We start from the raw sequence: 112,813 nt of genomic DNA on the forward strand, positions 1-112,813 counted from the left end.
GCCCTACTCGGCCCCCCCGCGCGCTTTCTCGGCCACCCCCGCCTGGTCCCCGGCGGGGCCCCCACCCGCCCCGGCGCCCCCCCCCCCCCCGGCGGGGGCCCCCCCCCCGCTCGCCCCGGCCGTCACCGCGGGCTCGTCCTCGTCCTTCACCAGACCCAGGATGCGGCGCGCGCCCATGCCCAGCGCGATCAGGCTGAGGCCGTCGAACAGCAGCGCGAGGGAGAAGAAGGTTCCGATCACGTACAGACTGCTGCCGGGCCAGTTGGAGAGGATCAGGAGGCCCAGCAGGATCCCGAAGGCGCCCTGGACCAGGGTCAGCCCGAAGTACGCGCCGCGCACCACGAGGGCGCCGGCCAGCCGGAAGACCCCTCCGGTGAGGAACAGCAGCGCGGCGAACATCGTCAGCGCCTCGGCGCTCGCCTCCGGGCGGCGCAGGACCACGAACCCGGCCGCCATGTTGATCGCGGCGACGATGACGGCGAGCCAGAAGTAGTTGCTCTTGCGCGACTGGAAGGCCTGGAACAGGCCCACCACTCCGCCGGCCAGCAGCAGCCAGCCGAACAGGAACATGGTGGTCAGGGTGGCCACACCGGTGTAGATCAGGCCCACCAGCCCGGCCAGCACCAGCAGCACTCCGAGCAGGGCCATCACCCCGAAACTGCGGCTGACCTGTTTCTTGCCGGTCCGGTTCTCCCGGGGACCACCGGTACGGTCTGCGCCCATGGACACACCACCTCCTGGAACCCCCGAACGGACAACCCCGCTACCCCGGATCTCTTGATCATAGGTTTGACCGTCCGGGATAGCATCTGGCGCATGGACGCAGCCCAGGGCGCAGCCCTCCTCTCCTCCGTCTCCGACGGCGTCGCCACCGTCGTGATCTCCCACCCCGCCAAGCGCAACGCCATGACGGCGGCGATGTGGAGCGGGCTGCCGGAGCTGCTGGCCGGGCTGGCGGCCGATCCGGCCGTACGGGTGCTGGTCCTGACCGGAGCCGGGGAGACCTTCTGCGCGGGGGCGGACATCTCCTCGCTGACCGGGGACGACGATCCGCAGGCCCTGGCCGTCGCGGCGGAGGAGGCCCTGGCCGCCTTCCCCAAGCCGACGCTCGCCGCGATCCGCGGCTTCTGCGTGGGCGGCGGCAGCCAGCTGGCGGCCGCGTGCGATCTGCGCTTCGCGGAGGAGGGCGCCTCCTTCGGCGTGACTCCGGCGAAGCTGGGCATCGTATACCCGGCCTCGTCGACCCGGCGGCTGGCGGCGCTGATGGGACCGGCCGCAACCAAGTACCTGCTCTTCTCGGCGGAGTTGATCGATGCCGACCGGGCGCTGCGCACGGGCTTCTTGGACGAGCTGCTCCCGGCCGGTGAACTGGCCAAGCGGGTCGCGGAGTTCGCACGGATCCTGACCACCCGCTCGCAGCTCACCCAGGCCGCGGCGAAGGAGTTCGCGGACGGCTGCACCGAGCGGGAAGCGCACTGGGCGGCGCAGGCCGCGCGGAGCGGCGACATCGCGGAGGGTGTCGCCGCCTTCCTGGGTCGGCGCGCACCGGCCTTCACCTGGACTCCGGGCCCGACGCCGGCCCCGGCCCCGAGTCCTACCGGGACGCGGCCGGCGGAGTGAACGCGCGGAGCCTCGCGACGAGTTCGGCCGGAGCCTTGTCCGGGGAACCGGCGTCGTAGGGCGGCTGCGGGTCGTACTCGGTCATCAACTGCACGGTCTGCGCGACCTCGTCCCCGGCGATGCGGCCGAGGAGCGTGAGCCCCATGTCGATCCCGGACGAGACCCCCGCGGCCGTCACGTACTTCCCGTCGAAGACCACCCGCTCGCCGGTGGACTCCGCCCCGAACCGCGCCAGCTGGTCCACGTACAGCCAGTGGCTGGTGGCCCGCCGCCCGTCGAGCAGGCCCGCGGCGGCGAGCAGCAGCGAGCCGGTGCAGACGGACGTGGTCCAGGTGGTGGTGGCGTCCACGGCCCGCAGCCAGTCGAGGACGACGGGGTTCTTCATCTCCAGCTCGGGGTGCGGCCCGCCGGGCACGATGACGATGTCCGGCCGCGTCACCTCGTCGAGCCCCTTGTCGGCGACGAGGGCGAGGCTCCCGTTGTCGGTGCGGACGGGGCCGGGCCGCTCGGAGACGAAGACGGTCTCGGCGCCCGGGAGGCGGCCGAGGGTGTCGAAGGGGCCGATGGCGTCGAGGGCGGTGAAGTGGTCGTAGAGCAGTACGGCGATCTGCATGGCTCCTCCGGAGCGGTAGTCGGACGTCGTGTGTCGGTCGTTGGTCGGCGGTCGTTGGTCGGCGGTCCTCGGTCGGCGGTCCTCGGTCGGCGGTCCTCGGTCGGCGGTCCTCGGTCATCGGTCCTCGGTCATCGGCTCCGTCAGCGCGGGACGCCGAACCGTCGGCGGTACTCGGCCGGGGACTGGCCCAGGGTCTTCACGAAGACCCGCCGGAGGGCCTCCGGGGTCCCGTACCCGCAGGCCCGGGAGATCTGCGCGACCCCCTCGGCCCCCTCCTCCAGCAACCGCCGCGCGTGTTCCACCCGCACCCGCTCCACGTACCGCCCCGGCGTGACCCCCGTCTCCGCCTGGAAGGCCCGCGCGAAATGCCTCGGCGACAGCGCGGCCCGCTGCGCCAGCGCCTCCACGCTCAGGTCCTCCCCCGGGTGCTCCGTGATCCAGTGCTGCACGTCCCGCAACGGCTCCCGCACCGCCGTCTGCGCGGCCAGCTGCGCGCTGAACTGCGCCTGGTTTCCGGGCCTCCGCAGGTAGACCACCAGGTGCCGGGCGATCGACATCGCGAGCTCCCGCCCGTGGTCCTCCTCCACCAACGCCAGCGCGAGGTCTATCCCCGCGGTGACCCCGGCCGAGGTGGCCACCGGTCCGTCACGGACGTAGATCGGGTCCGGTTCGACGGTGACGGCCGGGTAGTCCCGGGCCATCCGCTCGCACACGTGCCAGTGCGTCGTCGCGCGCCGCCCGTCCAGCAGACCGGCCTCGGCCAGCAGCAGTCCGCCCGTGCACACCGACACCAGGCGCTCCGCGCGCCCCCCGTGCGCGCGCAGCCAGTCGGTGAGCCTCGGCTCGAAGTCCCCCCGGTCGTGCCCGCCGGGCACCAGCAGCGTCGTCCCGGCGCCCGGCCGCTCGCACTCCAGGTCCCCGTCGGGTGCCAGCGTCAGCCCGCTGTTCGTGCGGACCGGCGCGGCGTCCAGGGAGACGGTCCGGATCGCGTACCGCGCCGGTCCCGGGTGGCGCTCGGCGCCGGCGAACACCTCCACCGGCCCCGTGACGTCCAGGCTCTGCACCCCGTCGTAGAGCAGGACGAGCACGTTTCGCAACGACATGACCTCATGGTGTGACACCGCACCCGATGGCCGCAATGACATCCATCCCACCTATCCGGCCATGGTGCGATCCTGTCGTGGTCCCACCGACGCGCCGCCCCGGTCACCCGGGGCGTGCCGCCCCGCTCCGGAGCCCCTCCTGAACGCCCTCGCCGCCACCTGCCTGTCCGTCGCCCTGCTCTTCGGCGTACTGGCCTTCGCCGTCGTACGCCCGCGCGGCCTGCCGGAGGCCGCCGCCGCCGTACCCGCGGCCGCGCTGCTCGTCGTACTCGGTGTCGTACGGCCCGCCGATGCCTGGGCCCAGCTGCGCGATCTGCTGCCGGTGGTCGGTTTCCTCGCGGTGATCCTGGCGCTGGCCCAGCTCTGCGCCGACGAAGGCCTGTTCCGGGCCGCGGGCGCCGCAGTGGCCCGGCACGCGGCGGGGCGCGGACCGGTGGCGCTGCTCGGCGGGGTGTTCGGCGTGGCCTCGGTCGTCACGGCCGCGCTGAGCCTGGACGCGACGGTGGTGCTGCTGACCCCGGTGGTGCTGGCGACGGCCGCCCGGCTCGGGGCCCGGCCGCGGCCGCACGTCTACGCCACCGCGCACCTCGCGAACTCGGCTTCGCTGCTCCTGCCGGTCTCCAACCTCACCAATCTGCTCGCCTTCGCCGCGAGCGGGCTGTCCTTCACCCGGTTCGCCGCGCTGATGGCCCTGCCGTGGCTGGCGGCGATCGGGGTGGAGTACGCGGTCTTCCGCCGCTATTTCCGTGCCGACCTGGCCGCCCCGCCGGAGCACGTCCCCGAGGCCGGGGAACCCGCGCCGCTGCCCCGGTTCGCGGCGGGCGTGCTCGCGCTGACCCTGGCCGGCTTCGCCCTCGCCTCCTTCGCCGGGGCGAGCCCTGCCTGGGCGGCCCTCGCGGGCACGCTCGTCCTGGCCGTACGGGCACTGCGGCGCCGGGAGACCACGCCGGTCCGGATCCTGTCGTCGGCGGCCCCGGCCTTCTGCCTGTTCGTGCTGGCGCTGGGGGTGGTGGTCCGGGCGGTCGTGGACCAAGGGCTCGGGGACGCTCTGGATCGGGTGACGCCGGCCGGGGACTCGCTGCCGGCGCTGCTCGCGGTGGCGGCCGTGGCCGCCGTACTGGCCAACCTGATCAACAACCTGCCCGCGGTGCTGGCGCTCCTTCCGGTGGCGGCGGCGGGTGGCGCGGGGCCGGTGCTGGCGGTGCTGATCGGGGTGAACATCGGGCCGAACCTGACCTACGCCGGGTCGCTGGCGACGCTGCTGTGGCGGCGGATCCTGCACGTGGACTCCGGCGGCGCGGATCTGGTGACGCTCCGGGACTTCACCCGGCTCGGGCTGCTGACCACCGTCCCGGCGCTCGCGGCGGCGGTGGCGGCGCTGTGGGCGGCCCTGCGGCTCCTCGGCACCTGACCGCCTCCGGTCCGGGGCCGGGACCGCGGGGGCGTAGCCGCGGATAGAATCGGCAGATCATGACTGCAACCCTCGTCGCCAAGAAGCTCACCGCCGCGCACGGTGAGCGCACGCTCTTCGCCGATCTCGACCTCGTCGTCGCCCCCGGCGACGTCATCGGACTCGTCGGCGTCAACGGCGCCGGGAAGTCGACCCTGCTGCGGATGCTCGCCGGGCTGGACACTGCCGAGACCGGTGAGCTGCGGCTCTCCCCGCCCGGCGCCGCCGTGGGGCACCTGCCCCAGGAGCCCGAGCGGCGCTCCGGCGAGTCGGTGCGCGAGTTCCTGGCCCGGCGGACCGGCGTGGCCGCCGCCCAGGCCGAGCTCGACGCGGCGACGCAGGGCCTCGTGGACGGGACGCCGGGCTCGGACGACGCGTACGCGGACGCCCTCGACCGGTGGCTGAACCTCGGCGGGGCCGACCTCGACGAGCGGGCCCTGCAGGTGGCCGACGACCTCGGGCTGTCCGTCGGCCTCGACCTGCCGATGACCGCGCTGTCCGGCGGCCAGGCCGCCCGCGCCGGGCTCGCCTCGCTCCTGCTGTCCCGCTACGACGTCTTCCTGCTCGACGAGCCCACCAACGACCTCGACCTCGACGGCCTGGAGCGCCTGGAGCAGTTCGTGAAGGGGCTGCGCGCCGGCACCGTCGTCATCAGCCACGACCGCGAGTTCCTCACGCGCACCGTCACCAAGGTCCTCGAACTGGACCTGGCTCAGCAGCAGATCAACCTCTACGGCGGCGGCTACGACGCCTACCTGGAGGAGCGCGAGCGGGCCCGCAACCACGCCCGCGAGGAGTACGACGAGTACTCCGACAAGCGCTCCGCGCTGGAGGACCGGGCCACGATGCAGCGCGGCTGGATGGACAAGGGCGTCAAGAACGCCAAGCGCAAGGCCACCGACAACGACAAGTCCGCCAGGAAGTTCAGCGCCGACGCGAGCGAGAAGCAGGCCTCCAAGGCCCGCCAGACGCAGCGGGCGATCGAGCGCCTCGAAGTCGTCGACGAGCCGCGCAAGGAGTGGGAGCTGCGCATGGAGATCGCGGCGGCGCCGCGCTCCGGCTCGGTGGTGGCCACCCTGCGCGAAGCCGCCGTCCAGCGCGGCGACTTCGCCTTCGGACCGGCCAGTCTGCAGATCGACTGGGCGGACCGGGTCGCGATCACGGGCGCCAACGGAGCCGGAAAGTCGACCCTGTTGGCCGTCCTGCTCGGGCGCCTCGCCCCGGACTCCGGCTCCGCCACGCTCGGCTCGGGCGTACTGGTCGGCGAAGTCGACCAGGCCCGCGGCCTGTTCCTCGGCAAGGAGTCGCTGCTGGAGGCCTTCTGCGCGGCCGTGCCGGACACCGAACCGGCCGAAGTGCGCACCCTGCTGGCCAAGTTCGGTCTGAAGGCGGCGCACGTGACCCGTCCGGCGGCCACTCTCTCCCCCGGCGAGCGCACCCGCGCCGCCCTGGCACTGCTTCAGGGCCGCGGGGTGAACCTGCTGGTGCTGGACGAGCCCACGAACCACCTCGACCTTCCGGCGATCGAGCAGTTGGAGTCCGCACTGGAGGCCTACGAAGGCACCCTGCTGCTGGTCACCCACGACCGCAGGATGCTCGACGCGGTCCACGTGACCCGCCGCCTCGAAGTCACGGGCGGCAAGGTCACGGAGCTCTGATACCGGCGCGCCCCTAGCCGGCGGCGTCCACCGGGGGACGGCGCTTGCGGGCCATCTTGCGGGCCACGAAGGTGCGCGGGAGGTGGCGCACGGCCAGGGCGTACGCCTGGTAGCGCAGGCCGGTGATGCTCACCGGGCGGCGCAGGGCCAGGTCCTTCAGGGCCCGGGCCACCACGTCGCGCGGCTCCAGCCACACCGCGTCGCGCAGGGCGCTGACATCGGATCCGGCGCGCTGCTGGAACTCGGTCCGGGTGAACCCGGGGACCACCGCGAGCACGCGCACCCCGTAGGGCTCCATGTCCACGCGCAGCGACTCGCTGAAGGCGGTGACCCAGGCCTTCGCGGCTCCGTACGTCCCGGTCGGCAGGAGTCCGGCGACCGAGGAGACGTTGAGCACCGCGCCCCGGCGGCGTTCGCGCAGGCCCGGGAGTAGGGCGTGGGTGAGCCGGAGCGGGACCTTGACCAGCAGGTCGAGCATCCGCTCCTCGTCCTCGACCGGGTTGTACGGGAAGGGCGCGGGGAGGCCGAAGCCCGCGTTGTTGACCAGGATGTCGACGGGCCGGGCCCGGTCGGCGAGCCGGTCGGCGACGGAGCCCAGGCCCTCGGGGTCGAGCAGGTCGGCGGGCAACACCTCGCAGACGGCGCCGAATTCGCGGCCGAGTTCCGCGGCGACGGCTTCAAGACGGCCCTTGTCCCGGGCCACGAGGACGAGGTCGCAGCCCTTGGCGGCGAAGCCGCGGGCGAAGGCGGCGCCGAGTCCGGTGCTGGCCCCTGTGATCAGTACGGTGCTCAAGAGACTTTCACTTCCTGGCGGTTGAGCTTGCGGTGCGGGTGCTTTCGGTGTGTCGTTTCACGTGCGGGGCGCCTGGGCCCTACGGCGCCTCATGGGGCGAAGGCGGCCGTGGCGGGCGAGGCGTAGGCCCGCGCGACGTCCACGAGGAAGCGGGCCTCGCCGTCCAGACCGTCCCCGTCGGCCGAGGTCTGGAGGGCCGCGGGGAGTTCCCACAGGTCGGTCTCACCGCGCTGTTGCAAGATCCCCGCCAGCTTCGCCTGCCGCGCCTCCTTGAGTACGCAGGCCAGCGCGGCCGCGGGGCGCCGCTGTTCGGGGACCCCGTTCCCGGCCACGTGGCCGCGGGCGAGTTCGGGCACGCCCGGAGCCACGTACTCCCCCAGGATCAGGATGGCGTCGCGGGTCTCGATGACCTTGCGGTAGACGAGCAGGTTGCGCGGGACCGGGGGCCACAGCAGTTCCAGTACCCGGCCGGCGCGCGGCTTGTTGAGGGCGACGTGCGGGACGGCGTGGACCAGGTCGCGCCAGAGCGGCCAGAGCCGCCAGGCGGTGGCGATGTCGGCGGCCGTGCCGCGCAGGGTGAACAGCGTCGGGACGAGGATCGCGGCGGCGCGCAGCAGGCCGTGCACGTTCATCAGCAGCGGGTTGGCGGGCATCGCCCAAGTGGCGCCGAACAGCGCCTTGAGCAGGTACACGAACCAGAACACCCCGGCGAGCGCGGTACCGAGACCGAACAGCCGCAGCCCGACGGCCAGTCCGCGGCTTTCGGCGCGCCGGCTGTAGCGCCAGCAGACCCAGACGCAGACGGTGTTGGCCAGCAGGTGCGCGGACATCAGCACGAGCCAGTAGGCGAGGGAGGGCACCGGGGCGCCGGCCGGCGGGATGGTGTGCGTGCCGTGGGGCGGTGCGGCCTCGTCCAGGACGACGAGTGCGGTCAGCCAGACCACGGTGCCGGCGCCGGAGGCGAGCTGGAGCCGGCGGCCCCGGGTGGCGGCGGCCACGAAGTAGAGCACGGCGCCCGCCGAGAGGACGCCGATGAGGTTGCGGACCAGCCCGATGGTGTGGGCGTAGCCGGGGTCGCGGCTCATGGCGTAGGCGACCACGTCGGGGAGGTTCAGCGTCATCGCGGCGGCGGCGGTGGCGACGGCGAGCCACAGGCCGCGCTGGTGCGGGGCGCGCAGCGCTCCGGGGGCGCGCAGCAGGACCGCTATCCAGAGGCAGACGACGCTGGGGACGGCGAGCGCGTCGCCGAAGGCGGTGAGATCAGTTGCCATGGCGTCCGTGCCCCCGCCTCTGGTGCTCGTAGCCCATCGCGGACTCCAGCCTGGCCAGGGTGGACCGGGCGTCGGCCGCGTGGCCGGGGTGCGGGCCGGAGCTCCCCGTGCGGATGCGGATCATGCTGGCGAGCATCTCCGCCTCCTGTTCCTGACGGGTGGTGTAGTTGGTGCGCCCGAGCAGGATGGGGACGCCTGCTTCTTCCACGTCGGCTCGGGTGGTCCCTTCGGTCTCCTCCGTGTCGAGCGAGTGGTGCCCGAAGAGGATGTGGCCGATCTCGTGGAGCACGATGTGCTCCTGGTGCAGCGGGGTGGTCTGGGCCTCGTAGAAGACGTAGTCGACGCTGGCGGTGCCGACCCACAGTCCGCACACCCCCGACTCGGCCGCTTCCCTGGGCAGCGGGTGGAGCCGGATGGGGCGGCCCCGCTGCTCGGCTATCCGGTCGCACAACCCATCCAGAGAGAACGGATGTTCGAGCTCAAGACGGCCGAGAATCGCCTCGCACCGTTTACGCAGACTCGGTTGCGGGTGGCGCATGTGTTCCCTCTTCGGACCCTTTCTCGGGCAGCGTCGGTAGGCGTGCGTGGGCAGGGGCATGACGTCCTTTGCCTTCAATGCGTCCTCGGGGGTGCGGCCCTGAGGGGAAACACGGAAGCCCGTCCGCCGAAAGACGAACGGGCGTTCCGCTATGCCTACAGATCTTGCAAGGGAGTTGGCAAGGTATGTCCGTATGTGGCGTACCTATTCGGCCAGTCCGTCACGCGCTGCCACGAACACCGCCTAGCGCTTGCGGCCACCGCCCTGGCCGTCGGGGCCGGTGAGACCGGCGCGGCGCAGGGCGTCGGCCATCGCGCTGTTGGAGGGGGCGGGTGCGCCACCACCCTGGCCGCCCTGCCGCTGACCGCCGCTCTGGCCGCCCTGGCCGCCCTGACGCTGACCCCGGCCGCCGTCGCGGGAGCCGCCCTGGCCGCCGCCCTGGCCGCCCGCCGCGCCGCGCTGCTGCGGCGGCCGGCCGCCGCCGCGCCGCTCCGCGCGCTCAGCCCGCTCGCCCCGCTCACCCCGCTCCTCGCGCTGCTTCGGCGTCCCCGCGCCGCCGCGCTCGGACTCGTCCTCCAGCCGCAGCGTCAGCGAGATCCGCTTGCGCGGGATGTCCACGTCCATGACCTTCACGCGGACGATGTCGCCCGGCTTGACCACGTCCCGCGGGTCCTTGACGAAGTTCTTCGACAGCGCCGAGACGTGCGCCAGGCCGTCCTGGTGCACGCCGATGTCGATGAAGGCGCCGAAGGCGGCCACATTGGTGACCACGCCCTCCAGGATCATCCCGGGGGCCAGGTCGCCGATCTTCTCGACGCCCTCCTTGAAGGTGGCCGTCTTGAAGGCGGGACGCGGGTCCCGGCCCGGCTTCTCCAGCTCGCGCAGGATGTCGGTGACCGTAGGCAGACCGAAGGCCTCGGTGACGAACTGCTCCGGCCGCAGCGAGCGCAGCACCCCGCTGTTGCCGATCAGGGCCGCCACCTCGCTGCCCGCCGTCTTGCCCATGGAGCGGACCACCGGGTACGCCTCGGGGTGCACGCTGGAGGAGTCCAGCGGGTCGTCCCCGTCGCGGATCCGCAGGAAGCCCGCGCACTGCTCGTACGCCTTCGGGCCGAGCCGGGCCACGCCCTTGAGCCCCTTGCGGTTGCGGAAGGGACCGTTGGCGTCGCGGTGGGCCACGATGTTCTCGGCGAGTCCGCCGCTGATGCCCGACACCCGCGAAAGCAGCGGGGCGGAGGCGGTGTTGACGTCCACGCCGACGCCGTTCACACAGTCTTCGACGACCGCGTCGAGCGAGCGCGAGAGCTTCACCTCGGACAGGTCGTGCTGGTACTGGCCGACGCCGATCGACTTCGGGTCGATCTTGACCAGTTCGGCGAGCGGGTCCTGGAGGCGGCGGGCGATGGAGACCGCGCCGCGCAACGACACGTCCATGTCCGGGAGTTCCTGCGAGGCGAAGGCGGAAGCCGAGTACACGGAGGCGCCGGCCTCCGAGACCATCACCTTGGTGAGCTTCAACTCGGGGTGACGGGTGATGAGTTCCCCTGCGAGCTTGTCGGTCTCGCGGGAGGCGGTGCCGTTGCCGATGGCGATCAGCTCGACCGCGTGCTCCTTGGCGAGACGGGCCAGCTTGGCGAGCGCGTCGTCCCACTTGTTGGCCGGTACGTGCGGGTAGATCACCTCGGTGGCGACGACCTTGCCGGTGGCGTCCACGACGGCGACCTTCACACCCGTGCGGAAACCCGGGTCGAGGCCGAGCGTGGCGCGGGTGCCGGCGGGGGCGGCGAGCAACAGGTCGCGCAGGTTGGACGCGAAGACCCGTACGGCCTCGTCCTCGGCGGCGGCGCGCAGCCGCGTCCGCAGGTCGATGCCCAGGTGCACCTGGATCTTCGTGCGCCAGGCCCAGCGGACGGTGTCGGCGAGCCACTTGTCGCCGGGGCGCCCGCGATCGCTGATCCCGAAGCGGCGCGCGACCATCCCCTCGTAGGTGGACGGGCCGGGGGTCTCGCTGGGCTCCTCCGGCTCCAGGGTGAGGTCGAGGACGTCCTCCTTCTCACCGCGCAGCATGGCCAGGACGCGGTGCGAGGGAAGCGCGGTGAAGGGCTCGGTGAAGTCGAAGTAGTCGGCGAACTTGGCGCCCGCCTCCTCCTTGCCCTCGCGGACCTTCGCGGCGAGCCGGCCGCGGCCCCACATGCGCTCGCGCAGTTCGCCGATGAGGTCGGCGTCCTCGCCGAACTTCTCGGTGAGGATGGCGCGGGCGCCTTCCAGGGCGGCCGCCGGGTCGGCGACGCCCTTGTCCGCGTCCACGAACGCGGCCGCCGCGGCGGCCGGGTCCACCGAGGGGTCGGCGAGCAGCCCGTCGGCGAGCGGCTCCAGGCCGGCCTCGCGGGCGATCTGCGCCTTGGTGCGGCGCTTGGGCTTGAAGGGGAGGTAGATGTCCTCCAGCCGGGCCTTGGTGTCGGCCGCGTTGATCCGGGCCTCCAGCTCGGCGTCGAGCTTGCCCTGTTCCCGTACGGAGTCGAGGATCGCGGCGCGCCGGTCCTCCAGCTCGCGCAGGTAGCGCAGCCGCTCTTCGAGGGTGCGCAGCTGGGCGTCGTCGAGCATCTCGGTCGCTTCCTTGCGGTAGCGCGCGATGAACGGCACGGTGGAGCCGCCGTCGAGCAGCTCGACGGCGGACTTGACCTGCCGCTCCCGTACGCCGAGCTCCTCGGCGATCCTGCCTTCGATGGACATGGTCACTGTGCGGTCCCGCCTGCCTTCGTACGTATGCCTGGTGCGCGCTGTCTGGTGCGTGCTGCGTCGGAAGGCTGCCAATTGTGGCAGGTGGCGGCGGCGGACGTCGGGAGCCGTGTCCGTCCCGGGCGTCCCGGGGTCTCGGGTCCCGGGGTATCAGGCCTTCCCGAAGGCGTCCCCGGGGAAGGCTCCGGCGTTGACGGCCTTCATGGTGAAGGCTCCGCCGATCTCGGCGAGCCGGGCGAGGCCGGCCGCGCCGAGGTGCTCGTACGGGGCCGCGTCGAGCCGGTCGGTCTCCAGCTCCAGCGCCTCGCGCACCTCCGTGCCCCGGGCGGTGAGCTCCCCGTCGGCGTCGAGCATGCCGCGCTCGCGCAGCCGGCCGGCGGCGGCGTCGAGGTCGGACTGCTCCCAGCCGCGGATGGCCTTGAGGTACTTGGGGGTCATGCCGCGGCCGGTGGCGGTGTGGCTGACCAGGGCCTCGACCGGGTCCAGGTCCGCGACCAGCAGGGCGGCGAGGTGGCCGTCGCCGCGGTGCTCGCGCAGGAGGGTGGTGGCGTGCCACAGCCTGAGGTGCGGTTCCTCGGGTACGGGCAGGTCGGCGTGGGCGGAGTAGAGGGTACGGGCGTGCCGCGTACAGCCCTCGGTCGCGCGCATCGCCAGCTCCGCGGCCTCGGCGAGCTCGGCGGACTCGATGGTCTCGGCGCCGAGGAGCCGGCGCAGCGTGCTGTCGACGGCCCGCAGCCGGGCGGCGAGGACCGCCGCGGGGGTGGCGGTGTCCCAGACGGCGGGCAGGTGCCGGGCGATCAGGTCGTGGCGGTAGTTGTAGAAGGTGGAGGTCACCGTGCCGGCGGCCACGGCGCCCATCGCCGCGGAGCGGGAGGCGAGGTTGACGGCGACGGGGTCGGTGATGCCGAGGGCCGCGAACTCCTTGCCGAGGTCCGGCGAGAAATAGACCATGGCGTGCAGCGGGTTGATGGCGCCGTGCCAGGCGCGGCGTGCGGCGCGCGGGGGAAGAGTCATGAGCGGCAGGTTACCGACTGCTTAGTACGCCGGAAAAGAGCGGCGCCCGGCCAAACCGCCCTCCTCCGCCAGCGCCCCCGCCCTTCCCCTGCGCCTTCCCCTCCGCCTTCCCCTGTGCCTTGGCCGTCGCCGCACGCGCTGTGACGGCCGAATGGCGATCGTGTGACAGCAGGGGCCATGGACATGACTCGGGGCAGCAGGCGTGAATACGGTCGAACGGAAGCCACTCCCCTACCCATTGGAGTCACAGGTGCACCGCAAAGTCATCGCTCCGAGCGTGCTCGCCGCTTCCCTTCTGCTGGTGATCCCGGCATCGGCGGCGAGTGCCGGTCCGGGCGCCCCGGGTATCGGCGATCCCTACTACCCGGCCAGCGGCAACGGCGGTTACGACGTCTCCCACTACGACCTGCGCCTGCAGTACCAGCCCAAGACCGACCTGCTGGAGGGCACCGCCACCCTCCTCACCACCGCCAAGCAGGACCTGTCCCGCTTCAACCTCGACTTCGGCCTCGACGTCAGCGAGATCCGGGTCAACGGGGTCAAGGCGAAGTTCGCCAAGTCCGGTACCCAGGAGCTGGAGATCACCCCGGCCACCCCGCTCAAGCAGGGCCGCCAGTCGACCGTGGTCGTCAAGTACGCGGGCAAGCCCTCGGAGTTCAAGGTCGACGGCTGGTCGGCCTGGCAGCGCACCCCGGACGGCGGCATCGCCGCGCAGGAGCCCGACTCGGCGATCTGGTGGTTCCCGAGCAACGACCACCCGCTCGACAAGGCCACCTTCGACATCTCGGTCAACGTGCCCGACGGCACCCAGGCCATCAGCAACGGCGTTCTCCAGTCGCAGAGTTCACGGCTCGGCTGGACCCGGTACAACTGGCGCTCGAACAAGCCGCAGGCCACGTACCTCGCGACCCTGGCCATCGGCAAGTTCGACATCACCACCGACAAGACGGCGAGCGGCCTGCCGATCCTCAACGCGTACAGCAAGGACCTCGGCGACAACGCGGGCGCGGCGCGCGCGAGCGTGGAGCGGACCGGCGAGGTCGCGGAGTGGCTGGAGGGGATCTTCGGCCCGTACCCCTTCAACGCGCTGGGCGGCTACGTCCCGAACGTGCCCACCGGGTTCGCCCTGGAGACGCAGACCCGGCCGTTCTACAGCCCCCGGCAGTTCGCCAACGGCGCGAACGTCTCGGTGGTCGTGCACGAGCTGGCCCACCAGTGGTACGGCGACAGCGTGTCCGTCGACAACTGGAAGGACATCTGGATCAACGAGGGCTTCGCCCGCTACAGCCAGTGGCTGTGGTCGGAGAAGGAGGGCGAGGGCACGGCCCAGGAGCTCGCCGACTGGGCGTACCAACTGCGCGCCGCCGACGACCCGTTCTGGCAGGTGAAGCCGGGCGACCCGGGCCCGGAGAACCAGTTCCACGGGGCCGTGTACGACCGCGGGGCCATCGCCATCCAGGCGCTGCGCAACGAGGTCGGCGACGAGAAGTTCTTCCAGATCCTGAAGGGCTGGCCGACCGAGCACGCCTACGGCAACGCCAAGGTCGGCGACTTCGTCCGCTACGCCGAGAAGATCTCGGGCAAGCCCCTGGCCCAGCTCTTCGAGACCTGGCTCTACACCCCGGGCAAGCCGGCCTTCGCCCCGCCGGCGGCCCCGGCCGCCAAGTCCCCCGCCGCCCGCTCCCTCCAGTCCCCGGCCGCCAAGCCGGCGGCGGAGCCGAAGTCCTGGAAGAAGATCGAGGCCACGAACTCCATCCACGACGCCCACTGACCGGCGGCCCTACGGGGCTGCGCGCCGGCGCCCCTCAGCGGGCGTCGGCGCTCCGGTGCGTGGTGCTCCGGTGCGCGGCGCGGGCCGCGCGGGCGATCGGCAGGTACCGCAGCCGCTCCGGCAGCAGGGGTACGAGGGTGCGCGCCGCCAGGCTGAGGAGCCGCAGCCGGCGCTCCTGCGACGGGGTCCATTTCAGGCCGATGGCGGCGCGCGCCTCGGGCGGCATGTAGCCGACGGTGACGAAGGCCCGGAAGTGCAGGAACGCCGGCCGGAGCACCGGCCAGGCCAGGCGCAGCAGGAGCCGGACCGGCAGCCGGCCGCCCTCGGGGCGGGGCAGCGGGGTATCGGTGGCGACGAGCTCGCGGGCGACCTTGGTGGGCTCGATCTCCTCGGCCAGCATCCGGCGGTAGTAGGGCCAGTACTCCTCGATGGTCCGCGGCATGTCCCGGTCGTGAAGGCCGAGGATCCGGCCGACCTGGAGCCACTCGCGGTAGAGCTGCCGCTCCTGCGCGGGGGTGAAGCGGCGCAGCAGGTAGCGCCCGGCGTAGAGGTAGATCGGGAAGCCGGTGGCGTGCACCCAGGCGTAGCAGGCGGGGTCCAGGGAGTGGTAGCGCCGCCCTCTGGTGTCGGTGCCCTGGATCTCCTTGTGCAGCCGCCGGACCCGGCGCCCTTCGGCTACGGCGTCCGCTCCGCCGTACACCCACAGCTGGACGGAGCGCAGCGAGCGTTCGCCGCGGCCCCAGGGGTCGGTGCGGAAGACGGAGTACTGGTCGACGCCGGCCCCGATCGCGGGGTGCGCGACCTGCATGGTGAAGGCGGCGGGGAGCATGAGCAGCGTCCGCACGTCACCGGCGATGCTCCAGAGCACTCCGCCGGGCGGCGGGGGCTCGGGGTCGGTCCGGCCGCTGCCCGTCGCCGGCCGCGTCTCCGTGGTCATCCGCGTACCCCCGTACATCTCACATGCGTCTCATCCATCTCATCCGTCACTCCAGTCTGTCACTCCCGTCCGGCCGGGCCACAGCGCCTCCGACGACTGATGGCCGTGGCGCGGACAGAAAGTCTTGTCACGGGTGTTACCCAGAGGTAACCGTGGCTGCTTGGATTGCGGAGCCGATCTTCCCCCACAGGAACGAGGGAGACCTCCATGCCGTACAGCCAGCCCCGCAAGGTCCGCGCCGCCGCCATCGTCGCCGCGATCGCCGCGGGCGCGATCGCCGCCACCACGGCTCCGGCCGCCACCGCCGCGGAGAGCGCCACCGCGCCGCGGCTCAGTGTTCTGACGTACAACACGTTCCTGATGAGCAAGAACCTTTACCCGAACTGGGGCCAGGACCACCGGGCCACGGAGATCCCGAAGGCCTCCTTCTTCCAGGGCCACGACGTGGTCGTGCTCCAGGAGGCCTTCGACAACGGCGCCTCCGACGCGCTGAAGTCCAACGCTTCCGCGCAGTACCCGTACCAGACCCCCGTCGTGGGCCGCAGCAAGAGCGGCTGGGACGCGACGGGCGGCGCGTACTCCTCCACCACCCCGGAGGACGGCGGGGTCATGATCCTCAGCAAATGGCCGATCCTGCGCAAGGAGCAGGTCGTCTACAAGGACGCCTGCGGCTCCGACTGGTACTCCAACAAGGGCTTCGCCTACGTGGTGCTGACCGTGAACGGCACCAAGGTCCACGTGGTCGGCACCCACACCCAGTCCACCGACACGGGCTGCAAGGCGGGCGAGGCGGCGGACGACCGCGCCCGCCAGCTCCGCACCATCGACGCGTTCCTCGACGCCAAGAACATCCCGGCGGACGAACAGGTCATCGTGGCGGGCGACATGAACATCGACTCGCACGGCGCGGAGTACGCCTCCATGCTGGCCAACGCCGACCTGGCCCCGTCCGACACCCGCACGGGGCACCCGTACTCCTTCGACACCGCGCTGAACTCGATAGCGAACTACCGCTACCCGACCGACCCGCGCGAGGACCTGGACTACGTGCTCTACCGCAAGGGCAACGCCCGCCCGGCGAACTGGGACAACAACGTGGTCAAGGAGCAGTCCGCCCCCTGGACGGTCTCCAGCTGGGGCACCTCCTACACCTACACCAACCTCTCCGACCACTACCCGCTCGTGGGGTCGTAACCCCGTAGTCGAGGCCCGTCAGCCTCCCATGGGCTCCCCAGCGGGCACCTCGTCCGCCGCGGCCCACACCGGCTGAGCCAGCCGGGGGTACGGCAGCTCGTGATCGCGCAGTGCAACGCCCCCTCTCCGGCCTTCGGGCTACGGGAGGGGGCGCTTTGGTGCGTTCTCGATCACATGAGAGCGGCCTCGCCCTCTACGCTGGCAGGTGTCGAAGCTGCAAGGAGAAGGGCAAGGCCCATGTCTACCGATGCCACCCCGGACCCCTACGCCAACCCGCTGGTGTTCGGCCAGAGACTTCAGATCCTGCGAAACCGCCGAGGCCTCACCCGCGACCAACTCGGCGGCCTCGTCGCCCGGTCCGGGTCATGGGTGAAGGCCATCGAAACCGGCCGACTTAAGACACCAGCGCTGCCCGTGATCCTACGGATCGCCGAAGTACTGCGCGTCCGGGACCTGTCCGACCTCACGGGGGACCAGTCCATGCACGCCGCCCTGTTCACCGGCCCCGGGCACCCTCGGTTCGCCGCAGTCCGCGAGGCCCTCAACGCTCTCCAGCTCGGCACCGGCCGGGAAGCCCCTCCTGCCGCACATCTGTCGGCCCGCTTGTCCCGCGCATGGTCGGCTCGGCATTCGGCGCCGAACCACCGCGATGTCGTGGGCGCCCTTCTCCCGGACCTGATCCGTGACGCGCAGGCCGCCGTCCGCCAGACCGAGACGGTCGCCGACCGCAAAGCCGCCCAAGCCTCGCTGGCTGAGGTGTACTTCCTTGCCCAATTCTTCTGCGCCTATCAGCCCGACGCGCCCCTTGTCTGGCGCGTTTCCGAACGCGGCATGATGGCCGCCCAGGACTCGGAGGACCCGCACGCCATCGGTCTCGCCGCGTGGCTCACCACCCAAGCCCACCGCGATAGCGCCCACTACGATGCTGCGGACGCCGTCAACCTGGAGACGCTGCGGTTCCTGGAGCCGCTCCTCCCAGACGCTGGCGCGGACGTACGGGCGGTCGCCGGGGCGTTGACCGTCGAGGCTGGCCTAACGGCGGCCAGGCGTGGGGAGACGGGCTCTGCGTGGCGTTACTGGGACGAGGCCCGCGCACTGGCAGACACCCTGCCCGCCGGCTACTTCCATCCGGTCACCTCATTCTCGCGGGCGGTCATTGGCGCGCACGCGGTCACGGTGGCCGTGGAACTGCATGCGGGCGGTGAAGCCGCGCGGCAGGCGGCCCGCGCGGAGGCGGAGGCAATTCCGTCCCGGCCGCGCCGGGCCCGGCACCGAATCGAGCAGGCTCGCGCCTACCACTTGGACGCACAGCCCGACGTGGCGTTGGCAACGCTGGCGCAGGCCCACGAGGCCGCACCGGAGACGGTTCAATACAACGGGTACGCACGCCGAATCATCCTTGAAGAGGCAGAGGCGAAGAGCCCTGCACGCCGCCGCCGAGCCTCAGACCTGGCCTCACGCCTGGGGCTTCTGACGGCCTGAACGAGGGGGCACAATCTGTGCCCTTGTCGCTACCGAAACGGCCCTACCGTCGTCCTACCACCCGCTGACGACGGTAGGGAGTGACCGTGACCAGCATGATCCGCAGCTGCGCCCGTGGCGTATGGAGCATCGATACCCCGGACGATCCGCACGGCCTGGGTATGGCCGAGGTGCGCGAGCCGAGCGCTGATCTCCTCGACCGGGCGCAGGTCGGCTTCGCGCGGTTCGCCGGCACGGATGAGGACACGTCCGATGCCTGAGCTCTTCGAGTACCAGGATCATCCGCTCCTGCGCCGGCTGGTCCGTGATGTCGCTTCGGGTACGGAGGGCGAGCTGATGGCCGTTGTCCGGCAAGAGGTCCGCCGCGTCCGCGGCGACGCCGAGTACGCACCGACCGCGTACATCCGGATGCCGTCCGGCCGCGAGCTGACAACGTCCGTACGCAACATCGAGGCGGCCGGGTGACCGGGCTCCCGCACCAGATCTGCTACGTCCTGATCGTGCTCGGCATCCTCGCCGCCATCGTCATCGGCACTTGCTGACCCGCACCTTCCTGCACACGACCTGGGGAGAAGCATGTCCAGTCCCGTACCGAACCCCGTCCCGCCGCCCTGCATCAGCAAGCCCGGAGACCCGAAGCCCTCGACTGTTGGAACAGCGACCCCGACCGCACCCGCGAACCCGCGTTCCCTGCTCAGCGACAGCCAGTTCAACGGGGTCCTCGCGACCGTCCTCGACAACAACCCGGGCATGGACATCAGCATCGCCGGCCGGATCTCGTCGAGGCCCTCAAGTTCACCGTGGCGGCAGCCCAGTTCCCCACGGTGCGGATCGCTCCGTCCCGCTACGACCCCGACGTCATGACCCGCACGGTCGCGCTGATCGAGCAGGCCGGGTACACGCCCGACTCCGAACTGTGGGCAGGTCCGGGGAAGGCGCTCGTCACCGTCGCCGCGAACTGCTCGCACACCCCGGTGCCCGGCGGCTGCGGCCCGATCAACCCCGGCGGCTGCGCGACGCACGGTGGCGGCGGCGACGGGGAGTAGCCTCTCCGGACACCGACGAAAGGGTGAGGGCATGACTGCGGACGAGGCCTACCAGCTGCACGCCGCCATGAGGCAGCTCGGAATCCCCGGAGCCGTGAAACCGACGGACCCGTCGGACCTCGCGGGCACCTGGCACGTGGTCGACGAGGCCGGCCAGGACATCACGGCCTACGCACTCGCCCAGGTAGCGGGAGCGCGCCGGCGGCAGCCCGCACGGGGCTTCGTCATCACGCGCTGACCCCTTCGACCGCCCCGCTGATCGGTCACTGAGCCAACACCGACGGGTGCCCGCCGTGATCCGGCGGGCACCTGCGGTACGGGTCTGGCGGGTCGCTCAGCCGGTCGCCTTCGAGCGCTGCCACTCGCTCGCGTAGTCCTGGAAGATCTCCCGCAGGTGGTGGCCGATCTTCAGGTAGTCCAGGTCGTCGAGGTTGGCCAGGGAGACGCGGACCGACCACTGGGGGCCGTCGAAGCCGCCGCCGTTGAGGAGGACCACCGAGGTCTGTTCGGCGAGGCGGAACAACGGGTCGACCGGTTCGTAGTTCTTTTCCAGGAAGTCGGCGAAGTCCTTGCCGTGGACCCGTTCCGCCTCGGCGAGCAGGTCGAGTTCGATGTAGTACCCGGCGCGCTTGTCGTCCTCGGAGATCTTCATTTGGGCGCCTTCGAGGAGGAGGTCGAGGCGTCGGTGGACGATCTGGCGGATGCGCTCCTTGTAGGCCTGGCCCTCCTCCAGCATGTCGAAGAGCGAGAAGAGCGTCATCATCGTCTGCTGGGGCAGGGAGAGTCCCGCCGTGTGGTTGAGGGCCACCGAGCGGGAGTCCGCTACGAGCCGGTCGATGAAGCGGATCTTCTCCGGCTCCAGGGTGAGGGTGCCGTACCGCTTGGCGAGGCGGTCCTTCTGGTCCTGGGGGAACCGGGCGATCATCTCGTCGATGACGTTGTCGTCGTGCAGGCCGATGACGCCGAGCCGCCAGCCCGTGCAGCCGTAGTGCTTGGAGTACGAGTACACCAGGAGGGTGTTGCGGGGGAGGTCGGCGGCGATGGAGCGGAAGCCCGGTACGAAGGTGCCGTAGACGTCGTCCGTGACGATCAGCAGGTCGGGGTTGCTGGTGGCGACGATGTCCTTGATCTGGTTCGCCACCCGGTCGCTCAGGGCGAGCGAGGGCGGGTTGCTCGGGTTGACCAGGCAGACGAGTTTCACCGAGGGGTCGGCCAGCTTGGCGACCTCCTCCTCCGGATAGCGCCACTGGCGCACTCCGGTCTCGGCGAAGAGGCTCGCGGAGACGTTGACCACCTCGAACTCGAAGGTGTCGAGCTCGGGGATCTCGATGTACGGGGTGAACACCGGGGTCATCAGGGCGATCTTGTCGCCCTTCGCCAGGATCCCGTTCTTCATCAGGGAATCGAAGATGTAGCACATGGCGGCCGTGCCGCCCTCGGTCGCGAACAGCGAGAGGTCGTTGCCCTGCGGCGGCCGCTTGTCGAACATCTCGTCGGCGACGTAGCCGCGCACGATCTGCTCCGCGTGGACCAGCATCCGGTCCGGGACCGGGTAGTTGTCACCGGTGATGGCATCGGTCAGCTCGTGCACGAAGGCGTCCTTGTCGAACGGCCAGCGCGAGAGCGCGTACTGGACGCACGCGGACAGCATCTCCACGCCGGGCAGTTCCGGGTGGCGGCGGGCCCACGAGTCGAACCGCTCCCCGATGCCCTTCTTCTCCGGCATCCCGCCGAGGTTGTCGGCGGTCCACACCCGCCGGGACTCCTCCAGCGCGAAGTAGCCCAGCGCGTAGAAGGCCTCGCGCGGTCCGGTGGCGATCCAGTTCGGGTTTCCGCGCCCGGCGTTGAGCATGGCCCGCGCGGTGGTGTCCTTCTGGCCGGGCTTGTCCGCCTGGGCGGCGGTGGCGAGCTGGATGAACTTGTCCTTCAGTTCGAACGGGCTGAGCTGCGCGAAGGACTGGATCTCCTCGCGGCTGAAGCTGGTCTCCGGCACGGTGGTTCGTTCCTTTCGGTGGGGACGTTCAGTGGGGACGTTCAGTGGTGGAGGAGGACGATGACGGCGCCCCAGATGGTCAGCAGTACGTTGCTGATCGCGTAGGGGATCGTGTAACCGAGCGTCGGCACCTGCGATTTGGACTCTTCGTTCACGGCGCCGATCGCGGCCGTGGTGGTCTGGCCGCCGGCCAGTACGCCCATCAGGATCGGGAAGCGGATCTTCTGGACGTGATGGCCCACGAAGAAGCCGACCAGCAGCGGAATCAGCGTGGCGATGGCGCCGAAGAGCAGCAGCCCCCAGCCGGCGCTGGCGAGGCCGCTGGTGAAGCTCGGCCCGGCGTTGAGGCCGACGACCGCGACGAAGAGGCAGAGCCCGAGGGTGTCCATGAACCACTGGGCGCCGGGCGGGACATTGCCGTACGTCGGGTACTTGCCCCGGATCCAGCCGAAGACGAGGCCCATGATGAGCGCGCCGCCCGAGGTGGACAGCGAGATCGGGACCCCGCCCGCGGTGAGCGCGGGGATGCCGAGGCAACCGCCGAGGAAGATGCCGAGGCCCACCCAGATCATGTCGGTGGCGAAGCTGGTCGGGACCGGCTTGCCGATGGCCCGCCCGGCCGGATCCACCAGCCGTTTGGGACCGGAGAGGATCAGGGTGTCGCCGCGCTCCAGTGGAGTGGAGAGGCGGTACGGGAACTCCGCGCCGGAGCGGAACAGTTTGTCGATGTAGACCCCGACCATGAAGGGCTCGGCGCGCAGTTCGGCGATGGTCTTGCCGAGCTGCGCCTTCTCCGAGGCGACCACGTGCAGGTTCTCGGTCTGGTAGCCGAGGAGTTCCACGTCGTCGGTCTCGGCGCCGATGTGCGTCCGGGCGTCGAACTCGACGAGCGATCCGCGCAGGGCGCTGACGGCGACGACGTCGCCCTCGCGCAGCACGGTCTGCTGGGTGTGGTCGAGGATCGACCCGTCCCGCCGGATCCGGGTGAGGTAGATCCGGTGGCCCAGCGCCTTCTGCTGGTTCTCGAAGTCCTCGATGGTCCGGCCGACGAGATCGGGCCGCTGGATGGTGTAGGCCCGAAGGACGATCTCGTAGTAGCCCTCGTGCAGGTCGGGGTTGTCGCCGGGGGCGTCGAGCTCCTTGGCGAGCTGGGCGCTCTCGGCCGCCAGGTCGCGCCGGTAGAGCCGGGGCAGCACGTTGGCGAGGAGCAGCGCGCAGAGGATGGTGCCGAGCGGGTAGGTGACGGCGTAGCCGACCGCGACCAGGTTCTGCTGCTCGGTGATCTGGTCCCCGCTGAGCCCGGGGAGGTTGCCGATCGCGTCCTGGGCGACGCCGATGACGGCGGACTGGGTGAGCGCGCCGCCGAGCAGACCGGCGCTGAGCCCCGGCCCGTAGCCGAGCAGCGCGGCGAACCCCCAGGAGACCAGCAGGCCGGTGACGCAGACGATGACGGCGTTGAGGACCTGGGGCAGGCCGTCCTTCTTGAGCCCGCGGAAGAACTGCGGGCCGACCTTGTAGCCGAGGGCGAAGAGGAACATCGTGAAGAAGAGGTTCTTCACGGTCCCGTCGATGGTGATCTTGAACTGGGCGCCGAAGACCAGGCCCACGACGAGGCAGCCGGTGACGGCGCCCAGGCCGATGGCCTTCCAACGCAGCTTCCCGGCGAGGAAGCCGAAGGCCACCGTGATGAAGACGAGCAGTTCCGGATGGGGCTTGAAGATGTTCCGGCTGAGGAAGTCGATCATGCAGATGCCCGTCCTGAGGGGAAGCGGCGGTCAGGCGCCGAGGATGCCGACGAGGATCGGTCCGGTGAGTGGGAGCAGGAAGTTGGACAGGGCGTAGGTGATCGTGTAACCGAGCATCGGCACCGAGCTCTGGGCCACTTGCGTGACCGAGGTGATGGCCGGCGTGGAGCACTGCTGTCCGGCGATGGCGCCGATCAGCAGCGGCTTCTCGATCTTCAGCAGCTTGCGTCCGACGACCAGCGAGATCGTGGCCGGTACGAGGACCATCGCGATCCCGGCGAAGGGCAGCAGGGCCCCGTACTCCTTCAGCAGCGGCCAGGCCTGCGGGCCCGAGGTCAGTCCGGTGCAGGCGATGAAGACCGCGAGCCCCATGTCCTTGATGGTGGTGGCGGCTTGGGGCGGGAAGGCACCGAAGGTCTGCCGGCGGGAGCGGAACCAGCCGAAGAGCAGGCCGGAGATCAGGCAGCCGCCGCCGGTGCCGAGCGAGAGCGGTACCCCGCCGAGGCGGACGACGAGCTGGCCGAGGAGCGAGCCGAGCGCGATGCCGAGGCCGAGGTAGATGAAGTCGGTGGCGTCGTTCTTGGCCACCGTGCCGATCTTCGCGACGATCCGGTTCAGGCCCGAGCGGGCGCCGACCAGGGTGATGACGTCCCCGCGTTCGACGACGGTCTCCCCGTTGGCCGGCAGGTGCTGTTCGCCGCGGAGCACGTCGGTGACGTAGACGCCGCTGCGGGCGAACTCCGGGTGCGTGGAGCGGATCGAGTCCAGCGTCCTGCCGGCGACCGACGGGTCCGTCATCGCGACCTGGCTGGTGGCGAGCGGGGTGTCCACCCCCGGGATGCCGGGGGTCTCGGGGCCGATGGCGCGGCCCGCGGCGATGGCGTCGGCCCGGCGGCCGACGACGAGGACCAGGTCGGAGAGGGTCAGTTCGAGGTCCGGGGCGGGGGTGAGGGTCTTGGAGCCGCGTTTGACCGCCTCCACGGTGACCCGGCCGCCGAAGGCCGCCTCCAGGTCGCCCAGGGTGCGGCCGTCGGCGAGCGTGACCAGGTGGGTCCGCCCGACCAGGCCGGGCAGCGCCTCGCGCTCGTCGCTCTCCAGCCCGCCACCGCCGCTCCCGCGCATCTTCTCCCACAGCTGGCGCGAGGCGTCCCGCAGGTTGATGCGGAGCAGCATCGGCATGATCTGGCTGGTGTAGATGACGATGGTGACGAGGCCGAAGAGGTAGCAGACGGTGTACGCGGTGGCCACGTGCCCCTGGTACGAGGAGATCTGGTCCGCGGTCAGACCGGGCAGCTTGCCGATCGCCTCGGTGGCGGTGCCGACGACGGCCGATTCGGTGGCCGCGCCGGCGAGGATGCCGGAGGCGGTGCCCACGTCGAGGCCGAAGGCCTTGGCGAGCAGGTAGGCGAGGCCGAGCACGCTGACGAGCTCGATGAAGCAGAGGGCGAAGAAGCGCAGGCTCTTGCGGTTGAGGTTGGCGAAGAACTGCGGTCCGGCCATGTAGCCGAGGGCGAAGATGAAGAGCGCGAAGAAGATCGTCTTCACGTCGGCGTCGATTTCGATCTTGGCCCAGGCGCCGAGCAGTAGCGAGACGATCAGCGTGCCGCAGATGCCGCCGAGGGTGATCGGGCCGACGCGGACCTTGCCGACGAGGTAGCCGACGGCGAGGCAGAGGAAGAGGGCGAGTTCGGGGTGGTCACGGAGCACACCCATGGGCGGTCAGCCGGCCTTGCCGGGAGAGGGAAGCAGAGCTGATATCCACATCCCCTCACCCTTGTCCGGTGAGCGGCACACCGCTCACCGGACAGGGCCATACGGGTTACGAGGCTTCGCGCGCGGCCCCTGCCGACCTGCTACGAGACCTCGTACGGCTCCTCGTACATCCCCTCGATCAGGGCCCCGTACTTCTCCCGGACCACGCGTCGGCGCAGTTTCAGCGAGGGGGTCAGCTCCCCCGACTCCGGGCCCCACTCCTCGGTCAGCAGCCGGTAGCGCTTGATCTGTTCGGTGCGGTTGAGCCGGGCGTTGGCGGCCTCGACGGCGCGGGCGACCTCCTCCCGCACGGCCGGGTGCGCGGCGAGCTCGCCGGGCGTGGCGGCCTCGATCCCGCGGGCGGCGGCCCAAGCGGGGGCCAGTTCCGGGTCCAGGACGAGGAGGGCCACGAGATAGGAGCGGCCGTCGCCGTGCACCAGCGCCTGGCCGATCAGCGGGTGCTCCTTGACGGTGTTCTCCACCAGGGCCGGCGAAACGTTCTTGCCGGTGGAGGTGATGATCAGTTCCTTCTTGCGGTCGGTCAGCCAGAGGAACCCGTCCTCGTCGAGCCGGCCGATGTCCCCCGTCGGGAACCAGCCCTCCCCGTCGGAGGCGCTCTCCACCGACCCGTCCGGCCGCAGGTAGCCGCCGAAGACCGTGGCCCCGCGCGTGAAGATCTCCCCGTCCTCGGCGAGCCGCAGCTCCAGCCCCTCGATCGCCCGGCCCACCGAGCCCAGCCGGAATCCGTCCGGGCTGTTGACCGTGCACACCCCCGAGGTCTCGGTGAGCCCCCACGCGTCCATGATGGTGATCCCCCAGCCCGCCCAGAAGCGGACCACGTCGATCGGCATCGGCGCGGTGGCGCTCGCCGTCCAGACCAGGCGGTCCAGGCCCGCCAGGGCCAGCAGCGGATCCAGCACCCGCTCCTTCGCGGCGGCGTACGAGGCTTCGAGCCCCGCCGGGATCTCCTCGCCGCGCTCCCGGTGGCCCGCCCGGGCGCGCGCCAGGTCGTTGGCGGCTTCGATGGCGCGGCGCTGCTCCTCGGGGAGCCGCCCGAGCACCGCCCGTACGGAGGCGGCCAGCTTCTCCCACACCCGGGGCACGCCGAAGAACTGCACCGGGTGCAGCTCGCGCACCGCGACCGACACGGCGGCCGGGTCGGCGCACAGCCGGACGTGGGCGGCCCGCAGCAGCGGAAGGTATATCCCGAGGACCCGTTCGGCGATGTGCGCGAAGGGGAGGTAGCAGATGTGCTCGGCGTGCTCGGGCAGCTCGACGTTCCGGTCGAGCCGGACCGCCTGGAGCATGATGTTGCGGTGCGTGAGGCGGACGCCCTTGGGGTCTCCGGTGGTGCCCGAGGTGTAGACGACGGTCAGCGGATCCTCGGGGCGGGCCTCCTGCCAGGCCTTCTCGAAGGCCTCGGGGCGGTGGACGCGGGCGCCGCTCGCGTGCAGGGAGGCGTAGGTCCGGTGCGGGCCGGCCTCCGCGGCCTCGGCGACGACGAGCCGTTCCAGCGGGACCCCGGGGTCGGCGAGCAGCGGCTCCCACCGGGCCAGCTCGCGGGCGCCCTCGACCACGGCGAGCCGGGCCCGGCTGTGGCGGGCGATGTGGGCTATCTGCTCGGGCGCGGAGGTCCCGTAGACGGTGACGGGCACGGCCCCGAGGTGGACGAGGGCCAGATCGGTCAGCCAGTGCTCGGGGCGGTTGCCCATCATGAGCAGGACGTGCTCGCCGCGCTCGACGCCGAGGGCGGCGTAGCCGGAGGCGAGGACGGCGACCTCGCGGCGGACATCCGACCAGCTGAGGGTGGACCAGCCGGCGCCGTCCCGCCAGGAGAGGGCGGGGAGATCGCCGTGCTCGGCGGCGTTGCGTGCCAGCAGGACGGGGAGGGTCAGCTCTTCGGGAGGTGCGGGCAGTCGCAGTTCTGTGCTCATGGGCAGCTCCTGGCCGTTTCACATCGTTGGTGCGACAGCAATACTGTTGAACACGAACCGTGCTGATCAGAGAGCGAGGCGGAGACCATGACCACCCAGGCGCCCGAGCCGACTTCGCTCACCGTCGACGAGCTGGCGGCCAGGGCGGGCGTGACCGTCCGCACCGTACGGTTCTACAGCACCCGCGGCCTTTTGCCCCCTCCTGTTATCGGACCTCGTCGGGTGGGCCGGTACGGCCCGGAACACCTCTCCCGGCTGGCCCTGATCGAGGAGTTGCAGCACCAGGGCATGACCCTGTCGGCTTGTCAGCGCTACCTCGACGCCCTCCCCGACGACCTGAGCGCGCACGATCTGGCGATCCACCGGGCGCTGGTGGCGACTTGGGCGCCGGACGCGGCGCTGGAATCCTCGCTCGGGGAGCTGGAGAAGCGGGCCGGGCGGGCGCTGACGGAGACCGACATCCGGCGGCTGACGGCGATGAACGTGGTGACGCCGACCGCCGAGGGCTTCCGGGTGGACGTGGGGCTGCTGCGGCTCGGGGTCGCGCTGCTCGACGTACCGATCTCGCACGAGACGATCCTGGCCGCGCGCGATGTGCTGCTGGACCACGCGCGGACGGCGGCGCACCAGCTGACCGCGCTGTTCCGGGACGAGGTGTGGGGGCCGTTCACGGAGGGCGAGAGCGATCCGGAGCGGGTGGAGACGATGAAGGCGCTGTCCGCACACATGCAGCCGATGGTGGTGCAGGCCCTGGTGACGGCCTTCCAGCGGTCGCTGAAGGAGGAGTTGAAGGCCGCGTTCGCCCCGGAGGGGTAGGTTCTCGGTCATGGCGATCATCCACAGGACCACGATGAACCCCGGCAAGCTGGAGCTCCTTGCCGCCTGGCTGCCGGCCCAGCCCTGGTACCTCCCCACGGGGAGCGCACCGGACCTGGCCCGCGCGGGCGGCTTCCGGCTCGACGATCCGGAGGGAGAGGTGGGCATCGAATTCATGGTGGTCACCGACTCCTCGCGCGGCTCCGCGACCGCGTACCACGTCCCCGTCACCTACCGCGGCGCGCCGCTGGAGGGGGCGGAGGCCGGCCTGATCGGGACCTCCGAGCACGGGGAGCTCGGGCTCCGGTGGGTGTACGACGGCACGCACGACCCGGTGCTGGTGGAGCGGCTGCACGCGCTGTTCCGGGGCCTGGCCGAGCCGCAGGCGCAGAGCCTGAGCGACACCCCGGACCGCGAGGTCACCGCGCGGTACGAAGGGCCCGGCGTCCCGGGCGCCGAGGGCGGGCCGGAGCTCACCGTGGTCCGCGTGCTGAGCGACACCGCCGCGGCGGGACACCTCGGCGAGGTCATCGCGCACTGGACCACCCCGGACGGGGCCGCCCACCGGGGCGTGTTCGCCTCCCTCGACGCGCGCTGACCGGCGCCGACTTGAGCTGACCCGCGCCGGCCCGCTCCGCGCCGTCGCCCGGCCCCGGGATCCGGGGCCGGGCAACCGCCAGAGCGCGCTGCGCCCGCTCAGTCGGCGTACGTCTCGCCCCGCTCGGCCTTCGCCACCAGCGAGGCCGGCGGGGTGAACCGCTCCCCGTACTGCGCGGCCAACTCCCGCGCACGGGCCACGAATCCGGCGAGGCCGCCCTCGTAGCCGTTGATGTACTGGATCACGCCGCCGGTCCAGGCCGGGAAGCCGATGCCCATGATGGAGCCGATGTTGGCGTCGGCGTACGAGGTGAGGACGCCCTCGTCGAAGCAGCGGACGGTGTCCAGCGCCTCGGAGAAGAGCATCCGCTCCTTCATGTCGGTGAAGGGGATCTCGTACCCGGGCTCGGTGAAGTGCTCGCGCAGCCCCGGCCAGATCCCGGCGCGCTTGCCGCTCTCGTCGTACGCGTAGAAACCGCCGCCGCCGCTGCGCCCGGGGCGCCCGAACTCGTCGACCATCCGGTCGATGACGGTGTCGGCGGGGTGCTCCGCCCAGGCCCGGCCCTCGGCCTCGAAGGCCTTGCGGGTCTCGTTGCGGATCTTGCGGGGCAGGGTGAGCGTCAGCTCGTCCATCAGGGAGAGCACCTTGGCCGGGTACCCGGCCTGGGCCGCGGCCTGCTCGATGGAGGCGGGCTCGATGCCCTCGCCGACCATCGCGACGCCCTCGTTGATGAACTGGCCGATGACGCGCGAGGTGAAGAAGCCGCGCGAGTCGTTGACCACGATCGGGGTCTTGTTGATCTGGCGCACGAGGTCGAAGGCGCGGGCGATGGCCTCGTCGCCGGTCCGCTCCCCCTTGATGATCTCTACCAGCGGCATCTTGTCCACGGGCGAGAAGAAGTGCAGGCCGATGAAGTCCGCGGGGCGCGAAACCCCTTCCGCCAGGCCCGTGATGGGCAGCGTGGAGGTGTTCGAGCAGAGGAGCGCGTCGGGGGTGAGGAACTCCTGGATCTCCTGGAACACCTTGTGCTTGAGGGCGGTGTCCTCGAAGACGGCCTCGATGACGGCGTCGCAGCCCGCCAGGTCGGCGGGCTCGGCCGTCGGGGTGATCCGGGCCAGCAGCTCGGCGCGCTTGGCCTCGGTCGTACGGCCGCGGGAGAGCGCCTTGTCGAGCAGCTTCTCGGAGTACGCCTTGCCCTTGGCGGCGGCCTCGGGGGTGACGTCCTTGAGCACCACCTCGATGCCCGCGCGGGCGCATGAGTAGGCGATGCCCGCGCCCATCATCCCGGCGCCGAGGACGGCGACCTTGGTGACCTTGCGCGGGGCGATCCCCTGCGGGCGGCTGCGCCCGGCGTTGACGGCCTGGAGGTCGAAGAAGAACGCCTGGATCATGTTCTTGGCGGTCTGTCCGGTGACCAGCTCGGTGAAGTAGCGGGCCTCGATGGTCAGCGCGGTCTCGAAGTCCACCTGGGAGCCCTCGACGGCGCAGGCCAGGATGTTGCGCGGCGCCGGGTACGGGGCCCCGTTCAGCTGCTTCTTCAAGTTGGCCGGGAAAGCGGGGAGGTTGGCGGCGAACTTCGGGTGGGACGGGGTGCCGCCCGGGATGCGGTAGCCGGGGACGTCCCAGGGCTGCCTCGACTCCGGGTTCGCGTCGATGAAGGCGTGCGCCTTGGCGAGCATCTCCTCGGGCGTGGCGGCCAGTTCGTGGACCAGGCCGTTGTCCAGGGCGCGCTGGGGGCTGTACTGGGTCCCCTGGAGCAGCACCTTGAGCAGCGCGTCGGCGATGCCCATCAGGCGGACGGTGCGGGTGACGCCGCCGCCGGCCGGGAGCAGGCCGAGGGTGACCTCGGGCAGGCCGATCTTGGAGCCGAGGGCGTCGAGGGCCACACGGTGGTGGGAGGCCAGGCAGATCTCGTAACCGCCGCCCAGGGCCGCGCCGTTGATGGCGGCGACCACGGGCTTGCCGAGGGTCTCGATGCGGCGCAGCGAGCTCTTGATCTGGGTACCAGTGTCGAAGGCGAGCTGCGCGTGCTCCGGGCGCAGCCGGATCATGTCCTTGAGGTCTCCGCCGGCGAAGAAGGTCTTCTTGGCGGAGGTGAAGATGATGCCGCGGATGGAGTCCTTCTCGGCCTCGGCGCGGTCGGCGACGGCCGCGATGGAGTCCTTGAAGGCCTGGTTCATGGTGTTGGCGGACTGGTTGGGGTCGTCGAGGACGAGGGTGACGACGCCGGTCTCGTCCTGTTCCCAGCGGATCGTGGTGGACTCGCTCATTTTCGCTACTTCCGTGTCGGGGTGGGATCAGGGATCTGGGATCAGGACGGTTCAGAGGCGTTCGACGATGGTCGCGACGCCCATGCCGCCGCCGACGCAGAGGGTGACGAGCCCGTAGCGCTTGTCCTGGCGCTCCAGTTCGTCGACGACGGTGCCGAGGATCATCGCGCCGGTGGCGCCGAGCGGGTGGCCGAGCGCGATGGCGCCGCCGTTGACGTTGACCTTGTCGAGGGAGACGCCCATGTCCTTGACGAAGCGGAGCACGACGCCGGCGAAGGCCTCGTTGATCTCGATCAGGTCGATGTCGTCGATGCTCAGCCCGGCTTTGGCGAGGGCCTTGCGGGTGGCCGGGGCGGGGCCGGTGAGCATGATGGTGGGCTCGGAGCCGGAGACGGCGGCCGAGACGATCCGGGCGCGCGGGGTCAGGCCGTTGCGGGCGCCCGCCTCCCGGGAGCCGATGGCGACGAGCGAGGCGCCGTCGACGATGCCGGAGGAGTTGCCCGCGTGGTGGACGTGGTCGATCTTCTCGACCCAGTGGTACTTCTGCAGCGCGACGGCGTCGAAGCCGCCGAGGTCGCCGATGTCCGCGAAGGAGGGCTTGAGCCGGGCGAGGGTGTCGGCGGTGGTTCCGGGGCGGACGAACTCGTCGTGGTCCAGGACGATCAGGCCGTTGCGGTCGGTGACGGGGACCACGGACTTGGCGAAGCGGCCGTCCTTGATGGCGGCGGCGGCCCGCTCCTGGGACAGGGCGGCGTACTCGTCCACGTCGCGCCGGGAGAATCCCTCGATCGTGGCGATCAGGTCGGCGCCGATGCCCTGCGGGACGAAGTTGACGTCCCAGTTGGTCATCGGGTCGTTGAACCAGGCTCCGCCGTCCGAGGCCATCGGGACGCGGGACATGGACTCCACGCCGCCCGCCAGGACCAGGTCCTCCCAGCCGGAGCGGACCTTGGCCGCGGCCATGTTGACGGCCTCCAGGCCGGAGGCACAGAAGCGGTTCTCCTGTACGCCGGCCACGGTGTCCGGCAGCCCGGCCGCGATGGCCGCGATCCGGGCGATGTCGGAACCCTGGTCGCCGACCGGGCCGACGACGCCGAGCACGATGTCGTCGATGGTGGCGGGGTCCAGTCCGGGGTTGCGCTCGCGCAGGGCGTGGATGAGGCCGACGACCAGGTCGATCGGCTTGGTCCCGTGCAGGGAGCCGTTGGCCTTGCCGCGGCCGCGCGGGGTGCGGATCGCGTCGTATACGTAAGCTTCGGTGCTCACTGGTCAAGCCTTTCGGGGGTGCGGAGGCGAGGTCGGGGAGGGGTGCTTCGCGGCGGTCGGCCCGGCGGTGCCGGCGGTCAGCCCAGCAGGGAACGGCCGATGATCTCCTTCATGATCTCGGTCGTACCGCCGTAGATGGTCTGGATGCGGCCGTCGGTGAAGGCCCGCGCGACCCGGTATTCGGTCATGTATCCGTATCCGCCGTGCAGTTGCAGGCAGCGGTCGGCGACCCGCTTCTGGAGTTCGGTGGCCCACCACTTGGCCATCGAGGCGTGGACGTGGTCCAGCTCCCCGTTGGAGTGGTCGGTGATGCAGCGGTCGAGGAAGGTACGGGTGACCGCGCACTCGGTGGCCATCTCCGCGATCTCGAACCGGATGTGCTGGAGCTTGGAGAGCGGGCGCCCGAAGGCCTCGCGCTCCTTCACGTACTGCGTGGTGATCTCCAGCAGGTACTCGGCGGCCGCGATGCCCGCCATCGCGATGCCCATCCGCTCCTGCGCGAGGTTGGTCATCAGGTGGACGAAGGCTCCGTTGAGCTCCCCGAGCAGGTTCTCCTTCGGGACGCGCACGTCGTTGAAGAACAGCTCGGCGGTGTCCTGGGCCTTCTGGCCGATCTTGTCGAGGTTGCGGCCGCGCTCGAAGCCCTCCGTGCCGCGCTCGACGACCAGCAGCGACATGCCGTGCGCCCCGCCCTCGGGGGTGGTCCTGGCGACCACGATCACCAGGTCGGCCAGGATCCCGTTGGAGATGAAGGTCTTGGAGCCGTTGAGCACCCAGTGGTCGCCCGCGTCCTCGGCGGTGGTCCGGATGCCCTGGAGGTCGGAGCCCGCGCCCGGTTCGGTCATCGCGATGGCGGTGATGATCTCGCCCGAGCAGAAGCCGGGCAGCCAGCGGCGCTTCTGCTCCTCGGTGGACAGCGAGGTCAGGTACGGCCCGATGATGTCGTTGTGCAGGCCGATCGCCAGCCCGGCGGCGCCCGCCCGGGTGAATTCCTCGGCGATCACCGCCGCGTACCGGAAGTCGGTGTTCCCGCCGCCCCCGTACTCCTCCGGGACGGCCAGGCCCAGCAGCCCCTGCCGGCCGGCGGCCCGCCAGGCCTCGCGGCTGACGATCCCGTCCTTCTCCCACTGCTCGTAGTGCGGCAGCACCTCCTTGGCCAGGAAGGTGCGGACGGTCTCGCGGAACGCCTCGTGGTCGGCGTCGAAGAGCCGGCGTTTCATTTCGTGGGCCTCCTGGAGCCAGTTCTTGAGGGTTTCGGTGCGCCGGGCCGGCCCGGGCCGGCGGGCCTGACGTCGAGCATGCTCACTCCGCTCGGCCGTCCTTCCCCAGCAGGGCCGGTACGTCCCAGTCCGCCGCGACCGATGCGGTGTGCGCGCCCGGCAGCGCCGGGCCGCCCACGGCGGCGGCCGGGGTCGCGGAGAAGCGGGGCGCGGGGGCCGGCTGGGTGATCCCGGCGGCCTCCACGAAGGTGCCCCGGGCGGCCAGGTGCGGGTGGTGCGGGGCCTCGCGCAGCGAGAGCACCGGGGCCACGCAGGCGTCGGTGCCTTCGAAGACCGTCGTCCACTCCTCGCGGGTACGGGTCTTGAAGCGCGCGGCCACGGCCTCGCGGAGCTCGCCCCAGCGGGCCAGGTCCTTGCGGGCGGGGGCCTGGCCGGCGATGCCCAGGAGCTCCACGAAGGTGTCGTAGAACTGCTGCTCCAGCGCGCCGACCGCCATGTACCGGCCGTCGGAGGTCTCGTAGGTGCCGTAGAAGGGGCAGCCGCCGTCGAGGAGGTTGGCCCCGCGCCGGTCCTGCCAGCCGCCGGCCGCGACCATGCCGTGGATCATGGCGGTGAGGTGGGCGGTCCCGTCGACGATGGCCGCGTCCACGACCTGGCCCGCGCCGCCGGGGGTGCGGGCGTGCTGGAGGGCGGCGAGGACGCCGATGACCAGGTAGAGCGAGCCGCCCGCGTAGTCCCCGACCAGGTTGGCGGGGACGGCCGGGGGCTCGTCCGGGTTGCCGATCATCCCGAGGGCGCCGGTGACGGCGATGTACGCGATGTCGTGCCCGGCGGTGTGGGCGAGCGGGCCGTCCTGGCCCCAGCCGGTCATCCGGCCGTAGACCAGCTTGGGGTTGCGGGCGTGGCAGTCGGCCGGGCCGACGCCGAGCCGCTCGGCGACCCCGGGGCGGAAGCCCTCGATGAGCACGTCGGCGCGCTCGACCAGGTCCAGGACGCGGGCGGGGCCCTCGGCGGACTTCAGGTCGACGAGGACGGAGCGCTTGTTGCGGTTGGTGACGTCGTAGGCGGGATTGACCCCGAGGCCCCCGCCACCGGGGCGGTCGACCCGTACGACGTCGGCCCCCAGGTCGGCGAGGAGCATGGCGGCGAACGGGCCCGGCCCGATGCCCGCCAGCTCGACGACGCGCACGCCCGCGAGCGGGCCGCCGCCGCTCCCGGGAACGTACCCCGGCACGTCTCCTGGCACGTCTCCTGGCACGTTCCCTGTCACTGCCATCGAGCCCCCAGCATCCGGTGGCACCACTGCGGCCACGGTGTGACACAACTGATGTAACACCAGCGATGCTAGGAACCTGTTCCACTCAGCACAAGAGCAAGCGCTTAGTCGGTTGGCCCGTTTCGCGCGTCGAGTTCCTTCAGGTGCCGCTTGAGGGCGACCGTCCGGTAGCTCTCCTCCACCCACTCGCACAGCACCTCTACGGAGGGCGACGCCTTGTCCCCCAGCGGCACGCTGACCCAGCCCGCCTTCCCCAGCCCGTACCCGGTCGGCGCCGCTCCGGGCGCGGTCATGGCGTGGCCGTGCAGCGCCTCGTCCTTGAGCTTCACGGAGATTCCGGGCGGCTGCGGGCCGTCCGCGTTCCCGAGGAAGACGAAGATCTTCTTGTTGACCTTCACCACGCGGTCCTCGGGGCCCCAGGGGAACTCCTCCCCGGCCTCCGGCAGCCCTCGGGCGAACTCCCGGACCGCCTCCCACTTGCGCACCGCTGCCTTCACCGACGCCTCCGTCCGCCACTCACCCCGGGTCGCACGACCGCTCACCACGGGAGGCGCCCGCTCGCGCGGACAGCCGGTCTTCACGCTATGGCCTGCCGTCGGGACGCCGCCCGTTCGCCACGGATCACACCCGCCCGCACGGACGGCGGTCGCGGGCGCTAGCCTCAGCCACCACCGACACCACCCCCGACACCGACACCGCCCGGGAGGCGCCCGATGAACGCAAGTGTTCGACCCGAACCGCGCACCGCGGCACGGGAGTACGACATCGTGCTCTTCGGCGCCACCGGGTTCGTGGGCGCGCTCACCGCCGAGTACCTCGCCGCCCACGCCCCCGCCGACTGCCGGTGGGCCCTCGCGGGCCGCGACCTCGCCAAGCTGGAGCGGCTGCGCGAACGGCTCACCGCCCTCGATCCGCGCTGCGCGGACCTGCCGCTGCTGCGCGCCGACGCCCAGGACTCCGGCGCGCTGCGCGAACTGGCCGCCTCCACCCGGGTGCTGGCCACGACCGTGGGACCGTACGTCTGGTACGGGGCCGGACTCGTGGCCGCCTGCGCCGCGGCGGGCACCGACTACGCCGACCTCACCGGTGAGCCCGAGTTCGTGGACCGGATGTACGTCGAACACGACGCGCGGGCCCGCGAGACCGGCGCCCGGATCGTCCACGCCTGCGGCTTCGACTCGATCCCGGCCGACCTCGGTGCGTACTTCACCGTCGGACAGCTGCCGGCCGGGGTCCCGCTGAGCGTGGACGGGTTCCTGCGCTCCAACGCCCTCTTCTCGGGCGGCACGCTGACCACGCTGCTCACCGCGATGAGCCGCGGTCCGCAGAACCTGGCGGCCGCCCGCGCCCGCCGGCTGCACGAACCCCGGCTGCTGGGCCGGCGGGTACGGGGGCCCGTGGGCGCACCGCGCTTCAGCCGGGAGACCGGGGCGTGGGCACTGCCGCTGCCCACGCTGGACCCGCAGATCGTGGCCCGGTCGGCGGCCTCGCTGGAGCGGTACGGTCCGGACTTCCGCTACCGGCACTACGCCTCCGTCCGCCACCTCCCCGTGGCGGTGGGCGGTACGGCGGCGGTCGGCGCGACCGCCGCGCTCGCCCAGATCCCGCCGGTGCGCCAGTGGCTCGCGGACCGGTGGGAGCCCGGCCAGGGCCCGGACGCGGAGCGGCGGGCGCGCAGCTGGTTCACCGTGCGGTTCGTGGGCGAGGGCGGCGGGCGCCGGGTCTTCACCGAGGTCTCGGGCGGCGACCCGGGCTACGGGGAGACCGCGAAGATGCTGGCCGAGTCGGTGCTCTGCCTGGCCTACGACGCCCTGCCGGAGGTCTCCGGCCAGCTGACCACCGCGGTGGCCATGGGCGACGCCCTGCTGGACCGGCTCCAGAAGGCGGGCATCCGCTTCCGGGTGGCGTCCGCCGGCTGACGGCGGCGCGCACCCGGTGGTTCAACCGGTGGTTCAGCCGGTGGCCTCGCGCAGGGCGCGCCGGCACAGCGAGTCGGCGTGCCGGGTGGTCTCGGGGATCCGGAACCGGGGGCTGAGCGCGAGGGCGTGCGCGCAGGCGTTGTCCAGTGACACCCGGTGCCCGACGGATACGTAGACGGGCTTGATCCCGTCCTGGGTGCGCAGCGCCCGCCCGACGACATCGCCCTCGGCCGCGCGCAGCGGGGAGAACTCACCGCGCCGGGCGCCCGGTTCCCCGTAGGTGAAGGTGAACGGGTTCTTCGCGACACCGATGGCGGGGAGCCCCGTGACCACGCCGAGGTGGCAGGCGAGGCCGAAGCGGCGCGGGTGGGCGAGCCCGTAGCCGTCGCAGACGACGAGGCCGGGCGTGACGGTCAGCGCGTCCAGTGCGGCGAGTACGGTCGGCAGTTCGCGGAAGGCGAGCAGCCCGGGCACGTAGGGGAAGCTGACGCGGCCCACGGAGGTGGATTCCTCCACGACTTCGAGGGTGGCGCCGTCCAGGACCACGGCCGCGGCGGCGACCAGGTCGCGCTCGTCGTCGTAGGCGACGTCCACACCTGCGATCAGCCCGGCGCCGGGCGGCGGCCCGGTCTCGGTCAGCACCACGCGTCCGCGCAGTTCGTCCTGTATCGCCTCGGCCTCGGCCTCGTCTGCGGGCATCTTCGCACTCGTCATAGTGGTGCGAGAGTAGCCTGGCGATCATGTTCGTCATGGAGCTCACCTACACCGCGCCCATCGAAGCCGTCGAAGAAGAGATGGACGCGCACATCGCCTGGCTGGACGGCTATTACGCCGCCGGCATCTTCCTCGCCTCGGGCCGCAAGGTCCCGCGCGACGGCGGCATGATCCTGGCCGGCGGGGTCTCCCGGGCGGAGATCGAGAAGATCGCCGCCCAGGACCCCTTCACGGTGGCGGGCGTCTGCGCCTACCGCATCACCGAATTCATCGCGACGAAGACCTCGGCGGACCTGTCGACGGTCCGGGAGAACCCGGCGCTCTAGGTCGTCCCTTTCGGCCTAACCGACGGGACCGCCCCACGGGACCGGAGCGAATCCATCCGCGTTCCGGCGGACTTCCACGGCGCCCGTGCCGCCGAAGTGCGCCGGGACCACCAACTCCCTCTGGTCGGCGGCGCGTTCGAGAATGCGCCGGCGGCTCGATGCCGCCGCCCGCGGGTCCAGGCAGAAGCAGCTGTTGCAGGCGGGGTCCAGGATCTGCACCGGGCTGTGCAGGAGGTCGCCGACGAAGACCGCGCGGTCGCCGCCGGAGGCGAGCCGCAGCACGCAGGAGCCGGGGGTGTGGCCGGGGGCGGCTTCCAGGGTGAGGTGTTCGTCGATCCGGTGGGCGCCTTCCCACAGCACGGCCTGCCCGGCCCGGTGGACGGGGGCGATGCTGTCCTCGTAGATCAGCCGGTCGTCCTCGCGGAGGCCGTTCCCGTACGCGTTGCCGGGGCCGAAGTGGAAGTCGTCCGCGGCCGGGATGAGGTACTGGGCGTTGGGGAACGTCGGCACCCACTCCCGCCCCTCCCCCGCACCCCCGACGCCGACGGTGTTCCAGCCGACGTGGTCGCCGTGGACGTGGGTGTTGACGACGACGTCCACGTCCTCGGGCCGGACGCCGGCCCGGGCCAGGCTGCCGAGGAAGTCGCCCTGCCGGTGGTGGAACAGCGGCGAGCCGGGCCGCTCCCGCCCGTTGCCCACGCCGGTGTCCACCAGGACGGTCCGTCCGCCGCTGCGCAGGACCCAGGTCTGGAGTGCGAGCACCGCCCTGCCGGTGTCCGGTTCCCAGTGGTCCGGCGCCAGCCAGTCCTCGTTGTCCTTCCAGGTCCGGGCCGCCGAGTCCGGTACGAGGTCACGGGCCGGGGTGAAGGCCCCGCGCCACTCCACGACCCTGCTGACCTCGACATCGCCCAGGACGATGCTCTGCTCGCTCTCGCTACTAGTCATGTCCTCGACCCTAGGGAGGGCGAGGTGAGCGGATCAATGCTCATTCAGCTCATCTGAATGCTTGAAGCTCTCAGTATTGATGGTCAGTATTGAGGGTGCGGATACCCTGGCGCGATGGATGTGGTGAGCGACGCGATCTCCGCCGTGCGCATCGGGCGGCCCTCCTCCAACCGGGTGCGGGTCGATGGCACCTGGTGCGCCCGGTTCGCCCCGTACGAGGGCGCGGGCTTCCACGTGGTGATGGAGGGCAGCTGCTGGCTGCTGCCCGACGGCGGGACGCCGATCACCCTCGGCGCCGGTGACGCGGTGCTCCTGCCGCACGGGGCGGGACACGTGATCGCCGATTCCGCCGCCGACGCGGCGACCGTGGCGCAGGCGGTGCCGTTCGAGCGCTGGGCCGACGCGGGACAGTCGCGCCGACCCCCGGGCGCCTCCCGTGAGGTGGAGATGCTGTGCGGCAAGTACCGGCTCGACCGAAGCCGCGCGCACCCGCTCATGCAGGAGCTCCCGGAGGTCGTCCACCTGCCGAACCGGGTCGGCGTCAACCTCGAACTCCGCTCCGCCATCGACCTGTTGGGGCGCGAGCTGGACGGGCGGCGGCCCGGCGCCTGCATCGCCGTCCCGAGCCTGCTCGACCTGCTCCTCGTCTACATGATCCGCTCCTGGCTGACCGGAGGCGCGGCCGGCGGCGCCCCGGCCGGGGCGTGGCCGGCCGTGCTCGGCGACCCGGTGACCGCCGCCGCGCTGCGCGCCCTGCATTCGGACCCGGCGGCCCCGTGGACCAATGACCTACTGGCCGCCGAGGCGGGCGTCTCCCGCCCGACCCTGGCGCGCCGCTTCGGGACCCTCGTGGGCCGGTCCCCGATGGCGTACCTGACCTGGTGGCGCCTGACCTACGCCGCCGCCCTGCTCCGCGACACCCCGGACTCACTGGCCACGATCGCCGGCCGGGTCGGCTACGGGACCCCGTACGCCCTCTCGCACGCCTTCAACAGGGAGTTCGGGACCACGCCGGGGCGCTACCGCACCGGACGGTGAGCCGCCTTGCGCTTGTGGAGTGAGCGGGAACCAGCCTTACTGTGACCACTCCGGAGCCCGCGGGCAGGGCCGGGGACCCGGCGCCCCCGTCACCCTGTGCGATCACACAGAAAGGATCAGGCCATTCGGTGACACAGCTCACGCAACCGCGCGTGCACTGAATCGCCGTTTCCGGCGTCTATCCCGTTGCCGGGTCCGACCCCACAACCCGGCACCTGATCCGCCGCAAGGGAGCGAGCCTTGATCACTGTCATCGAGCAGGCCGTGCAGGCCCGACTGGTCGCCACCGCGCCGAAGGTCGACACCGTACCGGTTACGTTCTGCTACGACCGGGCCGATCCCTTCGCCGTCCGCATGGCCTTCCCCGCGCCCGCCACCCTGGAGGGCGTCGAGGTCTCGTGGACCTTCTCGCGCGAGCTGCTGGAGGCCGGACTCGACCGCCCGGCCGGCTGCGGGGACGTGCGGGTGCGCCCGTACGACGCCGACCGGACCACCGTGGAGTTCCACGCCCCCGAGGGCGTCGCGATCGTGCTGATGGTGACGGCCGACCTGCACCGGTTCCTGGAACGGGCCGCGACGATCGTGCCGCCCGGCCTGGAACACCTGTACCTCGACATGGACCAGAGTCTCGCCGAGCTGATGCGCGACTCCTGCTGAGCGCGCCGCGCCGCTCCCCTTCCCGTTCCCGCTAATTCGTTTGCGGGCGGCTCCCGCCCGCCCGTAGCTTCGTAGACGCCCCATCGCCGTCGAAACGGAGCAGGACGTTGCTCTTCTGAGGTCCGAGACACCGACCACCGTCAGGCCATCGCCCACGGCCGGCTGTCTCCCCGCGTTGCACTCACCACTCACGCAACCTGGAGGCCTCCATGAGTCCTGCTCCCTCATTCATCACCTGCTCCGACCTGTCCTTCACCTGGCCCGACGGAACCCCCGTCTTCGACGGCTTCCAGCTGGCGGTCGGACCCGGCCGCACCGGCCTGATCGGGCTCAACAGCTGCGGGAAATCCACCCTGCTCAAACTCATGGCCGGCGAACTGGCCGCTTCTGACGGTCAGTTGACCATCGCCGGGACGGTCGGCCACCTCCCGCAGACCGTCACCCTCGACACCGCCCTACGGGTGGACGAGGCCCTCGGCATCCGCGCCACCCGGGCCGCCCTGCACGCCATCGAGGCGGGCGAGGCCACGGAGGCGAACTTTGCGGCCGTCGCGGACGACTGGGACGTGGAGGAAAGGGCCCTGGCCACGCTCGATCAGCTCGGGCTCGGTCGGATCGGGCTCGACCGCACCGTCGGCGAACTGTCGGGAGGTGAAGGCGTGTTGCTGCGCCTGGCCGCCCTGTTGCTGGCCCGTCCGGACGTTCTACTGCTGGACGAGCCGACCAACAATCTCGACCTGCGGGCACGGCGCCGGCTGTACGCCGCCGTCGAGTCCTGGTCCGGGGTGACGGTCCTGGTCAGTCACGACCGGGAGCTGCTGGAGCGGGTCGATCAGATCGCCGACCTCCGGGACGGCGAAGTGCGCTGGTACGGCGGCAACTTCACGGAGTACGAGGAGATGCTCGCGGCCGAGCAGGAGTCGGCCGAACGGCTGGTCCGGGTGGCCGAGGCCGACGTACAGCGCCAGAAACGGGAACTGGCCGACGCACACGCCAAATTGGCCCGGCGCAAGCGGTACGGCCAGAAGATGAACGACAACAAGCGCGAGCCGAAGATCGTCATGGGCGCCCGCAAGCGCGCGGCTCAGGAATCGGCCGGCAAGCACCGCATCATGCACACCGAGAAGCTGGCGCAGGCCAGGGAACGGCTCGACCACGCGGTCGAGGCGGTACGGGACGACGCCGAGATCCGGATCGAACTCCCCGCCACCCGGGTCCCGCCGGGCCGGCGCGTGCTCACCCTGAGCGAGCTGCGCCCGGTCCACGGAGCCGGGGTGGCGGGCGAGTGGGAGCTGCGCGGTCCGGAACGGATCGCACTGGTGGGCCGCAACGGCTCGGGGAAGACGACCCTGCTGCGGACGATCGCCGGGGAACTGGCCCCGGTGTCGGGCGAGTCGAAGACGCACGTGCCGACGCGGCTGCTGCCGCAGCGGCTCGACCTGCTGGACGACGACCGCTCGGTCGTGGAGAACGTGGCGCACTTCGCCCCGCACGCCACGAACAACCTGATCCGGGCCCGGCTCGCGCACTTCCTGTTCCGGGGCGCCCGGGCGGACCGGGCGGCCGGCACCCTGTCGGGCGGCGAGCGGTTCCGGGCGACGCTGGCCGCACTGCTGCTCGCGGAGCCCGCTCCGCAGCTGCTGATGCTGGACGAGCCGACGAACAATCTGGACCTGGCGAGCGCCAAGCAGCTGACGGACGCGCTGGATTCCTACGAGGGCGCGCTCCTGGTCGCCAGCCATGACGTGCCGTTCCTGGAGTCGATCGGCATCACGCGGTGGCTGCTGCTCGACGACGCCGGGGGCGCCGATGGCGGCGGCGGTGGGATGCGGCCGACCACGGCCGAGGAGGTCCGGGAGTCGCTGTGGCACCTGTGAGGCGGGCGCCGGCCTAACCCGACACCGGCGACCGAAGCGGCAGCGGGAGCGGGAGTAAGGCCCAGGACTTGGTGCCCCCCATGGCGGTGAGGACGGGGGTGAGCCCCCAGTCCCCGCCGCACGCCTCGACGACCGCCGAGAGCAGCCACATCCCGCGGCTGCGCCGCCGCCTGCACTCCTCGCTCGCCTCGGGCGAGGAGTGCGCCGGGTGCTGGTCGTAGACGACGATCCTGAGCGCGTCGAACTGCCAGCGCACCTTGAGCATCATCTCCTTGTCCGGTGTGAACCGGTGTGCGCAGGTGACGAGTTCGGAGACGGCGAGGGCCGCGGTGTCGCACAGGTCGGGCAGCCCGTGCCGGGTGAGCAGGGACCGTACGGCGCCCCGGGCGCTGCCCGCGCAGTAGGCGCCGCCGGGGAGGCCTATGGAGTAGCTCAGTTTCTCCGCCTCGGGCGGGACCTGCCGGAACTCGTGGACCGACCGCAGGCCGCGGAGAGTGCCCGTCATCGTGCTGCTCCAAGGTTCTGAATGCGTGGGGCCTGAGGACCGCGGCCCGATCAAGAGCCGTGTGGTCATACGCCCCGTGATCAAAGCCGTGGTCACAGCCGTGGTCATACAAGACCTCAAGGTCGCCCCGTGTGAGACTTGCGCTACCGACCGTAGCGCAACGTGGTGCACAGTGCTACTACTTGTATGACGACTTGATGTTTTCTCATGGCATTTCCGGACTCGTGGCGGGTTTCCCGCATGCCCCACGACCGGAGGAGAGGGGACCCGTGCCACCGAGGAGTACGCCGACCGCGCGACAGCAGCGCCTGGGCTCCGAGCTGCGCAGACTCCGCGAACAGTCGGGCACGTCGGTGCAGCAGGCCGCCGCGCTCCTGGGCGTGGACCGCACCCGGATCCCGAACATCGAATCCGGCCGGATCGCCATCAGCGCCGAGCGCGTCCGCACCCTCGCGTTCAACTACGACTGCCCCGACACCGGGCTGGTCGACCTGCTGGCCTCGATGGCGCAGGAGCGGGACAAGGGGTGGTGGGAGCAGCACCGGGGGATGCTGCCGCCCGCGCTCCTGGACATCTGCGAACTCGAACACCACTCGGTCGAGTTGCACACCGCCGTGACCACGCACATACCCGGGCTGCTGCAGACCGAGGCACACGCGCGGGCCGTCTTCGACACCGCCGACCCGCCGCTGCCCGAGCCGGACCTCCAGTCCCGGCTGGCGCTCCGGATGCAGCGCCAGCAGGTGTTCGGGCGCGAGGCGCCGCCGCTGTACGAGGCGGTCGTGCACGAGGCCGCGCTGCGGATGCAGTTCGGCGGCCCCAAGGTGGCCCGGGCACAGCTGGAGCACATATTGGAACAGTCGGAGCGGGCGCGTACGACGGTGCGCGTGATTCCGTTCACCGCCGGCGGCTTCCCCGGCGCCGGCCAGTCCTTCACGTACGCCGCGGCCGCGATCGGCGAGCTGGACACCGTACAGCTGGACAGTTCGCACGGCTCGATGTTGCTGGATTCGCAGATGAAGCTGCTCCGCTACCGCGGGCTGCTGGAGCGACTGCGCTCGCTGGCGCTGCCGGCCTCCGGGTCCCGCGAGTTCATCCACGCCATCGCGCAGAGCCTCTGACCGGCTGACCGGCTGACTGACCACCTGACCGGATCCGAAGAGGAGACGAGAGAACGACATGAGCGCGACCACCACACCCACGGCTGCTCCGGCGACGGCGCCGGCGGCCACCCCGGCGGCGCCCGGCATCGCGTGGGACGAGGCCTTCTGCAGCGAGGGCGCGAACTGTTTCCGCTTCGGGCTCGACGCCGAGGGGAAGGCCTACATCGGCACCACGGAGTCCGCCGCGTACGTCACCGACTCGATCGACGCCCTCCGCGCACTCATCTCCGCCGTCAAGGCGGGAGCCGCGGACCACCTGCTCGCGTGACTTTGGACCCTCCGAAACCCCTTCTGAGCCCTTTCAAACTGCGCAGATAACGGGACGTAACCGGACAGATGTCCGGGTGGGGCTTGGCTGGCCTTGATGTCGCGCTTAACCTACGACTCCGTAGGCTACGGAACCGTAGGTAATTCGCTTTGCACTCAGGAGCACCCGTGACGATCACCTCTCCCCACCTCGGCAGCTCGGAGGCGTGGACGGACGCCAAGCTGCTGTTCGCGCTGGAAGAGGTGGTCGAGAAGGAACTCAACCGCCATCTGAAGGTCACCAAGGACTGGATGCCCCACGAGTACGTTCCGTGGAGCGACGGCCGCAACTTCCCCGGCTTCTTCGAGGACGGCGAAGCCTGGGACCCGGCGCAGTCCAAGGTCACCGAGATCGGCAAGATCGCGCTCGTCGTGAACCTGCTCACGGAGGACAACCTCCCCAGCTACCACCACGAGATCGCGTCCCTTTTCGGCCGCAACGGCGCGTGGGGCACCTGGGTGCACCGCTGGACCGCCGAAGAGGGCCGCCACGGCATCGTGATGCGCGACTACCTGCTGGCCTCGCGCGCCGTGGACCCGGACAAGCTGGAAGCATTCCGGATGCAGCACATGTCGGAGGGTTTCGAGTCCGACAACCGCCACTCGATGCTCCACTCCGTGGCGTACGTGGCCTTCCAGGAACTCGCGACCCGCATCTCGCACCGCAACACCGGCCACCAGTCCGGTGACCCGGTCTGCGACCGCATGCTGGCGCGCATCGCGCAGGACGAGAACCTGCACATGGTCTTCTACCGCAACCTGCTGGGCGCGGCCTTCGAGATCGCCCCGGACCTGACGATGCAGGCCGTACGGGACGTCGTGGTCGACTTCCGGATGCCCGGACACGGGATGCCCGGCTTCGAGCGGATGGCCGCGCAGATGGCGATCGGCGGGGTCTACAACCTGCGGATCCACCACGACGACGTGCTGAGCCCCGTGATCCGCTTCCTGAAGATCATGGAGATCGACGGTCTCGGCCCGGAGGGCCAGAAGGCCCAGGAAGAGCTCGGGCTCTTCATGAACGGCCTGGACTCCGAGGCCCGCAAGTTCGACGAGCGCCTGGCCGCCCGCGCGGCGCGCATCGCGGCCCGCAAGGCCTGACGGCCACAGCCGCCACAGCTGTACGTGACGCGGAACCCCGGCAGAGCGGCGCTCTGGCGGGGGTCCGCCGCGGGCCCCGCGGGCCCCCGGGGCCCCGCCCGGGGGGTAAAAACAAAAACCAGCCCCCCCCAGCCCCCCCCCCCCCCACACCCCCCCCCCCCCCCCCCCCCCCCGCGCGCCGCCCGGGGGGGGGGCCCCCCCCTCGTCCGCGTCGTCCGCGTGTTCCGCGTCAGGTGCGGCGGCCCCGCTCAGGGCCGGAGCGGCGGGCGCAGGGCCTGGCGCTCGGATTCCGAGAGGCCGCCCCAGACGCCGAAGCGCTCGTCGTTGGACAGCGCGTACTCAAGGCAGGCCTTCCGACCCTCACACGCCCCGCAGAGCCGCTTCGCGTCGCGCAGCGAGGAGCCGGGCTCCGGGAAGAAGAATCCCGGGCCCGTCTGAGCGCACAGCGCGAGCTCGTACCAGGCGGGGGCGGGGGCGGCGGCGGTGAGGGTTGCGGTGGTGTTCATCGACATGCCGCAGAGCCTGGTCGGCGGCGATGGACGTCTCATCAACGACTGATCAACACCGTTCACGCACGAAGTCCCCCTCGCAGAGTGCACGACCGTGCGTTCGATGAGTTCGGTACGATGGGGGCATGGCAGACGGACGCGTGGAGCGCGGAAACCAGACGCGGCGAACCGTCCTGGAGCGGACGATGAGCATCGCCTCGGTGGACGGTCTCGAAGGCCTTTCCCTGGGGAAGATCGCCACGGACCTGGGGCTGAGCAAGAGCGGCGTCTTCGCCCTCTTCGGCTCCAAGGAGGACCTCCAGCTCGCCACCGTCCGGGCCGCCAGGTCCGTCTTCGTCGAGCAGGTGGTCCGGCCTGTACGGGACGAGCCCGCCGGCATCGCCAAGGTGTGGCGGCTGTGCGAGAGCTGGCTCGACTACTCCGGGCGCCGGGTCTTCCCCGGCGGCTGCTTCTTCTACGCCGCCGCCGCCGAGTTCGACTCGCGCCCCGGGCACGTCCGCGACGAGGTCGCCAAGAACCGCGACGACTGGACGCGTTACGTGGAAGGGCTGCTGGACGAGGCCCGGCTGGCGGGCGGGTTCCGCGAGCCGGCCGACTTCACGGACGTGCAGCAGCTGGCCTTCGAGATCATCGCCCTGATGGAACTGGCCAACGCGCACTCCGTACTGCACGAGGACGCCGTGGGCTACGCGCGGGCGAGCCGCGGCATCCTCACCCGGCTGCGCGCGGCGACGGCCGCCCCGGAGGAACTCCCGGAACGGCCGCCCACGATCGATTTCCCGCTCTTCGGCTCCTCCGCCGCCGGCGTTCCCGCCGTCAGCCTCCCTCTCCCTGCCGATTCCGGCCGCTGAGGCGCATCGAGCAGCCCGCGACGGCCGCACCCAGCGCGGTGAGCGCGGTGAGCATGAAGACCCCGCGCCAGTGTTCCCCGGCGCCCGCCCCCGTACCCGTACCCGTACCCGCCCCCGTGAGCAGAGCCGCGGTGGCGGCGACGCCGAGTGCGCCGCCCAGCTGGCGGGCCGTCATCAGCAGGCCGGTGCCGGCCGCGAAGCGCCGGGGCGGAAGGCCGGCCGAGGCGGCCGTGGAGATCGCGGTCACGACCACGCCGATGCCGAGCCCGCCGAGCAGCCCGGCCGGCAGGAAGATCTGGGCGTAGGAGGCCGAGTCCTCGACCCAGCCCCACAGCAGCAGGGCGTTGGCCGCGAAGATCAGGGATCCGAGGGTGACGGCCGCCCACTGGAGGCGGGCGGGGACCCGGCGGCCGACGGCGAGCGCGCCGACCATGGCGAACAGGGCGCCGGGGGTGACCCCGAACCCGGCCTGGAGGACCGAGTAGTTCCAGCGGCCGATGAGGTAGGACGGGCCGGTCAGCAGCCATGCGTACATGGCGGCGCCGAAGAGCAGGGCGGCGATGTTGGCGCGGGCGAAGAGCGGGTCGCGCCACAGGTCCCGGTCCACGGCCGGGGCGGGATGAGTGCCCGAGCGGCGCAGCGCGAGGGCGCTCGCCAGGGCGCCGCCGACGACGAGGACGAGGACCTTCGGGTCGGTCCAGCCCCACTCCGCGCCCTGGGACAGCCCGGCGACCACTCCCCCGATGCCGAGGGCGAGCGCGACCGTGCCGACGGGGTCGGGGAGGCGGTGCCCGGTACGCGGCTCCCGGGGGATGACCCGGGCGGCGGCCCAGCAGAGCGCGAGGCCCAGCGGCACGTTGACGAGGAAGATGGCCCGCCAGTCCCACCACTCGACCAGCAGCCCGCCGATGCTGGGGCCGACGGCGGCGGCGAGACCACCCGCCGCCGACCAGGCGCCGAGGGCCGCGGCCCGCCGGGCGGGCGGGGTGTGGGCGAGTACGAGGCCCAGCGCCGCCGGGAGCATCCCGGCGGCGGCCGCCCCTTGGAAGGCGCGGGCCAGGATGAGCAGCTCGGCACTGGGAGCAGCGCTCGCGGCGAGCGAGGTGAGGGTGAAGGCGAGGGCGGAGCCGATGAACAGCACGCGTCGGCCCAGGGTGTCCGCGAGCCGGCCCGCTGCGGCGAGCAGGGCGGCGAACAGCACGGCGTAGGCGCTGACGACCCAGGTCAGACGGGCCAGCGACACCTCGGGAAAGGCGTGCCGCAGATCGGGGAAGGCGACGTTGACGACGGTGGCGTCGAGAAAGGCGAGAAAGGTAACGGCGGAGGCGAGCCCCAGGATCCGCCCGACCCCGGGCCCCTCCCCGGCACCCGGGTCGGGGGCGGGGGCAGGGGGGATGTCAGCGTCGACATCCGGCCGGGTTGCGGTCATCGCGCGCCCGCCGAAATCCCGGTCGCATCCGTAGCCGGGGGCCGGGCTTCAGCGGGAACCTCGACGGGAGTACCGGTACCGTCCGCAGGTTCCGCGAGGAACTCGGCGGCGGTCGCGATGATGTCCGGGTCGGCGAGGATGCGCCGGTGGCCGAGCCCGCGGGTCTCGATCAGGCGGGCCCGCTCCCCGTAGGCCGCTGCGAGGGCGCGGGACTGGGAGGGGTCCACGGTGTCGTCGTCGACGTCGTGCACGAGCAGGATGTCCGAGGGGATCTCCTCGGGGTGGCGGCACGCGTCGAAGCGGGGCCAGACATCGGGCTCGGCAGGGAAGAGGCGGCGCTGGACGTGGCGCCGCAGGGCGTCTTCGACGGCCTGGTTCACACCCAGGTTGGCGCGGAACTGCGCGGCGAGGTAGTCGAATTCGGCGACGCTCCCGATGCCTACGATCCGGTCGGCCCGGATCCCGTCCCGCAGCGCGAAGAAGGTGGCGACCACGCCGAAGGAGTGGGCCACGACGGCCGAGAAGTCCCCGTACCGCGCGTGCAGTTGCCGGATGATCTCGCGCTGCCGCAGGATCGTGGTGGCCCGGCCGCCGGACTCACCGTGGCCGGGGGCGTCGAAGGACACGACGGTCCGGCCCTGCGCGCGCAGGGCCTCGACGAAGCCGGTGAACCGCGAGGCGCGCGAGGTCCAGCCGTGCACGACGAGGACGGGCCGCCCGCCCTCGCCCCAGCGGTACGTGGTCACGGGTATCCCGTCCACGACGATCCGCCCGGTCACGGCCCGAGCCATGACCTCCGCTTCACCGGCCCGCACCCGCGGCCGTCCGAGCGGCCGCACGAACAGCGCGAACGCCACCCGCCCGACCGCGCCCGGGGCGGCCCGGGCGGTGATGTTGAGGGTGGTGCTCAGGAGTGAAGCCATGGGATGCATGCCCGGTTCTCCGGATCTCCTCAGAGTGGCCACCACAAAGATGGCGAGGTCAAGACGTCGACCACATATTAGCACGACCGTTCGTGTTCTTTTTTGGCTGGCGACCGGCCCGGCACAGAGCCACCACAAGGCCGCCCGTCGCAAGCGCGGGTCAGGCGACCTCCTGATGCTCGGGCGCCTTCCGCGTCTTCACCCCGCCGACGATGAGCGCCAGCCCCACGACGGCGATGCCGAGGTAAGCGGTGGACGGAAGGTCGACGACCTTGTGCATCCAGCCCCACTCCGTGCCGAAGAGGGCCTGCGAAGCGAAGCTGACGAGCCCCTGGGCTCCTATGACGTAGCCGATGCTTTCGACGGTGTATCCGATGGTTGTTCGCACGGATCAACCCTCTCGCGGCGGTGTCGCAAGATCGTCCTCCACAGGGCCGAAAGCTCAGTAGGCCAAAGGATGTAGTCGCCTGCGGAGAGCACCGGGACCGCACCGCACCGCACCGCACCGCGGCAGAGGCCCTGCGCGAAACCGATCGGCCGGCCGTGGCCGGGCTGCGATGATGCCTCTGTTTCCGGGGCGGAGGGCATTTGTCCGTTTTCGTGTGTTCGAGGTGCGGCGCCGAGCTGACGACCCCGCTGGCCCGGGTCGCCCTGCCGGCCCACGCCCATCAGAAGTACGGGAACGGCATTCAGCTCCCGGTGCTCATGGAGCCGGGCACGTTCGCCGTGGACCCTGAGCCCTGGGGGCCGCCGTGGCGGACATGGGAGGAGATCCATCTGGACGAGGCGGCCGGCCGCGGTGTCTACGCACCGGTCCGTGCCCTGTCCGACGGCGCGCCCGGCGCGGTCGTCATCGCACCCGGCGACGCCCGCGGCACTCTGCTGATCCCGGAGAAGGCCGGCGGCTACTGCTGCGGCCTCGACGGGGCCGATGGCCCCAACATGGCCTGCGCGGTGTGCAGCCTGCCCGTGGCGAGCCGGATCGACGACTGCTCGCTCTGGCGGGCGGTGTGGCTCGCCCCCAACGCCGTGCGCCGCCTCCCCGTCGACGGCGCCGACGGCGCACCGCTCTCCTGGGCGGAGCTGATGGCGCAGGGGAAGGGCACGCCGCCGTTCGAGCCGATGGCCACGTGGGGGTCGCGACTGAAGTCGAGCCACTGGTCCCACCACGTGTGGTCCTGGAGCCCTCAGTGGGAGGCCGCGGCCGGCCAGGCGCTCGCCCACCTGCTGGCGGCCTCGGAAGGCCGGCCGGTCACGGTCCCCGACGGCCTGGTCAAGGAAGTGTTCCAACGCGCCCTCGACGCCCTGCTGCCCGCGGGTCCACCGGCGCGGCACGCCGCCATAGCCGGGCCGGGCCGGGACGGCCCGGCCCGCGCCCGACCCGGAAGGTCCTCCGCGACGACCCGCCCGCGCCGCGCCCCGGTCACCTGTTCCGGGCCGACCTGGAAGCGTTCCGGCACACCCTGGCCCGGCTGCCGGCCGTCCGAAGCCCATGGCTGCGCGAGATCCTCGAAAACCTCGCGCACCACCTACGGGCCGGCCTCTTCTCACGCCGCCGCTCCTGACCGTTCGGGCTCAGTCGTGCTTCGCGCGGCTCGGTTGGACGCGTTTCGGTTCGCCGGGCATCTTCGGGTAGTCAGGGGGGTACGGCATGTCGCCGAGGCCGTGGTCGTGTTCGTGGCGGTCGGCCAGTTCCAGTGCGGCGTCGAGGGAGAAGGCGTGGTCGTCCATGTCCGCGTGCAGATCGCCCAGTTCCGCGAAGCGCGCCGGCATCGTCACGATGTCGAAGTCGCGCGGCTCCGCCGCGTCCAACTCGTCCCAGCGCAGCGGTGCCGAGACGGGGGCGTGCGGGTGCGGGCGGATGGAGTAGGCCGAAGCGATGGTGCGGTCGCGCGCCGTCTGGTTGTAGTCGACGAAGATCCGCTCGCCCCGCTCCTCCTTCCACCACGCGGTGGTGACCTTCCCCGGCATCCGGCGCTCCAGATCACGGCCGATCGCGATCGCGCACCTGCGGACCTCGGTGAAGGTCCAGCGCGGCGCGATCGGAACGAAGACGTGCAGGCCGCGGCCGCCCGAGGTCTTGGGCCAGCCGCGCAGCCCCAGTTCCTCCAGCAGCGCGCGCAGTTCGTGGGCGACCGCCACCGCGTGGTGGTAGTCGGTGCCCGGCTGCGGGTCCAGGTCGATGCGCAGTTCGTCGGGACGGTCGGTGTCGTCCCGGCGCACCGGCCAGGGGTGGAAGGTGAGGCAGCCCAGATTGGCGGCCCACAGGACGGCGGCCGGCTCGGTCGGGCAGATCTCGTCGGCGGTGCGCCCGCTCGGGAAGGCGATGTGGGCGGTGGGGATCCAGTCGGGCAGGTTCTTCGGGGCCCGTTTCTGGAAGAAGGACTCGCCCTCCACTCCGTCCGGATACCGCTCCAGGGTCGTGGGCCGGTTGCGCAGGGCGCGCGTGATGCCGTCCGCGACCGCGAGGTAGTAGGTGGCCACGTCCCTCTTGGTGAGTCCGCGCTCCGGGAAGTACACCTTGTCCGGGCTGGACAGCCGGACCGCCCGGCCACCCGCCTCCAGCTCGATCGCATTGCCCGCAGCACCCATGTGCGCCACGGTAGGCGGGCCCGGCCGGGGCCGCACACCGAGCAGGTCCGGGCATGCCACCGCAGAATCGGAGACATGGATCTGCCGGTGATGCCGCCCGTGAAGCCGATGCTCGCCAAGTCCGTGGCCAAGATCCCGCCGGGCATGCAGTACGAGGCCAAGTGGGACGGCTTCCGGGCGATCGTCCACCGCGACGGGGAGGAGATCGAGCTCGGCAGCCGTACCGGGAAGAGCCTGACCAGGTACTTTCCCGAGCTGGTGGTCGCGCTCAAGGCCAATCTGCCCGACCGCTGCGTCGTCGACGGCGAGATCGTCCTCATCCACGGCGGACGGCTCGATTTCGACCGGCTCAGCGAGCGGATCCATCCCGCCGCCTCCCGGGTGAAGATGCTCGCCGAGACGACGCCCGCCGCCTTCGTCGCCTTCGATCTGCTCGCTCTAGGCGACGAGTCCCTCCTCGACACCCCGCTCGCCGACCGCCGTACCGCCCTGACCCGGATGCTCTCCACTTCCCGTCCCCCCGTGCATCTCGCGCCCGCGACCACCGACCCCGCGCTCGCGCAGGAGTGGTTCGAGCGATTCGAGGGCGCCGGGCTCGACGGGGTCGTCGCCAAACCCCTCGATCTTCCCTACCGGCCCGATGCCCGCCTCATGTTCAAGATCAAGCACGAGCGTACGGCCGACGTCGTCATCGCGGGATTCCGTTTCCACAAGAGCGGTCCGATTGTCGGATCGCTGCTTCTGGGCCTGTACGACGCCCACGGCGTCCTCCAGCACGTGGGCGTCTGCGCCGCCTTCTCCATGAAGCGCCGCGCCGAACTCGTCGACGAGCTCGCACCGCTCCGGATGCCCGATCCGGAGGGCCATCCGTGGGCCGCCTGGGCCGAGGAGGCCGCCCACGAGAGCGCCCGGCTGCCCGGGGCGCAGAGCCGCTGGACGGGGAAGAAGGACCTGTCCTGGGTGCCGCTGCGCCCCGAGTGGGTCTGCGAGGTCGCGTACGACACCCTTACCAACAGGATAGAGGGAGAGGAAGCGAGCGGTCCGGGAAGGTTCCGGCATACGGCCCGGTGGCGCCGCTGGCGGCCCGACCGAACCCCCGAGAGCTGCACCTACGATCAGCTTGAGGAAGTGGTGGGCTACGACCTGGACGAAGTCCTCGGCTTGAAGGACACGTAGACACGCCCGGTTTCCCGTTCTCTCAACCATGATCCCTTGACCCTGATGACTCTGGCTCGGGAGCATCGAACGCGGCACTTCCGCCGCACGGGAGAGGGGAACCGGAAGCCATGAAGGTGACCAAGCTGATCAGCACCTGTGACCTCAAGGACTGCCCCACGATCTACGCGACCGACAGGGGCACGTTCCTCGTCCAGGGTGAGACGCCCACCGACCACGGACTCAAGATCCCGCCCACGAAACCCTCGTGGAGATCCCCGTCGAGCTGATCAAGAAGGCCATTGCCGATGGCCTCATCTAGCACCCTCGCCGAGCTCTTCGAGCGGTTCCAGCACGAGGCGTTCCGCCTGAAGACCCTGGACGACTACAGCGGATCGGGAAACGTCGATGCCTACCGAGCCTTCCGGGCCGGCCAGGAGCAGCCGGAGGGCTACAACGCCGGATGGGTCGAAGAACTCCGGGGTCTCGCCCACGAGGGCAAGTGGGTGTACCGCGTGCACGTCCTCAAGCGGCCTCTCACGGACTACCTCCGCTTCGAAGTCGGCTGGGGCTACCGGACGAACATGACCGGCGGGGAAGAGTTCTTCATCCTCGATGTGACGGACGCCCCGAACCCTCTCGAAGCCGCCCCGGACTTCTGGCTCTTCGACTCCAAGGACACGGCCGTCATGCGGTACGACGATGCCGGGGGTACCTCGGCACTGATGTTCTGCCGGAAGAGCAAGCCGCCGCTTACGTCGCCTACCGGGAAGCGGCACTCGCCCACGCGGAGCCGTTCACCGACTGGTGGGCCAAGTACGGCGAGTGAACAAAGCACAGCTTGGGGCCGCGCTGCGGGCACATGGTGACCGTCGAAACCCGACCCAACTCGGCTCAGGGCCAGATGAGAAGGCAAGGCTTCGTTCGTCATCGGATCAGTCGCCCTTCGTCCACGCAGGCCTCGCAGGCCTCGCGGCGGGTTGGGTGGGCGTGCATGTGGAAGCTGCACCAGTCTTCTGGGTAAGTCCGAGCTGCTGGCCAAATGCGGACGGCGGCCGGGGTGCTGCCAGGCACCACGTAGCGGGACTTCGAGCGATGGCCGAGAAGTTCATCGGATCGATTGGGGACTGGTCCACGCTTGGCCATGGTGGAACTCCTTCAAGGTCGGGATGCGGGTGGGGCGGCCCTGCCGGAGGCTGGGGCCATGGAGAGACGCGCAGTCGTGTATCCACCGGATGAGCGCGGGTGGCGGAAGGTCCGGTACGACGAGCAGATACTCGGGACCGCCTACCAGGCGAGCGACGTGGTCGAGTTCCTGCGGGAAGCAGGACACCCAGACCCAGACGCCGCAGACCGCACGGACGAAGCGCTCTTCGAGTGGCGCGGGGGAGGCCCGGAGACCTGGGCCGACTCGCCTTCGTGACCGCAGTGATCCGTGATCGTTGGCAGGCCATGAACAACCTGCCTGTGATGCAGAGCCTTAAGCGTTAAGCCTTAGCGCTGCGGTGCAAGGCCTTAAGCCTTGAAGACATTTTCAGGAAGTCGCACATGTTCTCCCTTGCGTGTCCGGGCATCAAGGGTGGTCTCGGCCTTCATGAGGGCTCGGGCCCTAACGGTGTCTCCCTCGGCAGGATGCGCTTAGCGAGGGCCACCCAAAGCGAGCAAGGGCTGGAGCCGTAAGGGCGGTAGCCGCCCTTGGAGTCGTTGCGAGGGGACCGGATGAAGGGGCACCCGGGGCGACGGCAAGCAAGGTGGGTCATGGGGGTAACTCCTCTGTGAGGTCTGGATGGTTGGCGCCTGGGTTGTGCTGGCCGGCACGCGGGGCCCCAGCATCGTGAGCCCTGCTCTTAGCTCCCTCGCAGCCTGAACAGTCCTGATGCCACCTCCCGGACCCCATGACGTTGCTGGAAGCCATACGGACACCAGGAACGGTTTGCGGCACGTCCAGCACGTAGACCGGCAGCAGAGCCTCCCCCGAGGCTCCGAGAACCCGCTCACCAGCCTTCGGTACGGCCCACGTACTCACCTCGTGGTACTTGGGCTGTTGACGCTTCCACGCGTCCAGCCGCGTAGGTACCAGCCTCGGCCTCTTGATGGTTCGTGGGGCTACCCCTTCAGGCCTTCGTGGAGGGGCCGATAGCTGGCCCGAGTTGCAGCACGGGCAGGAGCCGGCAGTGCACGAGGGGTCCCCGGCGGGGGTGCCGTTGCAGCCGGTCGAGCGGATACAGCGGTCCTGGCCGACGAGGACGGCGGCGACCTTCGAGCAGTGGCGGTCCCCTCGGGCCGCGACGACCTCGGCTATGCCGATGAAGTAACTCACCCAGTCGGGTCGTTGCTTGACGCTGATCTTCAATCTCCTTGCCCACCTGCATGTTTGTAGCGGGTGGGATGTCCGGCTACAGTCAGGATGAGTAGTTGTCTTAGGGACGATCGGCCCTACCCGTATTCGGGGATTCGTCGGTCGCACCTGACCTCACAACTGCTTCCTCTATGTTCCATGTTCTATGTCTTCTTGCGCCGGGCCGGTAGTGATGCCAACTCGGCTGCGATCCACCATTTCTTGGGCCACGATGACCCAAGGAGGACCACAGTTGGTCCTCAAGCGTGCCCTTTGCATGATGTATTTGTGCGATGGGTAGCCCGCAGCTGTAGTACCTGCTGCACAGGAGCGTCGGAGTTTTATTCACCCGACCTCAACGAACACCACCCAACCGGGTGGGGCACGGCCGTGCGGGCGTCGTGCTTCGACAGATTCGTCTGTCTTCGTTGAGGTCGTCATGCGCTGCCTTGTCGCAGCGTCGGGCACCCCTCCATCGAAGACGGCCTTAGGCGTCCGGGGAGGCGCTGTGTGGCCCGTTATGCAAGAGCTTGCCGTTTCTGGCGGTTGGATGCTCCTGTGGTTCGTTACCGTGCTAGCGCTCATGCTCATCGTGTGCTTGACGATCGCCCTCTATAAGGCGCCGCCTCGGACACGTCCGGAGATCATCCGGGCTCTCGCTGAGCTAATGACCTTCTGGAAGAAGCGCTAGACCCCACCCGGCCGCCTCCCCGCTACTCGTCGAAGAAGCGGACGAGGCGGCCGTATGTCTGATGCCCCTTGATGACCCGATGGCCGGCCCCTCCCGGAGGGGGAGGGGCTCAAGCTGCGAGCCTCCTAGAGATTCGCTTCGGAGTGGCCTTGGTTTGATCTCGGAGAGTCACGCACTCCGCGTGGTCGCATCCGTTCCAGGTGCCGTTACAGGCAACAAGGTCGGGAATGTGACCGAGCCTCTCCCCGGAGGGTTCCGGGTCGAGAGTCACGGGTCCCGCGTCCTGAGTCGCGGGTCACGAGTCACGAGTCACGAGTCACGAGATGAGGGTTCCGAGTCAGGGGTCACGAGTACCGAGTTACGAGTTAGTTCCCCTCCGGGGGGGGAAGAACCGGCCTCGATCTGCACTCGACGGGTGGATAGGTGCAGCTCCTCGTACTCCTCGCGCAGGGACGGCGGCACCAGCAGCGAGCCGCTGGCGTTGTTCAGGTGGGTGAGGATGCCCAGGACGTACTCCATCCCGTTGCGGCTGATCTCAAGCTCCCCGTCCGTCCGCCGCTGGCGGACCATCTCGACGCACAGCCACTTGTTCCCCTTGGCGGGGTTGAAGACGTTGATGGTGGTCATGCAGCGGGCTCCCCCTCAGTGATCGCGTACCAGGTACCGTCGTTGGTGTGAAGGTTCGGGCCTAGGAACGTTGCGTCGGCCCTCAGGGCCTCGGCTTCCTCGCGGGTCAGGTCGTAGTGAAAAGTGGTTCCGGTCCCTTTCAGGGCAGCCTTCATCTCGGATTCCTTTCGGAGTTCATGCAGGGGTGGCGGGATTCATGGAAGCACGAGATGGCCGAATTTCGCAAATTGATGCAATGGTGAGGCTATCCCCCGCTTAGCGATAAGCCTTATCCGGCTAGCTCTAACAGTCATCAGCACTTAGGGACTAAGACTTAGTGACGCTTGGCCCAGTTAGCGAGATAAGCCTTATTCGAGCTTAGTCGGTTAGGCGACTTGCTTAGCGATGCGGCCTTATCTAAGCCATCGCATTGCGTGACCGAGACTTCTCCAGGAGACCCCACCGCAGCCAGCCGGACGGGGCGTCAACGTTGATGCGACCGGTACCGATGCCCTTGGGCTTCCTCGGATCCACCCAGAGCTTCACGCCGATGCGGCGCAGCTCAGCGCCCCTCTCAAGCAGTGTCGCCCCTTCCCAGAAGCGCCCGTACGTCTCCCCCGTCGGGGTCCACTGCTCGGACTGCGGAACGACCGGTTCGACCTCCATTCGCCCCTTCAAGTCATTGATCTCCGGGGTGTAGTCAACGCCCGGGATCACTTCAAGCAGGTGGCGCTCTACCCCGGACGCCATCAGGCGTATGTAAGCGTCAAGGACTTCCCACAGCTCATTAGCTGCAATCGTCTTCACCGGGCAGTTCAGCGTGTTGCAGTGGTAGCGGCCAAGGTACTCCGTACCGTCCGCATGATTGGGCTGCGGTAGGTAGTGAAACTTCTTAGTGCACTCAGGGCGCCAAATGACGTCGGCAAGCGGGTTGGCGTTAGCTCGTGGCGGCTTGATCGTGCGCGCCCGCGCGTCCATCTCGCGTTGCACCTGTTGGAAGAGCCCCATCGTGATGAGCGGCTTGGCTCGGCTGTTGCCGTGGCTGTCTTCGCCAAGGAGGTTCGCGCGTGACCGGAGCATGTTCTTCACCGTGCGGTGGTTCCACTGCCCCTGAAGGACATCTACGGGGGACCATGTCCGACGGTCCGCAACGGTAGAGAAGAGCGGCACCGTGTCCGGTACCAGCCTCCAGTTGCCCTTGCTACCTGTGATTCGGTAGCCGTACGGAACCGTTCCTCCGTGCCAGCGGCCAGCCTCCCGAGCGCGCGCTCGGGAGTCCCGGTTCCGCTCCTGGATCGCTTCCCACTCCCACCCACCGACCATGGCGAGCAGCTCCGCGTGGGCCTTACCCGCGCGGGTTCGGGTGTCAACTCCGTCAGCCGAGACGAGACCAGGGCCCGAGGGCGGGGCGCTTGAAGAGGTGAACTTCCCGGCCGGACACGTCCCTGTCACGCGCAGTACGCCCAGTTGGAGGAGGTCGTCGGTTACGACCTCGCCGAGGTGCTCGGGCCCGCCGCCGCCGGCTGAGCCGGCCCCTTATCCCCCGAGCCGCGACCCCCCGCCGCTCAGCCCGCCGTCAGCTTCTCCCACTCCGCCCGGCTCGGCCCGGCCTCGTGCGGGACGTAGTCGGGGTGCTCCGACAGCCACCGCGCCACCCGCGCCCTGATCTCCGGATCCGCGTAGGCCCGCTCGGGCGGATCGGCCAGGTGCCGGACCCTGGCCCGCGCCCGCATCACCTCCGGATCCTCCAGCGCGCAGTCGAACAGTGCCGCCACCTCCCGGGCCGTCCCCGTCCGCCCGGCCCGGGTCGCGAACCGTTCCCCGATGGCCCCGTCCGCGACGACCTGGAAGTCGAACCACGGCTTGAGGGTGCGTACCGCCCACCCGTGGTACTCGGCCGCGAACCGCTCCGATCCCGGGTCCTGGTGCGCCGTACGGGCCACCCGGTGCGCGGCCCACAACGTGAGCGAGGTGCCCTGTCCGAGCGTCGGGTTGGTGTGGGTGACGGCGTCGCCGACGGGTACGAACCCGGTCACCACCGGCCCCCGCTCGTCGACGAGCGAACTCCAGCGGTTGTCGAGCCCCGCCGTGGCCAGTACGTCCGACAGCGGTTCGGCGCCCAGGCCCAGCCAGGCCGCGCCGGGCGGGAAGGACCGTGCGGCGGCCTCGAAGACGGCGGGGTTTCGCAGTCCGGAGCGCGTGGCGTCCGCCGTGTGCACGAACAGGGTCACGGCGAACACCCGGTTGTCGGCCGGGAAGACCGCGCATCCGGCGAAGCTGCCGCCGGTCACCGCCCAGGGCCGCCGCGGCCCTTCCTCGCGGCCTTCGGGCAGCCGGTACCAGCGGCAGAAGTAGGCGAGGCCGGTGCGGTGCCGCTCCACGGTGCCGGGCCGGCAGCCGATGGCCGCCAGCCAGCGCTCGGCGCCGCCGCGCCGCCCGCCCGCGTCCACGACGAGATCCCCCTCGTACGTTCCCGCCTCGGTGGCCACTCCCGTCACACGAACCCCGGAAGCCCCGCCCCCGGAAGCCCGTCCCCCAGGAGCCCCGCCCCCGGCGGCCCCGTCCCCCGCCGCGATCAGCCCGCCCACCGGCTCCCCGTACCGGCAGACCACGCCCGGTTCGGCTCTCAGGGCCGTGGCCAGCGCGCTCTCCAGCACGATGCGCCGGGCCTGGAGCATCACGAGGTCCTCGTCGCCGGGCCGGGCGGGCGGACGCACGTCGAACCAGTCCAGCTCGTGCCGCTCGCGCGCGCCCAGCCGGAGCATTTCGGCGTGCACATCGGGCAGTTCCTCGCGCAGCACGTTGCGTGCGGCGCCGAGCAGCGCGTGCGGCTGGTTCGCCTGTGGTACGGCCGGCCTGCGCCAGCCGAAGAAGTCCCGGTCGAGCGCGGTGCCGGGGGCCCTCGTATCGCGTTCGAAGAGCTCGGCGGTATGTCCGTGGCGTGCCGCGAGCAGCGCGGTGGCCAGCCCTCCGACGCCCCCGCCGATAACCAGCACATGTGCCATTGCGCCCCCAAGCCGATGAACGTACGACGATCAGACCGCCGGAAGCCTGCGCGGGCGGAGCCTGGCCGAAACCCGCACAACTGTCCTAACGGAATGGCGGAATGGCGGAATGACGGAATGACGGAACGACGGAACGATCACGGCCGGCGGCACGAGGCCCCGAACGCTACGGCCGCTCCGGCCGCTACGGCCGCCCCGCCATCGCACGCGGCGCGAAGTTGCCGTCGCCCAGGTCCTCCGCCAGCAGCCGCTTGGCGATCGCGTCCGCCGCCGCCCGCAGTTCCGCGCTGCGCGGCCGCCCCCGGTCCTTCTCCAGCTGGTCCCCCAGCCACTGCGCCCACGCGGCCGAGATCACACCCGCCTCCCGCTCCCCCGCCGGGGTGTGCGCGTAGAAGCCGTTCTGCCGCGTCAGGTAGCCCTCCTCCACCATCCGTTCGAAGACCGGCAGCAGCACTTCCGGGGGCAGGTGGCGCCGCGCCGCCATGAATCCGAGGCTCGCGTGGCCGACCGTACGGGTCATCAGGTCCACCTGCATGACCGCCCACGCCCCCGCCATGTCCAGCCGCGTGTCCGAGGCGTCCACGATCCCGCGCGCCGTCTCCGCCCCCATGCTCCGCACCAGCTTGCCGACCGCCAGCTCCAGCAGCTTCGCCGAGTCCCCGGAGGCGGTGGCCGGCGAGCCGAAGCCGTCGCCCATGTCCGTGGAACCGGCGCGGGCGCTGTCGCGCAGCTTGACCTGCTTGAGGAAGAGCGCGACGACGAAGCCGACCACCGCCACCGGCACGGTCCACAGGAACACCGTCTGGAGGGTGTCCGCGTACGCCTCGACGACCGGTCCGGCCGCCGCCGGATCGAGCCCCTTCACGCCCTGCGGGCTCTGCGCGGCCTTGCCCAGCAGCTGCGCGTCCTGCCCGGTGGCGCGCGCCGCCTCCGCGACCGCCGACGCCAGCGCGGGCTTGAGGGTGTTGGCGTAGATCGTGCCGAAGACGGCGGTCCCGAAGGCGCTGCCGAGCGTACGGAAGAAGGTGACGCCCGAGGTCGCGGTGCCGAGGTCGACGTAGTCCACGGTGTTCTGCACGGCGATGGTCAGCACCTGCATGCACAGGCCGATGCCGACGCCGAGCACGAACATGTAGAGCGATTCCAGCCAGGCGTTGGTCTGCGGACCCATCCGGGACAGCAGGTAGAGCCCGAGTCCCATGACGGCGCAGCCCACGATCGGGAAGATCCGGTACTGGCCGGTCTTGCTCGTGACGTTGCCGCTGAAGACCGACGCGATCAGCAGGCCGATGACCAGCGGAAGGGTCCGTACGCCGGACACGGTGGCCGAATCCCCGTCCACGTACTGCAAGTAGGTCGGCAGGAAGGTCATCGCGCCGAGCATCGCGAAGCCGACGACGAAGCTGAGGACGGAGCAGACCGCGAAGACGGGGTTGTGGAACAGCCGCATCGGCAGCATCGGTTCCTCGGCCCGGCTCTCCACCAGGCAGAACAGCGCCAGTGCCACGACGCCGCCCGCGAAGAGCCCCATGATGAGCGGCGAGGTCCAGGCGTACTCGTTCCCGCCCAGGCTCGTGGCCAGGATCAGCGCGCTCGCGCCGATCGCGACCATCGCGATGCCCAGGTAGTCGATGACGGGCTTGCCCGCCGCGCGTACCGAGGGGATCGTCTTCGCGGCCGCCGCGACCACCAGGATCGCGATCGGGACGTTGACGTAGAAGGCCCAGCGCCAGGTCAGGTGGTCGGTGAAGAGTCCGCCGAGCAGCGGCCCGATCACCGTGGCGACGCCGAAGACGGCGCCGATCGCGCCCTGGTACTTGCCGCGTTCGCGCAGCGGGACCACGTCGGCGATGAGCGCCATCGAGGTGACCATCAGTCCGCCGGCGCCGATGCCCTGAACGCCCCGCCACGCGATGAGCAGGGTCATGTTGCTCGCCAGGCCGCACAGGAACGAGCCGGTGATGAAGACGATGGCGGAGAGCTGGAAGATCAGCTTCCGGCCGAAGAGGTCGCCGAACTTGCCGACGAGCACCGTCGCGACCGTCTCCGTGAGCAGGTAGGAGGTCACGACCCACGACATGTGGTCCCCGCCGCCGAGATCGGCCACGATCGTGGGCAGCGCGGTTCCCACGATCGTCTGGTCGAGCGCCGCCAGCAGCACTCCCAGCATGATCGTGCCGAAGACGACGTTGCGCCTGCGCCGGTCGAGCACGGGGGGCGCGGTGGCGGGTATCGCGGAGGCAGTGGTCACATCTCGCACTCTCACAGCGCGCCCGCCCGGCCGCATGCGGCGTTGGCCCGTACGGGTGTACGGATCCTTGCGGGTGTACGGATCCGCGCGGCTGTACGGATCCGCGCGGGTCAGCGCAGGTACCCCAGCCCCGGGTGCTCCGCCGCGTACCCGTCCACCAGCCGGCGGGCCACCCCGACCGAGTCCACCAGCGGGTGCAGCGCGAAGGCCTTGACCGCCGCCGCCCGCGATCCGCTCGCCGCGGCCGCCAGGACCTCCCGCTCGACGGCCTTGACCGAGGTCACCAGTCCCACCGCGTGCAGCGGCAGCGGATCGACCGCCACCGGGTGCGCCCCGTTGGCGTCGACCAGGCAGGGCACCTCGATGACCGCCTCCGCGTCGAGCGCCGCGAGCGTGCCACGGTTTCGGACATTGAGGATCAGGGTGGCGCGCTCGTCCCGGGCGATGGCCCGCATCAGGGCGAGGGCCACCTTCTCGTACCCGCCCGACTCCAGGTCGCTCTCGTCCCGCTCGCCGACCCCCGCGACCTCGCGGTTCTCGGCCATGTACGTGGCCTCGCGCTCGGCCCGGGTCCGGTCCCAGGCGCTCAGCGCCGCCCCGACGGCCAGATCCGGCCGTCCGGCCTCGGCGTAGAACCCGCGCTGCTGGTCGCGCAGGAACGCCCCGCGCGTCTGCTTGACCTCCTGGTACGCCCGTACCGTGTCACGGTTGAAGTAGTAGTAGTGCAGGTACTCATTGGGGATCGCCCCGAGCGAGCGCAGCCACTCCGCGCCGAACAGCCGGCCCTCCTCGAAGGACTCCAGCGCCCCGGTGTCGGCGAGCAGCCGCGGCAGTTCGTCGCGGCCGCCGATCCGCAGCCCGCGCACCCAGCCCAGGTGGTTGAGGCCGACGTAGTCGATCCAGGCCTCCTCGGGCCGGGCGCCGAGCAGCCGGGCGATCCGCCGCCCGAGCCCGACCGGCGAGTCGCAGATCCCGATGACCCGGTCCCCGAGCTCCTCGGCCATGGCCTCGGTGACCACCCCGGCCGGGTTGGTGAAGTTGATGACCCAGGCGTCGGGGGCGGTACGGGCCACCCTGCGTGCGATCTCACGGGCCACCGGTACGGTCCGCAGCCCGTACGCGATGCCGCCCGCGCCCACCGTCTCCTGGCCCAGCACCCCTTCGGCCAGCGCGATCCGCTCGTCGGCGGCCCGCCCTTCCAGCCCGCCGACGCGGATGGCCGAAAACACGAAGTCGGCTCCGCGCAGGGCCTCGTCGAGATCGGTGGTCGCCGTCACGGCCGGGGGGTCGGCGACTCCCGGGGCAGCTCCCGGGGCAGCTCCCGAGGCGGCTCCGTGGGCGGCCGCCTGGTCGGCGAGGACCCGCGCCATCGCGCCGAGCCGGCCGGAGTCCTCGTCGTACAGGGTCACGTGCGACACCCTGCCCTCGGCGTGGTCGCCCAGCAGGGCTCCGTAGACGAGCGGTACCCGGAAGCCGCCCCCGCCGAGGATCGTCAGCCGCACGCCCTTACCGCCCTTCGCAGTGCCACGTTTCGTGGCACCAGTGTCCCCCGCCGGGTCACTCCACCGGCGACGGCACGGCCCGCAGCCGCGGCGCCTGGTTCGCGGCCGCTCCCGCGGAGCCCCGGACCGGACCCGTCGGCAGGCCCTGCGGCGCCGAGAGGACCATTGTCATCCGGGTCAGCCCCATGCTGTCGAGCATCCGGCTGGATTCGGCCACCATCCGGCAGCGCACCAGACCCCAGCTCGGGTCCGGGTGGCGCACCGAGCGCACCGCCCCGTCCTGCTCGGCGGCCTCGACCCCGTTGGTGGTCAGCCAGTGCGGCACCCCGTACCGGTAGGCCGCCTCCATGAACGGGTCGCGGGCCACCTCCTGACGGATGCTGCGCAGCCCCTCGTCGTCCGGGGCCGCCGTCAGCGCGGTCGCGAAGCGGGCCAGCAGCGGTACGCACCAGGCCGGTTCGTGGTCCTCCAGCACGGCCGCGGCGTCCGGGTGGAACAGCACGAAGCGCAGGAAGTTGTCGTCCGGCAGGGCGGTCGGGTGGGGGCGCACCGACTGGAAGAGCCGGTCGAACGCCGAGTTGGTGAGGGCCACGTCCCAGCGGTGGTCCACCAGGAAGCTCGGGTAGGGGACGGCCTCCATCAGGGCCGCGTAGTCGCACAGGTAGTCGCGCTGGGCCGGGTCCTCGGGCAGCCGGTTGTCCTCGGCGGCCCGCCAGGTGTGCGGCGGGTCCCGGTCGACCATGACCCGGAAGAGCCAGAAGCACTGCCGCTCGCTCATCTCCAGGGCCTCGGCCAGGGCGAGCAGTTTGCGGTCCGTCCACTCCTTGACCAGGCCGCGTTCCCAGTTCCCGTAGGCGCGCACGCTGATCCGCAGGCGCGCCGCCAAGTCCTCCTGGCTCAGCCCCAGTTCTTCCCGGCGCTGGCGCAAAATCTCCTTGCGCCGCTCCGAGCGCACGGCGCCGCGGGCGGATTCCTCGCCCGCCAGGCGCTCTCCACCGGCGTGGGCGAGGCCATCGGACAGGCCCACCGCTGCGAGATGTGGCACCGAGAGCTCCCCCTCTTGCTAAATACGGTCTGGATCTTCATTTCTGTGTGGCGATCCTGCTACCGACTTCATTCGAGTGTCAACTATTGTGGCAATTCCAGCCTCTTGACAGCTCATTCGCGCCACAGCTGTGGCAAGTTCTAGCCCTACGGAGTGAGACCGGATAGATTCCAGGAGCCCGCCACGTGCCCGCACCCCGACCTCGCGCGATCTAGGAGAACCACTGGTGACAGACGGCTTCCCGGCTCCCGTCGCGGTGGCCAACGCGCACCTGGCAGCCACCGTCACGCGCGTCGCCGAACTCGCGGGCAAGATGGGCCGCGACCTGAACCAGGTCTTCGACCTGCGCCGCCTCTCCGAGGCCTCCGGCGTACCCGCCGACGTGGTCCGGACCCTGCTCGACGGGCGGCCCGCCGGCGAACCCGATCTCCAGAACCGGTTCCTCCAGCGCCTCGACCTGCTGCGGCGCACGCGGGTCAAGCCCAACGGCCGCCGCTACACGCAGCAGGAGATCGCGGACGGCGCCGCCATGTCGCGCCAGCAGGCCGGCGCCCTGATCAACGGCGACCGCCGGCCGACCATGGAACACTGTGACGCGATCCAGCGCTTCTTCGGGGTGCACGCCGGCTTCCTCACCGCCCACGACTCGGACGCCCTGACCGACGCGCTCCAGCGGACCGAGCAACAGATGCTCCAGGACTTCGCGGGAAGAGCCCGGGAAACCGTACCCGCCGCGCCGGCTTCGACCGGCGATCCGCTGGCAAGACTTCTCCAGAACCACGGCGTACGCGGCATCGCCTGGCGGGCCGCCCAACTGCCCAGCGACAAGCACCGGGACAAGGTGACCGAATGGCTGGACATGCTTCTCGAAAGCGTCAAACCGAACGAATCCTGACCCAGTCGAAAGTCTGGGTCTGATCCTTGAGTCCTGATCCGGATCCGCGCCGACGGGGAGAACGGTGAGCATAGGCAGAGAGCAGCGGCGGTTGTGCGGGGAACTGGTGGCCGGCATCACGCTGACCGCGCCCGTGGAACCTGTGGACCTCTACGCCGCCCTCTGCGAGGGCATGAGCAAGCACCGCGGCCGCCGGGTGGAGTTCCGGATGGCCTCGTTCCCGCCGGGAACGGCCAGCGGTCTGTGGCTCGACATGGCGGACCGCGATCTCGTGGTCATCGAGGAACGCACCGCACCCGACCATCAGCTGGTGATCCTCGGTCACGAGCTGTGGCACATGAAGGCAGGCCACTGCAGCCACCACGTCGACGGCGCCGCCGTCGCCGCCCGGCTGCTGTCGGACGAGGCCGACATCGGCGAGACCGTGCGGCGCGTGGCCGCGCGCACCCGCGCCGACGTCCAGGAGGAGACCGAAGCCGAGACCTTCGGCTTACTGCTGGGCAGCAGGTGCCGTACGTGGCTGGCCGGATCGGCGAGCCACCGGGCACCGGCACAACGTGACCAGCTGGCGGGCCGCATCGAGGCATCGCTCGGATACCGGGGGCACAGGAACGACCGTTGAACGGCCAGGACTACTACATACCGGCAGCCGCACTGGCGATCGCGCTCGCCTTCAAGCTGCCCGCGCTACGGCACAACTGGCGTGACCCGCTGCTGCGATCGGTCTGCGCCCTGCTCATCCTGGCCGGTGCGGTCTTCACCTTCGCCGCCCCGCCCACCATCCTGGCGGTCAACCGCTGGACCGGCGTCACCAACTTCTCGGCCCCTCTGGTCTACTGCCTCATCACCGCCTTCAGCGCGTCCTGCCTGGTCCTGATCGTCAACTGGCGCGGCGGCCCGCCCGAACAGACCCGGCGGATATCGCGGCGCTGGATCCTCGGCTACGGCACGGTCACCGCGACCCTGATGGTGCTGTTCATGCTGGGCGACACCCCGGTCGAGCGGCTGCGCGACTTCGACACGTTCTACGCCAACACCCCGTACATGCGGCAGATGATCGCCCTGTACCTGCTGGCGCACAACGTCGCCGCCTTCGTCATGGTCGCCATGTGCTGGCGCTGGTCGCTCCAGGTGCGCGGCTGGCTGCGGACCGGCCTGATGATCATCGTCGTCGGCTACCTCTTCAACCTCAGCTACGACGCCGCGAAGATGAGCGCCGTCGTCGCCCGCTGGTTCGGCCACGACCTCGACAGCCTGAGCACCTACGTCGCCCCGCCGCTCGCCTCCGTCGGCGCGCTCATCAGCGCTGTCGGCTTCGTGCTGCCGCTGCTCTGCCAGCGCCTCACCGACAGCCTGCAGCACTGGACCACGTACCGGCGTCTCGGCCCGCTCTGGCACGAGGTCCGCACCTCCGGGGCGGACGCGCCCGTGAGCGTGCGGATGTCCTGGTGGTCCGCCGCCGACATCCGGGTGATCCAACGCGAGTCGGACATCCACGACGGCTTCCTGCACCTCGGCCCGTACTTCGACCCGAGCCACCGGGACGAGGCCCTCGCGCGGGCCCTGTCCCGCGGCGCCGACGAGGAGAACGCCCGGGCCGTCGCCGACGCGGCCATGGTGGCGGCGGCCGTACGGGCGCGCCGTGCCGATCCCGAGGGGCGGGTCATCGGAGCCAGCGAGGACGGGGCGCCGCCGGCCGCCGACGGGCCGCGCGACCTCGTACGCATCTCGCACGCCCTGCGGAACTCGCCGGTGGTGGCCGAGTTCCGGCGGCAGGCGTCGCTGTCGGGGGTCTGAGCAGCACCAGCGCTACGGGCGCCCGGCGGCCAGCGACAGCCCCGGGAACAGGTCCTGGAACGGCGCGGCGGAATCGATTCCGTCCCGGCCGAAGGGCGCGTCGAAGCTCCACACCATGAACAGCAGGAACACGATCAGCGCGCTGAACAGCCCCGCCAGCAGCAGTTCCCGCCCCGACCGCCGGATCTGCAGGGTGAAGATCAGCCCGACCGTGACCAGCCCGCCCACCACCAGCCCGAACCACACCACACCCGGCAGCGTCGACTCGTCGCTCTGCGTCCGCTCGTGCCGGGCGTCGTCGGCGGCCGCGATGTGGTCCAGGAGCGGCTGGTAGGCCTGCGCCTGGAGCTCGTTGCCCGGGCTCTGGTGGGTCACGTCGCCGCGCAGCTTGCCGAGCAGCTCGCCGCCCTCCGGGGACGCGGGCGCTCCGGCGATCAGCCGCGGCCAGTCCACGCTGACGGTGTGGGCGACGTACGCGTTGACCTCGCCCCGGATCCGGTCGCGGACCGGGGCCGGATAGACGTCGGCCCGCTGGGTGACCTCGTACAGGGACTGGGCCTCGCGGCGGACGCTGTCCTCGGCGGCGCCGCGCGCCTCCCAGACGCCCGCGATGGCCAGGCCGAGCACGATCGCGTAGACCACGCCGACCATCATCACCATGTACTCGATGACGTCGGGGGTTTCGCTGGTGTCCTCGTCAGCGGCGACCCGGCGGTGCCGGAGCGCGGTGAAGGCGAGGACGAGGGCGCAGACGAGCGCCATGGCGATGGCCAGGACCAGCCATTCGGACACGAGGGTTCTCCGTAGGTCATGTAGGTTCCGTAGGTGGAATGAACGGACGAAACGTTCAGCTGCGGCTCTTGGAACGCGGTCGCAGCGCGACGGCCGCGAGGACCGCCGGGGTGGTCACGACGACCATGAGCATCACGGTGGACATGCCGTCCGGGCCGCGCCTCGCCAGTGCCGAAGAGTGGTACGGGCGCACGTGGAACCGCCCCCCGGGCCCGGCCCCGGCTGCGCCCCGGACCGGAGCCTTCCCTTCGGCCGGCGCCGCCTCCGCGCCCCCCGGCCCGTCCACCGCGACCCCCGGCGGCTCCGCCACCCCGGCCACCGCCTCCGCCGTCGGCCCCGGAGGGGGCTGCGCCGCCGCGCCCGGCCTCGGAGACGCGGCCGGGAGCGGGCCCCGCCCGGGATGGAGCACCGTCGGCCCCGCCGCGCCGGACAGGGTCACCCGTGCCGAAGGCCGCGCGGAGGGCTCCGCCGCGGGCGGCGCCGGCTTCGGCCCGGCCGGAACGCACAGGTCGACCCGGGCTCCGTGCCCGCCGTGGCCGTCTCCGGCGACCTCCACATGACCGTGCAGCGGGCAGAGCGCCGCCACCAGGCCGGCCCCGGCGAAGTACTGCCAAGCGGTCACCGCGCGTTCTCCCGATTCAGCGGCAGGGATGAGGGTTACGCCTGAAGAAACGATCACCGCGGGGGTTCGATACGCGGCAGACAGGTCAAGATCCGCCCACGAGGACTCAGTTCAAGCCACCCGCACCACCCGGCCCGCAGCGACCGGCTCACCCGTCCGGCCCATTCCGCCACGCGGCCGCCGCGACCCCGCCCGATGATCGGAGAACCGATTCCGCAGCTCGGCGGGGTCTCCCCGGGAGCACAGGGACGGTGGCGGGTGGAAACGGACGGCGGGAACGGCGGGCACCGCGGGAACGGCGGGAACCAGGGGAACGGCGGGCACCAGGGGAACGGCGGGCGCGGCCTCGAAGAACAGGTGGACGCCCTGATGGACGGCCTGCGGGCCGACCTCGAACGGCTCGCGGCGATCCCCTCGATCGCCTTCCCCGGCTATCCGCCGGAGCCCGTCGAGGAGGCGCACGACCTGATCGTCGCCCTCCTGCGCGAAGCGGGCGTCCCGTCGATCGAGCGGATCGACCTCCCGGACACCGCCCCGGTGATCTACGGCGAGATCCCGCCCCCGCATCCGGACGCCCCGACCGTGCTGCTCTACGGGCACTACGACGTCCAGCCGGCGGGCGCCGCGTCCCTCTGGCTCTCCCCGCCCTTCGAGCCGACTCCGGTCCCCGGCGGCCTGCGGGCGCGCGGCATCGCCGACGACAAGTCGAACGTGATCGCGCACCTGGGCATGCTGCGCGTGTACGGCGGCCGCCCGCCGGTCGGGATCAAGCTGGTGATCGAGGGGCAGGAGGAGTACGGCAGCCCCTTCGACGACTACCCGCCCACCGATCCGGCGCGGTTCGCCTGCGATGCCATGGTCATCGCCGACCTCGGCAATCTGCGGCCGGGCACCCCGACCCTGACCACCGGTCTGCGCGGGGCCTGCGAGGTGACGGTGGAGGTGCGCACGCTCGCCGAGCCGCGCCACAGCGGGGAGTTCGGCGGCGCCGCCCCGGATGCCCTGCTCGTTCTGCTCCGCGCGCTCGCCACCCTGCACGACAAGAACGGCGACGTCGCCGTGCCCGGGCTGCGGCGCGATCCCTGGGATGGAACGACCTACACCGAGGAGGAGTTCCGCGAACTCGCCTCGGTCCTCCAGGACCTGCCGCTGATCGGCACCGGCTCGCTCGGCGAGCGGCTCTGGAGCGGTCCCGCGATCACGGTCATCGGGCTGGACGCGCCCAGCGTGGACCACGCCGCCTCGGCCGTGGTCCCGTACGCACGGGCCAAACTGAACCTCCGCTTCCACCCGCACCAGGACCCGAGGGAGGCGCGCGCCCTGCTGGTGGCACACCTGCGGGCGCAGGCGCCCTTCGGCATCCCGCTCACCGTCACCCCCGGCGACACCGGCCCCGGCTTCGAAGCGAAGACGGGCGGGCCGGCGTACCGGGCGGCGCTGACCGCGCTCAAGGAGGCCTGGGGCACGCAGGCCTCGTACGTCGCCACGGGCGGCTCGATCCCTCTGGTGAACGGCCTCGCGCAAGCGGCTCCGGGCGCGGAGGTGCTGCTGTTCGGCGCGCAGGACAGCATGTGCAACCTGCACGCGCCGAACGAGCGGGTGCTCCTGTCGGAGCTGCGCAACACGGTGGTGGCGATGGCCGCCTTCGTACGGGAGTACGCGGCGGACTTCGAGCCCTCCCCGCCCCCGGCCCCGCCCGCGCCCCACGACCCGGCGGCCTCCGGAGGCGCGCGGTGACCACCTCGGCCCCGGCCCCCGCCGCACCGGCTCCGGAAGAGGAGCCGCCGGCGAAGAGGTACTCCTTCCCCAGCGCCCTGACCGTGCTGGCCATCGTCACCGTCGCGATCTGGCTGCTGGCCTTCCTCGTGCCGGCCGGCCAGTACGACCGCAACGACAGCGGCGCCCCCGTCTCGGGCACCTACCACCGGGTCGCGGGCACCCAGAGCTTCACGGACCGCCTGAACGACCTGTTCCTCTCCCCCGTCAACGGTCTCTACGGCATCCAGGACCCCAGCACCCACCAGGTCGGGCCCACCTTCAGCGGCGACCTCTACGGCAGCGCGGGGGTCTTCCTCTTCGTGCTCGCCATCGGCTCGTTCATCACCGTCGTCTTCGCCACCGGCGCCCTCGACCGCGGCATCGCCCGCCTCGCCCACCGGCTGCGCAACCGCGGCGCGCTGCTGATCGCCGCCGTGATGGTGGTCTTCTCCATCCTCGGCACCGTGGAGGGCTTCGCCGAGGAGACCCTCGGCTTCTACGGCCTGCTCGTGCCCATGATGCTGGCCCTCGGCTACGACCGGCTGGTCGCGGTCGGCGCCTCCATCCTCGGGGCCGGCGTCGGCGTGCTCTGCTCCACCGTCAACCCGTTCGCCACCGGCGTGGCCTCCTCGGCCGCGGACATCTCGCTGGGCGACGGGATCGGGCTGCGGTTCCTGATGTGGATCGTGCTGACCGCCGTGACCGTCCTCTACGTCATCCGGTACGCGCGGCGGGTCCAGAAGGATCCGGCCAAGTCCCTGTGCGGGTTCCTGCCCGGCGACCGGGAGCAGAAGGCCACCGGCGACGAGGAGGCGGAGCCCGAGCTGACCGGCCTGCACAAGACGGTGCTGGTGCTGCTGGTCCTGGTGTTCACCTTCATGATCTTCTCGGTGGTGCCCTGGTCGAGCGCGCTCACCGGCAAGGCGGACGCGACCCCGTACGGCTGGGAACTGGACTGGTCCTTCGCGCAGCTCGCGGCGCTCTTCATCTGCGCGGCCGTGCTGATCGGCCTGGTGGCCCGGATGGGCGAGGCCAAGCTCAGCTCCACGATCATCCAGGGCGCCGCCGACTTCATCTCGCCCGCCCTGGTCATCATGCTGGCGCGCGGGGTCACCGTCATCATGAACAACTCGAAGATCACCGACACCGTGCTCCACTCCATCGAGGGCGTGGTCAAGGGAACTTCCTCGGGGGTCTTCGCGATCATCGTCTTCCTCGTGAACCTCCCGCTCGCCTTCCTGATCCCCTCCACCTCCGGCCACGCCACGCTCACCATGCCGATCCTGGCCCCGCTCGCCGACTTCGCGGGCGTCTCCCGCGCGCTGATGGTGACGGCCTGGCAGGCGGCGAGCGGCTGGATGAACCTCTGGGTCCCGACCACCGCCGTGACCATCGGCGGCGTCGCGCTGGCCAAGGTCGGCTACGACAAGTACCTGCGCTTCGTCTGGCCGCTGCTCGGCATCCTCGCCGTGCTGATCTGCGCGTTCCTGGCCCTGGGCGCCGCGCTGTGAGGGCGGGCCGGGCTCCCGGACAGTTCCCGGTCAGTTCCCGGTGTGGCGGGTGCCGTCGAACTTGTACGGCCAGGACACCTGGGCCGCGACGGACACCTCGCCCGCGCCCGGCTGGACCTTCAGCACGGTCATCCCCAACTGGCTCTGGGTGTACGAACTCCAGCGGATGCCCGTCGTGCCGGACCAGCCGCTGTAGCTGAACTCCTGGTAGCGGCCCGGGCCCATGTCGACGGTGGTGGTCCGCAGCGAGAGGCATGCCACGAGCGCCCCGCCGTCGCTCGTCCGCCAGAGCGGCCCGTACGGGGTGCGGGTGGGATCGGAGACGGTATTCAGCGAAGCCGGGTTGCTCAGCCTCTCCGGCAGTCTCTTCTTCGCGTCGGCCCTGTCGACGCGGGCGCCGTCGATCCCCGCGCCCCAGGAGATCCCGTCGGTGTCCGGTCCCGACGTACCGAACACGTAGTCGTCGTAGAGGCCACAGACGGTGGCCGGGTCGGCGGCGAGCTTCGCGGTGTCCCCTCCGGTCACCGCCTGGCCGTCGGAACCCGTCGCGGGCTGGGGCAGAGCGGTGAGCGACGGCGCGTACGTCTTGAGGGCCTTGCGCCAGACCCCGTCCGCCCCCTCGTGGTAGAGCGACCAGACCAGCTCCGCCGCGTTCTCCGTGGCACCGACCGCGGCCGAAGCCGTCTCGTACGCGCCGAGGATCCACCGGCCCTTGCCGTCTGGGCCCGATCCGGCCCACGCGTGCACGGCCGGTGAGGTCGCGGGCGAGTTCGTCGGCCGGGGCGGGGCGCCGGTCCCGTACCTCTTGCCGTTCTCGGAGATGGCGAGCAACTCGTCCAACCACGGCCCTTCGGCGGCCCCCTTGATCACCTCGGGGTCCGAACTGTCCGCGTCCCCCCGCTTGTTGACCGTCTCGACGATGACCCGCGCCTCGTCGGCGGTGAGCGGGCGCGCCGAGGCCGACGGACCGGCGGCCGCCGGTCCGTCGGACGCCTTCGCGTCGGACTGCTGCCGGCAGCCGACGGCCGCGCACAGCAGCACGAGCGTGGCGATGACCGGGACCGAACGCCTCATCGTGTCTCCCCCTGAGATCGAATCGAAGAACCGATCTTCCCCCGGGCCCGCTCCGGGACGAACGGCACCCCTCCGGCCGGGGGTACGCGTGAGGGGCGCGGCCCGTGTCAACGGGTCGCGCCCCTCACGGAGTCATACCTGTCGGATCAGGCCTCCGGGTTGCCGCCGAAGCGCTCGCGGTAGGACTCCAGGTCCTCTTCGGTGATCCTCGCGAAGAGCACCGGCGGCACGGTGAACGGCGTTCCCGCCGGTACCGCGTCCAGGGACTTGGCCTGCTCCGGGGTCACCCACGTCGCCGTGTCCCCGTCGAGCGCGAACGCGGTGCGCATGGCGCGCGCCGAGGCCGGGATGAAGGGCTCGGAGACCACCGAGTAGAGGTGGATGAGGTTCATCGCGGTGCGCAGCGTGAGCGCGGCGCCGTCCAGGTCGGTCTTGACCTCCAGCCAGGGGGCCTTCTCGTCGAGGTACCCGTTACCGGCGGACCACAGGGCGCGGAGCGCGGCCGCGGCCTTGCGGTACTGGAGGGAATCCATGTGGCCCTCGTACTCGGCCAGCAGCTCGGCGATCTGCTCGCCCAGCCTGGCCTCGGCCTCGCCGGCCGGGCTGCCCGCCGGGACCTCGTCGCCGAACTTCTTCCGGGAGAAGGTCAGTACGCGGTTGACGAAGTTGCCGAGGGCGCCGCCGAGGTCCTTGTTGACCGTGGACGCGAAGTGCTCCCACGTGAAGGAGGAGTCGTCGGACTCGGGCGCGTTGGCGATGAGGAAGTAGCGCCAGAAGTCGGCCGGCAGGATTTCGAGGGCGTGGTCGGTGAAGACGCCGCGCTTCTGCGAGGTGGAGAACTTGCCGCCGTAGTACGTCAGCCAGTTGAAGGCCTTGACGTAGTCGACCTTCTTCCACGGCTCGCGGGTGCCGAGCTCGGTGGCCGGGAACATCACCGTGTGGAACGGGACGTTGTCCTTGGCCATGAACTGGGTATAACGAACGTCCTCGGCCTCGTACCACCAGGACTTGTAGTCCCGGTTCGCCGGGTCGGCGTCGGCCCACTCCTTGGTGGAGGCGATGTACTCGATCGGGGCGTCGAACCAGACGTAGAACACCTTGCCGTCGGCGGCCAGTTCGGGCCACGTGTCGGCGGGGACCGGGACGCCCCAGTCGAGGTCGCGCGTGATGGCGCGGTCGTGCAGGCCCTCGGTCAGCCACTTGCGGGCGATGGAGGAAGCCAGCTGCGGCCACTCCTCCTCGTGCTCCGCGACCCATGCCTCGACCTCGCCCTGGAGCTTGGACTGGAGGAGGAAGAGGTGCGTGGTCTCACGGACCTCCAGCTCCGTGGAGCCGGAGATGGCCGAGCGGGGCTCGATCAGGTCCGTGGGGTCCAGGACGCGGGTGCAGTTCTCGCACTGGTCGCCGCGGGCCTTGTCGTAGCCGCAGTGCGGGCAGGTGCCCTCCACGTAACGGTCCGGCAGGAAGCGGCCGTCGACCGGCGAGTAGACCTGCCGGATCGCGCGCTCCTCGATGAACCCGTTCGCCTGGAGCTGGCGCGCGAAGTGCTGGGTGATCTCGCGGTTCTGCGCGGAGGAGCTGCGGCCGAAGTAGTCGAAGGACAGCTCGAAGCCGTCGTAGACCGCCTTCTGGGCGTCGTGGGCCTGCGCGCAGAACTCGGCGACCGAGAGACCGGCCTCCTTCGCGGCGAGCTCGGCGGGGGTGCCGTGCTCGTCGGTGGCGCAGATGTAGAGGACGTCGTGGCCGCGCTGGCGGAGGTACCGGGAGTACACATCCGCCGGAAGCATCGACCCGACCATGTTGCCCAGGTGCTTGATCCCGTTGATGTAGGGAAGCGCGCTGGTGATCAGGTGTCGAGCCATCCTCGGATGCTCCATTTCATATATGCCGGTTACAACGTGACGTGCGGTTCATCGTATCCAACCGCCGAAACGCCGCGTGCCGCATTTCTTCGGGCGGGACGTGGGTGGCCACGGGCGGCCATAACACAAAGGCGAGGGTGGTGACCTCTGCGTCACGGCCCTCGCGCTGCGGCCATGGTACAGGCGGGGAAGGAGGCACCGGACCGCCGTCCACGGTTGCCGAACCGCCGGACACCTCCTAGTCCCGGCCTCCCGTGCCGCCGTCGATCGCGGTGATGCGGGCTCCGCTCGCCAGGGCGCCCGTCAGGACGACCGGGGCGCTCCGCGGACCGGCGACGGGCACCGCGAGGACCCGGCCGGACGCCTCCGCCCGGACCGCACCGTCCGCCGTGATCCCGGTGACCTCGCGGCTTCCGGCCGCCAGCAGGTACCACTGGCCGGCGGGCGAACGCCACCGGGTGCCCGCGAGCAGGTTCTGGCCGAAGCGCCCGCACGCGGCGGTCGAGCGGGCCCGCGCCACGTCCTGCGGGGGCCCGGCCGGCGGCCGCAGCTGGACCAGGACGTCGCCCGGACCGGCCCAGCCGGAGGCCCGGGTGCAGGACCAGACCGCCCGCCCGGCGCCGTCGGGGAGTTCGGAGTCGGCGAAGTCCCAGATGTTCACGGCCCGTACCGCGCCGCCGCGCAGTTCCCGCAGCCGGCAGGCGGCCGTCGCCCAGGCCGCCCGCGCGGCGGGGCCGGTCGCCTCGCGCGGCTGCCGCGCGGCCACGGCCGTCGGCCCGTCGGGCAGCGGTGTGTAGGTGAGGTGTACGGGGGTCAGGGCGGCGCCCGGGTCGGCGAGGACGAAGGCGTGCTTCTCGACGATGCGGGCGGAGGAGGTCAGCTCCAGCGCGGGCCAGCTCTCGCAGGCTCCGTCCGTACGGGGGACCTCGGTCTCCTCGGTGACCCCGTCGGCCGACACGGCCAGGGGCCTGGCCTCGTCCCCGGCCCGGAGCAGGTCCCGGGTGGCGGCCTTCGCGATCCACGGCGCGAGCAGGTACCGGGCCCGGCCCCCGTCCCCGCCGGACCGGCTCAGCACGAGCGCGGCGGCGGTGGTCACGTTGGCCCCGTCGGTACGGGCGAACGCGAGCTCCCGGCCGCGCGGTCCATCGGCGGCTTCGCCGTAGCGCACCACCCGGTCCGCGTCGAGCAGCAGGACCACGGCCCGGCCCCCGGTGTCCCCCGCGTACAGGAGCTGCGGCGCGTGGCCCGGTGGGTCCGTCGGCGTGCCCGGCGCGGCGGTGACCGCCACCTCGCGGGGCCGGGCCGCCCAGGCGGCCAGGGCGCGGGCGAGGAGACCCCGGTCGGTGGTGCGCCCGCCGCGCGCGGGCCAGGCGGTGAAGTCGACCCGGGCGGTGTCCGCCCAGGCCTCGGCGGGCACCCGGACCAGCCGGGCGGGATCCAGCGCCCCGGCGGCGGCCGGTCCGGCGAGCGGGGTCGCCTCGGGGCGCGGCGGTGATCCGTCGGCGGCGAGGATCCCGGCGGCCAGGGCCAGCGCGGCCACGGCGGTCCAGGCCGCGCGGGTCCGGCGGCGACGGCGCAGCAGGTCGGTGGGGCGGGCGCTGACCACGCTGGCGTCGAACTCCGAGCCGCGCGGCCCCCGCAGGAGCGTTTCACCGAGAACTCCCCCGACCTCGTGCGAACCCGGACCACCGGGACCACCCGGACCACCCGGACCACCCGGACCGACCGGACCACCCGAACCTCCCGGCCGCCCGCCCGCCTGCCCGCCGGCCCAGCCGCCGTTTCGGTCACCGGACCAGCCGCCTGCCCGGTCGCCGGACCAGCCGGCAGCCCCTCCGGCCGTCCGCCCGTCCGCGCGGGCACCGGCCCGGGGTCCGGCCCCGGGTGCGTCGCCGATCCGGCCCACGCCCCGGACCCCGACTTCCGAAGCCCAGCCCGCCCCGGGCCCGGACACCGGTCCGGCTCCCGGTCCCTCCGCCGGAGACACCGCGGCCCCCGGTCCCTCCGCCGGAGACACCGGCACCGCACGGACCGCCAGCGCCTCGCGCAGCGCGTCCGCCGGGTCCGCCACCCCGGCCGCGCCGAGCAGCCGGACGGCCGTTTCCTCGGGCAGGCCGTCGATGCGGTGCAGTACGAAGGCGGCCCGGACCGGTCCGGGGGCCTGCGCCAGCAGCCGGGCGGCCTCGTCGATGCCGCCCGCCGGGGGCCACAGCCGCAGCCCCCACACGAAGGGCGGGACCGGTGGCCACCCCAGCGCGGCCGCGGTGACGCGGGCCCGGCCCGTCGGAGCGAGGCTCGCGCGCAGGACCCGTACCCGCACCTCCGCGAGCGGACTGCCCGGGCTGTCGGGACCGGCCGGGGCCCCGGTGCTGCCGCGCCCACCGCGCGGCAGGGCCCGCTGGACGGCCTTGTGCGCCAGGAGGACCCGGGTATGGCGGCCCAGGGAGACCGGGAGGGTCACGTAGGCGAGCCGCACCAGTTGGGGGTACTGCTCGACGAGAACGGCCTCGGCCTGCTCCACGGCGGTGGAGCGGAATCGCTGTGTTGTGCCCACGATCCGACAAACGAGTGAATCTTGGGATGGTCACACGCCGTACGCGTCCGGCGGAGGTACGAAACGGGCGCACGGGAGGGCGGCATATGCGTTTGCGCTGGTTGAGCGCCTGCGCGATCGACTTCGATCACCTACTGGTCATCACCGAACGTAATTCTTCCAGCTTCCGCCTCTGCGCCCTCCGAGTGCGCCCGCGCTGATTTCCTTGGGCCGCGCACACGGGATGGGGTGGAGCGGTGAGCGATGGCAGCGGACCGGAGGAGTCCGGTGGCGGGGCCGTGGGTCTGCCGAGCCGGCGACGGCGGCCGGCTCCCATGACCCAGTGGGATCCGACGGCACGCCTGTCGTACTGGGCCTTCCACGCCGACCGGCGTCCGGCCTACATGCGGTTCGCGTACCTGCAGCTGGGTACCGACGCGGCGGCCGAGGAAGCGGTCGACGCCGCCTTCGACTCGATCATGGGCGAGTGGCTGCGGATGCTGCACATGGACCGTCTCGACGCCTACGCCTGGACCGTGCTCAAACAGCGGATAGCCGACCGCCAGTACCGCCGCACCCCCTGGCCGGAGCCGATGGACATCAGTGCCTTCGAGGCCGCGCTCAAGGAAGCCCATGTGGAAGCCGACCAGTACGAGGTGCTCACCGACACCATCCGGTTCTACTCCGCCGTCTCCCGGCTCGCCGAACGGCAGCGCGACACCGTGCTGTTGCGGTACGGGCTCCAGTGCACCCCGGGCGAAGCCGCCGCCATGATGGGTGTGGACGAGGCCACGGTCCGCTCGCAGCTCGGACAGGCGCAGCGGCGCCTCGCCCGGCTGCTCGACACCTCGGCCGAGTCATGAGCCGGGGCACGAGCCACGGGACCAGGCGCGAGGACGGCGGACTCCCGCGCTCCCTGGACGAGTTCCTGGCGCGGGCGGGCGTGCGCGACCGCTATCCGCACTACGACCTTGGCGCGGCGGAGGCCCGGCTGCTGCGGGGCGACGGCGGCAGCGGCGGCCGGAGCGAGCGCGTCCTGGCTCCGGCGTCACCGCAGCCGGTCCCCCGCCGGCGCGGAACCCACGGCCGGCGCCGGTCGTTGGGCTGGTGCGACCCCGCGCGGGACGTGCCGCTGGACTCCGAGCGGGCCGGGCTCGACCTCAAGGCCGCCTGCCTGGCTTCCGTTTGCGCGCCCAGGGCCCGGGAGCGACTCGACGCGTTCCAGACCGGCGGCCACGCCGATCTGCCCGGAGCCGTGGTCTTCGGCTGTCTGCTCCACCTGGCCGGACTGCGCGAAGGGGCCCGTTTCTGGTGGCAGTTCGCGGCCGGCTCCGGCCGGTCCCGGACCACGCACGCCGCGTACTGCCTCTTCCTCGACCACTCCCGGCGCGGAGAACACCACGACGCCAGGATCTGGGCGCGGGAACTGGGCCGCCGACGCTTCCGGCCGGGCGGGCCCCGGGACCTGCGGGAAGTACGGCTGTGCGCCCAAGCGGCCGTCCTGCGCTACGTCGACCAGCTCGACGACCCCGACCTGGGCCCGGTGCCGCTGCCCAAGCCGGGGCTGTCCGGGGTGCTGGAGGCGTTCCTGCCCCCGTCGGCCGCTCCGGTGCGGCCGCCCCGACCGGGCGCGGGCCCGCTGCGCCACCCGTCGCTGACGGCCGCGGCCCGCGGGACCGTCGTACAGCCCGGCGGCGGCGAGGCCCTGGCGCAGGCCCGCCGCGCCCTGGCCCTCGTACGGGTCCTCGAACGCCGGCCGCTCGGCGTACGGACCGGGCGGCTGGGGCGCGAGGCCGGCCTGGCAGAGGCCGAGCTCGGGCCGCTGCTGTCGATGCTCTGCGAGGAGGGGTACGCGTACCGGCCCGGCGTCGGGGTGTACGCCCCCGGGCCGGCCCTCGGCCGGGGCCTCGCGGGCCAGCTCCAGCACACCCTGTCCCTGGCCAGGGACAGTGCGGGCGCGGCCGTGTACCTGAGCCGGTACGCAGAGGGGGAGGTCCGCATCACCCAGATGGCGGACGGGCCCGGCACCCCGCCCGTGCGGGAGTGGGTCGACTTCCGGGACGCCGCGCACGCCAGCGCGGTGGGCAAATGCCTGCTGAGCCAGCTCGACCACGACGGCCGCGCCGACCACGTGGCCCGGCACCGGCCCGCCCGGCTCACCGAGCGGACCATCACCGACAGCCGGGCCCTGTTCACGGCGCTCGACGCGGTGGCCCCGGGCGCGCCCGTCTTCGACCTGCGCGAATACTCCCCGGGCGTAGTCTGCGCGGCCGTGCCCCTCGCGATCGGCGACGCGGCCGGCAGCCTCGCGCTGTCGCTGCCGGGCGCGCACGCGCACCGGCTGCGGACGGCCACCGAGGCGCTGCGGCGCAAGGCCGTCCCGGTCCTGCTGGCGCTGCTGCTGGCGGGGGCGATCCCGCCGGACGCCGCCCCCGGCGCGGACCCCGCCGCGGCTGCCGGACCGGGCCGGGGCGCGGGCACGGACCCCGACCTGAACCGGGACGGCACGGAGACACGGGAGCCCGGGCCGCACGCCCTGCCCGATCCGGAACCGGCGCCGATGCCGGTACCCGTCTCCGCGGAGACGCTGCGCCACCTGCGCAGGCTCTTCCGGACTCCGCTGACCCGGGCCGCTCAGGGGGCGAACGGGCCGCATCTGGTCAGCGACAGCGCCTCGGAGGCGGCGTACCTCTTCGACGCGCCGCAGGAGGGCGATTTCCCGGGCCTGGCGCTCCCCCGCACCTTCGCGCCGCTGGTCCCGGGCAGTCTGCGGACGGCCGAAGGCCTGGTGGTGCTGCGCACCTGAAGCCGTCAGGGGGCCACGGAACCGGGCGCGCCGGGGACAAAGGTGGCGACGGCGGTGTCGAACTGGTGCTTCGCCTCCGCGAGGTTCCCGACCGGCGCGGAGACCCAAATGTCGTACATCCGGCCGTTCTGGTCCCAGCAGATGTCATAGGTGTGCCGGGGCCCCTCGGCCGCCGTGAAGCCGTTCCAGGTGAACTCCCACAGGGCGGCGGGCTGTTCCTGGTGGGTCGTGGAGACGACCTTGCCGTTCCGGTAACCGGGATTGGTGTCCGGGCCGTTCGCGTGGGACTGCCGCATCACGCCGAGCGGCCCGCCGGACACCGGCATCTTCACCCGGATCCCGATGCGGAAGGCACCGTCCGGGGAGACGTAGAAGACGCGTTGGTCGTCTGTGGCCCGCTGGTATCCGTCGGGTACGGCGATGCCGAAGCCCTGCGGGTCCCGGACCGCGTGGTACCCGGCGGGCGGCGCGCCCGGCGCCGCACTCTGCTGCGGCGCGCTCACCGCCGGACTCCCGCTCGCCGCCGGATTGCTGGAGAATGTCTGCGGCGCGGACGGGCCGGGGGCTGCGGCCGGGGACTCCCGCGCGGCTGCGGGCTCCCGCCCCTCGTCGCCGAACATCGAGGTGGCGGCCACCGCCCCGCTCGCCGCCAGGACGACTGCGGCCGCGATCAGCCCGATGCGCAGGGCCGGTCGGGCGGAGGCGAGCTGGCGCGCCGTCAACTGCCCGTCTGCCCTGACCTGTCCGGCGGTATCACGACCGGCGAGCTCCCTGTCCGCGGGGGCCCGGTCCGCCGGCGAACGGTCCGCCGGCGTCCGATCCACGGGCATCCGATCCACGGACGCGAGGCCTCCGCCCCCGCCCGCCACGTACGCCGACAGCAGCCGCTCGGCCTCGGGCGCCGTCATCCTGCGCTCCGGATCGCGTTCCAGCAGGCCTCTGATGACCGGGAGCAGCGGGCCGGCCTGCGCGGGCGGCCGGATCTCGGCGGACACGACGGCGTGCAGGATCCCGCCCAGCGAATCGCGGCGGAAGGGCGACTCCCCGGTCAGCGCGGCACACATCAGCGTGCCGAGCGACCACAGGTCGGAGGCCGGACCGGCCTCGGCGCCCTGCATCCGCTCGGGGGCGGTGTACTCGGGCGAGCCGACGAACGCACCCGTCTCGCTGATCGTGGTGGCTCCGGTCAGGCGGGCGATGCCGAAGTCGGTGAGCACCACCCGGCCGGTGCCCGCCTCCATGAGGACGTTGGCCGGTTTGACGTCCCGGTGGAGCACGCCCCGGCCGTGCGCGGCGGTCAGGGCGCCGAGCAGGGCGAGCCCGGTCCTGGCGGTCTCGACCGGGGTGAGGGTCTTCCCGGCGGAGATCAGAGCGGCGAGCGAGCCGCCGTCGACCAGTTCCATGACGATGCAGGGGCGCCCGTCGTGCTCGATGACGTCGTGGACCACGACGACGTGGGGGTGCCGGACGAGCGCCACGGCGCGCGCCTCTCGCAGGGCGCCGGCCGCCACGCCGCCGTCCTCGTCGCCCTCGCCCACGTGGAGCACCTTGACGGCGACCGGCCGTCCGAGCAACTCGTCGGCGGCCCGCCAGACCGTGCCCATCCCGCCCCGGCCCAGCCGCTCCTCCAGGCGGTACCGCCCGGCCATCACGACACTGCCGCGCGCCTCGTCCTGCGCCACCGCGCTCCCCCTCACCTGGTCCAGGGCCCATGATGCCGCAGCCCGCCGGCCACAGACCCTCCGCGCCGGTATCCCGGCAGGACAGGGCCGCCGCGCCCTAGGATCGTGACGGCACCGGTCACTGCTCTTCGGGGGGGCACACGTGGATCCCACAGCCATGGGACTGAAGCTGGCATCGTCCGTCATCGGCCCGCTCGTGAAGAAGTTCTTCGTGGCCGACGCCCCGGGGGCGGGGCTGGTCGACGATCCGATCCGCCTCTCCGGCTACGTCTCCTTCAAGGGCGAGAAGCGCACCCTCACCGAGTCCGACGTACGCGGCCTGGCCGCCACCCTCGTCGAACAGGCCGTGCGCGCGGGCGAACGCCACGTCCCGGCGGACGAGCACGAGGCCGTCACCGACGCCCTCGCCTCGACGCTGCACGCCCTCGGCGACCTCACGATGACGGACGTCGACGCCGTCCGCCTCGGCCCGGAGGCCTTCGCCCGCGCCCTGCGCCAGGCCGCCGACCGACCGGAGCGCCAACTCTCCGCCGACGCCACGTACTTCTACGAGGCCCTGCTCGCCCTCGCGGCCCACCACATCCTGGAGTTCTTCACCCAGCGCAAGACGTTCGTGGCCCACGCGCTGGTCCGCCAGACCCGAGCGATGGATGAACTGACGGTCAAAACCGACGAGTTGATCCGCCGAACCCCGGTCCCCGACGCGGCGGACGCCGCGTTCGAGGCGGCGTACCTGCCCTACGTGGCGAAGAGGCACGGCAAGCTCACCATCTACGGGATCGACCTCAGCAATTCGCCGACCAGATGGCCGCTGGACGTGGCGTACTTGAGTCTGGAAGCGGTGCCGCTGGAGTCCCGCGAGTCGGCGGAGAACCTGTTCAACACGTCCGAAGACGCCCCCTTCGACCTCCGGAACGCCATCCGCCATGCACCCGGATGCCAGCCCGCGGATCAGGCCATGGCCGGGGCGCCCCGCGTCCTCCTGCGGGGCGAGGCGGGTTCGGGCAAGACCACGCTCGTCCAGTGGCTGGCCGTCACCGCCGCACGGCAAGGCCGCGCGGACCAGCCCGCGTACCTCAGGAACCGCATCCCCTTCGTCCTCCCCCTGCGTACGCTCACCCGGCACGGCGAACGGCTGCCCGCACCGAAGGACTTCCTCACCGCGATCGGCTGCCCCCTCACGGGTACCCAGCCGGCCGGCTGGGAGCACCGGGTACTGACCGCCGGGCGGGGCCTGGTCCTGGTGGACGGCATCGACGAGATTCCCGAGCCCGAGCGGGCACGGGCCCGTCGCTGGCTGCGGGATCTGGTCGACGCGTACGACGGCGCCAACCGCTGGCTGGTGACCTCGCGCCCGTCGGCCGTCGGCCAGGACTGGCTCGCCGAGGACGGCTTCGGCGAACTGGCCCTGTCCTCCATGAGTCCAGCCGACACCGCCACCTTCATCGAGCGCTGGCACACTGCCGCCCGCAGCGAAGTGCAGGAAGCGGAGGAGGCCGCCGAACTCGACGCGTACGAGGCGCAGCTCATCACGGCGGTCCGCACCAAGGGCGATCTCGGCCGGCTGGCCACCAACCCCTTGATGTGCGGGCTGATCTGCGCACTCCACCGCGACCGGCGGGGTTATCTCCCGCACGGCCGCCGGGACTTGTACGAGGCCGCGCTCTCGATGCTGATCTGCCGGCGCGACCGGGAGCGCGACATGGTGGTTCCCGAGCTCCGGGAGGAGCCGCAGCTCGATCTGCTCCAGCGGCTCGCTTACTGGCTGATCAAGAACGGCCGTACCGAGATGGACCGTTCGCAGGCGGAGGACATCATCGGCCGGGCACTGCCGGCCATCCCGGAAGCGGCGGCCCTGGGCGGGGCCCAGGCCGTCTTCGACCACTTCCTCCAGCGCAGCGGCCTGCTGCGCGAACCGGCTCCGGGCACGGTGGATTTCGTACACCGCACCTTCCAGGACTTCCTGGGGGCCCGGGCCGCGGTGGAGGAGGGCGACTTCGGCCTGCTCACCGCGCATGCCGCCGACGACCAGTGGGAGGACGTCATCCGCATGGCGGTGGCCCTCGCGCGCCCCCGCGAACGCGTGGGGCTCTTCGAGTCACTGTTGGCACTCGGCGACCGCACCCGCGACGAGCGCACGCAGGCCCGCGTCTACCTGCTCGCCGCCGCCTGCCTGGAACACGCCACGACCCTGGATCCGTCGGTCCGCGAAGCCGTGGAAGAGCGCACCGCCCGGTTGATCCCGCCGCGCAACGAGGCGGAGGCCCGCAACCTGGCGGAAGTGGGCCCGCTCATCCTGGAGCTGCTGCCCGGGCCCGAGGGCCTCAGCGACAATGACGCGCATTGCACGGTCATCGCGGCCTCACGGGTCGGGGTGGACGCCGCCCTGCCCTTCTTGGCCCGGTTCACCGGGCACTCCTCCCATGTCGTGCGCCGCCAGCTCGCGTGGGCCTGGTCGCGCTTCGATACCGCCCGGTACGCAGACGAGATCATCAGCCGCTTGGACCCGGACAAGCTTCAGTACAGCATCACGTCCGACGAACAACTGCCGCATCTGGAGCGCCTGGTAACAGCCCCTGTCTCCCTGGACGTCAGGAGCAGAGTGTCCCTGGACGCACTCGGCTCGTACATCTCGCGAAATCCGCTGACCGGACTCCGGTTGACGAACCACCCGGCGAAGGATCTGGGGTTCCTGGCCGGTCAGACCGAGCTCGCATCGGTCGAGCTTGCTTCGTGCGACGCCTTGCTGGACCTTTCGGCTCTCGGCGGGCTGCCGCTCAAGAGCCTGGCCATCCTGAACTCGGCCGGCGTGGACCTGCGCCCCCTGGAGCACCTCTCACAGCTCGACTCGCTGATACTCGAAGGCCTCGTCGATCCAAGCTGGTCCACCGAGATCCTGCACACCGACGCACCCCTTCACGCCCTCACGCTGTCCGCCTCTACGCTCCCCCGGCAAGGCCTCAAGGGAATCAGCCGGCGCACCGGGCTCACGTTCATCAACGTCGCGCCCGGCCGGATTTCTGCTGAGGACTGGTGGGAGCTCTCCAGGCTGCCCGCTCTCGGCATCGTCGCCCTTAAGGCAAACTCCTTCGAGAACCTTCCGGACGGCCCGATCCTGGCAAAGGTCACGAGCCTTTTTCTCTTCGGCGAGGTAGGAGTCCGCGTCACACAGTTGGTGGTCGACCGGCTGGCCCACACCTTCCCCGGACTGCTCAGCTGCCACTTCACCAACGGACTGACCCTGGAGGGCTCCATCGACGTCACCCCCTTGGCAGGGATGGCCGCCCTGAAGAACTTCCACATCTACGTGCCCCGTGCCCAGCTTCACGGCATCGAAGCCCTGCCCCAGTCCATGACGATCCACACCTCGGACAACTGATCCCCCCCTCACCACCGGCTACTCCTTCGGCTTCCCCGGCTCGTCGTGCGTGGAGCAGTGGATCCCGCCGCCGCCCGAGGCGATGGTGTCGATCTTCACCATGACGACCTCGCGCTTCGGGAAGTGCTCCTGGAGGATGCTCTTCGCCCGGGCGTCCGCCTGGGCGTCGCCGAACTGCGGCATGAAGAGGGAGCCGTTGGCCACGTAGAAGTTCGCGTACGTGGAGACGAACGCGTCGCCGCGGCCGGTGATCTTCTCCAGGTCGGGCTGCGGGAGGTCGACGACCTCCAGCTTCTTGCCGCGGGCGTCCGTCGCGTCCTTGAACACCGACCGCGCCTGGTCGGCCGCGCGGGACCAGACGTCCGGCGGGGAGTCCGCGTGCGCCTGGTCCAGCAGGACCACGCCGGGCTCGGTGAACCGTACGAGGCTGTCGACGTGCGCGTCCGTGATGTCCTGGCCGCGGACTCCGGCGAGCCAGATGACCTTCTTGATGCCGAGGGTGCTCTTCAGCTCGGCTTCGATCTGGTCCCGGCTCTTCCCGGGGTTGCGGTTCTTGTTGACGACGGAGCTCTCGGTGACCAGCAGCGTGCCCGCGCCGTCGGTCTCGAAGGAGCCGCCCTCGGCGACCAGCGGGGCCTGGACCCGCTGGATGCCGTACTTCGCGAGCAGCAGCTTGCCGACCTGACCGTCGTTGCGGTGTTCCTGCTTGTTGCCCCAGCCGCTGAAGTTGAAGTCGACGCCGAGCAGCTTGCCCGGCTCCTCGACGAACACCGGTACGGTGTCCCGCGCCCACAGGTCGTCGACCGCGAGCGGAATGACCTCCACCTGTGATCCGCAGGCCTTCTGGGCCGCGTCCACCTGCTCGGGGCGGGCCATCATCACGACGGGCTCGTACTCGCCGACGGCGCGCGCCACCCGGGCGATGTCCTCGCGGACTCCGGGGAGCATCTCGCCCCAGACCCGCTCCAGGGCCGGCCAGGACATGAAGGTGCGGGCGTGGCTCTCCCACTCGGCACCGAAGCGGCGGCCCGAGGCCGACTCTCCGGGGGCCGGGGAGGTCTCCGCCTCGCCCGGTTCGGAGGGAGCGCAGGCGGCCGCCCCGAGGGCGAGTGCTCCGCCGATACCGGCGAGGGAGCGCAGTGCGGTGCGGCGGGACATGGGGGGATTCAACACAGGAAGCTCCGGCATGCGACTGGGGGCTACAGGGGGACGCTGGGGGACGCCACTGAGCAGGCTGCACTTAGCTCTAGCGTGCGCGCGCAGCGGACGGGCGGCGACACGGCCCGTGCCTCGAAAGCGGGATCTCGAAAGCAGGATGCGGAATGCGGCATTTGCCGATCCGACCGGCCCCACTGTTGCACTGACTAGATATTCAGTCAATCCGGACCCCTCCCGAGGGGCCGGGCTGCGGGTAGGGTGTCGAATCGTGGCTGACCGTCGAACAGCAATCATGGAAGGGGCCGCGCGGGTCATCGTCCGGCGCGGCGTCCGAGGCCTGCGCGTGGAGGAGCTCGCCGCGGAGGCCGGCGTTTCCACGGCGTTGATCTACTACCACTTCAAGGACCGCGCGGGCATCCTGCGCGCGACCCTGGAGTTCATCAACGACCGCGCGGGGCGGTACACCACGGAGCGCGATCCCGGCGAAGAGCCGCTGGACGCCCGGGGCGAGCTGGAGCAGACGCTCCTGCTGGAGTTCCAGGACACGCCCGGGGTGCGGGAGAACAGCACGGCCTGGGGAGAACTCCGGGCCAGCGCGGTATTCGACCCCGACCTGCGGGAAGACCTCGCGCGGGCGACGCTCGTATGGGTCCAGGAAGTGGGCGAGCTGCTCGGCCGCGTCCGCCCCATGGCCGGGGCGGCGGCGCTGGCCGGCACCGCCGAGCGGCTGACGGCCCTGGTGGAGGGCCTGAGCTCGCGCTGGCTCAGCGGCAGCCTGCCCCTGGCGCACGCCCGCGAGCTGATGGTGTCGGCCATCGACGCTGAGCTGGACCGCCTCGCCCGGACCTGATCCGGCCGCCGCCCGCCGCTGACAGGGCCCCGGCGGCCCGCGGCGGCCCGGCACGCCGTCGCTCCCGATCTCGCCGGTCCGCCGATCGCGTCCCCCAGCATCCCTCGACACCCCCCGGCACCCATCGCGACCCCTCCGGACAGCCTCCGGGCCCACCCACGACCCGAAGCTTGACTGAATTTTCAGTCAGTGACAGAGTGCGAGCCGTGGCCGAAACCGGCACGTACCCCTGATCTGGAGAAATACGATGAGCGACTCCCCCGGCGCCAGCCGCTCCCTCGTCAGCCGGCTCTTCGGAGCCACGCCCTCCCGCAGGCGCGTCCTGGGAGCCGCCGGCCTCGGCGCGGCGGGTGCGGTGCTGGGCGGTTCGGCGGCCTCGATGGCCTCCGCGGCGCCCCGGCCCGCGAACCCGGCGCTGCCGCGCTGGTGGGTGGACCGCGACGACGTCCCCCACGCGCGCACCTGGATGTCCTGGCCGTCGCGCTCCTCCGTCTGGGGCGGCCGCGCCCTCGGCGGGGTCCAGGAGGACATCGCGCTGATCGCCAAGACCATCGCGCGCTACGAGCCCGTCGTGATGTGCGCGCCGGACTCCTACACGGCCTCCACCGCCCGTTCCTGGTGCGGCCCCGGGGTCACGGTGATCACCTCGATCCCCACCGACGACCTCTGGATGCGCGACATCGCCCCCGTCTTCCGCCGGGACGGCCGGGGCGGGCTTGACGCGATCGGCCTGAACTTCAACGGCTGGGGCAACAAGCAGACCCACGCCTACGACGCCGACGTCGCAGAGCTCATCGCGCACGACGGCTACCTCGCCTTCAGCAGGACGGACTTCGTCGGCGAGGGCGGCGCGATCGAGACCGACGGCGACGGCACCGTGATGGCCACCGAGAGCAGCCTGGTCAACAAGAACCGCAACCGGGGCATGAGCCGGGCCGAGATCGAGGAAGCCGTCCTGCACGCCTACGGCGCGGACAAGATGATCTGGGTGCCCGGCATCAAGGGCAAGGACATCACCGACGACCACATCGACGTGACCTCGCGGTTCATCGGGCCCGGCGTCGTGATGGTGCAGGTGCCTCCGGCGGACCGCGATGACGTGTGGGCGCGCGACGCCCGCGAGCAGCTGTCGATCCTCTCCAACGCCACGGACGCCAGGGGCCGGCGGCTGAAGGTCATTCAGGTGGCCGGTCCGGACACCGTGCGGTCGAAGAACCCCCAGTTCGTGGACTCGTACCTCAACTTCCACGTGGTCAACGGGGCTGTCATCACCGCCCAGTTCGGCGACGAGGCGAAGGACGCGGCGGCCAAGCAGGCCCTGGGCGCGGCCTTCCCCGGCCGGACCGTGGTCCAGCTCAACGTGGACCGCCTGATGGCCGGCGGCGGCGGCATCCACTGCTCCACGATGCACGAGCCGCTCCCGTAGGGGGTGTCTTGCCGATCAGGCCGGGCTCGATCAGCAAGACACCCCCTTGGACCTCCGGCCGCGAGGCCACCCCCTTCACAGATGAGGCCGTATGCGACTGACACCGACCGAGCGGGACCGGCTGCTGATCTTCACTGCGGCCGAGCTGGCTCGTGCCCGACGCGCCCGGGGCGTGAAGCTCAACGTTCCCGAGGCGACCGCGCTGATCACCGACACCGTGTGCGAGGCGGCCCGGGACGGCCGCAGGCTGGCCGAGGCGATCGCCGCGGGGCGCCACGTGCTGAGCGCCGGCGACGTACTGCCCGGGGTGCCCGACGTGGTCACCTCGATCCAGGTCGAGGCCGTTTTCGACGACGGTACGCGGCTCTGCGTCATCGACGACCCCTTCCGGCAGGAGGGTTCGCTCGGGGCCGACGCCCCCGGCGCCGGACTGCCCGGGGACGGGGCGGGTTACGAGCCCGCCGAGGCGACGATCCGGCTGCGCGTGCGCAACACCTCCAGCGTGCCGATCAGCGTCACCTCGCACTTCCACTTCTTCGAGGCGAACCCGCGCCTCGCCTTCGACCGGGGTGCGGCCTACGGCTCCCGGCTCTCCGTACCGGCGGGCTCCTCGGTCCGCTTCGACGTCGGCGCCTCCGTGGAGGTGGAGCTCGTACCCATCGGCGGGGCGCGCGTCGCCATCGGTTTCGCGGGGCTGGTCGACGGCCCCCTGGACGCGCCCGGCGCCCGCGAGGCCGCCCTGGCCAAGGCCCGTGCCACGGGGTACCTCACCGAATACCAGGAGGAGCAGCAGTCATGAGCGCCAGCGTCTTCGACTCGGCGGGCTGCCACGGCCGTCCGGGCGCCGCCCCGGCGGACAGCACCGATCCGCACGACTACATGGCGGTCCACGGCCCCCGGGCCGGGGACCGGATCCGGCTCGGCGACTCCGGTCTCATCGTGCGCGTGGAGTCCGACTCCCAGAAGCCCGGGGACGAGTTCCTGGCCGGCTTCGGCAAGACCGCCCGCGACGGCCTGCACCTCAAGGCCGCCGCCGTCCGCGAGACCTGCGACATCGTCATCAGCAACGCCCTGGTCATCGACGCCGTCCTCGGTATCCGCAAGACCAGCATCGGCATCCGCGAGGGCAGGATCCACGCGATCGGCCGGGCGGGGAACCCCGACACCCTGGACGGGGTGGAGGTGGTCGTCGGTACGGGGACCACCATCGTTTCCGGCGAGGGCATGATCGTCACCGCCGGGGCCATCGACACCCACGTGCACCTGCTCTCCCCGCGCATCATGGAGGCCTCGCTGGCGTCCGGCGTCACCACGATCATCGGCCAGGAGTTCGGGCCGGTCTGGGCGGTCGGCGTCAACTCCCCCTGGGCGCTGAAGCACGCCTTCAACGCCTTCGACGCCTGGCCCGTCAACATCGGCTTCCTCGCCCGCGGTTCGTCCTCGGACCCGGCCCCGCTGATCGAGGCGCTGGCCGAGGGCGGCGCCTCCGGATTCAAGGTCCACGAGGACATGGGCGCGCACACCCGCGCCCTGGACACCGCGCTCCGGGTGGCCGAAGAGCACGACGTGCAAGTCGCCCTGCATACGGACGGGTTGAACGAGTGCCTCTCGGTCGAGGACACCCTGCGCGTGCTGGACGGCCGGACCATCCACGCCTTCCACATCGAGGGCTGCGGCGGCGGACACGTCCCCAACGTCCTCAAGATGGCGGGCGTTCCCAACGTCATCGGCTCCTCCACCAACCCGACCCTGCCCTTCGGCCGGGACGCGCTGGGCGAGCACTTCGGCATGATCGTCTCGGCCCACGACCTCAAGGTCGACCTGCCCGGCGACGCCGCCATGGCCCGCGACCGGATCCGTGCCGGGACCATGGGCGCGGAGGACATCCTGCACGACCTCGGGGTCATCGGGATCACCTCCTCCGACGCCCAGGGCATGGGCCGCGCGGGCGAGACCGTACGCCGCACCTTCGCCATGGCCGGGAAGATGAAGACCGAGCTCGGCCCCCTGGACGGCGAGGGCTCGTACGGCACGGCGCAGAGCGGCGACGACAACGAACGCGTGTTGCGCTACATGGCGAAGCTGACCATCAACCCCGCCATCGCGCACGGCCTTGTCCACGAGGTCGGCTCGATCGAGGTCGGCAAGCTCGCGGACCTCGTCATGTGGTGGCCCCAATACTTCGGCGCCAAGCCCCAGTTGGTGCTCAAGGGCGGCTTCCCCGCCTACGGGGTCACCGGCGATCCGAACGCGTCCACGGACCGCTGCGAACCCCTGGTCCTCGGGCCGCAGTTCGGCGCGTACGGGGCCACCGCGGCCGATATATCCGTGGCCTTCGTCGCGGAGGCGGCCGTCCAGAACGGCGACCTGATGCCCACCCGGCGGCGCCGCGTCGCGGTCCGCGGGACCCGGGGCATCGGCCCGAAGGACATGCTCCGCAACGCCCGTACCGGCAGTGTCGACGTGCACCCCGGCACGGGTCTGGTCTCGCTCGACGGCGAACCGCTGGTCTCGGAGCCGGCCGATTCCATCTCGCTCAGCCGCCTGTACTTCCTCTAGGAACCCTGGGACCCCTGGGCGCCCTGCGGGGCCCGGCGGAAGTCCAGCATGCAGAACACCTTGTCGTAGCGGCGTTCACCGACGGCCACGAAGTCGGGCAGCCGCCCGTACTCGGTGAAGCCCAGCGAGGCGTAGATCCCCAGGGCGCGCGCGTTGTCCCCGCGCGCGTCCAGGGTGAGGACCTCGATGCCGGCCGTCCTGGCGTCTTCGATCAGGGCGGCCGTCAGCGCCCGGCCGCAGCCGCGGCCGTGGATCTCCGGGTCGACCGCGACCTTCTCCAGGTCCGCGTGCGGCCGGTGGGTCGGTCGGGCGTAGCGCTGCCAGTACCCCAGCCCGACGAGCCGGGGGCCGAGATAGGCGGCGCGCAGGGCCGCGTCCCCGGCGCGTACGGCGGCTACGAGGCGTTCGAGCATCTCCGCGACCTCTTCGGGCGCGGGCGGCTCCACCCAGCCCAGGGCCGCTCCCCCGGCCACCAGCTCGGCCAGGATCCGGTGCGCCTCCGCGGCGAACCGGGCCGCCCGGTCGGGGTCGGAGGCCAGCTGCGGGGCGTCGAGGAGGGCGAGCGCCGCGGGCTCGCCGTTGGTTTCGGTTGCCGGTTTCATGATCGGCAGCCTAAGGGGCCCACGGGCCCAACGGACCGAGGGATCCCGAGGGATCCCGAGGAACCGCTCAGGCGTCCAGCTCCGCGTCGATCGCGTCGGCGAGGAGCCGGCGTGCGTGCTCCAGGGGCAGCGAGCCGCTGAGCCACCGCACGCTGAGGCCTTCGAGCAGGGCCGTCAGCCGTTCGGCGGCGGCCGCGTGCTGCGGGGCGGTGCCGGTGGGCCGGGCCTGGGCCAGGAGGTAGGAGATCTCGTGGACCCAGCTGTGCGTGGCCTTCGCGACGTCCTCGCGCAGGTCGGGGTCGAACACGGCGCTCGCCCTGAGCTCGCCCCAGGCCGTGCTGTTCTCGCGGACCTCCGGGGTGTCCTGGAGTTCGAGGAGCAGGACTTGGGTCAGCTCGACGCGGGGGCTCTCGGGGACGTCCAGGCCCGCTTCGCGCTCGGCGGTGTAGCGCTCGGCGCGGTCGCTGATGAACTCCAGGGTCCGACGCAGAATCCCGGCGCGGTCGGTGAAGTGGTAGTAGATCAGCGAGGTGGACACGCCCGCCTCGGCTGCCAGCTCCCCCACGCGGAGCCCGCGCACGCCGCGTCGCGCGATCACTCGCGTGGCGGCTCTGAGTATTTCTGTTCGACGGTCTGACACGAAGGGTCACTCTACCCGTCGGGGCCGCCACCTGGGGCTTTTTCCTGACCGTAACATCAGGGTCGATATTTGCGGGGAAGATGTCGCGATCATATCTATTTGCGACCCCCTCTCCCCCTCGTCCCCCACCGGGGCGCAAGGCGGGGACCGACCCGCCTGACACCCGGCATGGCCGATTCCGCATCAGCTTGGCCAGAACCATTGACTGAATTTTCAGTTCGGTGGAGGATGCGGGCACATCACCACACCTCTTGCCCGCGGCGAGCCCATGTCCTCGCCGCGAATACTGACTAAATTTTCAAACAGGAGAGATCATGACTACGTTCCGGATGCCGGCCGAGTGGACCGACCACGAAGGCTGTCTGATGGCGTGGCCGACGCGGCAGGAGCTGTGGGGCGACGTCTTCGACGAGGTCAAGGCGGAGTACGCCCAGGTCGCCACGGCGATCGCCGAATTCGAGCCGGTCACCATGGTCGCCGTGCCCGGCAGTGGCGACGAGGCCCGCGCGCTGTGCGGGGCGGGCGTCACCGTGATCGAGCTCCCGATCGACGACTCCTGGTTCCGCGACTCCGGCCCGATCTTCGTCCTCGGCGAGAACGGCGAGCGGGCGGGCGTGGACTTCCGCTTCAACGCCTGGGGCGGCAAGCACTTCCCCTACGACACCGACGACAAGATCGCCGGGGCCCTGCTGAACCACTTCGGCGTGGACCGCATCGACTCCCGGATGATCCTCGAAGGCGGCGCTATCACGGTCGACGGCGAAGGCACCCTGATCACCACCGAGCAGTGCCTGCTGCACCCGAACCGCAACCCCGACATGACCAAGGACGAGATCGAGGCCGAGCTGATCGCCCGCCTCGGTGTCACCAAGGTGATCTGGCTGCCGTACGGCGGTCTGCTGGACACCGAGACCGACGGTCACGTGGACGGCGTCTGCGCCTTCGTCGCCCCCGGCAAGGTGATCATCTCCGTGCCGAGCGACCCCGCCCACCCCGACTACGAGCGCATGCGTGTGAACCGCGCCGTCCTGGAGTCGGCCACCGACGCCGCCGGGCGCCCGTTCGAGATCATCGACCTGCCGCAGAGCAACCTCGTCGAGGTCGACGGCCGGGAGACGGAGGTCAGCTACATGAACTTCTACGTCGCCAACGGCGGGGTCGTCGTACCGGTCGCCGACACCCCCGAGGACGAGGGCGCCCTCGCGGTCATCGCGGCCGCGCTGCCGGGCCGCAAGGTCGTCGGAGTCCGCACGCGCGTGGTCGCGTGGGGCGGCGGCGGCATCCACTGCATCACCCAGCAGGTACCCTCCGCCCACCGCACCGCCTGACCGGCTCGCCCCCTTCGCCGCGCACGGGCCGGCGGCCCGCCCCCGAGTCCCCCTCCTCGCCCCAGTCGGCCGCCCGGCCCGTACCTCCCCCGCCCAGCATGGAAGAGAGAGCACCGATGCCCAGATCCCTGCCCTGGTCCAGAGCCACCAGCTCCGCGCGCAGCCAGTCCGCCGGCACCCGGTCCGCCGACACCCGGTCCTCCCGGCCCCGGTCCGCCCGTCGCCGGTACGCGCTGCCCGTCGCGGCCCTGGCCGCCGTCAGCCTGGTGGCCGCCTGTTCCGGCCCGCCCAAGGGCGGAGCGCCCGCGAACGACGCGGCCTTCAAGCTGTCCACCGGCACTCCGGCCGCCGCCGGTGAGCTGGACTCCTTCACCTGGGCGCTCTACGCGGAGCCCCCCACGCTGGACTACATCTCGGCCTTCGACTACCCGCAGAACACGATCCTGTCGAACGTCTGCGAAAGCCTGATGAAGTGGACCCCGCAGCTCACCATGGCTCCGGGCCTGGCCGAGAAGGCCACCAACGCCACCCCGCTGACCTGGGTCTACGATCTGCGCCCGAACGTGAAGTTCCACGACGGCGGAACGATGACCGCCGACGACGTGGTCTTCAGCCTCGGCCGCCAGATGAACCCGGACCTCGGGGCGGCCTGGAACAGCAACTTCGCCAACGTCGAGTCGGTCAAGAAGACCGGCCCGCTCCAGGTGACGGTCACGCTGAAGCAGCCCGACTCGCAGTTCCCGCAGTACATGGCGACGGCCGCCGGCGTGGTGGCCTCGAAGGCCGGCGTGGAGAAGGCGGGCCAGAACTACGGCACCGCGGGCAGCCTGGACTGTACGGGCCCCTTCAAGCTGGGCACCTGGAACAAGGGCCAGTCGATCGAGCTCCAGCGCTTCGACGACTACTGGGGCACCAAGGCCAAGTCGAAGAAGGCCGTCTTCACCTTCCTGACCGACCCCTCCGCCCGGACCAACGCCATGCTCAACGGCGAGGCCGACGGCGGCTACCTGATCCCCACCGAGAGCTACGACCGGCTGCGCAAGAGCGGTGCGGGCACCCTGTACTTCGGTGAGGGCCTCAGCACGGTCAACGTCAACGTCACCAGCATGAAGGGCGCCCTCGGCGACGTCCGCGTCCGCCGGGCCCTGTCCCTGGCCCTGGACCGCCGCGGGTTCGTCAAGGCGGGCCTGGGCGGCGCGGGCACCGTCACCACCTCGCTCACCGCGAAGGGCGTCTGGGCCACGGCCCCCGAGAACCTCCGCAAGGCCGCCTTCGAGGGGCTCCCCTCGCCCGACCAGAACATCGAGGCGGCCAAGAAGATGATCGAGGAGGCGGGTGCCACCGGCAAGACGGTCACCATCGCCACCAGCTCGATCGGCCAGGACGTCTCCCTGCTGGCCACCGCGGTCCAGGACGCCGGCACCAAGATCGGTCTGAACGTCCAGCTGAAGACCATCGCCCCCAACGCCTTCACCTCGCTGTTCACCGACCCCAAGGCGCGCGAGGGCCTGGACATGTTCCCGGAGACGTACTACGACTCCATCACCGACCCGATGGACCTGCTGAGCAACTTCCAGACCGGGGCCTACCAGAACTACGCCGGCTACAGCGACGAGGCCTACGACTCGCTCGCCGACAAGGCCCGCGGCGAGTACGACCCGGCCAAGCGCTTCTCCGCCGCCGTCGAGCTGCAGAAGAAGGCGGCCGACCAGCTGCTGTGGATCCCGGTCGCCGAATGGCCGACCGCCGTCTTCCTGAACAAGCGGATCACGGGCGCACCCACCACGATCTCCTACCTGTACTACCCCTGGGCCGCGGACGTCGGGGCGGCCGCGCGATGAGTTTCCTCCGCTTCGCCGTACGGCGGCTGGCCGAGATGGCAGCCACCCTGCTCGGCGCCTCCTTCATCATCTTCGGCGCTCTGTACCTGGCCCCGGGCAACCCGGCGAGCTTCCTCCTGGGCGGCCGCTCGGCCTCCCCGGAGGCTCTGCAAGCGATCAACGAGCACTACCACCTGGACGACCCGTTCGTGGTCCGCTACGGGCGCTGGCTCGGCCAGGTGGTGCACGGCGACTTCGGCCGCTCGATCACCTACCGCACCGACGTGTCGCGGCTGCTGGCCGACCGGCTGCCCAACACCCTGATGCTGATCACGATGGCGCTCGTACTGGTCCTCGTGTTCGGGCTGATCCTGGGCTGGATCGGCGCGGTCCGCGGCGGGAAGACCGACTCGGCGATCCTGGTGACCACCACCTTCGCCATCGGCACCCCGTCGTTCGTCGCGGCGGTCATGCTGCAAGGCCTGTTCGCGGTGACGCTGCACTGGTTCCCCACCGGGGGCACCGGTGACGGGTTCCTCTCGATGCTGTGGCACCTGACCCTGCCGGCCGTCGCGCTGGCGCTCTACCTGATCGGCATGCTCGCCCGGGTCACCCGGGCCGCGATGGTCGACGTCCTGGGTCAGGAACACGTCACGGTCGCCCGCAGCCGGGGCGTGTCCGAGCGCCAGGTCATCAGGCGGCACGTGTTCCGCAACGCGCTGGGCACCGTGCTCACCACGGGCGGGCTGATCGTCTCCACACTGCTGGTCTGCACCGTCCTGGTGGAGTCCGCGTTCAGTGTGGGCGGCATCGGCCAGCTCCTCGAACTGTCCACCACGACCAAGGACTTCCCCACCGTGCAGGCCATCTCCCTCATCATGGTCGCGCTGTTCATGACGGTGAACCTCGTCGTGGACCTGCTCCATCCGCTGGTCGACCCCCGGGTCGCCCTCGGCCCCGCGAAGAAGGCCGCGTGAGCTCCGTCCTGGTGCGCCGGCCGGGCCTGTCCCGGATCCGGACCTCCCGCGCCCCCCTCTCCCTGCTCTGTCTGGGCTTCGTCGCCGTCGTCGTCATCGTCGCGCTGATCGCCCCCTGGATCGCCCCCTACGATCCCAACGCCATCGACCTGGGCAACGCCCTCGCGGGACCCTCCGCCGACCATCTCCTCGGGGTCGACGCCTCCGGCCGGGACACGCTGTCCCGGCTGGTCCTGGGAGCCCGTACCTCGCTCCTGGGCCCGCTCGGCGTCGTCGTCTTCTCCACCCTGGCCGGTGTCGCGATCGGCACCGCCGCCGCCTGGCGGGGCGGCTGGCTCGACTCGGTGCTGTCCCGCAGCACCGAGCTGGTCTTCGCCTTCCCCGGCATGCTGCTGGCCATCCTGATCGTCTCGGTCTACGGCGAGGGGCTGCTGGCCCCGGTCATCGCCCTGGCGATCGCCTACCTCCCCTACGTCAGCCGGCTCACCCGCTCCCTCGTACTGGCCGAGCGCGCTCGCCCGTACGTGGAGGCGTACCGGGTGCAGGGCCACTCGGGGCTGCAGATCTGCCTGCGCCACGTCATCCCCGGCATCGCGCCCGTGGTGCTGGCCCAGTCCACGATCAACTTCGGCTACGCGCTGATCGACCTCGCGGGCCTGTCCTTCCTCGGGCTGGGCGTCCCCGCCCTGACCCCCGACTGGGGCCGCATGGTCTTCGACGGCAACGTCGCCATCCAGTCCGGCTACCCGCTCTCGGCGATCGTGCCCTGTGTGGCCATCGTGCTCACCGTGGTCGCCTTCAACGTGGTCGGCGAGCGCTGGGCCGACAAGGTAGCCAGGAGGGACCGATGAACACGCTGAACACCCTCGACATCCAGGGGCTGCGGCTCAGCCTGCCGAACACCGTCCGGCCCGTCCTCGACGGGGTCGACCTCACCGTCGGCGCCCGCGAGACCGTGGCCCTGGTCGGCGAGTCCGGCTCCGGCAAGACCCTCACCTCGCGCAGCGTGCTGCGGCTGCTGCCCGACAAGGCCCGTACGGAGGGCACGGTCCGGGTGGTCGGCGACGACGTCCTGACGATGACCCCGGCGCAGCTGCGCGTCCTGCGCACCAGCACCGCGGCCATGATCTTCCAGGATCCCCGGGCGGCCATCAACCCGATGCGGCGCGTCGGCGACTTCCTCACCGAGAGCCTGCGCCTGAACGCGAAGATGGCCAAGGACGCCGCCGAGGAGCGGGCGGTGACGATGCTGGAGGCCGTCGGCCTCACCGGCGCGGCCCTGCGCAAGTATCCCGGACAGCTGTCCGGCGGCATGCTGCAACGGGTCATGATCGCGGCCGCGTTGATGGGCGATCCCGCCCTGATCCTCGCGGACGAGCCCACCACGGCGCTCGACGTCACCACGCAGGCCGAGGTGGTCGCCCTCCTCGGTGATCTGCGCGAACGCTTCGGCACCGGGCTGCTGTTCGTCACGCACGACCTCGGCCTCGCCGCCGCGATCAGCGACCGCGTGTACGTGATGTACGCGGGCCGGATCGTCGAAACGGGCCCCGCCGACGACCTGTTCACCCGGCCGCGCCACCCGTACACGGTGGCGCTCCTGAACTCCACGCCGCGGCTGGACGCCCCGCGAGGGCGGCTCGCCGCCATCGAGGGCCGGCCGCCGAGCCTGCGCGAGGAGCTCACCGGCTGCCCGTTCGCCGCGCGCTGCGTGTTCGCGACCGACGTGTGCAGGCAGGAGGCCCCGGAGCTGCTCCCGTTGGCCACCGAGCCGGCCCGCCTCGTCTCCTGCCACCACAGCGACGAGGTCGCGGCGAAGGAACGGAAGGAACTCCACCCATGACGACCACGACGAAGACCGTTCTGGAGGTCTCGGGCCTGAGCCGGGCCTACGGGAGCGTCCAGGCCGTGGACGACGTGTCGTTCCGGCTGTCCGAAGGCGGCTCCCTGGGCATCGTCGGCGAATCGGGGTCGGGCAAGACGACCACCGCCCGCATCGTCGTCGGTCTGGAGACCGCCGACGGCGGCCGGGTCGAGATCAACGGCCGCGACCGGACGGAGCACCGGCGCGGCAAGGCGGGGCGCCTGGAGCGGGCCCGCGAGATCCAGATGGTCTTCCAGGACCCCTTCCTGTCCCTGGATCCCCGCATCACCGTGGGCGGGGCGATCCGGGAGACGCTCAAGCTGCACTTCCCCGGCACCGACCACACCGGCCGGATCACCGAACTGCTCGACCAGGTCGGCCTCGGAGCACGCGAGGCCGACGCACTGCCCCGGCAGCTGTCGGGCGGGCAGCGCCAGCGCGTGGCGATCGCCCGTGCGCTGGCGGTCGAACCGTCCGTCCTCGTCCTCGACGAGGCGGTCGCCGCCCTGGACGTCTCGGTGCAGGCGCAGATCCTGAACCTGCTCTTCGACATCCGCGAACAGACCGGCATCGGCTACCTGTTCATCACCCACGACCTCGGCGTAGTGCGCTGTGTCACCGACGACGTGATCGTCATGAGGCACGGCCGGATCGTCGAAGCGGGTCCGACGGCACAGGTGCTCGCCGACCCCCAGCACCCTTACACGCGCCTGCTCCTGGAGTCCGTACCCCGCCCGGGGTGGGACCCGCGGAGCATCGCCGCCGCGCGCCGCGCCCTGTGAGGGGGGCCGTGGGCGCGTCGGCGCCCACGGCCCATCGGTTCACCACTGCACGCATTCGCGCATCCACGCATGACTGATCGGAGATCAGAGATGAACGAGCACGTCGTACGGACGCTGGACAGACGGGGTTTCCTGACGGCGGCGGGCCTCACGGCCGCCGGCGCGGCGCTGGCGGCGGTCGGCGGGCAGGCCTTCGCGGCCGTCCGCCCGTCGGCCGCCGCCACCGCGGGCGGTTTCGCCGTCCCGATCGACACCGTCCGGCACACCCGGACCTGGATGGCGTGGCCCGACAGCTCCGCCATCTGGGGCAACAAGCTCTCGGGTGTCCAGGCGAACATAGCGCTCATCGCGAAGACCATCGCGAAGTACGAGCCGGTCGTGATGTGTGCCAACTCCGCGAGCGTGGCCAAGGCGAAGAGCGCCTGCGGTTCGGCGGTCACGGTCATCGGCACGATCCCGGTCGACGACTGCTGGATGCGCGACACCGGTCCGGTGTTCCGCACCAACGGGGCGGGCGGCCTGGACGCGATCGGCACCAACTTCAACGGCTGGGGCAACAAGCAGACCCACGCCAAGGACGCCCTGGTGGCCGGCCGGATCGCGGCCTACGCCGGGGTTCCGTTCAGCGCCGCCGGGTTCGTGGGCGAGGGCGGCGCGGTGGAGACGGACGGCGCCGGCACGCTCATGGCCACCCGCAGCTCCCTCATCAACTCCAACCGCAACCCCGGCAAGACCCAGGCGCAGTTGGAGGCCGCCCTGTGCGACGCCTTCGGCGCGTCCAAGGTCGTCTGGTTCAAGGGCGTCCTCGGCAAGGACATCACCGACGACCACGTCGACGCCACGTCCCGGTTCCTCGCCGAGGGCGTGGGCCTGGTCCAGATGCCGCTCGCGAGCGACACCGACGCCTGGTCCAACGACGCACGTGCGCAGTACCAGATCCTGTCCACCACCATCGACGCCCAGGGCAACCCGGTCGCGGTCACCAAGCTCCAGGGCCCCGACTACAACAAGATCCGCTCCACCAACCCCGACTTCGTCGGCGCGTACGCCAACTACTACGTGTGCAACGGCGCGGTCATCTCCCCGCAGTTCGGTGACACCACTGCGGACGCGGCGGCCAAGGTCACCCTCCAGCGGGCCTTCCCGGGCCGGGTCGTCGAGCAGCTCAACATCGACAGCCTGGGCGGGGGCGGCGGCGGCATCCACTGCGTGACCCAGCAGCAGCCGGTCGCGTAACGGCTCGTCCCCACCGGGTCACGCACCATTGTGCCGATGGACCGCCAGGCCGTCGGACCGTGAAACGACTCGGGCCCCCTGCGAACAGCAGGGGGCCCGAGGATCAGCGCGCGAGCACCGTGACCCCCAGCATGCGCGCCCCCTCCTCCGTGCGGGGGCGGTGCCGGCTGCCCGGGGCGAACACCACGTAGGTTCCCGGGCCGTGGCGCTCCTCTCCCTCAATGACCTCGCCGCTCAGGACGAAGTACCGCTCCTCGTTCTCGTGGACGTCGATGTCCGGCCACTCGGTGCCCGGGGCGAAGTCGATCAGCCAGCCGCCGGCGAACTCGGTCGCCGGGAGCCTGCGGCGGACGATGCCGGGGGCGACGTCGGCCGGCTCGATGTCGTCGATGTGGACGGTGGTCTTCAGCGGGCCCGTAGGCGTTGTCTCACTCACGCACTCACGATCGCCCGAGGCGCGCCCCCCGGCCCAGAGTCTCGAATGACATCACCAGGTATATTCCTGCCATGAGCCGCCATCGCGTGGTCGCGCTGCTGAACGCGCCACAGTCACCGTTCGAACTCGCCTGCGTCGCGGAGGTGTTCGGATCCGTGCGGCCGGACCTGCCGGTGCGCTACGAGTTCACGGTCTGCGCCGGGCGACCCGGGCCGCTCCCGGCCACGACCGGGCCCGCATGGCACGTCGAGGCGGGGCTGGACGCGCTGGAGGACGCCGACACCGTCATCGTTCCGGGCTGGCAGCCGACCGGGGCGGCCGTGTCACCGGAGATCCTGAGCGCGCTGCGTGCGGCGCACCGGCGCGGGGCGCGGGTCGTCTCCATCTGCACGGGGGCGTTCGTGCTGGCGCGGGCCGGGTTGCTGGACGGCCGCCGGGCGACGACGCACTGGCGGCGCGCGGAACAGTTCGCGGCCGCGTTTCCCCAGGTGGAGGTGGACGCGGACGTGTTGTACGTCGATCACGGCGACGTGGCCACCAGCGCCGGCTCCGGCGCGGGCATCGATCTGGCCCTGCACCTGGTCCGCCGGGACCACGGCGCCGCCTACGCGGCCGCGATCGCCCGAAGCATGGTGCTGCCGCCGCACCGGGAGGGCGGCCAGCTCCAGTACGCCACCCGGCCCGCCCCGGCCAGGACCGACCAGTCGCTGGCGCCGCTGCTGGAATGGGCCCTGTCCCGGCTCGGCGCGGAGTTGACGATCGACCGCCTCGCCGAGCAGGCCGGGGTCTCGGGCCGGACGCTCGCCCGGCGCTTCACCGAGCAGCTCGGTCAGAGCCCCGGCCAGTGGCTGCTCACCCAGCGTCTCGACGCGACGCGCGTCCTGCTGGAGCGGACCGACCTGTCGGTCGAGGCCATCGCCACGCGGGTCGGCCTGTCCTCCGCCGTCAACCTGCGACGCCGCTTCCGAACCGCCCTCGGCACGACGCCCGGTGCCTACCGGAGGACCTTCGGCGACTGAGCGCCCAGTCACGCGACGGGTCACCCGGCCGGTCACCCCACGGCCCGGAAACGCAAAGGACCCCAGCCGAAGCTGGGGTCCTGCTGGTGTCCGAGGGGGGACTTGAACCCCCACGCCCGATAAAGGGCACTAGCACCTCAAGCTAGCGCGTCTGCCATTCCGCCACCCGGACTAGGTGGTCGGCCCCGGTTTCCCGCGGCGACATGGACAACAATAGCAAAGGTTCGGCGGGGTTCCGACCAGGTATTTCTTCGGGGCCGAGTTCGACGCGCCGCGCTGACCTGCGGGCATGTCCTGCGGGCCGCCGGATGCTGATACCCGGCTGGACACCGGGGTTCCCAGACGGTCGGATGGGCGCCGCATGTTCGAACGCAGGGGGGAATCACATATGGAATCCGAGCATCGCGTCAGCACGCTGGAGCTCTTCTTCGACCTCGTCTTCGTCTTCACCATCACCCAGCTGACGGTGCTGTTCTCCGACGACCTCACCGTGCGGGGCGCCGGGCGGGTGCTGCTGATCTTCACGGTGCTGTTCTGGATGTACGGCGCCTACGCGTACCTGACCAACCAGGTGCCGCCGGACCGGCCCGTGCGGCGGGTCCTGATCCTGCTCGCCATGGGCGCGTTCATGGTGTGCGCGCTGGCCGTGCCGACCGCGTTCGGGGCCGGCGGGGTGGCCTTCGGGCTCGGCTACCTGGTCGTCGTGGTGATGCACAGCGTCCTGTACAGCCAGGCGTACGGGCGCAGCGTGCTCTGGTTCGCGCTGCCCAACGGGATGTCCGCCCTGTCGGTGACGGCCGCCGGGCTCTTCGACGGGCCTGCGTCGCTGGGCCTGTGGGGGCTGGCGCTGGTGTTCCAGTTCACCACCCCCGTCATCTCCCGCTGGGCGGCGGCCGGCGGGGCGGAGGCCTCCGCCGGGACCACCATGGACGACCAGCTCGGCGGGATCGGCGCCGCGCACTTCGTGGAGCGGCACGGACTGCTGCTGATCATCGTGTTCGGCGAGTCGGTGATCGCGATCGGCATCGGGGTGGGCTCGCTGCCCCTGACCCCCGGGATCGCCGGGGGCGCCTTCCTGGCGCTGGCCGTGGGGGCCACCCTGTGGTGGATGTACTTCGTGCGCGACGAGGGGCGCGCCGAGCACGTTTTCGCGAGCACCCCGACCGAGCGGCGTTTCAAGCTGGCGCTCCGCGCGTACTACTACGCCTTCATCCCGATGCTGCTGGGCATCGCGGGGTTCTCGGCGGGCGTGAAGAAGAGCATTGGGCACCTGGGCGAGCAGCTGCCGGCCGGGCCCGCCTTCGCCCTCGCGGGCGGGGTCGCCTGCTATCTGGCCGGGGACGTCGCCTTCCGGCTGGTGCTGGGGATCCGGCCGGTACGGTTCCGCGCGCTCGCGGTGGTGCCCGTACTGGCGACCGCCGCGGCGGGGACCCGGCTCGGCGGCGCCTGGCAGCTGACCGGGCTGGTCCTGGTGCTGCTGGCCGCGCTGGCGGCGGAGGCCCGGAGCGCGTCCGTGGCCGCGGTGGCGGACCCGGACGCGGCGGGGGCTCCGGAGGAGCCGCGGGGCTCCGCCGGAGCCGCCGTGGAGGCTACGGGCAGCGGATGACCTGGCCCGCGTAGGAGAGGTTGCCGCCGAAGCCGAAGAGGAGGACCGGCGCCCCGGAGGGGATCTCACCGCGCTCGACCAGCTTGGACAGGGCCATCGGGATGGAGCCGGCCGAGGTGTTGCCGGAGTCGACGACATCGCGGGCGACGACGGCGTTGACGGCGCCGATCTTCGCCGCCAGCGGCTCGATGATCCGCAGGTTCGCCTGGTGGAGGACGACGGCGGCCAGCTCCTCGGGGGTGACCCCGGCCTTCTCGCAGACCTTGCGGGCGAGCGGGGGGAGCTGGCTGGTGGTCCAGCGGTAGACGGACTGGCCCTCCTGCGCGAAGACCGGCGGCGAGCCCTCGATGCGGACCGCGTGGCCCATCTCGGGGACCGAGCCCCACAGGACCGGGCCGATGCCGGGTTCGTCGGAGGCCTCGACCACGGCCGCGCCGGCTCCGTCGCCGGTGAGGACGCAGGTGGTGCGGTCGGTCCAGTCGGTGATCGCGGTCATCTTGTCGGCACCGATGACCAGGGCGCGGGTGGCGGCGCCGGCCCGGATCGCGTGGTCGGCGGTGGCCAGGGCGTGCGTGAAGCCCGAGCAGACGACGTTGATGTCCATGACGGCGGGATGGCCGCCCATGCCGAGCTTGGCGGCGACGCGGGCGGCCATGTTCGGTGAACGGTCGATCGCGGTCGAGGTGGCGACGAGGACGAGGTCGATGTCGTCCGGGCTCAGGCCGGCACTCGCGAGGGCCTTGCCGGCGGCCTGGTAGGCCAGCTCGTCCACCGGCTCTTCGGGACCGGCGATGTGGCGGGTCTTGATCCCGACGCGGGACCGGATCCACTCGTCGTTGGTGTCCACCATGGCCGCGAGGTCCTCGTTGGTCAGCACTTTCGCGGGCTGGTAGTGCCCTAGCGCCACCACGCGTGAACCGGTCATGGGCAGGATCCCCCTTGTAAGGCAGTCAGGATGTCCCAGCTTTGCCTGCTACCCGTGGGTACGGGGGCGCGTGACCCGACAGGATTCAGTGCCCTGAATTTGGAGCTTCCCGAGGATCGTCCAGCCGGGACGGGGCCCTAAGCGGATCCGGGACAATGGGGTCGTCAGGCGTGGGACGAAGACAGAACAGGTGGGCTGATCACATGGGACGGGTCACCGAACGCCGTCGTGTCGTCCGGATCCGGAACGGCGTCGCGGGTACCCGGGCGGACACCCTGGTGGCCGAAGAGCCCCTGGAAATAAGGCTGAACGGCAAACCACTGGCCATCACGATGCGCACCCCGGGCGATGATTTCGCGCTCGCCGTGGGCTTCCTGGCGAGCGAAGGGGTGATCGCCTCCGCGTCGGACGTCCAGGCCGTGACCTACTGCGAGGGCGCGACCGAGGACGGAACCAACACCTACAACGTGGTGAACGTACAACTGGCCGCCGGAGTTCCGGTGCCGGACATCACCCTGGAGCGCAACGTCTACACCACCTCCTCCTGCGGCCTGTGCGGGAAGGCCAGCCTGGACGCGGTGCGCACGGCGACCCGGTACCCGGGGCTAGCGGACGATCCCCTACGGATCCCCGCGCGGCTGCTCGGGGAGCTGCCGCAGCGGCTGCGCGCGGAGCAGAAGGTCTTCGACCGCACGGGCGGGCTGCACGGCGCCGGGCTGTTCTCGGCGCGGGGCGAGCTGCTCGACGCGCGGGAGGACGTGGGCCGCCACAACGCGGTGGACAAGATCATCGGGCGTGCGCTGCAAGCCGGCCTGCTGCCGCTGGCGGGCTCGGTGCTCCTGGTGTCGAGCCGGGCCTCCTTCGAGCTCGCGCAGAAGGCGGTCATGGCGGGCATACCCGTCCTGGCGGCCGTGTCCGCACCGTCCTCGCTGGCGGTGGACCTGGCCCGGGAGTCGGGGCTGACCCTGATCGGGTTCCTGCGGGGCGGGGACATGAACATCTACGCGGGCGAGGAACGGATCGTCCTGTCGGGGTGAGACCGCCGCGGGAGCGGGGCCGGTGTGCGGCCCCGCCCTTGGCAGCGGACTACTTCCGCTTCTCGGCCAGGACCCCGGCGCCGGTGTGCGGGGTACCCGGCTTCGCCTCGACGGTCTGGCTGTACGGGTTGTCCTTCGAGGCGGGCTCGACCTTCTTCGCCGCCACGTGGTCGGTGCCCGGGGCGGCCTCGACCGTCTTCTGCGGCGAGGCCTTGCCACCGCCGTGGCCGTGGCCGCCGCCGTCCGCGGCATTGGCGACACCGCCGCCGAGGACTAGGGTGCCGAGCAGGACGGCGGCCGAGGTGGCGGCGATGCGCTTGCTGATCTTCATGGAGGGGCTCCTTGCCGTGGGGGGTCCGACTGACACCCCGAAGGTAGGAGAAGGCGACATTTCGCCGCTCTAACGCTCCGAGCCCCAGGACCCCCTCCGTGCTTACGGCGCCACGACGCGGACCCGTCAGCGCCCCCGGCGGCCTCGGCGGGAGGCCGGGGCCGTCGCCTTCGGGGCCGGGGGGTCGATGCGGTGGAGGTCGAGGGTGGCCGGGACCGGGGTGGCGCCGGGGCCGCCCGCCTCGGCCCAAGCGATGATCTCGTCGGTGGCGGTGTCGTCCAGGGCCCAGCCGAACCAGGCGGCACGGGCGCCCCGGCGGCGGGCTTCCGTGGTGGGCTGCACCACGATCACGTTCGCCTGCGCGCACGGTCCGAGACAGTCGGTCGTACGGACGGCCAGGCGCCCCTCGGAGGCCGCGGCGGCCTCGCGCAGCCGGGCCAGCTGACCCGCGTGGTCGGTGCCGGGGTTCTTGCGGGGGTCGCCGCAGCAGCAGCCGCGACAGACCACCAGGGTGCAGGGGCGCGGGGCGTTGGCGGAGAGCGGGCGTATCCAGGTCACCGCCGCACGTTACCGGGCCTGCGGGGCGGGGTGTTGAGCGGTGTGGGAGACCTCCGCCACACGGTCGGCCGGGAGTTCGGCGAGGCCGGGGGCTTCGGCGGCTTCGGCGGCTCCTGGGGCTTCGGCAGGTCCGGTGGCCTGCGGGTCCTGCGCGCGGCGGCGGGCCAGGACCGCGCAGACCATCAGCTGCATCTGGTGGAAGAGCATCAGCGGCAGCACGGCGAGGCTCGCCTGCGGACCGAACAGCACGCTGGCCATGGGCAGTCCGGCGGCCAGGCTCTTCTTCGACCCCGCGAACTGGATGGCGATCCGGTCCTCGCGGGTGAATCCGAGGCGCTTCGCCCCGTACCAGGTGACCAGCAGCATGACGGCGAGGATCACCGCCTCCACCGCCATCAGCGCGCCGAGGCGCGGGACGCTGACCTGGTGCCAGATCCCGGCGACCATCCCCGCGCTGAACGCGGTGTAGACGACGAGCAGGATCGAACCACGGTCCACGTAGCCCAGCACCTTCTTGTTGCGGACGAGGAAGCCGCCGGCCCAGGGACGCAGGACCTGGCCGAGGACGAAGGGCAGGAGGAGCTGGAGGACGATCTTCAGCACCGAGTCGAGGGAGAACCCGCCCCCGTCGTTGCCGAGCAGGCCGGCGGCGAGGACCGGGGTGAGGAAGATGCCCACGAGGCTGGAGAAGGAACCGGCGCAGATCGCGGCGGGGACGTTTCCCCGGGCGATCGAGGTGAAGGCGATCGAGGACTGGATGGTGGAGGGGACCAGGCAGAGGAAGAGCAGGCCGCTGTAGAGCGGGGGCGTCAGGAGGGTGGGGACCAGCGTGTGGGCGGCGAGGCCGAGGAGGGGGAAGAGGACGAAGGTGCAGGCGAGCACGGTGAGGTGGAGCCGCCAGTGGCGCAGGCCGTCGAGGGCCTCGCGGGTGGAGAGCCGGGCACCGTAGAGGAAGAAGAGCAGGGCCACCGCCCCGGTGGAGGCGCCCTCGGCCACGGGGGCGGCCGCGCCACGGGCGGGGAGCAGGGCCGCGAGCCCGACGGTGGCGAGCAGGCCCAGGATGAACGGGTCCACGGGGAGCCGGGCGGGAAGGTGCGGGCGGCGGCGCATGGGGGTGCTCACTTGCTCTGGTCGGGGGGCGGAGAGGGGTCGCCGGTCCGGTCGGGCCCTTTCCCATCCTCGGGGGTCGGCGGTGATCGGGAAACCTGCACACCGCACTGACTGCCATCACGAAGCCCGATAAGCGCGCGGCCGGGGCCCCGGCCCTAGGCTGGACGGCATGTACGACCCCGTTCAGCTGCGCACCTTCCTCACCGTCGCGCAGACCCTGAGCTTCACGCAGGCCGCGGCGCGGCTCGGCGTCCGCCAGTCCACGGTCAGCCAGCACGTACGCCGGCTGGAGGAGGCCACCGGCCGGCCGCTCTTCCTCCGCGACACCCACAGCGTGGAGCTCACCGAGGACGGCGAGGCGCTGCTCGGCTTCGCCCGCACGATCCTGGAGGCGCACGAGCGCGCGGCGGCGTTCTTCACGGGTACCCGGATCCGGGGGCGGCTGCGCTTCGGCGCCTCGGAGGACTTCGTCCTGACCCGGCTGCCGGAGATCCTGGAGGGGTTCCGGCACGAGCACCCCGAGGTGGAGCTGGAGCTCACGGTGGAGCTGTCGGGGACCCTGCACGAGCGGCTGGACGCGGGACGGCTGGACCTCGTACTCGCCAAGCGGCGCGGGGACGGGGACGAGCGGGGCCGGCTGGTGTGGCGGGACCGGATGGTGTGGATCGGGGCGGAGGGCCTGCGGGTGGACCCCGACCGGCCGGTTCCGCTGATCGTCTTCCCGCCGCCGGGGATCACCCGGGCCCGCGCGCTGGACGTGTTGCAGGCGGACGGCCGGCCGTGGCGGATCGCCTGTACGAGCGGCAGCCTGAGCGGTCTGATCGCGGCGGCGCGGGCGGGCCTGGGCGTGATGGCCCACACCCGGGGGCTGATCCCGCCGGGTCTGGTCCGGGTGGGCGGGCTGCCGGAGCTGGGGCCGGTGGAGTTCGCGTTGCTCCAGGGCCGGCGCGCGACCCCGGCCTCGGACGCCCTGGCCGCCGCCGTCCTCGCGGGCGGCGACCGCCTCAGCCGCCCGGCGTGACCGCCTCCCCCATGGAGTCCCGGTGCATGCCCGGCGCAGATCTCGTGGAGATCGGCCGACCGCCTCCCCGGGCCCTGTGAACACCGCCCTGACCAGTGGTGATGTGTTCGCAACGGATGTGGCGACTGCCCACCGCCGGGCTCTCGCGTGGGGTACCGTCACGGCGCCGCGCGGAGCGTAGCCGCGTGGGGAGGAGCGGGCCTTGCGCGAGTTCAGCGTCCCATCCGTGGTCACAGACGCGCCGGTCGGCGGGCTGGCCGACGTGGTCTTCCAACATGCCCGGCAGGACCCGGAGCGGGTGGTGCTCGGGCGCAAGACGAACGGGGTCTGGGGGGACGTGACCTCCCGCGAGCTGGCCGGCGAGGTGCTCGCTCTCGCGAAGGGGCTGCTGGCCCAGGGGATCCGGTTCGGGGACCGGGTGGCGATCATGTCCCGCACCCGGTACGAGTGGACCCTCTTCGACTTCGCCCTGTGGGCGATCGGCGCCCAGCCCGTCCCCGTCTACCCCACCTCCTCCGTGGAGCAGGTGCACTGGATCCTGTACGACTCCGAGTGCACGGCCTGCGTGGTCGAGGACGAGGACCAGGCGATGACCGTCGGGTCGGTGATCGAGCGGCTGCCGCGACTGCGCCGGCTCTGGCAGCTCGACGCGGGCGCGGTGGAGGGTCTCGTGCAGGACGGGCTCCAGGTCGCCGAGGACGTCGTGCACCGGCACCGGGGCGCGGTGACCCCCGACGCGACGGCCACCGTCATCTACACCTCGGGGACCACCGGCCGCCCCAAGGGCTGTGTGCTGACCCACGGCAATTTCATGTTCGAGGCCGACACCATGGTCACCCGCTGGGAGTCCGTGTTCCAGGCCGGGCCCGGCGAGCAGCCCTCCACCCTGTTGTTCCTTCCGCTCGCGCACGTCTTCGGGCGGATGGTGGAGGTCGCGGCCATCCGTGCCCGCGTGAAGCTCGGCCACCAACCGGTGCTGGCGGCTGCCGAGTTGCTGCCGGACCTCGCCGCGTTCCGGCCGACGTTCGTGCTCGGGGTCCCGTACGTCTTCGAGAAGGTCTTCGCCGCCGCCCGCCGCAAGGCCGAGGCGGAAGGCCGGACCGGGCCCTTCGACCGGGCGGTGGACGTGGCCGTGCGGTACGCGGAGGCGCGCGAGCAGAAGGCCTTCGGGATCGGGGGCGGCCCCTCGGCCAAGCTGCGCATGGAGCACCAGCTCTTCGAGAAGCTGGTCTACGGGAAGGTCCGCGACGCGATGGGCGGCCGGGTGCGGCACGCCATGTCCGGCGGTTCCGCGATGTCGCGCCGGCTCGGGCTGTTCTTCGACGGCGCCGGGATCACGGTGTTCGAGGGGTACGGGCTCACGGAGTCCTGCGCCGCGGCCACCGCGAACCCGCCCGGGGCCACGAAGTACGGCACGGTCGGCCGGCCGATCCCCGGCAGCACGGTGCACATAGCCGAGGACGGGGAGGTGTGGCTCAGCGGCCGCCACATCTTCGCCGGGTACCTCAACGATCCGCGCGGCACGGACGCCGTGCTGCGCGACGGCTGGCTGGCGACGGGGGACCTGGGGCGCCTGGACGAGGACGGGTACCTGACGATCACCGGGCGCAAGAAGGAGATCCTGGTGACCTCCAACGGCAAGAGCGTGGCGCCGACCGCCCTGGAGGAGCGGGTCCGTTCGCATCCGCTCGTCTCGCAGTGCGTACTGGTGGGCAACGACCGGCCGTTCATCGCCGCCCTGCTCACCCTGGACATGGAGGGGGTCGCGCACTGGATGGCGATGCGCGGCCGCCCGCAGCTGCCCGCGGCCGATCTGGTGCTCGACCCCGATCTGACGGCGGAGGTCCGGCGGGCGGTGGTGGCGGCGAACACCCTGGTCTCCCAGGCGGAGGCGATCCGCACGTTCCGCGTGCTGGCCGAGCAGTTCACCGAGGAGCGGGGCCTGCTGACGCCTTCGCTGAAGCTGAAGCGGCGGGCGATCGAGAAGGCCTACGCGAAGGAGGTCGCGACCCTCTACCAGCACTGACGGGATGACTGACGGGTCGTCACTTTACTTGCCATTGATATTGACGATGCGTCAGGTCGCGCACAGAATGCGGGGATTCCGACCGGAGGGGATCCACACATGTTGCGACCGATCCGCACCCTGGCCGCCGCGGCGGCGGCGCTCGCGCTCGTCTCCGCCTGCAACTCCGCCTCCAACAGCTCCTCCCCCGGCAAGCCCGGAGCCGCCGGCGACTCCCGTGGCGTGAGCGCCGACTCGATCAAGGTCGGCGGCATCGTCTCGATGACCAGCGCCAGCGGCTACAGCAAGAAGGACACCGATCTCGGGGCCAAGGCCCGCTACCTGAGAGCCAATGCCGAGGGCGGGATCAACGGCCGCAAGATCGACTACATCGGCGCCGAGGACGACGGCCAGGACCCCGCCAAGAACTTGGCCGCGGCCCGCAAACTCGTCCAGCAGGACAAGGTGTTCGCGGTCTCCCCCATGAGCTCGGTGACCTTCTCCGGCGCCGACTTCCTGGAACAGGAGAAGGTGCCCACCTTCGGCTGGGGCACGCTCCCCTCCTTCTGCGGCCCCAAGTACCTCTACGGGTTCAACGGCTGCCTCGTCCCCACCCCCGGCGGCACCCTCAACCAGACCTGGCCCGAGGGCATCGGCAAGGTCCTCGGCGGCGCCCAGGGCAAGTCGGTCGCCATCATCGCCAACGACAGCGACGCCGGGAAGTTCGGCATCCGCACCTTCCAGCAGGGCTTCACCAGCGCCGGCTTCAAGGTCACCTACGCCAAGGCCTCGGTACCCGCCACCGCGGTGCCCAGCGACTGGTCCGCGTACGTCAAGGAGCTCCTCGCGGGCACCGACGGCAAGGCGCCCGACGCGATCGTCTCCGTCATGCAGACCCCCAACAACATCGGCCTGTTCACCGCGCTCAAGCGCAGCGGCTACAAGGGGCTCCTCTCCGACCCGACCGACTACGACCCGGGCCTGCTCGCCAAGGACGCCACCAAGCAGGCCCTCGACGGCGTGCACGTGCTGCTGCAGTTCGAACCGTTCGAGTCCACCGACCCGAAGATGGCGCAGTTCAAGGCCGACATCAAGGCCGCCAACGACGGGAAAGAAATCCCGCTAAATATGCATATGATGACCGGCTACATGAGCGCCGACCTGTTCGTGTCCATCGCGAAGAAGGCCGGCAAGAACCTGACCGTCGAGTCCTTCCAGGCCGCCGCGCAGGGCTACTCCGACACCGCCACCCTGGTCGGCGACCGCTCGGAGCCCAAGGGCCAGAAGGACAGCTTCGGCTGTGGGGCACTCGTCCAGCTGAAGAACGGGGCGTACGAGGTCTCCGTACCCTTCAAGTGCTACGAGCCCATCCCCTTCAAGTAAGGGAACGGGACCCGGCATGGGAGATCTGCTCGCCTTCGTACTGAGCGGTCTGGTGTCCGGCGCCCTGTACGCACTGCTGGCCACCGGGCTGGTGCTGTCGTACTCGGCGTCCGGGCTGTTCAACTTCGCGCACGGGGCCACCGCCTACCTGTGCGCGCTCACCTTCTACGAACTGCACTCCGGGCTGGGCTGGCCGGCCGTCCCGGCCGCGCTGCTGGTGGTGTTCGTCCTGGCACCCGGGCTCGGATGGGCCCTGGACCGGCTGATGTTCCGGCGGCTCGCGCAGGTCGGCGAGACCGCGCAGATCGTGGCCACCATCGGTCTGCTGGTGGCCCTGCCGGCGGCCGGGCTGTGGGCGGTGGACCTGCTGACGGACGCGGGCGCCCCGCTCAAGCCGGCGGAGAACCAGTTCGGGCTGCCGGGGGTGGGGCCGAGCCCCGCGAAGGCCTGGCAACTCACCCCCGACGTGGGCATCGACTCCGACCAGCTCATCACCTGGGTGGCGACGGCCGTAGTGGCCGTCGCCCTGTGGGTGCTGCTGCGGCACACCCGGCTGGGCCTGCGGCTGCGGGCCGCCGTGGACAACCGCTCGCTCACCGAGCTCCGCGGGATCGACGCCGACCGGCTGTCGTCGGTTGCGTGGATGATCGCCTCGGGGCTGGCGGGGCTCGCGGGGGTGCTGGCGACCCCGCTGCTCGGCCTGTCGGCGCACGACTTCACCCTGTTCCTGTTCGTCTCGGCCACCGCCGCCGTCATCGGGCGGTTCGCCTCCGTACCGCTCGCCTTCGCGGGCGGACTGGGACTGGGGGTGCTCCAGAACCTGGTCGTCGGCTACGCGTCCTTCGCCGACTCCATCACCGGCTTCAGGACGGCCGTGCCGTTCCTGATCCTCTTCGGCGGGCTGCTGGTGCTCGCCCGGCGGGCGCGGACCGCCGGGACGGCAGCGGTGGACGTGGTTCCGGTGGACCACCTAACCGGGGCCTCGTGGGCCCGGCGGTGGGGGGTGTGGGCGGGCGGCGGCGCCGCGTTGTGCGCGGCCTTCTACACCGTGACCACCCCCTTCTGGAGCGGTCTCCTGGCCCAAGGGCTCGCACTCGCCCTGGTGTTCATGTCCTTCACCGTGGTGACCGGACTCGGCGCGATGGTCTCGCTGGCCCAGGGCACCTTCGTGACGGGCGCCGCGCTGGTCGCGGGGCTCCTGATGAGCCACGGGTGGCCGTTCGTGGCGGCGCTCGCGGTCGGAACGTGCGTGGCCGCCGTGCTCGGGGCGCTGGTCGCGCTGCCCGCGCTGCGGCTGGGCGGCCGGTCCCTGGCGCTGGCCACGCTGGCACTGGCCTTCCTGGCCGACCAGGTGCTGTTCCAGATGCGGTGGCTGCGCAACGGCGACTCGGGCTGGTCGGTCCCCCGGCCGGTCTTCGGACCCGTGGACCTGTCCGACGACCGGGCGATGGGGGTGGCGCTGGTGGTCCTGGTCGCGGTGGTCGCCGCCGGACTGAGCGCGCTGCGGAACTCCCCTTCGGGCCGGGCGATGCTCGCCGTACGGTCGGCTCCCGCCGCGGCGATGGCCTCCGGGGTGTCGGTGCTGAGGACGAAGCTGCTGCTCTTCACGCTGTCGGCGGGGCTGGCGGGGTTCGGGGGCGTGATGTACGCGTCGTACAACACCCGGATCACGGCAACGGACTTCACCGCGATGACCGGACTGGTGTGGCTGGCGGTGGTCGTGGCGGCGGGGGTCCGGCGGCCCCAGTACGCGGTGGTGGCGGGGCTGGTCTTCGCCGTTGCTCCGCGGGTGATGGCGGATTACGTGACGGCGTCGGCGCATCTGCCGGTGATTCTGTTCGGGCTGGCGGGGTTGGCCCTGGCCAACGATCCCGATGGGTAT

The 112,813-nt window shown here is 71.5% G+C and carries 95 protein-coding genes, 1 tRNA gene and 4 pseudogenes (1 of these 100 cut by a window edge); 52 read left to right on the top strand and 48 right to left on the bottom strand.

Annotation, left to right across the window (positions count from 1 at the left end; all coding sequences use genetic code 11):
- Window positions 1-3 precede the first annotated feature (3 nt).
- Window positions 4-723: an HdeD family acid-resistance protein gene (locus tag ACFXDJ_RS02800; RefSeq protein WP_384847551.1), complete on the bottom strand. Its 720-nt coding sequence runs from the start codon at window positions 721-723 to the stop codon at window positions 4-6.
- A 93-nt stretch (window positions 724-816) separates the two neighbouring features.
- On the opposite strand from ACFXDJ_RS02800, the gene ACFXDJ_RS02805 reads away from it, so the two are divergent.
- Window positions 817-1,620, top strand: a complete 804-nt coding sequence (locus tag ACFXDJ_RS02805) for an enoyl-CoA hydratase/isomerase family protein (protein WP_384651129.1) — start codon at window positions 817-819, stop codon at window positions 1,618-1,620.
- Here the strand turns inward: ACFXDJ_RS02805 and ACFXDJ_RS02810 are convergent.
- Both ACFXDJ_RS02810 and ACFXDJ_RS02815 read right to left on the bottom strand, forming a co-directional pair.
- Window positions 1,595-2,233: a DJ-1/PfpI family protein gene (locus ACFXDJ_RS02810; protein ID WP_384651131.1), complete on the bottom strand. Its 639-nt coding sequence runs from the start codon at window positions 2,231-2,233 to the stop codon at window positions 1,595-1,597. The genes ACFXDJ_RS02805 and ACFXDJ_RS02810 overlap by 26 nt on opposite strands.
- 140 nt (window positions 2,234-2,373) lie before the next feature.
- The gene (locus ACFXDJ_RS02815) at window positions 2,374-3,336 is read right to left on the bottom strand and encodes a GlxA family transcriptional regulator (RefSeq protein WP_384651133.1); all 963 of its coding nucleotides are present in this window, start codon (window positions 3,334-3,336) and stop codon (window positions 2,374-2,376) included.
- Window positions 3,337-3,475: 139 nt separating this feature from the next.
- Here ACFXDJ_RS02815 and ACFXDJ_RS02820 point away from each other — a divergent pair, with 139 nt between their 5' ends.
- Together ACFXDJ_RS02820 and ACFXDJ_RS02825 are read left to right on the top strand one after the other, a co-directional pair.
- Complete coding sequence (locus ACFXDJ_RS02820; protein WP_384651172.1) at window positions 3,476-4,747, top strand: SLC13 family permease; 1,272 nt, start codon at window positions 3,476-3,478, stop codon at window positions 4,745-4,747.
- A 59-nt stretch (window positions 4,748-4,806) separates the two neighbouring features.
- On the top strand, window positions 4,807-6,444 hold the full coding sequence (locus ACFXDJ_RS02825; RefSeq protein WP_384847554.1) for an ABC-F family ATP-binding cassette domain-containing protein: 1,638 nt from the start codon (window positions 4,807-4,809) through the stop codon (window positions 6,442-6,444).
- Between the two features lie 13 nt (window positions 6,445-6,457).
- On the opposite strand, the gene ACFXDJ_RS02830 is transcribed toward ACFXDJ_RS02825, so the two are convergent.
- The 5 genes from ACFXDJ_RS02830 to ACFXDJ_RS02850 form a co-directional block, all read right to left on the bottom strand.
- On the bottom strand, window positions 6,458-7,237 hold the full coding sequence (locus tag ACFXDJ_RS02830; RefSeq protein ID WP_384651137.1) for an SDR family NAD(P)-dependent oxidoreductase: 780 nt from the start codon (window positions 7,235-7,237) through the stop codon (window positions 6,458-6,460).
- An 89-nt stretch (window positions 7,238-7,326) separates the two neighbouring features.
- Complete coding sequence (locus ACFXDJ_RS02835) at window positions 7,327-8,508, bottom strand: MAB_1171c family putative transporter (RefSeq protein WP_384651139.1); 1,182 nt, start codon at window positions 8,506-8,508, stop codon at window positions 7,327-7,329.
- Window positions 8,498-8,959: a hypothetical protein gene (locus ACFXDJ_RS02840; protein WP_384651141.1), complete on the bottom strand. Its 462-nt coding sequence runs from the start codon at window positions 8,957-8,959 to the stop codon at window positions 8,498-8,500. The genes ACFXDJ_RS02835 and ACFXDJ_RS02840 overlap by 11 nt, the downstream gene beginning before the upstream one ends.
- Window positions 8,960-9,289: 330 nt before the next feature.
- Window positions 9,290-11,785: a Tex family protein gene (locus ACFXDJ_RS02845; protein ID WP_384651143.1), complete on the bottom strand. Its 2,496-nt coding sequence runs from the start codon at window positions 11,783-11,785 to the stop codon at window positions 9,290-9,292.
- A 150-nt stretch (window positions 11,786-11,935) separates the two neighbouring features.
- Entirely contained in the window at window positions 11,936-12,799 is an 864-nt protein-coding gene (locus ACFXDJ_RS02850; protein WP_384651145.1) for a hypothetical protein, read from the bottom strand.
- A gap of 250 nt (window positions 12,800-13,049) precedes the next feature.
- Between ACFXDJ_RS02850 and ACFXDJ_RS02855 the strand changes: the two genes are divergently transcribed.
- Window positions 13,050-14,570 (top strand): M1 family metallopeptidase, encoded by a 1,521-nt coding sequence (locus tag ACFXDJ_RS02855; protein ID WP_384651147.1) that lies wholly within the window; start codon window positions 13,050-13,052, stop codon window positions 14,568-14,570.
- Window positions 14,571-14,604: 34 nt separating this feature from the next.
- Here the strand turns inward: ACFXDJ_RS02855 and ACFXDJ_RS02860 are convergent, their stop codons facing one another.
- Window positions 14,605-15,507 carry an oxygenase MpaB family protein gene (locus tag ACFXDJ_RS02860; RefSeq protein ID WP_384847557.1) on the bottom strand — a complete coding sequence of 301 codons (903 nt, stop codon included), beginning with the start codon at window positions 15,505-15,507 and terminating at the stop codon, window positions 14,605-14,607.
- Between the two features lie 207 nt (window positions 15,508-15,714).
- Between ACFXDJ_RS02860 and sph the strand changes: the two genes are divergently transcribed.
- The 6 genes from sph (at window position 15,715) to ACFXDJ_RS02890 (ending at window position 19,467) form a co-directional block, all read left to right on the top strand.
- Window positions 15,715-16,701, top strand: coding sequence for a sphingomyelin phosphodiesterase (gene sph, locus ACFXDJ_RS02865; RefSeq protein WP_384651149.1), 987 nt, complete (start codon window positions 15,715-15,717; stop codon window positions 16,699-16,701).
- Window positions 16,702-16,938: 237 nt separating this feature from the next.
- On the top strand, window positions 16,939-18,183 hold the full coding sequence (locus ACFXDJ_RS02870) for a helix-turn-helix domain-containing protein (protein ID WP_384651151.1): 1,245 nt from the start codon (window positions 16,939-16,941) through the stop codon (window positions 18,181-18,183).
- Between the two features lie 86 nt (window positions 18,184-18,269).
- On the top strand, window positions 18,270-18,443 hold the full coding sequence (locus ACFXDJ_RS02875; protein WP_384651153.1) for a hypothetical protein: 174 nt from the start codon (window positions 18,270-18,272) through the stop codon (window positions 18,441-18,443).
- Entirely contained in the window at window positions 18,436-18,648 is a 213-nt protein-coding gene (locus ACFXDJ_RS02880; RefSeq protein WP_384651155.1) for a hypothetical protein, read from the top strand. The genes ACFXDJ_RS02875 and ACFXDJ_RS02880 overlap by 8 nt, the downstream gene beginning before the upstream one ends.
- 335 nt (window positions 18,649-18,983) lie before the next feature.
- Window positions 18,984-19,229, top strand: a complete 246-nt coding sequence (locus tag ACFXDJ_RS02885; protein ID WP_384651157.1) for a hypothetical protein — start codon at window positions 18,984-18,986, stop codon at window positions 19,227-19,229.
- Window positions 19,230-19,260: 31 nt separating this feature from the next.
- The gene (locus ACFXDJ_RS02890; protein WP_384847560.1) at window positions 19,261-19,467 is read left to right on the top strand and encodes a hypothetical protein; all 207 of its coding nucleotides are present in this window, start codon (window positions 19,261-19,263) and stop codon (window positions 19,465-19,467) included.
- A gap of 96 nt (window positions 19,468-19,563) precedes the next feature.
- Here the strand turns inward: ACFXDJ_RS02890 and ACFXDJ_RS02895 are convergent, their stop codons facing one another.
- The 4 genes from ACFXDJ_RS02895 to ACFXDJ_RS02910 all read right to left on the bottom strand — a co-directional run bounded on the left by ACFXDJ_RS02895 (window position 19,564) and on the right by ACFXDJ_RS02910 (window position 26,653).
- Window positions 19,564-21,222, bottom strand: coding sequence for a bifunctional aspartate transaminase/aspartate 4-decarboxylase (locus ACFXDJ_RS02895; RefSeq protein ID WP_384651161.1), 1,659 nt, complete (start codon window positions 21,220-21,222; stop codon window positions 19,564-19,566).
- A gap of 41 nt (window positions 21,223-21,263) precedes the next feature.
- Entirely contained in the window at window positions 21,264-22,967 is a 1,704-nt protein-coding gene (gene aspT, locus ACFXDJ_RS02900) for an aspartate-alanine antiporter (protein ID WP_384651163.1), read from the bottom strand.
- Between the two features lie 30 nt (window positions 22,968-22,997).
- Window positions 22,998-24,680, bottom strand: a complete 1,683-nt coding sequence (gene aspT / locus ACFXDJ_RS02905; protein ID WP_384651165.1) for an aspartate-alanine antiporter — start codon at window positions 24,678-24,680, stop codon at window positions 22,998-23,000.
- 140 nt (window positions 24,681-24,820) lie between these two features.
- Entirely contained in the window at window positions 24,821-26,653 is a 1,833-nt protein-coding gene (locus ACFXDJ_RS02910; protein ID WP_384656087.1) for an AMP-dependent synthetase/ligase, read from the bottom strand.
- An 87-nt stretch (window positions 26,654-26,740) separates the two neighbouring features.
- Here ACFXDJ_RS02910 and ACFXDJ_RS02915 point away from each other — a divergent pair, with 87 nt between their 5' ends.
- Together ACFXDJ_RS02915 and ACFXDJ_RS02920 are read left to right on the top strand one after the other, a co-directional pair.
- Complete coding sequence (locus ACFXDJ_RS02915) at window positions 26,741-27,469, top strand: MerR family transcriptional regulator (protein WP_384656085.1); 729 nt, start codon at window positions 26,741-26,743, stop codon at window positions 27,467-27,469.
- 10 nt (window positions 27,470-27,479) lie between these two features.
- The gene (locus ACFXDJ_RS02920) at window positions 27,480-28,067 is read left to right on the top strand and encodes a 1,4-alpha-glucan branching protein (RefSeq protein WP_384656082.1); all 588 of its coding nucleotides are present in this window, start codon (window positions 27,480-27,482) and stop codon (window positions 28,065-28,067) included.
- Window positions 28,068-28,165: 98 nt separating this feature from the next.
- On the opposite strand, the gene ACFXDJ_RS02925 is transcribed toward ACFXDJ_RS02920, so the two are convergent.
- From ACFXDJ_RS02925 to ACFXDJ_RS02945, 5 genes are all read right to left on the bottom strand, one after another.
- Window positions 28,166-30,337, bottom strand: a complete 2,172-nt coding sequence (locus tag ACFXDJ_RS02925) for a 3-hydroxyacyl-CoA dehydrogenase NAD-binding domain-containing protein (protein ID WP_384656079.1) — start codon at window positions 30,335-30,337, stop codon at window positions 28,166-28,168.
- A gap of 51 nt (window positions 30,338-30,388) precedes the next feature.
- Entirely contained in the window at window positions 30,389-31,603 is a 1,215-nt protein-coding gene (locus ACFXDJ_RS02930; RefSeq protein ID WP_384656076.1) for an acetyl-CoA C-acetyltransferase, read from the bottom strand.
- Between the two features lie 77 nt (window positions 31,604-31,680).
- Window positions 31,681-32,823, bottom strand: a complete 1,143-nt coding sequence (locus ACFXDJ_RS02935; RefSeq protein WP_384656073.1) for an acyl-CoA dehydrogenase family protein — start codon at window positions 32,821-32,823, stop codon at window positions 31,681-31,683.
- A gap of 82 nt (window positions 32,824-32,905) precedes the next feature.
- Window positions 32,906-34,159, bottom strand: a complete 1,254-nt coding sequence (locus ACFXDJ_RS02940) for a CaiB/BaiF CoA transferase family protein (protein WP_384847562.1) — start codon at window positions 34,157-34,159, stop codon at window positions 32,906-32,908.
- Window positions 34,160-34,203: 44 nt separating this feature from the next.
- The gene (locus ACFXDJ_RS02945; protein WP_384847565.1) at window positions 34,204-34,596 is read right to left on the bottom strand and encodes an MmcQ/YjbR family DNA-binding protein; all 393 of its coding nucleotides are present in this window, start codon (window positions 34,594-34,596) and stop codon (window positions 34,204-34,206) included.
- A gap of 216 nt (window positions 34,597-34,812) precedes the next feature.
- Here ACFXDJ_RS02945 and ACFXDJ_RS02950 point away from each other — a divergent pair, with 216 nt between their 5' ends.
- On the top strand, window positions 34,813-36,018 hold the full coding sequence (locus tag ACFXDJ_RS02950) for a saccharopine dehydrogenase family protein (RefSeq protein WP_384656064.1): 1,206 nt from the start codon (window positions 34,813-34,815) through the stop codon (window positions 36,016-36,018).
- Between the two features lie 33 nt (window positions 36,019-36,051).
- Here the strand turns inward: ACFXDJ_RS02950 and ACFXDJ_RS02955 are convergent, their stop codons facing one another.
- Complete coding sequence (locus ACFXDJ_RS02955; protein ID WP_384847568.1) at window positions 36,052-36,732, bottom strand: endonuclease V; 681 nt, start codon at window positions 36,730-36,732, stop codon at window positions 36,052-36,054.
- 26 nt (window positions 36,733-36,758) lie between these two features.
- Here ACFXDJ_RS02955 and ACFXDJ_RS02960 point away from each other — a divergent pair, with 26 nt between their 5' ends.
- Window positions 36,759-37,058 carry a YciI family protein gene (locus ACFXDJ_RS02960; protein ID WP_384656059.1) on the top strand — a complete coding sequence of 100 codons (300 nt, stop codon included), beginning with the start codon at window positions 36,759-36,761 and terminating at the stop codon, window positions 37,056-37,058.
- A 15-nt stretch (window positions 37,059-37,073) separates the two neighbouring features.
- On the opposite strand, the gene ACFXDJ_RS02965 is transcribed toward ACFXDJ_RS02960, so the two are convergent.
- Complete coding sequence (locus ACFXDJ_RS02965; RefSeq protein ID WP_384847571.1) at window positions 37,074-38,003, bottom strand: MBL fold metallo-hydrolase; 930 nt, start codon at window positions 38,001-38,003, stop codon at window positions 37,074-37,076.
- Window positions 38,004-38,117: 114 nt separating this feature from the next.
- Here ACFXDJ_RS02965 and ACFXDJ_RS02970 point away from each other — a divergent pair, with 114 nt between their 5' ends.
- The 3 genes from ACFXDJ_RS02970 (at window position 38,118) to ACFXDJ_RS02980 (ending at window position 41,575) form a co-directional block, all read left to right on the top strand.
- Window positions 38,118-39,041 carry an AraC family transcriptional regulator gene (locus ACFXDJ_RS02970; protein WP_384847574.1) on the top strand — a complete coding sequence of 308 codons (924 nt, stop codon included), beginning with the start codon at window positions 38,118-38,120 and terminating at the stop codon, window positions 39,039-39,041.
- A gap of 240 nt (window positions 39,042-39,281) precedes the next feature.
- Window positions 39,282-39,698 carry an SsgA family sporulation/cell division regulator gene (locus tag ACFXDJ_RS02975; protein ID WP_384847576.1) on the top strand — a complete coding sequence of 139 codons (417 nt, stop codon included), beginning with the start codon at window positions 39,282-39,284 and terminating at the stop codon, window positions 39,696-39,698.
- A 209-nt stretch (window positions 39,699-39,907) separates the two neighbouring features.
- The gene (locus ACFXDJ_RS02980) at window positions 39,908-41,575 is read left to right on the top strand and encodes an ABC-F family ATP-binding cassette domain-containing protein (protein WP_384847578.1); all 1,668 of its coding nucleotides are present in this window, start codon (window positions 39,908-39,910) and stop codon (window positions 41,573-41,575) included.
- A 13-nt stretch (window positions 41,576-41,588) separates the two neighbouring features.
- Here the strand turns inward: ACFXDJ_RS02980 and ACFXDJ_RS02985 are convergent, their stop codons facing one another.
- Window positions 41,589-42,080, bottom strand: coding sequence for an ATP-binding protein (locus ACFXDJ_RS02985; RefSeq protein ID WP_384656044.1), 492 nt, complete (start codon window positions 42,078-42,080; stop codon window positions 41,589-41,591).
- Between the two features lie 269 nt (window positions 42,081-42,349).
- Here ACFXDJ_RS02985 and ACFXDJ_RS02990 point away from each other — a divergent pair, with 269 nt between their 5' ends.
- The 3 genes from ACFXDJ_RS02990 to ACFXDJ_RS03000 all read left to right on the top strand — a co-directional run bounded on the left by ACFXDJ_RS02990 (window position 42,350) and on the right by ACFXDJ_RS03000 (window position 44,650).
- Window positions 42,350-43,201 carry a helix-turn-helix domain-containing protein gene (locus ACFXDJ_RS02990; protein WP_384656042.1) on the top strand — a complete coding sequence of 284 codons (852 nt, stop codon included), beginning with the start codon at window positions 42,350-42,352 and terminating at the stop codon, window positions 43,199-43,201.
- 58 nt (window positions 43,202-43,259) lie between these two features.
- The gene (locus tag ACFXDJ_RS02995) at window positions 43,260-43,511 is read left to right on the top strand and encodes a hypothetical protein (RefSeq protein ID WP_384656039.1); all 252 of its coding nucleotides are present in this window, start codon (window positions 43,260-43,262) and stop codon (window positions 43,509-43,511) included.
- A 167-nt stretch (window positions 43,512-43,678) separates the two neighbouring features.
- A complete protein-coding gene (locus ACFXDJ_RS03000) occupies window positions 43,679-44,650 on the top strand; it encodes an acyl-ACP desaturase (RefSeq protein WP_384656037.1) in 972 nt (323 codons plus the stop codon).
- 248 nt (window positions 44,651-44,898) lie between these two features.
- On the opposite strand, the gene ACFXDJ_RS03005 is transcribed toward ACFXDJ_RS03000, so the two are convergent.
- Window positions 44,899-45,162, bottom strand: coding sequence for a WhiB family transcriptional regulator (locus tag ACFXDJ_RS03005; RefSeq protein WP_384663882.1), 264 nt, complete (start codon window positions 45,160-45,162; stop codon window positions 44,899-44,901).
- A 122-nt stretch (window positions 45,163-45,284) separates the two neighbouring features.
- Between ACFXDJ_RS03005 and ACFXDJ_RS03010 the strand changes: the two genes are divergently transcribed.
- Window positions 45,285-46,010, top strand: coding sequence for a TetR/AcrR family transcriptional regulator (locus ACFXDJ_RS03010; protein WP_384847581.1), 726 nt, complete (start codon window positions 45,285-45,287; stop codon window positions 46,008-46,010).
- Here ACFXDJ_RS03010 and ACFXDJ_RS03015 read toward each other — a convergent pair.
- From ACFXDJ_RS03015 to ACFXDJ_RS03025, 3 genes are all read right to left on the bottom strand, one after another.
- Window positions 45,976-47,439: a DHA2 family efflux MFS transporter permease subunit gene (locus tag ACFXDJ_RS03015; protein ID WP_384847584.1), complete on the bottom strand. Its 1,464-nt coding sequence runs from the start codon at window positions 47,437-47,439 to the stop codon at window positions 45,976-45,978. The two genes, ACFXDJ_RS03010 and ACFXDJ_RS03015, sit on opposite strands and share 35 nt — an antisense overlap.
- Window positions 47,436-48,362 carry an alpha/beta fold hydrolase gene (locus ACFXDJ_RS03020; RefSeq protein WP_384847587.1) on the bottom strand — a complete coding sequence of 309 codons (927 nt, stop codon included), beginning with the start codon at window positions 48,360-48,362 and terminating at the stop codon, window positions 47,436-47,438. The genes ACFXDJ_RS03015 and ACFXDJ_RS03020 overlap by 4 nt, the downstream gene beginning before the upstream one ends.
- 160 nt (window positions 48,363-48,522) lie before the next feature.
- Window positions 48,523-48,750, bottom strand: coding sequence for a hypothetical protein (locus tag ACFXDJ_RS03025; RefSeq protein WP_384847590.1), 228 nt, complete (start codon window positions 48,748-48,750; stop codon window positions 48,523-48,525).
- 200 nt (window positions 48,751-48,950) lie between these two features.
- On the opposite strand from ACFXDJ_RS03025, the pseudogene ACFXDJ_RS03030 reads away from it, so the two are divergent.
- Window positions 48,951-49,927: pseudogene (locus ACFXDJ_RS03030) on the top strand (hypothetical protein).
- 10 nt (window positions 49,928-49,937) lie between these two features.
- Here ACFXDJ_RS03030 and ligD read toward each other — a convergent pair.
- Window positions 49,938-50,954 carry a non-homologous end-joining DNA ligase gene (gene ligD / locus ACFXDJ_RS03035; RefSeq protein ID WP_384847593.1) on the bottom strand — a complete coding sequence of 339 codons (1,017 nt, stop codon included), beginning with the start codon at window positions 50,952-50,954 and terminating at the stop codon, window positions 49,938-49,940.
- Window positions 50,955-51,029: 75 nt separating this feature from the next.
- Here ligD and ACFXDJ_RS03040 point away from each other — a divergent pair, with 75 nt between their 5' ends.
- The 4 genes and pseudogenes from ACFXDJ_RS03040 to ACFXDJ_RS03055 all read left to right on the top strand — a co-directional run bounded on the left by ACFXDJ_RS03040 (window position 51,030) and on the right by ACFXDJ_RS03055 (window position 53,532).
- Window positions 51,030-52,130 (top strand): ATP-dependent DNA ligase, encoded by a 1,101-nt coding sequence (locus ACFXDJ_RS03040; protein WP_384847596.1) that lies wholly within the window; start codon window positions 51,030-51,032, stop codon window positions 52,128-52,130.
- A 110-nt stretch (window positions 52,131-52,240) separates the two neighbouring features.
- Window positions 52,241-52,431 (top strand): annotated as a pseudogene (locus ACFXDJ_RS03045) (hypothetical protein).
- Window positions 52,418-52,938 (top strand): annotated as a pseudogene (locus ACFXDJ_RS03050) (DUF6879 family protein). The pseudogenes ACFXDJ_RS03045 and ACFXDJ_RS03050 overlap by 14 nt, the downstream one beginning before the upstream one ends.
- 375 nt (window positions 52,939-53,313) lie before the next feature.
- Complete coding sequence (locus ACFXDJ_RS03055; protein WP_384847599.1) at window positions 53,314-53,532, top strand: hypothetical protein; 219 nt, start codon at window positions 53,314-53,316, stop codon at window positions 53,530-53,532.
- A 1,915-nt stretch (window positions 53,533-55,447) separates the two neighbouring features.
- On the opposite strand, the gene ACFXDJ_RS03060 is transcribed toward ACFXDJ_RS03055, so the two are convergent.
- The 7 genes from ACFXDJ_RS03060 to ACFXDJ_RS03090 all read right to left on the bottom strand — a co-directional run bounded on the left by ACFXDJ_RS03060 (window position 55,448) and on the right by ACFXDJ_RS03090 (window position 63,547).
- Window positions 55,448-55,765, bottom strand: coding sequence for a hypothetical protein (locus tag ACFXDJ_RS03060; RefSeq protein ID WP_384658934.1), 318 nt, complete (start codon window positions 55,763-55,765; stop codon window positions 55,448-55,450).
- Window positions 55,762-55,920 carry a hypothetical protein gene (locus ACFXDJ_RS03065; RefSeq protein WP_384658936.1) on the bottom strand — a complete coding sequence of 53 codons (159 nt, stop codon included), beginning with the start codon at window positions 55,918-55,920 and terminating at the stop codon, window positions 55,762-55,764. Before ACFXDJ_RS03065 ends, ACFXDJ_RS03060 begins: the two co-directional genes overlap by 4 nt.
- A 241-nt stretch (window positions 55,921-56,161) precedes the next feature.
- Window positions 56,162-56,833, bottom strand: coding sequence for a hypothetical protein (locus ACFXDJ_RS03070; protein ID WP_384658939.1), 672 nt, complete (start codon window positions 56,831-56,833; stop codon window positions 56,162-56,164).
- Between the two features lie 476 nt (window positions 56,834-57,309).
- The gene (locus ACFXDJ_RS03075; protein WP_384847601.1) at window positions 57,310-58,749 is read right to left on the bottom strand and encodes an NAD(P)-binding protein; all 1,440 of its coding nucleotides are present in this window, start codon (window positions 58,747-58,749) and stop codon (window positions 57,310-57,312) included.
- Between the two features lie 184 nt (window positions 58,750-58,933).
- Window positions 58,934-61,036 carry an MDR family MFS transporter gene (locus ACFXDJ_RS03080; RefSeq protein WP_384847604.1) on the bottom strand — a complete coding sequence of 701 codons (2,103 nt, stop codon included), beginning with the start codon at window positions 61,034-61,036 and terminating at the stop codon, window positions 58,934-58,936.
- Between the two features lie 74 nt (window positions 61,037-61,110).
- The gene (locus ACFXDJ_RS03085) at window positions 61,111-62,502 is read right to left on the bottom strand and encodes a 6-phospho-beta-glucosidase (RefSeq protein WP_384847607.1); all 1,392 of its coding nucleotides are present in this window, start codon (window positions 62,500-62,502) and stop codon (window positions 61,111-61,113) included.
- A gap of 55 nt (window positions 62,503-62,557) precedes the next feature.
- Window positions 62,558-63,547, bottom strand: a complete 990-nt coding sequence (locus tag ACFXDJ_RS03090) for a helix-turn-helix domain-containing protein (protein WP_384847610.1) — start codon at window positions 63,545-63,547, stop codon at window positions 62,558-62,560.
- A 226-nt stretch (window positions 63,548-63,773) separates the two neighbouring features.
- Here ACFXDJ_RS03090 and ACFXDJ_RS03095 point away from each other — a divergent pair, with 226 nt between their 5' ends.
- The 3 genes from ACFXDJ_RS03095 (at window position 63,774) to ACFXDJ_RS03105 (ending at window position 66,239) form a co-directional block, all read left to right on the top strand.
- Window positions 63,774-64,442, top strand: a complete 669-nt coding sequence (locus tag ACFXDJ_RS03095; RefSeq protein WP_384662919.1) for a helix-turn-helix domain-containing protein — start codon at window positions 63,774-63,776, stop codon at window positions 64,440-64,442.
- Between the two features lie 64 nt (window positions 64,443-64,506).
- The gene (locus ACFXDJ_RS03100; protein ID WP_356655814.1) at window positions 64,507-65,064 is read left to right on the top strand and encodes a toxin-antitoxin system, toxin component; all 558 of its coding nucleotides are present in this window, start codon (window positions 64,507-64,509) and stop codon (window positions 65,062-65,064) included.
- Window positions 65,061-66,239: an MAB_1171c family putative transporter gene (locus tag ACFXDJ_RS03105; protein WP_384662923.1), complete on the top strand. Its 1,179-nt coding sequence runs from the start codon at window positions 65,061-65,063 to the stop codon at window positions 66,237-66,239. Before ACFXDJ_RS03100 ends, ACFXDJ_RS03105 begins: the two co-directional genes overlap by 4 nt.
- Before the next feature lie 12 nt (window positions 66,240-66,251).
- Here ACFXDJ_RS03105 and ACFXDJ_RS03110 read toward each other — a convergent pair whose 3' ends face one another.
- The gene (locus ACFXDJ_RS03110) at window positions 66,252-67,031 is read right to left on the bottom strand and encodes a hypothetical protein (protein WP_384662926.1); all 780 of its coding nucleotides are present in this window, start codon (window positions 67,029-67,031) and stop codon (window positions 66,252-66,254) included.
- Window positions 67,032-67,086: 55 nt separating this feature from the next.
- Window positions 67,087-67,653: a hypothetical protein gene (locus ACFXDJ_RS03115; RefSeq protein ID WP_384662929.1), complete on the bottom strand. Its 567-nt coding sequence runs from the start codon at window positions 67,651-67,653 to the stop codon at window positions 67,087-67,089.
- Window positions 67,654-68,022: 369 nt separating this feature from the next.
- On the opposite strand from ACFXDJ_RS03115, the gene ACFXDJ_RS03120 reads away from it, so the two are divergent.
- Window positions 68,023-69,390, top strand: a complete 1,368-nt coding sequence (locus ACFXDJ_RS03120) for a M20/M25/M40 family metallo-hydrolase (RefSeq protein WP_384847637.1) — start codon at window positions 68,023-68,025, stop codon at window positions 69,388-69,390.
- Window positions 69,387-70,922 (top strand): YfcC family protein, encoded by a 1,536-nt coding sequence (locus ACFXDJ_RS03125; RefSeq protein WP_384663293.1) that lies wholly within the window; start codon window positions 69,387-69,389, stop codon window positions 70,920-70,922. The genes ACFXDJ_RS03120 and ACFXDJ_RS03125 overlap by 4 nt, the downstream gene beginning before the upstream one ends.
- 30 nt (window positions 70,923-70,952) lie before the next feature.
- Here ACFXDJ_RS03125 and ACFXDJ_RS03130 read toward each other — a convergent pair whose 3' ends face one another.
- The 3 genes from ACFXDJ_RS03130 to ACFXDJ_RS03140 form a co-directional block, all read right to left on the bottom strand.
- On the bottom strand, window positions 70,953-71,996 hold the full coding sequence (locus tag ACFXDJ_RS03130) for a hypothetical protein (RefSeq protein ID WP_384847613.1): 1,044 nt from the start codon (window positions 71,994-71,996) through the stop codon (window positions 70,953-70,955).
- 146 nt (window positions 71,997-72,142) lie between these two features.
- Window positions 72,143-73,858: a methionine--tRNA ligase gene (gene metG, locus ACFXDJ_RS03135; protein WP_384663296.1), complete on the bottom strand. Its 1,716-nt coding sequence runs from the start codon at window positions 73,856-73,858 to the stop codon at window positions 72,143-72,145.
- A gap of 238 nt (window positions 73,859-74,096) precedes the next feature.
- Entirely contained in the window at window positions 74,097-76,412 is a 2,316-nt protein-coding gene (locus ACFXDJ_RS03140) for a hypothetical protein (RefSeq protein ID WP_384847616.1), read from the bottom strand.
- A gap of 236 nt (window positions 76,413-76,648) precedes the next feature.
- Between ACFXDJ_RS03140 and ACFXDJ_RS03145 the strand changes: the two genes are divergently transcribed.
- Window positions 76,649-77,254, top strand: coding sequence for a sigma-70 family RNA polymerase sigma factor (locus ACFXDJ_RS03145; RefSeq protein WP_384658169.1), 606 nt, complete (start codon window positions 76,649-76,651; stop codon window positions 77,252-77,254).
- Between the two features lie 842 nt (window positions 77,255-78,096).
- A pseudogene (locus tag ACFXDJ_RS03150) lies at window positions 78,097-78,795 on the top strand (IclR family transcriptional regulator C-terminal domain-containing protein); the annotation flags it as partial.
- Between the two features lie 407 nt (window positions 78,796-79,202).
- Here ACFXDJ_RS03150 and ACFXDJ_RS03155 read toward each other — a convergent pair.
- Window positions 79,203-80,846 carry a serine/threonine-protein kinase gene (locus ACFXDJ_RS03155; protein ID WP_384847640.1) on the bottom strand — a complete coding sequence of 548 codons (1,644 nt, stop codon included), beginning with the start codon at window positions 80,844-80,846 and terminating at the stop codon, window positions 79,203-79,205.
- Window positions 80,847-81,036: 190 nt separating this feature from the next.
- Between ACFXDJ_RS03155 and ACFXDJ_RS03160 the strand changes: the two genes are divergently transcribed.
- Window positions 81,037-84,258 (top strand): NACHT domain-containing protein, encoded by a 3,222-nt coding sequence (locus ACFXDJ_RS03160; protein WP_384658172.1) that lies wholly within the window; start codon window positions 81,037-81,039, stop codon window positions 84,256-84,258.
- An 18-nt stretch (window positions 84,259-84,276) separates the two neighbouring features.
- Here ACFXDJ_RS03160 and ACFXDJ_RS03165 read toward each other — a convergent pair whose 3' ends face one another.
- Window positions 84,277-85,416, bottom strand: a complete 1,140-nt coding sequence (locus ACFXDJ_RS03165) for an agmatine deiminase family protein (RefSeq protein WP_384658175.1) — start codon at window positions 85,414-85,416, stop codon at window positions 84,277-84,279.
- A gap of 292 nt (window positions 85,417-85,708) precedes the next feature.
- Between ACFXDJ_RS03165 and ACFXDJ_RS03170 the strand changes: the two genes are divergently transcribed.
- The 4 genes from ACFXDJ_RS03170 (at window position 85,709) to ACFXDJ_RS03185 (ending at window position 90,251) form a co-directional block, all read left to right on the top strand.
- Entirely contained in the window at window positions 85,709-86,266 is a 558-nt protein-coding gene (locus tag ACFXDJ_RS03170) for a TetR/AcrR family transcriptional regulator (protein WP_384658186.1), read from the top strand.
- 247 nt (window positions 86,267-86,513) lie between these two features.
- Window positions 86,514-87,692: an agmatine/peptidylarginine deiminase gene (locus ACFXDJ_RS03175; protein WP_384658177.1), complete on the top strand. Its 1,179-nt coding sequence runs from the start codon at window positions 86,514-86,516 to the stop codon at window positions 87,690-87,692.
- 91 nt (window positions 87,693-87,783) lie between these two features.
- Window positions 87,784-88,491, top strand: a complete 708-nt coding sequence (locus ACFXDJ_RS03180; RefSeq protein ID WP_384658180.1) for an urease subunit gamma — start codon at window positions 87,784-87,786, stop codon at window positions 88,489-88,491.
- A gap of 80 nt (window positions 88,492-88,571) precedes the next feature.
- Entirely contained in the window at window positions 88,572-90,251 is a 1,680-nt protein-coding gene (locus ACFXDJ_RS03185) for an urease subunit alpha (protein WP_384658187.1), read from the top strand.
- On the opposite strand, the gene ACFXDJ_RS03190 is transcribed toward ACFXDJ_RS03185, so the two are convergent.
- A complete protein-coding gene (locus ACFXDJ_RS03190; RefSeq protein ID WP_384847619.1) occupies window positions 90,248-90,853 on the bottom strand; it encodes a GNAT family N-acetyltransferase in 606 nt (201 codons plus the stop codon). The genes ACFXDJ_RS03185 and ACFXDJ_RS03190 overlap by 4 nt on opposite strands.
- A gap of 67 nt (window positions 90,854-90,920) precedes the next feature.
- Window positions 90,921-91,493 (bottom strand): TetR/AcrR family transcriptional regulator, encoded by a 573-nt coding sequence (locus ACFXDJ_RS03195; RefSeq protein ID WP_384654901.1) that lies wholly within the window; start codon window positions 91,491-91,493, stop codon window positions 90,921-90,923.
- Window positions 91,494-91,807: 314 nt separating this feature from the next.
- Here ACFXDJ_RS03195 and ACFXDJ_RS03200 point away from each other — a divergent pair, with 314 nt between their 5' ends.
- From ACFXDJ_RS03200 to ACFXDJ_RS03230, 7 genes are all read left to right on the top strand, one after another.
- Window positions 91,808-92,821 carry an agmatine/peptidylarginine deiminase gene (locus ACFXDJ_RS03200; RefSeq protein WP_384654898.1) on the top strand — a complete coding sequence of 338 codons (1,014 nt, stop codon included), beginning with the start codon at window positions 91,808-91,810 and terminating at the stop codon, window positions 92,819-92,821.
- Window positions 92,822-92,937: 116 nt separating this feature from the next.
- A complete protein-coding gene (locus tag ACFXDJ_RS03205) occupies window positions 92,938-94,662 on the top strand; it encodes an ABC transporter substrate-binding protein (RefSeq protein WP_384654895.1) in 1,725 nt (574 codons plus the stop codon).
- On the top strand, window positions 94,659-95,618 hold the full coding sequence (locus tag ACFXDJ_RS03210; protein ID WP_384654892.1) for an ABC transporter permease: 960 nt from the start codon (window positions 94,659-94,661) through the stop codon (window positions 95,616-95,618). The genes ACFXDJ_RS03205 and ACFXDJ_RS03210 overlap by 4 nt, the downstream gene beginning before the upstream one ends.
- Window positions 95,615-96,469 carry an ABC transporter permease gene (locus ACFXDJ_RS03215; RefSeq protein WP_384654890.1) on the top strand — a complete coding sequence of 285 codons (855 nt, stop codon included), beginning with the start codon at window positions 95,615-95,617 and terminating at the stop codon, window positions 96,467-96,469. Before ACFXDJ_RS03210 ends, ACFXDJ_RS03215 begins: the two co-directional genes overlap by 4 nt.
- Complete coding sequence (locus ACFXDJ_RS03220; RefSeq protein WP_384654887.1) at window positions 96,466-97,461, top strand: ABC transporter ATP-binding protein; 996 nt, start codon at window positions 96,466-96,468, stop codon at window positions 97,459-97,461. The genes ACFXDJ_RS03215 and ACFXDJ_RS03220 overlap by 4 nt, the downstream gene beginning before the upstream one ends.
- Window positions 97,458-98,264, top strand: a complete 807-nt coding sequence (locus ACFXDJ_RS03225; protein ID WP_384847622.1) for an ABC transporter ATP-binding protein — start codon at window positions 97,458-97,460, stop codon at window positions 98,262-98,264. The genes ACFXDJ_RS03220 and ACFXDJ_RS03225 overlap by 4 nt, the downstream gene beginning before the upstream one ends.
- Before the next feature lie 90 nt (window positions 98,265-98,354).
- Window positions 98,355-99,500: an agmatine/peptidylarginine deiminase gene (locus ACFXDJ_RS03230; protein ID WP_384847625.1), complete on the top strand. Its 1,146-nt coding sequence runs from the start codon at window positions 98,355-98,357 to the stop codon at window positions 99,498-99,500.
- Window positions 99,501-99,603: 103 nt separating this feature from the next.
- Here ACFXDJ_RS03230 and ACFXDJ_RS03235 read toward each other — a convergent pair whose 3' ends face one another.
- Entirely contained in the window at window positions 99,604-99,936 is a 333-nt protein-coding gene (locus ACFXDJ_RS03235; RefSeq protein WP_384654881.1) for a cupin domain-containing protein, read from the bottom strand.
- A 71-nt stretch (window positions 99,937-100,007) separates the two neighbouring features.
- Between ACFXDJ_RS03235 and ACFXDJ_RS03240 the strand changes: the two genes are divergently transcribed.
- Complete coding sequence (locus ACFXDJ_RS03240) at window positions 100,008-100,955, top strand: helix-turn-helix domain-containing protein (protein ID WP_384654878.1); 948 nt, start codon at window positions 100,008-100,010, stop codon at window positions 100,953-100,955.
- A gap of 84 nt (window positions 100,956-101,039) precedes the next feature.
- Here ACFXDJ_RS03240 and ACFXDJ_RS03245 read toward each other — a convergent pair.
- Window positions 101,040-101,127, bottom strand: a tRNA-Leu gene (locus ACFXDJ_RS03245).
- Between the two features lie 216 nt (window positions 101,128-101,343).
- Between ACFXDJ_RS03245 and ACFXDJ_RS03250 the strand changes: the two genes are divergently transcribed.
- On the top strand, window positions 101,344-102,561 hold the full coding sequence (locus ACFXDJ_RS03250) for a low temperature requirement protein A (RefSeq protein ID WP_384847628.1): 1,218 nt from the start codon (window positions 101,344-101,346) through the stop codon (window positions 102,559-102,561).
- Here the strand turns inward: ACFXDJ_RS03250 and ACFXDJ_RS03255 are convergent.
- Entirely contained in the window at window positions 102,545-103,486 is a 942-nt protein-coding gene (locus tag ACFXDJ_RS03255) for a beta-ketoacyl-ACP synthase III (RefSeq protein WP_384654876.1), read from the bottom strand. The two genes, ACFXDJ_RS03250 and ACFXDJ_RS03255, sit on opposite strands and share 17 nt — an antisense overlap.
- A gap of 203 nt (window positions 103,487-103,689) precedes the next feature.
- Between ACFXDJ_RS03255 and fdhD the strand changes: the two genes are divergently transcribed.
- Window positions 103,690-104,523 carry a formate dehydrogenase accessory sulfurtransferase FdhD gene (gene fdhD / locus ACFXDJ_RS03260; protein ID WP_384654873.1) on the top strand — a complete coding sequence of 278 codons (834 nt, stop codon included), beginning with the start codon at window positions 103,690-103,692 and terminating at the stop codon, window positions 104,521-104,523.
- A 49-nt stretch (window positions 104,524-104,572) separates the two neighbouring features.
- On the opposite strand, the gene ACFXDJ_RS03265 is transcribed toward fdhD, so the two are convergent.
- The 3 genes from ACFXDJ_RS03265 to ACFXDJ_RS03275 form a co-directional block, all read right to left on the bottom strand.
- Window positions 104,573-104,854, bottom strand: coding sequence for a hypothetical protein (locus tag ACFXDJ_RS03265; RefSeq protein WP_384654870.1), 282 nt, complete (start codon window positions 104,852-104,854; stop codon window positions 104,573-104,575).
- A gap of 126 nt (window positions 104,855-104,980) precedes the next feature.
- Window positions 104,981-105,412 carry a (2Fe-2S) ferredoxin domain-containing protein gene (locus ACFXDJ_RS03270; protein ID WP_384847631.1) on the bottom strand — a complete coding sequence of 144 codons (432 nt, stop codon included), beginning with the start codon at window positions 105,410-105,412 and terminating at the stop codon, window positions 104,981-104,983.
- Between the two features lie 9 nt (window positions 105,413-105,421).
- A complete protein-coding gene (locus ACFXDJ_RS03275; RefSeq protein WP_384654864.1) occupies window positions 105,422-106,522 on the bottom strand; it encodes a bile acid:sodium symporter family protein in 1,101 nt (366 codons plus the stop codon).
- Between the two features lie 169 nt (window positions 106,523-106,691).
- Between ACFXDJ_RS03275 and ACFXDJ_RS03280 the strand changes: the two genes are divergently transcribed.
- From ACFXDJ_RS03280 to ACFXDJ_RS03295, 4 genes are all read left to right on the top strand, one after another.
- Window positions 106,692-107,543 carry a LysR substrate-binding domain-containing protein gene (locus tag ACFXDJ_RS03280; protein ID WP_384654862.1) on the top strand — a complete coding sequence of 284 codons (852 nt, stop codon included), beginning with the start codon at window positions 106,692-106,694 and terminating at the stop codon, window positions 107,541-107,543.
- 202 nt (window positions 107,544-107,745) lie between these two features.
- Window positions 107,746-109,569: an AMP-dependent synthetase/ligase gene (locus tag ACFXDJ_RS03285; RefSeq protein WP_384654859.1), complete on the top strand. Its 1,824-nt coding sequence runs from the start codon at window positions 107,746-107,748 to the stop codon at window positions 109,567-109,569.
- A 99-nt stretch (window positions 109,570-109,668) separates the two neighbouring features.
- Complete coding sequence (locus ACFXDJ_RS03290) at window positions 109,669-110,931, top strand: ABC transporter substrate-binding protein (protein WP_384654856.1); 1,263 nt, start codon at window positions 109,669-109,671, stop codon at window positions 110,929-110,931.
- Between the two features lie 16 nt (window positions 110,932-110,947).
- Window positions 110,948-112,813, top strand: part of the annotated coding region (locus tag ACFXDJ_RS03295) for an ABC transporter permease (RefSeq protein WP_384847634.1) (this coding region is incomplete at its 3' end). Its footprint extends 251 nt past the window's final position; 1,866 of its 2,117 annotated nt are in view.

It is taken from the genome of Streptomyces sp. NPDC059443, from assembly GCF_042750105.1.
In the GTDB taxonomy this organism is placed as follows: Bacteria; Actinomycetota; Actinomycetes; order Streptomycetales; family Streptomycetaceae; genus Streptomyces.

What these genes read in the sequence shown, in the direction of transcription:
- sph (WP_384651149.1), top strand. Translation starts at nt 15,715, where the DNA reads ATGCCGTACAGCCAGCCCCGCAAGGTCCGCGCCGCCGCCATCGTCGCC.
- ACFXDJ_RS03010 (WP_384847581.1), top strand. Translation starts at nt 45,285, where the DNA reads ATGGCAGACGGACGCGTGGAGCGCGGAAACCAGACGCGGCGAACCGTC.
- ACFXDJ_RS03155 (WP_384847640.1), bottom strand. Translation starts at nt 80,846, where the DNA reads ATGGCCGGGCGGTACCGCCTGGAGGAGCGGCTGGGCCGGGGCGGGATG.
- ACFXDJ_RS03160 (WP_384658172.1), top strand. Translation starts at nt 81,037, where the DNA reads ATGGGACTGAAGCTGGCATCGTCCGTCATCGGCCCGCTCGTGAAGAAG.
- ACFXDJ_RS02870 (WP_384651151.1), top strand. Translation starts at nt 16,939, where the DNA reads ATGTCTACCGATGCCACCCCGGACCCCTACGCCAACCCGCTGGTGTTC.
- ACFXDJ_RS02985 (WP_384656044.1), bottom strand. Translation starts at nt 42,080, where the DNA reads ATGACGGGCACTCTCCGCGGCCTGCGGTCGGTCCACGAGTTCCGGCAG.
- ACFXDJ_RS03225 (WP_384847622.1), top strand. Translation starts at nt 97,458, where the DNA reads ATGACGACCACGACGAAGACCGTTCTGGAGGTCTCGGGCCTGAGCCGG.
- ACFXDJ_RS03275 (WP_384654864.1), bottom strand. Translation starts at nt 106,522, where the DNA reads ATGCGCCGCCGCCCGCACCTTCCCGCCCGGCTCCCCGTGGACCCGTTC.
- ACFXDJ_RS02935 (WP_384656073.1), bottom strand. Translation starts at nt 32,823, where the DNA reads ATGAAACGCCGGCTCTTCGACGCCGACCACGAGGCGTTCCGCGAGACC.
- ACFXDJ_RS02860 (WP_384847557.1), bottom strand. Translation starts at nt 15,507, where the DNA reads ATGACCACGGAGACGCGGCCGGCGACGGGCAGCGGCCGGACCGACCCC.
- ACFXDJ_RS02950 (WP_384656064.1), top strand. Translation starts at nt 34,813, where the DNA reads ATGAACGCAAGTGTTCGACCCGAACCGCGCACCGCGGCACGGGAGTAC.
- ACFXDJ_RS03280 (WP_384654862.1), top strand. Translation starts at nt 106,692, where the DNA reads ATGTACGACCCCGTTCAGCTGCGCACCTTCCTCACCGTCGCGCAGACC.
- ACFXDJ_RS02970 (WP_384847574.1), top strand. Translation starts at nt 38,118, where the DNA reads ATGGATGTGGTGAGCGACGCGATCTCCGCCGTGCGCATCGGGCGGCCC.
- ACFXDJ_RS03040 (WP_384847596.1), top strand. Translation starts at nt 51,030, where the DNA reads ATGGATCTGCCGGTGATGCCGCCCGTGAAGCCGATGCTCGCCAAGTCC.
- ACFXDJ_RS03190 (WP_384847619.1), bottom strand. Translation starts at nt 90,853, where the DNA reads ATGAAACCGGCAACCGAAACCAACGGCGAGCCCGCGGCGCTCGCCCTC.
- ACFXDJ_RS03265 (WP_384654870.1), bottom strand. Translation starts at nt 104,854, where the DNA reads ATGAAGATCAGCAAGCGCATCGCCGCCACCTCGGCCGCCGTCCTGCTC.
- aspT (WP_384651163.1), bottom strand. Translation starts at nt 22,967, where the DNA reads ATGATCGACTTCCTCAGCCGGAACATCTTCAAGCCCCATCCGGAACTG.
- ACFXDJ_RS02925 (WP_384656079.1), bottom strand. Translation starts at nt 30,337, where the DNA reads ATGAGCGAGTCCACCACGATCCGCTGGGAACAGGACGAGACCGGCGTC.
- ACFXDJ_RS03230 (WP_384847625.1), top strand. Translation starts at nt 98,355, where the DNA reads ATGAACGAGCACGTCGTACGGACGCTGGACAGACGGGGTTTCCTGACG.
- ACFXDJ_RS02835 (WP_384651139.1), bottom strand. Translation starts at nt 8,508, where the DNA reads ATGGCAACTGATCTCACCGCCTTCGGCGACGCGCTCGCCGTCCCCAGC.
- ACFXDJ_RS02810 (WP_384651131.1), bottom strand. Translation starts at nt 2,233, where the DNA reads ATGCAGATCGCCGTACTGCTCTACGACCACTTCACCGCCCTCGACGCC.
- ACFXDJ_RS03075 (WP_384847601.1), bottom strand. Translation starts at nt 58,749, where the DNA reads ATGGCACATGTGCTGGTTATCGGCGGGGGCGTCGGAGGGCTGGCCACC.
- metG (WP_384663296.1), bottom strand. Translation starts at nt 73,858, where the DNA reads ATGGCTCGACACCTGATCACCAGCGCGCTTCCCTACATCAACGGGATC.
- ACFXDJ_RS03205 (WP_384654895.1), top strand. Translation starts at nt 92,938, where the DNA reads ATGCCCAGATCCCTGCCCTGGTCCAGAGCCACCAGCTCCGCGCGCAGC.
- ACFXDJ_RS03185 (WP_384658187.1), top strand. Translation starts at nt 88,572, where the DNA reads ATGGCGGTCCACGGCCCCCGGGCCGGGGACCGGATCCGGCTCGGCGAC.
- ACFXDJ_RS03290 (WP_384654856.1), top strand. Translation starts at nt 109,669, where the DNA reads ATGTTGCGACCGATCCGCACCCTGGCCGCCGCGGCGGCGGCGCTCGCG.
- ACFXDJ_RS02960 (WP_384656059.1), top strand. Translation starts at nt 36,759, where the DNA reads ATGTTCGTCATGGAGCTCACCTACACCGCGCCCATCGAAGCCGTCGAA.
- aspT (WP_384651165.1), bottom strand. Translation starts at nt 24,680, where the DNA reads ATGGGTGTGCTCCGTGACCACCCCGAACTCGCCCTCTTCCTCTGCCTC.
- ACFXDJ_RS03055 (WP_384847599.1), top strand. Translation starts at nt 53,314, where the DNA reads ATGGAGAGACGCGCAGTCGTGTATCCACCGGATGAGCGCGGGTGGCGG.
- ACFXDJ_RS03175 (WP_384658177.1), top strand. Translation starts at nt 86,514, where the DNA reads ATGAGCGACTCCCCCGGCGCCAGCCGCTCCCTCGTCAGCCGGCTCTTC.
- ACFXDJ_RS03250 (WP_384847628.1), top strand. Translation starts at nt 101,344, where the DNA reads ATGGAATCCGAGCATCGCGTCAGCACGCTGGAGCTCTTCTTCGACCTC.
- ACFXDJ_RS02910 (WP_384656087.1), bottom strand. Translation starts at nt 26,653, where the DNA reads ATGAGCACAGAACTGCGACTGCCCGCACCTCCCGAAGAGCTGACCCTC.
- ACFXDJ_RS03180 (WP_384658180.1), top strand. Translation starts at nt 87,784, where the DNA reads ATGCGACTGACACCGACCGAGCGGGACCGGCTGCTGATCTTCACTGCG.
- ACFXDJ_RS03170 (WP_384658186.1), top strand. Translation starts at nt 85,709, where the DNA reads ATGGAAGGGGCCGCGCGGGTCATCGTCCGGCGCGGCGTCCGAGGCCTG.
- ACFXDJ_RS03020 (WP_384847587.1), bottom strand. Translation starts at nt 48,362, where the DNA reads ATGGCTTCACTCCTGAGCACCACCCTCAACATCACCGCCCGGGCCGCC.
- ACFXDJ_RS03130 (WP_384847613.1), bottom strand. Translation starts at nt 71,996, where the DNA reads ATGAGGCGTTCGGTCCCGGTCATCGCCACGCTCGTGCTGCTGTGCGCG.
- ligD (WP_384847593.1), bottom strand. Translation starts at nt 50,954, where the DNA reads ATGGGTGCTGCGGGCAATGCGATCGAGCTGGAGGCGGGTGGCCGGGCG.
- ACFXDJ_RS02965 (WP_384847571.1), bottom strand. Translation starts at nt 38,003, where the DNA reads ATGACTAGTAGCGAGAGCGAGCAGAGCATCGTCCTGGGCGATGTCGAG.
- ACFXDJ_RS03220 (WP_384654887.1), top strand. Translation starts at nt 96,466, where the DNA reads ATGAACACGCTGAACACCCTCGACATCCAGGGGCTGCGGCTCAGCCTG.
- ACFXDJ_RS02850 (WP_384651145.1), bottom strand. Translation starts at nt 12,799, where the DNA reads ATGACTCTTCCCCCGCGCGCCGCACGCCGCGCCTGGCACGGCGCCATC.
- ACFXDJ_RS03200 (WP_384654898.1), top strand. Translation starts at nt 91,808, where the DNA reads ATGACTACGTTCCGGATGCCGGCCGAGTGGACCGACCACGAAGGCTGT.
- ACFXDJ_RS02995 (WP_384656039.1), top strand. Translation starts at nt 43,260, where the DNA reads ATGAGCGCGACCACCACACCCACGGCTGCTCCGGCGACGGCGCCGGCG.
- ACFXDJ_RS02825 (WP_384847554.1), top strand. Translation starts at nt 4,807, where the DNA reads ATGACTGCAACCCTCGTCGCCAAGAAGCTCACCGCCGCGCACGGTGAG.
- ACFXDJ_RS03120 (WP_384847637.1), top strand. Translation starts at nt 68,023, where the DNA reads ATGGACGGCCTGCGGGCCGACCTCGAACGGCTCGCGGCGATCCCCTCG.
- ACFXDJ_RS03005 (WP_384663882.1), bottom strand. Translation starts at nt 45,162, where the DNA reads ATGTCGATGAACACCACCGCAACCCTCACCGCCGCCGCCCCCGCCCCC.
- ACFXDJ_RS02805 (WP_384651129.1), top strand. Translation starts at nt 817, where the DNA reads ATGGACGCAGCCCAGGGCGCAGCCCTCCTCTCCTCCGTCTCCGACGGC.
- ACFXDJ_RS03240 (WP_384654878.1), top strand. Translation starts at nt 100,008, where the DNA reads ATGAGCCGCCATCGCGTGGTCGCGCTGCTGAACGCGCCACAGTCACCG.
- ACFXDJ_RS02890 (WP_384847560.1), top strand. Translation starts at nt 19,261, where the DNA reads ATGACTGCGGACGAGGCCTACCAGCTGCACGCCGCCATGAGGCAGCTC.
- ACFXDJ_RS03080 (WP_384847604.1), bottom strand. Translation starts at nt 61,036, where the DNA reads ATGCGGCCGGGCGGGCGCGCTGTGAGAGTGCGAGATGTGACCACTGCC.
- ACFXDJ_RS02980 (WP_384847578.1), top strand. Translation starts at nt 39,908, where the DNA reads ATGAGTCCTGCTCCCTCATTCATCACCTGCTCCGACCTGTCCTTCACC.
- ACFXDJ_RS03165 (WP_384658175.1), bottom strand. Translation starts at nt 85,416, where the DNA reads ATGTCCCGCCGCACCGCACTGCGCTCCCTCGCCGGTATCGGCGGAGCA.
- ACFXDJ_RS02955 (WP_384847568.1), bottom strand. Translation starts at nt 36,732, where the DNA reads ATGACGAGTGCGAAGATGCCCGCAGACGAGGCCGAGGCCGAGGCGATA.
- fdhD (WP_384654873.1), top strand. Translation starts at nt 103,690, where the DNA reads ATGGGACGGGTCACCGAACGCCGTCGTGTCGTCCGGATCCGGAACGGC.
- ACFXDJ_RS03015 (WP_384847584.1), bottom strand. Translation starts at nt 47,439, where the DNA reads ATGACCGCAACCCGGCCGGATGTCGACGCTGACATCCCCCCTGCCCCC.
- ACFXDJ_RS03065 (WP_384658936.1), bottom strand. Translation starts at nt 55,920, where the DNA reads ATGAAGGCTGCCCTGAAAGGGACCGGAACCACTTTTCACTACGACCTG.
- ACFXDJ_RS03060 (WP_384658934.1), bottom strand. Translation starts at nt 55,765, where the DNA reads ATGACCACCATCAACGTCTTCAACCCCGCCAAGGGGAACAAGTGGCTG.
- ACFXDJ_RS03210 (WP_384654892.1), top strand. Translation starts at nt 94,659, where the DNA reads ATGAGTTTCCTCCGCTTCGCCGTACGGCGGCTGGCCGAGATGGCAGCC.
- ACFXDJ_RS02915 (WP_384656085.1), top strand. Translation starts at nt 26,741, where the DNA reads ATGACCACCCAGGCGCCCGAGCCGACTTCGCTCACCGTCGACGAGCTG.
- ACFXDJ_RS02880 (WP_384651155.1), top strand. Translation starts at nt 18,436, where the DNA reads ATGCCTGAGCTCTTCGAGTACCAGGATCATCCGCTCCTGCGCCGGCTG.
- ACFXDJ_RS02920 (WP_384656082.1), top strand. Translation starts at nt 27,480, where the DNA reads ATGGCGATCATCCACAGGACCACGATGAACCCCGGCAAGCTGGAGCTC.
- ACFXDJ_RS02815 (WP_384651133.1), bottom strand. Translation starts at nt 3,336, where the DNA reads ATGTCGTTGCGAAACGTGCTCGTCCTGCTCTACGACGGGGTGCAGAGC.
- ACFXDJ_RS03255 (WP_384654876.1), bottom strand. Translation starts at nt 103,486, where the DNA reads ATGACCGGTTCACGCGTGGTGGCGCTAGGGCACTACCAGCCCGCGAAA.
- ACFXDJ_RS02800 (WP_384847551.1), bottom strand. Translation starts at nt 723, where the DNA reads ATGGGCGCAGACCGTACCGGTGGTCCCCGGGAGAACCGGACCGGCAAG.